The sequence below is a fragment of the Pseudomonadota bacterium genome (assembly GCA_018817425.1).
GTDB lineage: Bacteria > Desulfobacterota > Desulfobacteria > Desulfobacterales > RPRI01 > RPRI01.
Genome location: JAHITX010000093.1, coordinates 1 through 94,282, shown reverse-complemented (window position 1 = coordinate 94,282; position 94,282 = coordinate 1). Strand labels below are relative to the sequence as shown.

General features: G+C 39.1%; 92 protein-coding genes, 1 tRNA gene and 4 pseudogenes. 41 read left to right on the top strand and 56 right to left on the bottom strand.

Annotated elements, in window-relative coordinates; translation table 11 throughout:
* The first annotated feature begins 130 nt into the window (after positions 1–130).
* Positions 131–415 (top strand): annotated as a pseudogene (locus KKC46_16150) (hypothetical protein).
* Between the two features lie 54 nt (positions 416–469).
* On the opposite strand, the gene KKC46_16145 reads toward KKC46_16150, so the two are convergent.
* Positions 470–1,993 carry a sigma-54 dependent transcriptional regulator gene (locus tag KKC46_16145; protein ID MBU1055332.1) on the bottom strand — a complete coding sequence of 508 codons (1,524 nt, stop codon included), beginning with the start codon at positions 1,991–1,993 and terminating at the stop codon, positions 470–472.
* Positions 1,994–2,271: 278 nt separating this feature from the next.
* On the opposite strand from KKC46_16145, the gene KKC46_16140 reads away from it, so the two are divergent.
* The 5 genes from KKC46_16140 (at position 2,272) to KKC46_16120 (ending at position 7,213) form a co-directional block, all read left to right on the top strand.
* Entirely contained in the window at positions 2,272–3,498 is a 1,227-nt protein-coding gene (locus tag KKC46_16140) for a hypothetical protein (protein ID MBU1055331.1), read from the top strand.
* A gap of 86 nt (positions 3,499–3,584) precedes the next feature.
* Positions 3,585–5,156 carry an NAD(P)/FAD-dependent oxidoreductase gene (locus KKC46_16135; GenBank protein MBU1055330.1) on the top strand — a complete coding sequence of 524 codons (1,572 nt, stop codon included), beginning with the start codon at positions 3,585–3,587 and terminating at the stop codon, positions 5,154–5,156.
* A 35-nt stretch (positions 5,157–5,191) separates the two neighbouring features.
* Complete coding sequence (locus KKC46_16130) at positions 5,192–5,425, top strand: hypothetical protein (protein ID MBU1055329.1); 234 nt, start codon at positions 5,192–5,194, stop codon at positions 5,423–5,425.
* Positions 5,426–5,446: 21 nt separating this feature from the next.
* Complete coding sequence (locus KKC46_16125; protein MBU1055328.1) at positions 5,447–7,024, top strand: NAD(P)/FAD-dependent oxidoreductase; 1,578 nt, start codon at positions 5,447–5,449, stop codon at positions 7,022–7,024.
* A 12-nt stretch (positions 7,025–7,036) separates the two neighbouring features.
* Positions 7,037–7,213, top strand: coding sequence for a 4Fe-4S binding protein (locus tag KKC46_16120; protein MBU1055327.1), 177 nt, complete (start codon positions 7,037–7,039; stop codon positions 7,211–7,213).
* Between the two features lie 332 nt (positions 7,214–7,545).
* On the opposite strand, the pseudogene KKC46_16115 reads toward KKC46_16120, so the two are convergent.
* The 3 genes and pseudogenes from KKC46_16115 to KKC46_16105 all read right to left on the bottom strand — a co-directional run bounded on the left by KKC46_16115 (position 7,546) and on the right by KKC46_16105 (position 9,109).
* Positions 7,546–8,386, bottom strand: a pseudogene (locus KKC46_16115) (transposase).
* 55 nt (positions 8,387–8,441) lie between these two features.
* A complete protein-coding gene (gene tnpB, locus KKC46_16110) occupies positions 8,442–8,792 on the bottom strand; it encodes an IS66 family insertion sequence element accessory protein TnpB (protein MBU1055326.1) in 351 nt (116 codons plus the stop codon).
* A complete protein-coding gene (locus KKC46_16105; protein ID MBU1055325.1) occupies positions 8,792–9,109 on the bottom strand; it encodes a hypothetical protein in 318 nt (105 codons plus the stop codon). Before KKC46_16105 ends, tnpB begins: the two co-directional genes overlap by 1 nt.
* 499 nt (positions 9,110–9,608) lie before the next feature.
* Between KKC46_16105 and KKC46_16100 the strand changes: the two genes are divergently transcribed.
* Both KKC46_16100 and KKC46_16095 read left to right on the top strand, forming a co-directional pair.
* Positions 9,609–10,289, top strand: a complete 681-nt coding sequence (locus tag KKC46_16100; protein ID MBU1055324.1) for a TVP38/TMEM64 family protein — start codon at positions 9,609–9,611, stop codon at positions 10,287–10,289.
* A 28-nt stretch (positions 10,290–10,317) separates the two neighbouring features.
* Positions 10,318–11,730 (top strand): FAD-dependent oxidoreductase, encoded by a 1,413-nt coding sequence (locus KKC46_16095; GenBank protein MBU1055323.1) that lies wholly within the window; start codon positions 10,318–10,320, stop codon positions 11,728–11,730.
* 157 nt (positions 11,731–11,887) lie between these two features.
* Here KKC46_16095 and KKC46_16090 read toward each other — a convergent pair whose 3' ends face one another.
* Positions 11,888–12,595: a hypothetical protein gene (locus tag KKC46_16090; protein MBU1055322.1), complete on the bottom strand. Its 708-nt coding sequence runs from the start codon at positions 12,593–12,595 to the stop codon at positions 11,888–11,890.
* Positions 12,596–13,246: 651 nt separating this feature from the next.
* Between KKC46_16090 and KKC46_16085 the strand changes: the two genes are divergently transcribed.
* Together KKC46_16085 and KKC46_16080 are read left to right on the top strand one after the other, a co-directional pair.
* A complete protein-coding gene (locus KKC46_16085; protein MBU1055321.1) occupies positions 13,247–13,708 on the top strand; it encodes a transcriptional repressor in 462 nt (153 codons plus the stop codon).
* A gap of 143 nt (positions 13,709–13,851) precedes the next feature.
* On the top strand, positions 13,852–15,312 hold the full coding sequence (locus KKC46_16080; protein MBU1055320.1) for a catalase: 1,461 nt from the start codon (positions 13,852–13,854) through the stop codon (positions 15,310–15,312).
* Positions 15,313–15,627: 315 nt separating this feature from the next.
* Here the strand turns inward: KKC46_16080 and KKC46_16075 are convergent, their stop codons facing one another.
* Positions 15,628–17,007, bottom strand: coding sequence for a sigma 54-interacting transcriptional regulator (locus KKC46_16075; GenBank protein MBU1055319.1), 1,380 nt, complete (start codon positions 17,005–17,007; stop codon positions 15,628–15,630).
* A gap of 648 nt (positions 17,008–17,655) precedes the next feature.
* On the opposite strand from KKC46_16075, the gene KKC46_16070 reads away from it, so the two are divergent.
* The 9 genes from KKC46_16070 (at position 17,656) to KKC46_16030 (ending at position 24,635) form a co-directional block, all read left to right on the top strand.
* Positions 17,656–19,383: a DUF3373 family protein gene (locus KKC46_16070; protein ID MBU1055318.1), complete on the top strand. Its 1,728-nt coding sequence runs from the start codon at positions 17,656–17,658 to the stop codon at positions 19,381–19,383.
* Between the two features lie 168 nt (positions 19,384–19,551).
* Complete coding sequence (locus KKC46_16065) at positions 19,552–20,727, top strand: YeeE/YedE family protein (GenBank protein MBU1055317.1); 1,176 nt, start codon at positions 19,552–19,554, stop codon at positions 20,725–20,727.
* Between the two features lie 24 nt (positions 20,728–20,751).
* Positions 20,752–20,997 carry a sulfurtransferase TusA family protein gene (locus tag KKC46_16060; GenBank protein MBU1055316.1) on the top strand — a complete coding sequence of 82 codons (246 nt, stop codon included), beginning with the start codon at positions 20,752–20,754 and terminating at the stop codon, positions 20,995–20,997.
* A gap of 9 nt (positions 20,998–21,006) precedes the next feature.
* Positions 21,007–21,294: a hypothetical protein gene (locus KKC46_16055; GenBank protein ID MBU1055315.1), complete on the top strand. Its 288-nt coding sequence runs from the start codon at positions 21,007–21,009 to the stop codon at positions 21,292–21,294.
* Positions 21,295–21,305: 11 nt separating this feature from the next.
* Positions 21,306–21,479, top strand: coding sequence for a hypothetical protein (locus KKC46_16050; protein ID MBU1055314.1), 174 nt, complete (start codon positions 21,306–21,308; stop codon positions 21,477–21,479).
* A 44-nt stretch (positions 21,480–21,523) separates the two neighbouring features.
* Positions 21,524–21,838: a DsrE family protein gene (locus tag KKC46_16045; GenBank protein ID MBU1055313.1), complete on the top strand. Its 315-nt coding sequence runs from the start codon at positions 21,524–21,526 to the stop codon at positions 21,836–21,838.
* 35 nt (positions 21,839–21,873) lie between these two features.
* Positions 21,874–22,218, top strand: coding sequence for a cytochrome c family protein (locus tag KKC46_16040; protein ID MBU1055312.1), 345 nt, complete (start codon positions 21,874–21,876; stop codon positions 22,216–22,218).
* Positions 22,219–22,316: 98 nt separating this feature from the next.
* Positions 22,317–23,948, top strand: coding sequence for a tetrathionate reductase family octaheme c-type cytochrome (locus tag KKC46_16035; protein MBU1055311.1), 1,632 nt, complete (start codon positions 22,317–22,319; stop codon positions 23,946–23,948).
* Positions 23,949–23,951: 3 nt separating this feature from the next.
* On the top strand, positions 23,952–24,635 hold the full coding sequence (locus tag KKC46_16030; GenBank protein ID MBU1055310.1) for a cytochrome b/b6 domain-containing protein: 684 nt from the start codon (positions 23,952–23,954) through the stop codon (positions 24,633–24,635).
* 197 nt (positions 24,636–24,832) lie between these two features.
* On the opposite strand, the gene KKC46_16025 is transcribed toward KKC46_16030, so the two are convergent.
* Positions 24,833–24,908: transfer RNA gene (locus KKC46_16025), tRNA-Asn, on the bottom strand.
* A gap of 1,325 nt (positions 24,909–26,233) precedes the next feature.
* Here KKC46_16025 and KKC46_16020 point away from each other — a divergent pair.
* From KKC46_16020 to KKC46_15990, 7 genes are all read left to right on the top strand, one after another.
* Positions 26,234–26,449: an acetyl-CoA carboxylase biotin carboxyl carrier protein subunit gene (locus tag KKC46_16020; protein ID MBU1055309.1), complete on the top strand. Its 216-nt coding sequence runs from the start codon at positions 26,234–26,236 to the stop codon at positions 26,447–26,449.
* Positions 26,450–26,595: 146 nt separating this feature from the next.
* Positions 26,596–26,742, top strand: coding sequence for an OadG family protein (locus KKC46_16015; GenBank protein ID MBU1055308.1), 147 nt, complete (start codon positions 26,596–26,598; stop codon positions 26,740–26,742).
* Positions 26,735–27,883 carry a sodium ion-translocating decarboxylase subunit beta gene (locus tag KKC46_16010; GenBank protein ID MBU1055307.1) on the top strand — a complete coding sequence of 383 codons (1,149 nt, stop codon included), beginning with the start codon at positions 26,735–26,737 and terminating at the stop codon, positions 27,881–27,883. Before KKC46_16015 ends, KKC46_16010 begins: the two co-directional genes overlap by 8 nt.
* A 278-nt stretch (positions 27,884–28,161) precedes the next feature.
* A complete protein-coding gene (locus KKC46_16005; GenBank protein MBU1055306.1) occupies positions 28,162–29,334 on the top strand; it encodes a glycosyltransferase in 1,173 nt (390 codons plus the stop codon).
* Positions 29,335–29,357: 23 nt separating this feature from the next.
* On the top strand, positions 29,358–30,485 hold the full coding sequence (locus KKC46_16000; protein ID MBU1055305.1) for a radical SAM protein: 1,128 nt from the start codon (positions 29,358–29,360) through the stop codon (positions 30,483–30,485).
* A gap of 10 nt (positions 30,486–30,495) precedes the next feature.
* On the top strand, positions 30,496–31,482 hold the full coding sequence (locus KKC46_15995) for an NAD-dependent epimerase/dehydratase family protein (protein MBU1055304.1): 987 nt from the start codon (positions 30,496–30,498) through the stop codon (positions 31,480–31,482).
* A complete protein-coding gene (locus tag KKC46_15990) occupies positions 31,433–32,281 on the top strand; it encodes a class I SAM-dependent methyltransferase (GenBank protein MBU1055303.1) in 849 nt (282 codons plus the stop codon). Before KKC46_15995 ends, KKC46_15990 begins: the two co-directional genes overlap by 50 nt.
* Positions 32,282–32,478: 197 nt before the next feature.
* Here the strand turns inward: KKC46_15990 and KKC46_15985 are convergent, their stop codons facing one another.
* The gene (locus KKC46_15985; GenBank protein MBU1055302.1) at positions 32,479–32,724 is read right to left on the bottom strand and encodes an AbrB/MazE/SpoVT family DNA-binding domain-containing protein; all 246 of its coding nucleotides are present in this window, start codon (positions 32,722–32,724) and stop codon (positions 32,479–32,481) included.
* 148 nt (positions 32,725–32,872) lie between these two features.
* Here KKC46_15985 and KKC46_15980 point away from each other — a divergent pair, with 148 nt between their 5' ends.
* Together KKC46_15980 and KKC46_15975 are read left to right on the top strand one after the other, a co-directional pair.
* Entirely contained in the window at positions 32,873–33,145 is a 273-nt protein-coding gene (locus KKC46_15980) for a hypothetical protein (protein ID MBU1055301.1), read from the top strand.
* A complete protein-coding gene (locus KKC46_15975; protein MBU1055300.1) occupies positions 33,142–33,579 on the top strand; it encodes a type II toxin-antitoxin system VapC family toxin in 438 nt (145 codons plus the stop codon). Before KKC46_15980 ends, KKC46_15975 begins: the two co-directional genes overlap by 4 nt.
* A gap of 89 nt (positions 33,580–33,668) precedes the next feature.
* Here the strand turns inward: KKC46_15975 and KKC46_15970 are convergent, their stop codons facing one another.
* The 45 genes and pseudogenes from KKC46_15970 to KKC46_15750 all read right to left on the bottom strand — a co-directional run bounded on the left by KKC46_15970 (position 33,669) and on the right by KKC46_15750 (position 75,886).
* Entirely contained in the window at positions 33,669–34,670 is a 1,002-nt protein-coding gene (locus KKC46_15970; protein MBU1055299.1) for a glycosyltransferase, read from the bottom strand.
* A 5-nt stretch (positions 34,671–34,675) separates the two neighbouring features.
* Positions 34,676–35,806 carry an NAD(P)-binding protein gene (locus KKC46_15965; GenBank protein MBU1055298.1) on the bottom strand — a complete coding sequence of 377 codons (1,131 nt, stop codon included), beginning with the start codon at positions 35,804–35,806 and terminating at the stop codon, positions 34,676–34,678.
* 6 nt (positions 35,807–35,812) lie between these two features.
* Positions 35,813–36,628, bottom strand: coding sequence for a DUF115 domain-containing protein (locus KKC46_15960; protein MBU1055297.1), 816 nt, complete (start codon positions 36,626–36,628; stop codon positions 35,813–35,815).
* A 45-nt stretch (positions 36,629–36,673) separates the two neighbouring features.
* Positions 36,674–37,495: an SDR family oxidoreductase gene (locus KKC46_15955; GenBank protein MBU1055296.1), complete on the bottom strand. Its 822-nt coding sequence runs from the start codon at positions 37,493–37,495 to the stop codon at positions 36,674–36,676.
* Positions 37,488–38,501: a Gfo/Idh/MocA family oxidoreductase gene (locus KKC46_15950; protein MBU1055295.1), complete on the bottom strand. Its 1,014-nt coding sequence runs from the start codon at positions 38,499–38,501 to the stop codon at positions 37,488–37,490. Before KKC46_15950 ends, KKC46_15955 begins: the two co-directional genes overlap by 8 nt.
* A 29-nt stretch (positions 38,502–38,530) precedes the next feature.
* Complete coding sequence (locus KKC46_15945; GenBank protein ID MBU1055294.1) at positions 38,531–39,373, bottom strand: sugar phosphate isomerase/epimerase; 843 nt, start codon at positions 39,371–39,373, stop codon at positions 38,531–38,533.
* On the bottom strand, positions 39,366–40,064 hold the full coding sequence (locus KKC46_15940; protein ID MBU1055293.1) for a class I SAM-dependent methyltransferase: 699 nt from the start codon (positions 40,062–40,064) through the stop codon (positions 39,366–39,368). Before KKC46_15940 ends, KKC46_15945 begins: the two co-directional genes overlap by 8 nt.
* Complete coding sequence (locus KKC46_15935) at positions 40,061–40,795, bottom strand: acylneuraminate cytidylyltransferase family protein (GenBank protein MBU1055292.1); 735 nt, start codon at positions 40,793–40,795, stop codon at positions 40,061–40,063. Before KKC46_15935 ends, KKC46_15940 begins: the two co-directional genes overlap by 4 nt.
* Positions 40,792–41,631, bottom strand: a complete 840-nt coding sequence (locus KKC46_15930) for an N-acetylneuraminate synthase family protein (protein ID MBU1055291.1) — start codon at positions 41,629–41,631, stop codon at positions 40,792–40,794. The genes KKC46_15935 and KKC46_15930 overlap by 4 nt, the downstream gene beginning before the upstream one ends.
* 33 nt (positions 41,632–41,664) lie before the next feature.
* Positions 41,665–42,858: a hypothetical protein gene (locus KKC46_15925; protein MBU1055290.1), complete on the bottom strand. Its 1,194-nt coding sequence runs from the start codon at positions 42,856–42,858 to the stop codon at positions 41,665–41,667.
* Between the two features lie 480 nt (positions 42,859–43,338).
* On the bottom strand, positions 43,339–44,076 hold the full coding sequence (locus tag KKC46_15920) for a glycosyltransferase family 2 protein (GenBank protein ID MBU1055289.1): 738 nt from the start codon (positions 44,074–44,076) through the stop codon (positions 43,339–43,341).
* Between the two features lie 32 nt (positions 44,077–44,108).
* Positions 44,109–45,260, bottom strand: coding sequence for a UDP-galactopyranose mutase (gene glf / locus KKC46_15915; GenBank protein MBU1055288.1), 1,152 nt, complete (start codon positions 45,258–45,260; stop codon positions 44,109–44,111).
* Positions 45,261–45,311: 51 nt separating this feature from the next.
* Positions 45,312–45,749: an HAD hydrolase family protein gene (locus KKC46_15910; GenBank protein MBU1055287.1), complete on the bottom strand. Its 438-nt coding sequence runs from the start codon at positions 45,747–45,749 to the stop codon at positions 45,312–45,314.
* A gap of 269 nt (positions 45,750–46,018) precedes the next feature.
* Positions 46,019–46,981: a hypothetical protein gene (locus tag KKC46_15905; protein MBU1055286.1), complete on the bottom strand. Its 963-nt coding sequence runs from the start codon at positions 46,979–46,981 to the stop codon at positions 46,019–46,021.
* A gap of 13 nt (positions 46,982–46,994) precedes the next feature.
* Positions 46,995–47,690, bottom strand: coding sequence for a glycosyltransferase family 4 protein (locus tag KKC46_15900; protein MBU1055285.1), 696 nt, complete (start codon positions 47,688–47,690; stop codon positions 46,995–46,997).
* Between the two features lie 388 nt (positions 47,691–48,078).
* On the bottom strand, positions 48,079–49,398 hold the full coding sequence (locus KKC46_15895) for an ABC transporter ATP-binding protein (GenBank protein MBU1055284.1): 1,320 nt from the start codon (positions 49,396–49,398) through the stop codon (positions 48,079–48,081).
* Between the two features lie 2 nt (positions 49,399–49,400).
* A complete protein-coding gene (locus tag KKC46_15890; protein ID MBU1055283.1) occupies positions 49,401–50,270 on the bottom strand; it encodes an ABC transporter permease in 870 nt (289 codons plus the stop codon).
* A complete protein-coding gene (gene galE / locus KKC46_15885; protein MBU1055282.1) occupies positions 50,267–51,247 on the bottom strand; it encodes a UDP-glucose 4-epimerase GalE in 981 nt (326 codons plus the stop codon). The genes KKC46_15890 and galE overlap by 4 nt, the downstream gene beginning before the upstream one ends.
* A 19-nt stretch (positions 51,248–51,266) precedes the next feature.
* On the bottom strand, positions 51,267–52,211 hold the full coding sequence (locus tag KKC46_15880; protein MBU1055281.1) for an SDR family oxidoreductase: 945 nt from the start codon (positions 52,209–52,211) through the stop codon (positions 51,267–51,269).
* A 12-nt stretch (positions 52,212–52,223) separates the two neighbouring features.
* Positions 52,224–52,448: pseudogene (locus KKC46_15875) on the bottom strand (adenylyl-sulfate kinase).
* A gap of 402 nt (positions 52,449–52,850) precedes the next feature.
* Positions 52,851–53,411, bottom strand: coding sequence for an ORF6N domain-containing protein (locus KKC46_15870; protein MBU1055280.1), 561 nt, complete (start codon positions 53,409–53,411; stop codon positions 52,851–52,853).
* Positions 53,389–53,643 carry a hypothetical protein gene (locus KKC46_15865; protein MBU1055279.1) on the bottom strand — a complete coding sequence of 85 codons (255 nt, stop codon included), beginning with the start codon at positions 53,641–53,643 and terminating at the stop codon, positions 53,389–53,391. Before KKC46_15865 ends, KKC46_15870 begins: the two co-directional genes overlap by 23 nt.
* Positions 53,644–53,695: 52 nt before the next feature.
* Entirely contained in the window at positions 53,696–54,010 is a 315-nt protein-coding gene (locus KKC46_15860) for a type II toxin-antitoxin system YafQ family toxin (protein ID MBU1055278.1), read from the bottom strand.
* Positions 54,010–54,267 carry a hypothetical protein gene (locus KKC46_15855; GenBank protein MBU1055277.1) on the bottom strand — a complete coding sequence of 86 codons (258 nt, stop codon included), beginning with the start codon at positions 54,265–54,267 and terminating at the stop codon, positions 54,010–54,012. The genes KKC46_15860 and KKC46_15855 overlap by 1 nt, the downstream gene beginning before the upstream one ends.
* Positions 54,268–54,598: 331 nt before the next feature.
* Positions 54,599–54,808, bottom strand: coding sequence for a hypothetical protein (locus KKC46_15850; GenBank protein MBU1055276.1), 210 nt, complete (start codon positions 54,806–54,808; stop codon positions 54,599–54,601).
* 338 nt (positions 54,809–55,146) lie between these two features.
* A complete protein-coding gene (locus tag KKC46_15845; GenBank protein MBU1055275.1) occupies positions 55,147–55,470 on the bottom strand; it encodes a nucleotidyltransferase domain-containing protein in 324 nt (107 codons plus the stop codon).
* A 92-nt stretch (positions 55,471–55,562) separates the two neighbouring features.
* Entirely contained in the window at positions 55,563–56,195 is a 633-nt protein-coding gene (cysC, locus tag KKC46_15840; protein MBU1055274.1) for an adenylyl-sulfate kinase, read from the bottom strand.
* Positions 56,196–56,266: 71 nt separating this feature from the next.
* On the bottom strand, positions 56,267–57,316 hold the full coding sequence (locus KKC46_15835; GenBank protein MBU1055273.1) for a glycosyltransferase family 39 protein: 1,050 nt from the start codon (positions 57,314–57,316) through the stop codon (positions 56,267–56,269).
* Between the two features lie 336 nt (positions 57,317–57,652).
* Positions 57,653–58,663 carry a glycosyltransferase family 2 protein gene (locus tag KKC46_15830; GenBank protein MBU1055272.1) on the bottom strand — a complete coding sequence of 337 codons (1,011 nt, stop codon included), beginning with the start codon at positions 58,661–58,663 and terminating at the stop codon, positions 57,653–57,655.
* A gap of 276 nt (positions 58,664–58,939) precedes the next feature.
* Positions 58,940–59,488: an ArsR family transcriptional regulator gene (locus KKC46_15825; GenBank protein MBU1055271.1), complete on the bottom strand. Its 549-nt coding sequence runs from the start codon at positions 59,486–59,488 to the stop codon at positions 58,940–58,942.
* Between the two features lie 120 nt (positions 59,489–59,608).
* Entirely contained in the window at positions 59,609–60,049 is a 441-nt protein-coding gene (gene aroQ, locus KKC46_15820; protein MBU1055270.1) for a type II 3-dehydroquinate dehydratase, read from the bottom strand.
* A gap of 164 nt (positions 60,050–60,213) precedes the next feature.
* Complete coding sequence (locus KKC46_15815; GenBank protein ID MBU1055269.1) at positions 60,214–60,576, bottom strand: MerR family transcriptional regulator; 363 nt, start codon at positions 60,574–60,576, stop codon at positions 60,214–60,216.
* 30 nt (positions 60,577–60,606) lie between these two features.
* Positions 60,607–63,021: a phenylalanine--tRNA ligase subunit beta gene (pheT, locus tag KKC46_15810; protein MBU1055268.1), complete on the bottom strand. Its 2,415-nt coding sequence runs from the start codon at positions 63,019–63,021 to the stop codon at positions 60,607–60,609.
* 1 nt (position 63,022) lies between these two features.
* Positions 63,023–64,030 (bottom strand): phenylalanine--tRNA ligase subunit alpha, encoded by a 1,008-nt coding sequence (gene pheS, locus KKC46_15805; GenBank protein MBU1055267.1) that lies wholly within the window; start codon positions 64,028–64,030, stop codon positions 63,023–63,025.
* A 121-nt stretch (positions 64,031–64,151) separates the two neighbouring features.
* Positions 64,152–64,502: a 50S ribosomal protein L20 gene (gene rplT / locus KKC46_15800; protein MBU1055266.1), complete on the bottom strand. Its 351-nt coding sequence runs from the start codon at positions 64,500–64,502 to the stop codon at positions 64,152–64,154.
* Positions 64,503–64,579: 77 nt separating this feature from the next.
* The gene (gene rpmI, locus KKC46_15795; GenBank protein ID MBU1055265.1) at positions 64,580–64,777 is read right to left on the bottom strand and encodes a 50S ribosomal protein L35; all 198 of its coding nucleotides are present in this window, start codon (positions 64,775–64,777) and stop codon (positions 64,580–64,582) included.
* 67 nt (positions 64,778–64,844) lie between these two features.
* Positions 64,845–65,333, bottom strand: coding sequence for a translation initiation factor IF-3 (infC, locus tag KKC46_15790; protein MBU1055264.1), 489 nt, complete (start codon positions 65,331–65,333; stop codon positions 64,845–64,847).
* A 261-nt stretch (positions 65,334–65,594) separates the two neighbouring features.
* Positions 65,595–66,467, bottom strand: coding sequence for a 3-methyl-2-oxobutanoate hydroxymethyltransferase (panB, locus tag KKC46_15785; protein ID MBU1055263.1), 873 nt, complete (start codon positions 66,465–66,467; stop codon positions 65,595–65,597).
* Between the two features lie 37 nt (positions 66,468–66,504).
* On the bottom strand, positions 66,505–69,483 hold the full coding sequence (locus KKC46_15780; GenBank protein ID MBU1055262.1) for an insulinase family protein: 2,979 nt from the start codon (positions 69,481–69,483) through the stop codon (positions 66,505–66,507).
* A 29-nt stretch (positions 69,484–69,512) separates the two neighbouring features.
* Positions 69,513–69,878 carry a hypothetical protein gene (locus tag KKC46_15775; protein ID MBU1055261.1) on the bottom strand — a complete coding sequence of 122 codons (366 nt, stop codon included), beginning with the start codon at positions 69,876–69,878 and terminating at the stop codon, positions 69,513–69,515.
* A gap of 289 nt (positions 69,879–70,167) precedes the next feature.
* Entirely contained in the window at positions 70,168–70,914 is a 747-nt protein-coding gene (locus KKC46_15770) for a hypothetical protein (GenBank protein MBU1055260.1), read from the bottom strand.
* 22 nt (positions 70,915–70,936) lie between these two features.
* The gene (locus KKC46_15765; protein ID MBU1055259.1) at positions 70,937–72,040 is read right to left on the bottom strand and encodes an ABC transporter substrate-binding protein; all 1,104 of its coding nucleotides are present in this window, start codon (positions 72,038–72,040) and stop codon (positions 70,937–70,939) included.
* A 45-nt stretch (positions 72,041–72,085) separates the two neighbouring features.
* The gene (locus tag KKC46_15760; GenBank protein ID MBU1055258.1) at positions 72,086–72,901 is read right to left on the bottom strand and encodes an ABC transporter ATP-binding protein; all 816 of its coding nucleotides are present in this window, start codon (positions 72,899–72,901) and stop codon (positions 72,086–72,088) included.
* A complete protein-coding gene (locus KKC46_15755) occupies positions 72,901–73,914 on the bottom strand; it encodes an iron ABC transporter permease (protein MBU1055257.1) in 1,014 nt (337 codons plus the stop codon). Before KKC46_15755 ends, KKC46_15760 begins: the two co-directional genes overlap by 1 nt.
* Positions 73,904–75,886 carry a TonB-dependent receptor gene (locus tag KKC46_15750; GenBank protein ID MBU1055256.1) on the bottom strand — a complete coding sequence of 661 codons (1,983 nt, stop codon included), beginning with the start codon at positions 75,884–75,886 and terminating at the stop codon, positions 73,904–73,906. Before KKC46_15750 ends, KKC46_15755 begins: the two co-directional genes overlap by 11 nt.
* A 383-nt stretch (positions 75,887–76,269) precedes the next feature.
* On the opposite strand from KKC46_15750, the gene KKC46_15745 reads away from it, so the two are divergent.
* The 5 genes from KKC46_15745 (at position 76,270) to KKC46_15725 (ending at position 79,253) form a co-directional block, all read left to right on the top strand.
* Positions 76,270–76,728, top strand: coding sequence for a DUF2062 domain-containing protein (locus tag KKC46_15745; GenBank protein ID MBU1055255.1), 459 nt, complete (start codon positions 76,270–76,272; stop codon positions 76,726–76,728).
* Positions 76,725–77,576 (top strand): ribosomal RNA small subunit methyltransferase A, encoded by an 852-nt coding sequence (rsmA, locus tag KKC46_15740; GenBank protein MBU1055254.1) that lies wholly within the window; start codon positions 76,725–76,727, stop codon positions 77,574–77,576. Before KKC46_15745 ends, rsmA begins: the two co-directional genes overlap by 4 nt.
* Before the next feature lie 159 nt (positions 77,577–77,735).
* Complete coding sequence (locus KKC46_15735; GenBank protein ID MBU1055253.1) at positions 77,736–77,882, top strand: hypothetical protein; 147 nt, start codon at positions 77,736–77,738, stop codon at positions 77,880–77,882.
* Positions 77,879–78,592 carry a DNA alkylation repair protein gene (locus KKC46_15730; GenBank protein MBU1055252.1) on the top strand — a complete coding sequence of 238 codons (714 nt, stop codon included), beginning with the start codon at positions 77,879–77,881 and terminating at the stop codon, positions 78,590–78,592. The genes KKC46_15735 and KKC46_15730 overlap by 4 nt, the downstream gene beginning before the upstream one ends.
* Positions 78,579–79,253 carry a tyrosine-protein phosphatase gene (locus KKC46_15725; protein MBU1055251.1) on the top strand — a complete coding sequence of 225 codons (675 nt, stop codon included), beginning with the start codon at positions 78,579–78,581 and terminating at the stop codon, positions 79,251–79,253. The genes KKC46_15730 and KKC46_15725 overlap by 14 nt, the downstream gene beginning before the upstream one ends.
* Before the next feature lie 17 nt (positions 79,254–79,270).
* Here the strand turns inward: KKC46_15725 and KKC46_15720 are convergent, their stop codons facing one another.
* The 3 genes and pseudogenes from KKC46_15720 to KKC46_15710 all read right to left on the bottom strand — a co-directional run bounded on the left by KKC46_15720 (position 79,271) and on the right by KKC46_15710 (position 81,923).
* Complete coding sequence (locus KKC46_15720; protein MBU1055250.1) at positions 79,271–79,501, bottom strand: hypothetical protein; 231 nt, start codon at positions 79,499–79,501, stop codon at positions 79,271–79,273.
* A gap of 434 nt (positions 79,502–79,935) precedes the next feature.
* Positions 79,936–80,010: pseudogene (locus KKC46_15715) on the bottom strand (SEC-C domain-containing protein).
* A 779-nt stretch (positions 80,011–80,789) separates the two neighbouring features.
* Complete coding sequence (locus tag KKC46_15710) at positions 80,790–81,923, bottom strand: hypothetical protein (protein MBU1055249.1); 1,134 nt, start codon at positions 81,921–81,923, stop codon at positions 80,790–80,792.
* 831 nt (positions 81,924–82,754) lie between these two features.
* On the opposite strand from KKC46_15710, the gene KKC46_15705 reads away from it, so the two are divergent.
* From KKC46_15705 to KKC46_15670, 8 genes are all read left to right on the top strand, one after another.
* The gene (locus tag KKC46_15705; GenBank protein MBU1055248.1) at positions 82,755–83,189 is read left to right on the top strand and encodes a MerR family transcriptional regulator; all 435 of its coding nucleotides are present in this window, start codon (positions 82,755–82,757) and stop codon (positions 83,187–83,189) included.
* An 18-nt stretch (positions 83,190–83,207) separates the two neighbouring features.
* Positions 83,208–85,979: an SAM-dependent methyltransferase gene (locus KKC46_15700; protein ID MBU1055247.1), complete on the top strand. Its 2,772-nt coding sequence runs from the start codon at positions 83,208–83,210 to the stop codon at positions 85,977–85,979.
* 18 nt (positions 85,980–85,997) lie between these two features.
* Positions 85,998–87,062, top strand: a complete 1,065-nt coding sequence (locus KKC46_15695; GenBank protein MBU1055246.1) for an MBL fold metallo-hydrolase — start codon at positions 85,998–86,000, stop codon at positions 87,060–87,062.
* 504 nt (positions 87,063–87,566) lie between these two features.
* The gene (locus tag KKC46_15690) at positions 87,567–88,526 is read left to right on the top strand and encodes a hypothetical protein (protein MBU1055245.1); all 960 of its coding nucleotides are present in this window, start codon (positions 87,567–87,569) and stop codon (positions 88,524–88,526) included.
* A 128-nt stretch (positions 88,527–88,654) separates the two neighbouring features.
* Positions 88,655–89,578, top strand: a complete 924-nt coding sequence (locus tag KKC46_15685) for a ParA family protein (GenBank protein MBU1055244.1) — start codon at positions 88,655–88,657, stop codon at positions 89,576–89,578.
* A gap of 7 nt (positions 89,579–89,585) precedes the next feature.
* Complete coding sequence (locus KKC46_15680; protein ID MBU1055243.1) at positions 89,586–89,993, top strand: hypothetical protein; 408 nt, start codon at positions 89,586–89,588, stop codon at positions 89,991–89,993.
* Positions 89,994–90,014: 21 nt separating this feature from the next.
* Complete coding sequence (locus tag KKC46_15675) at positions 90,015–91,742, top strand: DUF2813 domain-containing protein (GenBank protein MBU1055242.1); 1,728 nt, start codon at positions 90,015–90,017, stop codon at positions 91,740–91,742.
* A gap of 5 nt (positions 91,743–91,747) precedes the next feature.
* On the top strand, positions 91,748–93,673 hold the full coding sequence (locus KKC46_15670) for an ATP-dependent helicase (protein ID MBU1055241.1): 1,926 nt from the start codon (positions 91,748–91,750) through the stop codon (positions 93,671–93,673).
* Positions 93,674–94,282: the final 609 nt, after the last annotated feature.

Genomic DNA, 94,282 nt, shown 5'->3' with positions numbered 1-94,282 from the left:
CAAAAATTGAATGTTGATTATAAAAATTTAATAATAACAAAAACTATCGCATGAAAAAACTTTAGGGGTTAGTTGTAGTGCCTTACTTTGTAAACCTTTAAGATAATAACGCTTATTATTTTTATGCGAAAGTCGGGTTAATACGGAATGGAAAGAAGCCATTGAAAATTACAATATGATTGATGTAGTCGAAGCCATGTGCCGTGCGGCATTGATGAGAACGGAAACAAGGGGTCAGCATTACCGGTCGGATTTTGACAAAAGGGATAATAAAAACTGGCTGTGTAATATTACTGTTAAACTGGTAAACGGGAACATGCAACTTGAGAAAAAACCGATTGTATGTCTGGACTACACCCCGGAGCAGGTAATAAAATTCATAGACAATAAATTTGCCCTACTACAAGACTTATAAGGTTTGAATACTTGAATTATAGGCCCCTTTTTATCGATCAGGATTTGTGCTGCTTTATTTCTTTCGTCCATACATGATTCCCAGCTTGTTCATTTTTCCTCTCAAGGTACTGGGAAGTACGCCAAGAAGCTTAGCTGCACCATACGGGCCGCTGATTCTGCCGTGGGTTGCTTCAAGCGCGGTTTTAATATGACGGGTGCATATCTCGTCCAGGCTGAGTATTTTGCCGCCTTCATTATCATTGGTTGATATATTCTCAACCTGTGGAAAAACAAAATGATCAAAATTCAGCAAACCGCCATTATATTGGATCAGAGCCCTTTCCACCACATTTTCAAGTTCACGCACGTTTCCCTTCCAGGGATAATCCATCATCCGTTCAACAGCGCCCGGTACAATCTGAGGAATACTGCGAAAATTCAGCTCTCTTGATTTACGTTTCAAAAAATGTTCAATAAGTAGCGGAATATCTGATTTTCGCTGCCTCAAAGGAGGAATAATTATAGGAAAGACATTCAGCCTGTACCAAAGGTCCTCGCGGAATTTATTGTTTACCATTAATTGTTCCAGGTTGCGGTGAGTGGCGGTAATTATCCTGACATCCACGGCTATTGTTTCGGTTCCGCCAACACGCTCCATTTCCTTTTGCTGTAGCACTCTTAGTAAACGTACCTGCGCCTGCATGGGAAGATCCCCGATTTCATCCAAAAATATTGTTCCTCCATGCGCCCGTTCAAAACGTCCTCTTTTTTTAGAAACCGCACCTGTAAAAGCTCCTTTTTCATGCCCGAAGAGTTCGCTGTCTATCAGGCCTTCCGGGATGGCGCCGCTGTTTACTTTAATGAAGGGTCCGTTTTTACGTGGAGAAGCATAATGAATGGCATTTGCAATTACTTCCTTTCCTACTCCGGTTTCCCCTAAAAGCAATACAGGGTTGTCTCTTGGCGCTACTTGCTGCACCATATCCATAACATTCTTTAAGCCTGTTTGAGCACCTACAATTTCGTCTCCGGCCAGTTGGCGCAATTCCCGGGACAGATAGCGGTTATCGTCTGCCAGCATATCTTTGAGTTTTATAACTTCTTCATGCCTTAAGTTGTTAGACATGGCCACAACAAACGGATCATGTAGCATCGACAACAATCTTGCATGTGTATTCAAATAGCGGTTTTGCCCCCCTGCCCTTAAAACCAAAACTCCCATCCTGTCACCCTCCGGCAGCAAGGGAAAGATCATTACCGAAGATTTGGGAAAGGCAACGTCATCTGATAAGCGATGCGCAGCCATGTGATTTAAAATCATAACTTTTTTCGGCGTAAGACCCTGCTTCTGCTGCTTGTCGCTAAGAATACGCGGCAAAGGAATGATCGTGTCCATTGTTTTTGTTCCGGCAGTATCGGTATGAGCAATGGCTCGTATGTTTTTAAACTCTTTATCAAGTAACCCCATCCAAATTTCTTCTAAGGGAATATAATCCTTCAGATACTCAAAGCAGTTTCTCAAGCTATGATCGATCTCAAGACTGCCGCAGATACGAATAGTAACCTGATGAAAAAACTCTTTTTCGTTAATCTTCATTTTTAGTATATTTCCAATTCATAATGCCTGTATTAATTCAGGTTTTGGGATAAATGCTATATTTGGCACATCAATATTATAAATTGCCAAATAGCGCAATAATTATTCTAAATAACGCATTAAATATAATATATTTAATAATTGCAACTTTGAATACTATCTAACTACTTATTATTTTTTGTTATAATATTATTGGCATGATATAAGCTATACAATACAAATATGATCACCGGCAAGAAAACCAAAGATGTCACTATTTGCAAAAAGGGGGATGTAAAATGTCAGTTAAAATTGGAGAAATGAAAAATGCAGGTCCATATTACGGCAAGACCCTTGATGAACTTGGGGAAATGGAGTGGAGACCCGAAGAGGAGCGCCTGATAGAGCGCTATTGCGAAAAAATCCATAAGAACATCAGCCAGGAAGAGATGACACCCATGGAGCGCTTCAAAGCCACATGTGAGGGTGCCGATAGAGATCGTTTGTTCGTGGAAGCCTATTTCTATAGTACTTATACCATGAGGATCTACGATGCATTTTCCGGAGCTTTAAAGGCTATAGATGCCTATTCTTTTCCCCAACTATTAATACTGTCCCATCTTGCCTGCATTGCTCGTTTCAATCCTGACAATTTACATATCGGTGGCTTCAGTTACGGAGAGAATATGTTCGGTGCTCCCGCTATGATGATAGAAGACGGTAGTCCGGTATTTCTTATGCCAATGCCCATAAAGACAATAGAGGACATGGAAGGCCTGGAAGCACCCGATCCCACTAAGTACGGACTTTTTCCTCAGCTTTTGTGGACTCTTCGTGAGGTCAGGCGGATATTCGACAAATACGAGTTAAGCGGAAAACTGCCTATTGAGGCGGAGTGCTGTGGGTCAGCGGAGCATTTAGCGATGCATGCGATGTTAGGGTACGAGGAATTCATAAGGGCGATGCGAAATAATCCCGATCTTATCAAAGCTACCATAAAACTGGGCACTGATTTTCTGATCAGCCTGGGCAAGGCATTGTTTGAAATAGGAAAAGTGGATATGGCCGACTTGCCTGAGAATACAGGCATGTTTCCCACCAAAGGCTATGAGTGGGTTGCGGACGAGTTTGCAAGGCTCGGCAAGGCTGTGCAGACCGCTGCCGGCCCGGCACCGTTTGTTCACGGCATGGTGTTTGATAAATGCTACGAATGGCTGCAAGTCTTTTGGGACGCCGGAGCTTTGGGTCCGGATAGCTTTGATGCAGTTATTGTCGCAGGTATAGAAAACTACGAAAGAGCAATTGATTTTTGCAAAGAGCATGATCTGCGGGTCGGATCAAGTCCGGTGGCTGAACTTAGTGTAAAAGGCCCGGCATCCGCAATCGAAGAGAATTACAAGAAACGCTGCTCCATTTTAAAGAATGCAAAAAAAGGCTATGTGGGGGCCGGCCCCATTGATTATTGGACACCACCTGAATTTATGGACGTCACCATAAAAGCGGCCAAGGAATATGGAAAGTTCTGAGAACACAACCCAAATTCGGGTAACCCCGAACATAAGAATTTATACCTTTTAAATATCTATCTATACAACAGAAAGGAGATTCAAAAATGGCAAAACATGATGTGGTTGTAATTGGAGCAGGGCATAACGGGCTTGTTGTAGGCGCCTACCTGGCCAAGGCAGGTATGGATGTTTGTGTTGTGGAAAGAGCCGACTACGCAGGAGGAGCTGTTAATACAAAGGAAATTACAGTACCGGGTTTTAAACATGACTGTTGTGGCACAGGACATTTCGTGATACAGTATAACCCGCTTATTGTTCATGATGAGCTGAAGCTAATGTCCAAATTCGGTTTAAAATATATTTATCCGGAAGCGCCTGTTGCAAACATATACCCCGATGACACGAACATCATGTTATATGCCGATCTTGACAAGACATGCCAGTCTATTGCCAAGTTTTCGGAAAAGGATGCTGAAGTCTACCGGCAGTATATCAAGAATTGCAAGCAGATTATCGATATGTTGATTCCGGGGATGTTTTCACCGCCTGTTCCGCTTGGACCTTTTTTTGCGCAGCTTGACGCAAGTCCGCTTGGACAATCTCTGCTTAACAGCTTTTTCATGAGTGCCTGGGATGTTATTGACGATATGTTCGAACATGATAAAACCAAGCTTTTCATGGCAAAAATGATTACAGAACCGCTTGTCGGCCCTGAAGAAAAGGGGACCGGTATGAATCTATTCATATCTCTTCCTATTTTACACTACTATCCTGTGGGCTTACCTGAAGGTGGTTCCGGTGAGCTTTCAAATTCTCTGGTTCGTTGCCTAGAGTCTCATGGAGGTCAGGTCAGATTAAACAGTGAGGTCAAAAAAATAACCATCAAGTCCGGAAGAGCCACAGGCGTTGTGCTGGCATCCGGAGAAGAGATAGAAGCAAGAAAAGCAATAGTAGCCAACCTTGATCCCAGGATTGTATTTCCACAAATGATAAGCGATGTTGAACCGGATTTTTTGCACAAAGTTCAAGGCATTAAAAATCCCAGTTTTTCCGTATTAATAAGCCATTTTGCACTTAACGAGGCTCCCAAGTTTAAGGCCGGAGATGAAGTCTTAAATGGCCACAGCATAGAACCGCTCCCATGGTTGGAAGACTTCAGGCGTGGTTATGATTCCTTACGGTATGGAGAAATACCAACTTCCATACAGCCTCTTGTTTGCGTACAAAGTTATCATGATCCAACACGTGCTCCGAAAGGTAAGCACGTTATGTATCTTTCACATTATGTACCATGGAATCTAAAGGACGGGGGGCCTGAAAAATGGGATGAAATTAAGGAAAAAGTAGCCGATTTTATTCTTGATGAGATGCAAAAATATACTACCAATATGAATTCCGAAAATATAATTCTCCGTAAGGTGCACAGTCCTATGGACTATGTGAGAATGAACCCGAATCTTTACAATGCATCCATAGACGGACCGGGAGTCTTTTTAAATCAGATGTTTTCTCACAGACCAATAGCCGAGCTTGGTCAATTGCGCGGGCCTTTTGAAGGTCTCTATTGGTCCGGACATGCTTTCCATCCGGCCGGAGCCATTTCCGGAGCAGGAAGAAATACTGTACAGATGATCATGGCGGATTTGGATATGGAATTTGATGATGTAATTGCATAAGAATTGCAGAAAACATTTAAGAAAAGGATCAACCTATGGGCATGAAGATGTATGATTCATACAAAAACGTCATGATGGACATTTCCTCTCTTAAACGAAAAGGAGATGATATAGTGATGAAAGGTACGCTAATGGGTACTATGCCGTCAACCATATATGTCAAACCTGAAGAAGTCTGGAATGCGATAAAAATGCTTTCCTGGCCGATAATCAGTTATCTTCCGATGATGGTTATAAAGGGTTGGAAGTTGTCTAAAAGATCAAAGTAGCTAAAAAGGAGATAAGATACAATGGGAGAATACGATGTAATTGTAATAGGTGCCGGACATAATGGTCTTACTGTTGCCGGATATCTTGCAAAAGCAGGCTTAAATGTCTGTGTTCTGGAACGAGCCGGTTTTATAGGAGGTGAGGCAATTACCAGAGAACTTACTGTGCCTGGTTTTAAACATGATCGTTCTTCTTCGATACATGGCCTTATTCATGCTAACCCTCTTCTTCTTAATGATGAATTGGGACTATTATCCAAACACGGGCTTAAGTATATTTTTCCTGATTCAAGCATGTCTTACATATTTCCTGATGAAACTTCTATGGTCAGCTATGAGGATCTTGACAGAACCTGTCAGCAAATTGCACAGTTTTCTGAAAAAGATGCCGATACCTATCGTAGTTTCTGTGAAGCAAGCAAACCAATGCTCAATATGCTTGTAGAAGGAATGTTCAATCCGCCGGCGCCTCTTGGTGAATTTTATGCCCAGCTTGATCGAAGCCCAGAGGGCCAACAGATTTTCAAACGTCTGTTCATGAGTGGCTACGATATTGTAACCAGGTTATTTGAACATGAGAAAACAAGAGTTTCACTTTTAAAGTTTATGAGTGAACCTATGGTTGCTCCCGAAGATAAAGGTACTGCTTTTTATCTATACGTGGCTATACCCTTAAGTCATTATTTTCCTCACGGGATACCGGTTGGAGGCTCAGGCATGCTTTCGGAAGCCATGGGAAGCGCCATAAAAGCCTTTGGAGGTACCATTAAAGTTGCCAGTGAAGTAAAAAAGATTACTGTTAAAGGCGGCAGGGCAACTGGGGTGGTTCTGGCTTCCGGAGAAGAGATAAGCGCCCGTCGTGCAATTGTTGCAAACATTGATCCGAGACTGGTCTTTCCTCATATGGTTTCCGAAACAGACAAGGGTCTGATTGAACGGCTATCTGAAATTCAGGATATTCCATTTTCCGCTATCTTACAGCATATAGCATTAAACGAGGCACCGAAATGGAAAGCGGGCAAAGATATAGGTAAGTCTATGAGCATAGAACCTTTATGCTGGCTGGATAATTTAAGGCATTTATTTGACGAACTAAGATACGGCTTGATTCCTTCACCTGAAAATCTTGCTCCATGCGTTTTCTGTACTACGGTGTTTGACCCGACACGCGCGCCGGCCGGTAAGCATACTCTGTATTTATGGCACTACATGCCATATTACCTTAAAGATGGCGGACCTGGGAAATGGGATGAAATAAAAACACAAGTCGCTGATATGGTACTTGATAAAATGAGGTTACATACAACCAATATGGGACCTGAAAATATAATAGCACGAACTATATATTCTCCCATTGATTATGAAAGGATGAATCCAAACATAGTAAACGGATCAGTGCTTGGGCCCGGTGCTTATCTTCATCAGTTCTTTTCTCACAGACCCATACCCGAGCTGGGTCAATACCGGACTCCTATAGAGGGTCTGTATATGAGCGGTCAGGCCTTCCATCCCGGAGGATCAATCACCGGCGGAGGCAGGGCTACCGTTCAGACAATTATGGCAGACCTTAAAATAAATTTTTCCGATGTTATAAAGTAATAAAATCAAACAATGACTTTCATCGATATGAAAATATGTATCAAGTGCACTGGTTGCATAGATATCTGTCCGGAATCAGCTCTTTTTCTGGGAGAAGATGCTGCAATAAAGTGTGACGCTGATAAATGTACAATTTGCGGTGATTGTGTGGATTTTTGCCCGGTAGTTGCTATAAGTATCAACGATTGACTTATAGCAATTGCCATAAATCTGTTCCGTTCGCATACGCACCCATAACCAAACAATTACAAATTTAATCGGAATATTATTTTAACAAACACTATAATGATATAACACTGCTTATACCACAGATTTTTTACATGATAATTATGGTTTTGCAAAAACCCCAAAGCCGTCATGCCGGACTTGATCCGGTATCCAGAACCCAATCAAATTACTGGTTAGCGCTAAAGCTTCACTTCGTGCCCGGCTTTCGCCGGAATGACGAAAGTGGTTTTTTCGATTGTAAATGAACCAAACAATAATAAGTTAATCAAATGTAAGCGTTTAATTAACTACACTCACAGAGCAAAGTCGATAAGTTTTTTCTGGTCAATTTTCTGGGGCAGCAGTTTTTCATAGTCAGCAGTGGTTTTGGCAAGTGGCAGGTAATTAAATATGTATCGTAAATAACTATACGGCTCCAATCCGTTTGCTTTTGCTGTTTCTATCAGGCTGAAATATATTGCACTGGCTTTGGCTCCTCTTGGATGGCCTGAAAACAGCCAGTTCTTTCTGCCGACAACAAACGGGCGTATCGCGTTTTCAGCAAGATTGTTGTCAGGTTTCAGCCTGCCGTCTTCTATATAAACAATTAGCTTGCTCCATTGATTGAGAGTATAACTCATAGCTTGTCCAAGTAAACCTTTTGGCGGGCATTGATAACTTCTACAAATTTTCTGCGTACGTGTGTCCAGCATCCAACAAGAATGATACCGGCTTTCCGGCCAAGAGCATCATAGCCTGAATACGCATCTGTCTGCACATATCCATTGCGCAGCCACAGGTACAGACTTTTTCTTCATCGCTTAAATCATGGATAACATCGACCCGTGGAAGATTTTGGGGTAAGGGCTTGCGGCCAGTCTTTTTCCTTTTGTGTGAAGGAATAATAATTGTTTCTTCTTCCGGAAGTTCTTGCTCAACAATTTCTTCCAATTCATCGAACAACTGAAGCTGTGTATCATCAATATCAATATGTTTTTCTGATTTCCGGCCAAATAGTTTTGATCTGAGATATCGATTTTTTTCTTCAAGAAATTGAATACGAAGCTGAAAAAAATCAATCGTTTTAGATTTTGAAACAATGATTTCTTTAAGTTCGTCAATACTGTCCGGAAGTTGTTGTGTGCTCAAATCCATAAAGCTTACATACTACAACTGGAAGACTTTATAAAGTATTTTCTTTAAAAAAATGCTATATTAATGTAGAATATGAAAGTTTTTTATGCCCACGAATCTGATGAAATTCTAATCCGTCAAGAAGCCAGTTTAGTTCTCTTTGACCAATCCTTAAAATTTCATCTTTTACTTCCGGCCATATGAATTTTTGTTTTTCAAGCCGTTTGTACCAAATACAAAAACCATTTCTGTCCCAGTAGAGTATCTTTATTATATCACGTCTGCGATTACAAAAAACAAACAGGTGCCCTGAAAAAGGATCAAGGTCAAGCGAATCCTCAATAAGAATGGAAAGTCCGTTAATTGATTTACGCATATCAGTATTGCCAAGAGCAAGATATACCTGAGTATGTGATGGAAACATCATCAGGATTCTAAAACCCGCAACAGTTTAATAAGCGTAGCGGATTCAAATCCGTTGCAAATCTCTATCCGGTATTTATCATAGACTGTCAGGCATATTGCCGCAGATGGTTTGAAAATATCAGCTTTCAAATTTACAGGAACAATTGAGACCGGTGCTTTAATATATTTTTTCTTCCAGTAATAAAAAGATTTGATTGATAAATTGTGAAGTCTGCAAAAATTTGCCTGAGACAGATCACTCTCCTCCCATGCTTTGATATACTTGCGCCATTGACTACGCTTTATTTTAATCTGGTCTTTTATAACCTCATCTGCCATGCTAAATCCTCCTTGTGAATTTTGGAGGCATCATGACATAATCTGAATGGTTTGTGAAGATGGGGTTAATTAAGCGCTTACAGTCAAATAAATTTTTAAGAAAAAGCTAAATTCGGTTACCCTGTTTTTCTATTTAAGTTGTATTGAGTTTATTATTGTTTTATTGTAGCATAAAAGTAGTTTGAATTTCTTTCTTGAATTCACAAGAAAGAATTTAACTCTTTTTGAAAGCGGGAAAAGCTGTCTTTTTCCCATCACTTGAGCTGAATTTAAGCTGTTTCCTCCCCAACAGGACTTTGGGTTAAGCACATTTAGTCTATTGAGCCAGTTCCAAAACGTCCCTTTTTGGCCGATCTCTGTGTTGGGTGAAAATTATAATCCTCGAAATACTCCATGTATTCCTGCGGTTAAAATTTTCACCCGCCTTGACCTTGACCAAACTGAAACGTTTTGAAAGTGGCTCTAATCAATGATTGATTTAAATATGTGAAGGATACGGATGAAAAAAAGTAAAATATTTATCCTCCTGTTTATTGTAATTATGCTAGTTGTTTTTTACATGGCCGGGCTTCAGCAGTATCTTTCTCTTGACTACCTTAAGCTCCGATTAAGTGAATTTATCGACTATTACAATTCCCACAAACTTTTTGTCATATCTGCCTATGCATCAATTTATATATTGGTTACAGCTTTAGCACTTCCAGGGGCTGCCGTTATGACACTTGCCGGCGGCGCTATTTTCGGCGTTTATATCGGAACCGCAGTTGTCTCAATCGCATCTACTACCGGAGCAGCTCTTTCTTTTGCTGGTGCAAGGTATCTGTTTCGTGAATGGATAGAAACTAAGTACAAAACTAATCTAGTAAAATTCAGCGAAGGTATTGAAAAAAATACTTTTAGCTATATCTTGTTTCTAAGGCTTGTTCCATTATTTCCATTTTTTGTAATCAATCTCGTGCTTGGACTAACAAGGGTAAAGTTTAAAACCTACGTACTTACAAGCTGGATCGGTATGCTTCCCGGCACTTTTGTTTTTATTTACGCAGGGAAACAACTTGCAGGAATTGATTCTGTAAAATCCGTAATGTCTGGGCGGGTATTGCTGGCTTTATCCATGCTGGGACTGCTTATGCTGGTTCCTTTGTTTTACGAAAAAATTAAATCCAAAATGCTCAAATAGTTATAAATTTGTATTTAAGGGGGCTTGCGTGAAACATGATTATCAAATTGCAGTAATCGGAGGAGGAAGCGCCGGTCTATCCACAGCTGCCGGAGCTGCCGGACTTGGAGCAAAAGTTGTGCTTATAGAGCGCGATAAAATGGGTGGGGAATGCTTAAACAACGGCTGTGTTCCTTCAAAAGCATTTTTGCGCTGCGCCCATCAGGCGGCAGAAATCAAGCATTGTGCAAAATACGGAATAAGAGCTTCTTTCGAAGGAGTCGATATGAAAGCCCTTATGCAAAGAGTACACAGCGTGATCAGAGAAATTGAACCCCATGATTCTGCCCAAAGGTTTACAAGCCTTGGCGTTGATATAATATCCGGCCAGGCTCAGATTACCGGAACACACAGTATACAAGTCGGAGAAAGAGAATTAAACGCAAAGTACATTGTTATCGCAACGGGTTCCGAAGCAATAGTTCCGCCAATTAAAGGGCTTAAAGAAACAAAGCACTATACAAACCGCAATATCTTTTCTCTTGATTATTTACCGAAAAAACTTGTGATACTGGGCGGAGGCCCTATTGGGCTTGAGCTCGGACAGGGATTTCGTCATCTTGGCTCCGAAGTAACAGTTATCGACATGGCTCCAAAGCTTTTCATGAAAGATGATCACGAAGTTGGCCCTTTGATGGAAAAAATCATGCGTTTAGAAGGTATGGAGTTTTACCTGGGCGCAAAGATTGTGGAAATTATACAAAATGGTGAATCAACTTTTGTGCGCATCAATAAAGATGGAAAAGATATAGACATAGCTTTTGACACTCTTCTTGTTGCACTTGGAAGGGCGGCTGTTACAAACGGTCTTGGCCTTGCTGCTGCCGGAATTGCTACCGATAAGAGAGGCTATATAATAACAAATGAGCGCCAGCAATCCAACGTACCTTCAATATATGCCTGCGGGGATATCTGCGGACCTTTCCAGTTTACACATATGGCCGGATACCAGGCGGGAATTATTCTTAGAAACATTATATTTAAATTTCCTGCAAAGGTTGATTATTCCACTGTACCCTGGGTAACTTATGCAATGCCGGAAGTAGCCCATGCAGGTTATACTGAAGATATGGCAAGAGAAAAAGGATTGCTGGGAGATATTTTACTTGAAAACCTTTCTGAGATCGACAGGGCAAAAACGGAAGATGATACGCAAGGATTCATAAAAATTATAATGGATAAAAAAAAGCGTATTATCGGAACCACTATTGTAAGCAAAAAAGCAGGTGAAATGATTGGACTTTCGTCTATGGCAATAAAACAAAAGGTAAAGGCTACATATTTTATGAATATGATCATCCCCTACCCTACCGAATCCGAAATTTATGCTCTGGCATCCAGAAATATTGCTAAACAATCTTTGAAACCCTGGATGAAAAAAATTATAAAGATGCTGATATAAAAAAAGGGCCTCGATACGACGGATATAAGTTCGACCCATCCGGGTTGAACTGCCTTCCGGTGATACGGAAATTCTTATCACGTCTTTTCTTGATCAAAATCAATTTGATTATGATGTTTTTGCCGACAGTAGTTTTGTGTTTGGAATTATTCAGTCATTAATCTTTGTTCGTATCTTGAGGCATATTATCGTTTATCATCTGCTCCATAATTTGCTTATTTTGCATATTAGTGAACTTCTTTTGCAGGCTGAAATCAAATAAAAATGAAGCGGAAGCTGCAAAAATAACTGAAGTTAGCATAGCTGCAAACCATGTTTTTAAAACATTCCAGGATAATAATGGAGAGGTTTTTCCAAAAAATTCTTTCAGGATCAAAACATCATTTTTTTTAAGAATATATATGCATACATACAGGTTTATAGCATCAATAATATATAATGCTGAACACATAATGCAAATAGCTTTAAGCACCACGAATGATATAATAGCTTCATAAACACAGAACAGTACCATAAGAACAAGCACAAGAAATATATATGTATATGCCGCCTTTAAGGCTTTTATGCGGAATAAATGAGCATTTAGCAAAAATGCTAATACGAATAGATGTGCAAACAAGCCTAGCGTTGCCACGGGTATGCCCATAAATCGAGACTCATCGCTTTTAGCGATCTTATCACAGTCAAAGGTTTCATTAATTGCACAGAAACTTTTGGTAGTAGGTTGTAAGATATTGATATAATGGTGATGATAAGTAAGGTATGCAGTATTAACAATACCTAATAGCATGAGCCAGATCAATGTGGCTGCCCAATGTCTATAAAGCCCTTGTTTCCTAACGGATTGAGATTTTTCTATGGCCATAAATATCTTTCGTTTTTCCTGATTTTAAATAAAAAAAATAATAAGCATTATGAGTTTTATACAATATTTTGTAATTAGTAATGAACCTGATCCAATGCCAAAGTATTGTACCACTTTATATAATAATCAACTAAAAACCTAAAATAGTAAAGCACCAAAACAAATAAAGTGAGTAACACTATTAAATTATAAAACTATGGTAACTTGGTAGCAGACAAATATTATTTTGGATATCTTTATAGGATAAGGGCCCTTCGTTAAATTATATTTTCAGATTAATATTTAAGGTCATATACTAAAATCTGAATAGATATAGCTATTAAGTGGGACATATATTAGGCTAAGTTTCATAATAGGTTTTAGATTATTACCGTGTAACTGAAGTTTTAAACTTATTTATCAGATGCAAAGAATATTATCAAGAAGTAATTTTGCAATAATTCCTAAAATCTTCAAAATTAGATATAATTAATCTTTGTACAACGACTCCGGCTTTACTTGTATCCGAGGGAATAAGCATCAATATTCAATAAGATAAACATTGATCAAGGAGTGTAAATTAACCTTGACAAGTTAATTTACAACTAATAAATAATGATTAGTAGATAATAATAGTTATTTGTAAATAATGTTTATAATTTGAGAAATATTATGAGTAAATATACTGATAATTCGAAAGATCCTAAAAAGCGTTTAAGCGAGATGCTTGAAAAGCTTAAATTCAGAAATTTTCGTATTACACCACAGAGATATGCAGTACTAAGCATTTTAGCTGCAAGCAAAGACCATCCGGGTGTTGATCAAATTCATGAAGGAGTTAAGGCCAGGTTTCCGACTACGAGCATAGCAACTGTTTATAAAACAGTTGCTATGCTTAAAGAACAGGGAGAGGTTTCGGAACTTGGTTTTCATGACAGCAACAACAGATACGATGGCAGCAGACCATATCCTCACCCTCATATGATTTGCACAAAATGCAAAAATATAATGGATCTGGAGCTCTCAACTCTTGATGAATTCAGCAGGGAAATGGCTAAGAAAACAGGATATAAAATAGATTCGCACCGGCTGGACTTTTATGGCTTTTGTCCTGACTGTCAGAAAAAGGAGTAAACTATTTTGCACGGTTTTTTGAATTAAAGTTGAAAACAATTTTTTGTATATTAAAATGATAATATTTATTACTTTAAAAACCATAGATGGTTGTTATTACCAAAACAAAAAGAAAGAAAGAAAGAAAGAAAGGAGGATTCACAATGAAAAAGGGTAAAAAGAAACTTACCACTGCCGTAGGCGCACCCGTTGTCGATAATCAGAATGTAATAACTGCCGGGCCACGCGGACCACAGTTGCTCCAGGATGTCTGGTTTTTAGAAAAACTAGCTCATTTTGACCGCGAAGTTATCCCGGAACGCCGTATGCATGCCAAGGGTTCCGGTGCATATGGCACTTTTACAGTAACACATAATATAACCCAGTATACCAAAGCAAAAATATTTTCCAAGGTAGGGAAAAAGACTGAGATGTTTTCTCGGTTTTCTACAGTTGCCGGTGAACGTGGCGCTGCCGATGCAGAACGAGACATCCGTGGTTTTGCTCTTAAGTTTTATACCGAAGAAGGGAATTGGGACCTGGTTGGCAATAATACGCCAGTTTTTTTTCTGCGTGATCCTTTAAAGTTCCCCGATCTCAACCATGCAGTAAAGCGCGATCCGCGAACTAATATGCGCAGCTCGGGTAACAACTGGGATTTCTGGACATCCCTGCCGGAAGCTTTGCATCAAGTCACAATTGTTATGAGCGACCGTGGCATTCCATATTCTTACCGCCATATGCATGGCTTTGGCAGCCACACATTCAGTTTTATCAATGCTAAAAACAAACGGTTCTGGGTTAAGTTTCATTTTAGAACCCAGCAGGAAATTCGTAATATTACCAACGAAGAAGCTGCTAAAACAATCGGCAAATGCAGGGAAAGCAACCAGCGGGATTTATATGAGAGTATAGAAAAAAAAGACTTTCCTAAATGGACTATGTTTGTCCAGATTATGCCAGAAGAGGAAGCGACTACCTGTCCATATAATCCTTTTGATCTGACAAAGGTTTGGTTTCATAAGGACTATCCGCTTATTGAGGTTGGGGTTATGGAATTAAATCGTAATCCTGAAAATTATTTTGCGGAAGTTGAACAATCAGCCTTCAATCCGGCAAGTGTAGTGCCTGGTATAGGCTTTTCGCCTGACAAGATGCTTCAGGGAAGGCTTTTTTCTTATGCTGATGCCCAACGTTATAGGCTCGGTGTAAATCATAATATGATTCCGGTAAATGCTCCACGTTGCCCGGTTCATAGCTATCATCGGGATGGTTTGATGCGTGTTGACGGCAATCATGGAAGCACATTGGCTTATGAACCCAACAGCTACGGCGAGTGGCAGGAACAGCCTGATTTTTCCGAACCTCCTCTTAGTATAGAAGGCGCAGCAGATCATTGGAATCATCGGGAAGATGATGATTATTACAGTCAGCCCGGCAAGTTGTTTCGCCTTATGAATGCTAAACAAAAAAAGGCGCTTTTTGGAAACACAGCAAGTGCCATGGGTGATGCGCCTATAGAAATCAAAATTCGGCATATCGGAAACTGCCTGAAAGCCGATCCTGCTTATGGCAAAGGGGTAGCCCAGGCGCTTGGCATTCCACTGAGCAAAATCCCGAAATAAACTTATAGCGGGGTTTTACATAGCTGGAAAAGATTCCCAATTTCAAGCCGCACAAAGTAAAGCATAGATTCCCGGCTACTTACAGCCTGGAATCTTCTAATTGCGTAGATAATTATCAGTATCAGAATTTCAAACATTGACTTCGAGGCTGCTGATAATTGCTTATCTTCACGAATAAGCTTCTGTGCTTTTTTTTAAAGTTACCTCTATGTCCATGTTTTCTATGTTCATTCAGTTCAGTTTCTGTGTTATAATTATTTACTAAAATGATTATAACACAGGTTTTGAAAACGAATTTTTTCGCTGAATAGTTACTTAGATTTTATCTCCATATAAATCTATTGTTGGTTTAATACCGTATTTTTTCATCCGTTTCCAAATTGTGACCCGGCTTATGCCCAAAACCCTGGCAGCTTCGGACTGATTTCCGTTGGCTTCTTGAAGAATCTTTATGAGCTTTTCACGTTCCACCGAATCGTCCTGGGAGCAGATTGCTGATTTTGAACCCGCTCCTTTGACTTTTAAAATTTTTAGTGGTAAATGTTGTTTTCCAATTGCTCCGCCGGAGCAGAGGACAAATGCATATTCGATAGCGTTTCTAAGTTCTCTTATATTTCCCGGCCAAGAATAGGAGGAGAAGATTTCCATTACTTCAGGCGTGATACCCAGAATTTTTTTGCCGCTCCGGATAGAATTTTGCTTGATAAAACTTTGAACGATAAATGGAATATCTTCCATCCTTTCCGAAAGAGTCGGGCAATGGAGCGGAAAAACATTGATGCGAAAAAACAAGTCTTCCCGGAAAAGCCCATCGGCAATCAATTGTTCAAGGTTTTTGTTTGTTGCAGTAATTATATGCACATTAACAGGAATAGGGTTATGGTCGCCGACCCTTTCAATTTCTTTTTCCTCTAAGACCCGAAGAAGCTTTACCTGAATCGAAAGGGGTATGTCACCGATTTCATCCAGAAATATGGTGCCTTCATGGGCAGCCTCGAAACGTCCGATTCTCGTTTTATCGGCTCCGGTATAAGCGCCTTTAATATGACCGAAGAGTTCGCTTTCCAGAAGATTTTCATTTAAAGCCGCACAATTTACTTTTACAAAAGGTTTTTCACAACGAGCACTGGCCTGATGAATTGCCCTTGCCACCATTTCTTTGCCCGTACCGCTTTGACCCTGAATCATGACCGGAGCGTCCGACTGGGCAACATTATCAATCAGTTCAAACATATTCTGCATAATTACAGATTTGCCAAGTATCCCGTAATAACCATCATCCAAGTGATATGTTTTTCTTAAAGATACAATTTCTTGTTGTTGGCGCACCAATTGTGAAACATCGGTCAGGGTTTCTACGGCGCCAATTATCTCACCGTCTTTATCATGCAGAACGGTCGCGCTTTTGATAATGTGTACAGTGCGGCGATCTTTATGAGTCATCAAACATTTCTTGTTTTTACTTTTGCCCTTTACAAAAAGTTTGCACCATACTTCCCCGGGACCCCCTCCTTTAATTTTGCATCCCGTGCAGTTTAAAATACGGCAAGACTTACCGATAAGTTCTTTGGATGAATATCCTGTCAAACGCTCAGCCGCAGGATTTGCGGACATAATATTACCTTCCGGATCGATCACCAAAACTCCGTCCTGTATGGTTTCTATGATCGTTTCCCAGTGCTTTCCGATATCCATAACGATTTTCTCCCCAATCTGAAGTTTTTATAAAGAATGAATACATTACAACATAAGGATCAATATATTATCAGCAGAGATGGTGATATGCAGCTCTATTTTCTAAGTTAATCTTATAAGGTTTTTACTTCAAAATTAAGAAATAACAATTACATAAAAAATTACAAAATATTTGCAGTTCCATTTTTTATGTGTTAATCTATATCAGTTTTCAAATGGTTCTTTCGCCTTAATCTCAAACTTTTTTTGGGCCTTTCCTTAAGGAAGAACCTATAATCACTTTCCAAATATTGCACCCTGTAACGGTTGAACCTCTTGGGGTCGCACTAACAGAGCTGTTGGTCTGATGCATGAAATTAAACGGATAAAAAATTATCGTTTAATTGTAAACCTGTAAAGTTAACACCTGTTAACATAACAATAAAACTAAATAATGCAAGAAAAAACAAGATAGTAAAATGCATTATCATTTCAGTCAATTAGCTATTTACTTATCGTTTTATTTTCATTTGGTACAATCATTGCTCTGGTGATCTGTTACTGCTGGTACCGGGTGTTGATAATATGTCGGGTTCATATTGGATGCACTAACCATGCACCTGCCTCAAAAGTATCGGGTAAAGTCATACACTTAAAAAGGAGGGAAAATTGAAACAGAAAAAAAAATTAAGGGTAAAAATTTTTGCTGAAATCTTTAGTCTGCTCTTTATGTTGTCTCTGTTTTCAGTATCTGATGTTTTTGCTGAAAATGAAATTCAGACTCTTAAAGAGCAACTTCAGACCATGTCTCAACAAATGGAGGAACTCCAGAAAAGAATTGAAGCTATGGAGACAACAGAGTCTGAAAAAAAGGACCAGATCAAAGAGATGGATAGCCGGCTCAACAAGGCTGAACTTCATACGGCCACCGACAAAATCTCATTTGGCATTGATTTAAGAACCAGAGCCGAAAGCATTCACTACCAGGATCTCAGAGTGGCACCGACCTCTCTGACAAACGGTTTTTTTGTCAACGCTTCAGCAGGCGGCTTTAATGGTGCAACACTTGCACAGGCTCAAGCGGGTATTGCTGGTATGATAGCAGGCGGTATGGTTCCGCCTGTTGAGCAATACAATATTAACAATGACATCATTTACACCAACAGGATCCGTTTGGAAATGAAAGCCAAAGTTAATGACAACCTTGCTTTTGCCGGTCGTTTAGCAACATACAAGGTATATGGTGACAGCACCGGTGTCAAATTCAACCATGGAAGCCTTGGAGACGCTACATTTGACGGCAATACATCAACCCTGCCCCACGGAGACACTATTCGTCTTGAACGGGCATATTTTAATTATAAAAACTATATGGGATCAGTGCCGTTTAACCTGTCTTTAGGTCGTCGCCCCTCCACAGAAGGTCCACCGCTTGAATACCGTAACAACGGCCTTGAGGGCGGATCACCCGTAGCTACTCTTATTAACTGGCAATTTGATGGTGCTTCTTTAAGCTTTGGTTTAGAGGATGCCACAAACATTCCCGGTTTTGAATTAAAATTCTGCTATGGTTTGGGTTTTGAAAGCGAATATGGCAACAGCGCTTCATTGAGCAGTACTGCGGATGTAGATGATGTCCATATGGCCGGTTTTATTGCAACGCTTTTTAATAACGATACAACCAGCGCAGTATTTAATTATGCCTATGCATGGGATGTTACCGACGGTTTTACGGGTCTAACGGTTATGCCGTTTATCGCCTATAAAGACGATAGTAACAATGATGGTGTTAATGAGTATTATTTTCAAAAAAATTATGGGGGTTTTATCAGCAGACTTGAGCCAACTAGTAATATCGGTGACTGGCAAGCTGCTTCATTACTTGTAAGATCAAATCTTACTGAGAAATTTGATAAAGATATCGATTTCTTTATATCCGGTTCATGGAGTCATACGGACCCATCACAGATCTCGGAAAATCCATTTTATGAGATTATGGGTCAGGGTCTTTTGAGTTCCAACGGAGACTTGAAAAGCCGGGATGGATACATGATCTATGTGGGGGCTATTTTCCCCATGCCGCTGGATGCCAAGGTTGGCCTGGAATATAACTATGGATCAAAATACTGGTTTAATTTTACCGGTGCCGAAGATTCACTTATCGGCAGCAAACTTGCTACCCGTGGACAGGTATATGAAATCTATTATAACCAGCCTATAGTCGGCCGAAATTTTTTCATACAACTTGGCGGTCAGTACTATGATTATGACTATACCGGAAGTGGAAATCCATTGGGTGAGCCGGTTAGAATCAATAAATTAACTTCTTTTGATGCCTTATTCCCGGTTGTCGACAAGGTATGGAATGCTTATCTGTCGGCTACATTACGTTGGTAGCATAAAGGGGGCAGATTTATTTGCCCCCTGTTTTTTCCATGCAAGCAAGTAAAGTCTTGCATTTTACCCTCCATCCATTAAGCCCTCTCTCCACGGAGAGAGGGTGGATGGAGCGGATATCAAGATATTGTTAAAAAATTCATTGACCCGGAATCTATAGTGGACCCTATGAATATGAAAACGAAAATACGAAAATACTACATTGCTGTTTTTGAACAGGAATGGCCCTCATGGCTGGCTGGTATATTAGTTGCCATCATTGCGCTTATGATGTTCCTTTGGCAGAGTCCCTGGGGAATTGCAGCAGGTTTAAATAACTGGGGTGACTGGTTGTACTATCTTGTGGGAGCATACAAAGAACGTCCTGTGGCATCCTGGCTTCATCCGGTTTCACTGTCCGATGCCGGTATCGTAATCGGAGCCTTTGTTTCAGCACTTATGGCACGTCAATTTAAAATCCATCCGGCGCCCAAGCTTGAATATGCAAAAGGCATAGCAGGCGGAATACTTATGGGCGCCGGTGCTTCAATGGCCAAGGGTTGTAATGTGGGCGGCTTCTTTTCTGCCGTTGCCATGATGTCGGCAGGCGGATTTGCAATGATGATCGGCCTGGGTGCAGGTGCATGGGTGGGACTACGTTATTTGCTCTGGGAAATGGAGCATATTCCGAGCCAGACGGTTTATGCAAAACCAAAAGATGCAACAAAAGCCAAGACTTTTGATTGGCTAAAAATCCAACCGTATATAGGGGTGGTGGTGGCCATCGGTATAGTCGTTGTTTTTTATACCTATGCATTTTTAAACAAGACCCAGTTAGGAGGATGGCTTTTTTTCGGCTTTTTAATCGGTATGGTGATGCATCGTTCGCGATTTTGTTTTGTGCGCCCCTTTCGTGATCCATTCATGACCGGTGAGGCGAAAATGGTAAAAGTGGTGGCGATTAGTATTATCATTTATTTTACGGGAACAGCTGTAATCAAATGGGCGTATCTCCAGGAGCCGTCTATGGGTGTTTACCATCCTTTTGTTTTAGGCAGCTTGATGGGTGGTTTTATTTTCGGTATCGGGATGATTCTGGCCGGAGGTTGTGCCAGTGGTACTTTATGGCGTGTGGGTGAAGGGCAAACCAAGCTTATGGTGACTCTGGTGACATTTGTGCTGACCAATTCACTGGTTTCTAAAGTTTTGCTTAACAGCAACCTGTATAAAAAGCTTGGCCAGGACATGTTTATACCGGATATACTTACCTGGCAAATTACTATACCTTTTATGTTGGTGTTTTTTCTGGTCTGGGTTCTGGTTGCCATGTGGAATGAAGAAACGGAAAAATTTGTTATATTTTGATAACAGGAAAGAGGAGTTATATTTATGGATCTTGAAAATATTCAACCAAACAATGTCTTAGACACCCGTGGCCTTACTTGCCCCATGCCGCTTTTAAAAACAAAAAAAGCCTTAAAAGAAATGGCATCCGGTGAAATTCTGGAAATTCTTGGAACTGATCCGGGATCAAAAAAGGACATTCCTGATTTTGGAAATAAAGGGGGAAACCAGTTTGTCGGCATGCTGGATACTTCAGAAGGCCACACAAGATATTTTATTAAAAAGGGGTAAAAGTCAATCATGAAAAAAGTTGCAGTTATCATCAAAGATACAGATCAACAGTATGAGGGGCTTCGGACCAGCCTCGGTCTTTTGCTTGAGGACACAAACGTTCAGATGTTTGTTCTTCACCATGAAATTGCCAACATGGATGAAGCATATAGTGACAATATGGAATTTTTAGATGAAATGGAAGGTGAAAGGTTTTCAAATAATTCTGCCAATGTGGAAAAATACGGCTTTAAATATATTACCCTGGCGGATGTGGGTGTAAAAATCCGTGAAGCTGACCTTGTAATACCATTTTAAAGGATAATAAAATGAAAGTACTTAATATTCTAAGATCAGAACCGGATGAAACCGTTGAAAAACTTGGCGAAGCTGTTTCCAAAGAGAATCAGTCATCCGTTATAATGCTATATGAAGGCAATGTTGACTGGGAAGGGCTTGTAGATGATATATTTCTACATGATAAGGTTATTTGCTGGTGGTAGGAAGTTAATGACATCAATATCAATTTTAGTAAGGAGTAAAGGCTATGGCTGATACGCTGGGTATTCTTGTAAATACAGACAAGCATCTTGATTATGTTGTCAACCTGACACGGGCCGCACATTTGAAAGGAAAAGATGTTCATATATTTTTTACAGGAAAGGGTGTGCTTCTTACGCTTAAACCTGATTTTAAGAAACTGGTGGGAAAAGCAAAACTGGCAATATGTGACGTCAGTTTCAGAGCTAATGGGCTGCACGGGCGTGAAGATGAGGTTCCCGGCGTTGGGTTCAAAGATTTTGCCACCCAGGCAAAAAATGCTGAAATGGTGGCCAACATGGATCGATATGTGGTTTTTTAATTAAAATCCTAAGCAATATAATATAAGGAGGTAACATGTTAAAAAAAGTAGTATTAACTTTAATGGTAATTGGTTTTGTATTTACTTCAATAGGTATTGGTTTTGCCGGTGAAGATGGCAATTCGCGTAAAGGTAAATACACGTATCGCAATGTTTACAAAGCGTGCAGCAAGCGTGGTGAAATTGATTCTCCCAAACCGCTATTGAGTCCTGATTCAAAAACACAGGCCCAATGGAAGCGGACTTTCGAAAAAAAAGATTTTGATCAGTTTAAATGCAGTGAAGAATGGAGCAAATTGTCAGAAAAAGATTTGAACGACATTTATTCGTATTTATATGAACATGCGGCAGATTCTCCGTCCCCGGCAAAATGCAAGTAGATTTATTTGATATGAATGCTTAAAGGCGCAAAGACATATTTTCTACTTCTTTATTTGTGTCTGTTGCGCCTTGGCAGCAATAAAAAAATGGATATACTATGATGATGTTTAAATTAACACACAAACGTTATGTATTATACTTTCTGTGGATATGTTTCCTGTTTTTTGCGTCTACACTTTTATTTGCAAATCAGGATCAGGATGCACCCGGTTTGGAACTTGCCCGGCAGGTAGTTAAAGAAGCAAAGAATACTACCACAGCCGATCACTCACAGTTCAAAGCATTGAATCAAAATTTTACTTCAGGACCCGAAATCAGTAAAGCCTGCCTTTCGTGCCATACTGAGGCGGCCAAGCAGTTGAAAAAAACGCTTCACTGGACGTGGCTTGATCCCAATTCACCAAAGGATAATCAAATGGGCAAGGCCGGATATTCGGTAAACAATTTTTGTATTTCAGCCAATGCAATGAATGATCATCACTGCAACGAATGTCACATCGGATGGAATGAGGAAGGCAAAAAAGCTGAAATCGATTGCCTGAAATGTCACGGCCGGAAAAAAATCAACTGGGAAGAGGTTTTGGGAGATTATAAGTATTTTGCTGAGTCAAAAGATCCGGAAGAAAATGCTCTTGCAAAAGACGCTCAGGCTGAAATCCACGAAGTTGTCCAGAGTATCGGACGCCCAACTCGTAAAAACTGCGGTTCCTGTCATTTTTCCGGTGGAGGCGGAGATGGAGTTAAGCATGGTGATTTGGATCCTTCTTTAATTAATCCCAACAAAGAACTCGATGTTCATATGGGATATGACGGCCAGGATTTTGAGTGTACCAGATGCCATACAACAATTGCACACCATGTTGCAGGAAGGATTTACGGAACACCAGCTTCTGAAACACGTCACAGCCTTCTTGAGCACGATCTTGAGCCTAAAATCATGTGTGAATCCTGTCACAGTGACAAACCTCATGCGTCAAGCAGTAAAATGAATGACCATACGGACAAGGTTGCATGTCAGGCCTGTCATGTTCCTGTAATTGCAAAAGTTTTACCTGTTCAAAGATGGTGGGACTGGTCCAAGGCAGGTAAGAAAAAAGACGGGAAGCCTTATGATGTAAACGGTCCTTTCGGAAAGCCGGTATATCAAACGACCAAAGGAGATACAAAATGGGAAAAAAATGTGGTTCCAAAATATCTGTGGTTCAACGGTTCCATCAAAGGGGTCACAGCCAAAGATATGATTGATCCGAGTAAGATAGTCAAACTGGCCTGGCCGAATGGAAATCGTAATGATAAAAACGCACGTATTTTCCCCTTTAATATTCATTCGGGCAAACAGCCCTATGACACGGTAAACAAAACAATGACAACGCCGCTTTTATCCGGAGAACATGGATACTGGACCACTTTTGACTGGCAGGATTCAATCCAGCGTGGCGCAAAATATCTGGATCTGCCATTTAGCGGCAAAATTGACTTTGTAGAAACCGCCTATGTTTTTCCAAGCACCCATATGGTGTCTCCCAGGGAAGAAGCGCTGAAATGCAGTCAGTGTCACACACGGTCTGACAGCCGTCTGGCCAATCTGGCAGGATTTTATATGCCGGGGCGCGACAAAGTCAATATTATCGACTTTGCCGGATGGGCCATTGTTCTATGCTCATTTGGTGGTATTGTTCTCCACGCTCTGGGCAGGATCTTTACCAATGGCCGTAAGAAGGAGGAGTAATCGATGCATTCAATAAAACTGATAACCACCTATCTGTACACCCGCTACGAGCGTTTCTGGCACTGGCTGCAAATGCTTCTGATTTTTTTGCTTCTTATAACAGGTTTTGAAATCCACGGGGTTTACTCGCTGATGGGCTTTGAACAGGCGGTCGAGGTGCATAATTTCCTTGGTATTACCTGGCTGATTGCTTTTGCATTTTTTGTGTTCTGGATATTTACGACCGGTGAATGGAAACAGTATATTCCCACCACAAAAAAGTTGTTGGAGGTCATACATTATTACGGTTTTGGTATTTTTAAAGGCGAATCGCACCCGGTGCCGAAACGAAAAGGCGCCAAGCACAATCCATTACAACGACTGACCTATCTCTCCCTGGCAGCAATGCTTTTGCCCATCCAGATGTTCACGGGAATTTTCTACTGGACATATAATTCCTGGGAGAGTTGGGGGCTTGATTTTCTTTCTTTAAACGTTGTGGCGCTGATTCATCTGGCCGGAGCATTCTCCATCCTCGCGTTTATCGTTGTACATGTATATATGACAACAACCGGCCACTCAATTTTTGCACATATAAAGGCCATGATTACAGGGTGGGAAGAAATCGAAGAAGGTGAGGAAGTAGAAGATTGGGAAAAAGCATCTCGCGGATTATGTTCTGAAAACGCATCTGCTAAAGAAGTATAAAACAAAAAAGACGGGAATTTGAATTCGTATCGATTTCCGTCTTCAGCCATTTTGGTTTTTCAATACATCCTTATGGGATTGAACGCATTTCCGAAAACATAAGTTATCCATAAACCGTAACTATTACTAATACATACGTATCACATGATAAAATCCAATAAAAAAGCCCGCTCAATTAATGAACGGGCTATAATTTTTGGCTCCCCAGCACGGACTCGAACCGCGGACAAAGTGGTTAACAGCCACTTGCTCTACCTGCTGAGCTACTGGGGATCAGTCTTTTAAAGAATTGATTATCTAATAAAGAACGGCTATAAAGTCAAGCAAAATTTCTCGACAACCAGCAATTCTCGGTGAATGTAATTTTGGGTCAGCTTTAGGGACATGGCAAAGTTTGCTGAAACATCGTGATAGAGACAGAAAAATCACCTAATAGAGCCACTTTCAAAACGTTTCAGTTTGGTCAAGCTCAAGGCGGGCGAAAATTTCAACCGCAGGAATACATTGAGTATTTCGACAGGCTGTTGCAGAACCACTTTTTTCAAAATTGAGAGTCAATAAAATCAATGAGTTACAACCTCGAAAAGGGTAATATCGGCATTCTGTAACAGCCTGTCGAGGATTGAAATTTGAGCCCAACGCAGAGATCGGCCAAAATGGGGTGTTTTGAAACTGGCTCAATAGTATGTTACATTCTGTCCCTTTTGGAAGCTTTGCATAGGGAATACCTATCCTTTATTTTCTTCCCCGCCGGAACGGTCAAACCTTTTAGAATCGCACGGGCATAGTCCGTGGTTTAATTTGAAGCAATTAGAATAACTTTAACTTCATACGCAATTCCACCATCTGTGTCCCGCAACGGCTGTATATCGGTTATGCTTTTCGTTAAATCGTATTTTTTATATTCCAATGGCAAGTGTTTTTGATTCAGTGCGAAATGCGCTACCTCCGCCAACAGTAATAGAAATAAACGAAAGGGAAACAGCAATTTTGGACTGCAATGATATGAAGCTATCTAAAAAGCAGTATTATTGTTATTCATAAGTAAAATATTATTTTTTTTAACAATAAGTTAAATATCATAGAGTATGAGGCCGATTGTTTGCTTGTTTTCTTATCAATTTATGATATATGGCTGATAAATTTATTTATATTTCAAAATAGTCGTGAAATTTTATAATCACAAAAGTTTATTACCGGATCATGGGCATGTTTTTTGCTTTAATTTAAAACTTAAGATTGGGCTTGTAACTGATATTATTTATTGATATTTTTGTATTTTTTGCCTGGCATTATTACATGTTTGCATGATTTAGAAACATCGTTTTTACATAGCCATGCATTACTTCAAACAATATACAGGCGTTAATCAAACATGATATTGAAATTTATATGCTGATAGGATATATGGTAACATTAGCCAAGTTCCTGAGAGCAATACTTGATATATAATTATTTTAATATATTATAAATACCTAAGAATTACCGGAGTAATCGGCCCGGTTGGAAAGCCGATTTTTTTACTCTTTTTTATATATAATATGAACAATAGTATCATTTTGTTATTTAAATGATCAAAAAACGCTGGAGGTAAAAAAATGAGTCAGGAAGTGCGGTCTCCGATGCAAGGAGTTATTCTGGAGATATTGGTTAAGGAAGGCGATAAGGTAGCTGAAGATGACGAGCTTTTAATTCTCGAAGCGATGAAAATGGAAAACCCTATATATGCCCCGTCAAACGGAACGGTAAAGGAAATTAAGATTAAAAAAAAGGACGGGGTTGAAGTAGACCAAATATTAATTGTCTTGGAATAAACGACAAATAAAGTGTATTTCATAAAGGTATTAATATTTACTGTTTTAATAAATTACAAAAATCAGCTGCATTTAGCTGATTTTTGTAATTTATATATTTTGCATCTGTAACAGGTTTCAGTATCATTTTTTAAGGAGATATTTTTATGGCTGAAAATATTTGGGTATCCGCAATCAGGATTTTTATATATGGCTTTGGCACAGTATGTACCAGTTTAATTATATTAATGTTTTGTATCAAACTAATGAGTGCTGCAATCCTGAGACTGAAAGGCAGTGAAAAAAATGGCTGAAAATTTTTCTTTATTGAATCAGATTATATTTAATACAGGTTTTCTTCATTTGCAAATCGGCCACGTAATAATGTGGATCATTGCCTTTTCCTTTATTTATCTTGCCATAAAAAAAGAATTTGAACCGCTTCTTTTGTTGCCTATCGGTTTTGGAATACTTCTTGTTAATCTTCCGTTAGCACCGATAATGGGAATGACTGAGGGAGCTGAAGGCCTGCAAAGAGATCTTGTTAAATGGTTTTATGACTTCGGTATAGCTACTGAGATTATCCCGTGTTTGATTTTTATGGGTGTTGGTGCGCTTACTGATTTCGGGCCTTTGATAGCAAACCCTAAAACTTTGCTTTTGGGCGCTGCTGCCCAATTTGGAGTATACATAGCTTTTTTCGGAGCGATAATTTTCGGATTCAACTTACAGGAAGCCGCATCTATAGGCATTATAGGTGGCGCTGACGGACCTACATGCATATATCTTACTTCAAAACTGGCTCCGCAATTGTTGGGCGCAAATGCTTTGGCTGCATATTCCTACATGGCAATGGTGCCTCTGATTCAGCCTCCCATTATGAGACTGCTTACCACCAAGGAAGAGCGAAAAATCAAAATGAAACAAATGCGGCCTGTTTCAAAAACAGAAAAAATCATTTTCCCTTTAATGGGTACAGTTCTTATCTGTATGCTCGTTCCTGCTGCAACTCCCTTAATAGGTATGATGTTTCTTGGAAATCTTTTCAAAGAAAGCGGAGTTGTTGAAAGATTAAGCCATGTAGCACAAAATGAGCTTTTAAATATTGTTACTATATTTCTTGGCTTAGCAATTGGTGCCACAATGAATGCTGAAGCTTTCCTTAAACCCCAACCTATTTTTATCTTCTTATTAGGACTTGCCGCTTTTGCTTTCGGTACTGCAAGCGGAATAATAATGGCTAAGGTCATGAATCTTTTCTTAAAAGAAAAAATCAACCCCCTTATAGGTTCTGCTGGTGTTTCAGCTGTTCCTATGGCGGCCAGGGTATCGCAAATAGAGGGACAAAAAGCCAATAAGCAAAATTTTCTATTGATGCATGCCATGGGACCTAATGTTGCAGGGGTAATAGGCACGGCAATAGCCGCCGGATTATTTCTGACAATGCTTAAATAAATATATTGGCGGTAAGCTTTGCATAAAACATTAAAAAAGGTTATATTGAATTAAATTTTCTTGTGGTTTGCCAAAGTACTTATCAGGTTATAACCAATGAGCCAGTTTCAAAACGCCCTATTTTGGCCGATCTCTGCGTTGGGCTCAAATTTAAATCCTCGAAATACTCAATGTATTCCTGTGGTTGAAATTTTCTCCCGCCTTGAGCTTGACCAAACTGAAACGTTTTGAAAGTGGCTCCAATAAGAGGAATTATGCAAAGTCCTTCGACAAAATTGATGATAAGTGAGAAAAGCCCAGACAATTTAAAAATTGCGATGCTGGGTTCCTTTCCCCCGCTTCGAGGACTTAGCAGTTATTGTCTGGAACTTGCTTTATCTATTGCGGACCTGACTGATATTGAATTTATATCATTTAAAAAACTATATCCCGCGTTCATGTACCCTGGAGGTGAGCTTAAAGAAGACAATACATTCCCGGTTCCACACCATCCGAATCTTAAAATAAAACGCAGACTAACCTGGTATAATCCGTTAACCTGGCTAAAAGAAGGGATGTTCGGCAATGGTGATTTATTGCATGCACAGTGGTGGAGCCTGCCGCTTTTCCCTGTCTATTTAATAATACTTACTTTCTTTAAAATACGATGCCGTCCCATAGTAATCACGGTTCATAATGTTTTAGACCATGAGAAATCATATACATATAAAATGTTTTCGGGTTTACTGTTCAAGCTTGCAGACCATCTAATCGTTCATACCGCAAAAAATAAAGAGCAGATGATTACCGAATACGGGACTTCGCCCGATAAACTGAGTCTTATACCTCATGGCTCTTTGGATTTCCATGTAAAGCATAACATAAACAGAGAAGAGATCCGAAAAGAAATGGGATTTAATACAAATGATAAAATCATTCTTCTTTTTGGCACTATCCGTCCATATAAAGGAGTTGATACGGCTCTTAAAGCATTTGCACAAGTTATAGCAAAAGCACCCGATTCCCGTCTTTTGATAGCAGGCAAGCTATGGGAGAAGTGGGACCCTTATCAGAATTTGATAAAGGAGCTTAATATAGAAGAACATGTTTCAACTTATCTTGATTATATACCTTCCGGTGAAGTATATAGATATTTTACGGCATCAGATATAGTAATTCTGCCATACCACCATTTTGACAGCCAAAGCGGTGTGGGGGCTACAGCGGTTTCTTTCCGCAAACCATTAATTGTAACAGATGTAGGCGGATTGCCTGATCTTGTTTGCGATAGGCGTTTTATTGTCAGTCCAAACGATGAGTCTTCTCTTGCATCTGCAATCATTGAATGCATAAATGATCCAATTCAATTAAAAGCCATGACGGATGCATCAGATACTATTATTGAAAAGCTATCTTGGCCTGCGATAGCAAAAAAAACTTATTCTATTTATAATCAAGTATTGGATTTATAAAAAAGCTTTGATGGGGCATAAAAGTGAGCTATCTTAAAGAAGTAATTCCAAAGATTATGCGATATCACCTGGCAAGAAAGAGTATCATATCTTGCGGTTTGCCCTTAAATCTTACATTTTCCGTCACTAATATGTGCCAGTCCCGTTGCCGCACCTGCAATATCTGGGCTGTATATGAAAAAGATCCAGAAAAACTAAAAGAAGAATTAACAATTGATGAAATTGAAAAAATATTTTGTTCGATGGGACATGTCTATATATTTAATATCAGCGGAGGCGAACCCTTTTTACGGCCTGATATTACTGAAATTATAAAGCTTGCCTGCAAATACTTATCTCCGGGCATTATTCATATACCTACAAATGCTATAGATGTTGAACCCGCATATAATAAAACACGTCAAATTATTGATTTTCTAAAATCAGAGTTTCCAAACACCCATCTGACTGTTAAACCGAGCCTGGATCATATAGGGGATAAGCATGACAAAATCCGAGGGGTAAAAGGTAATTTTGAAAAAGTTATGGAATTGTTTAATAAACTTAAATCCATGCAGCCTGATTTTCCTAACTTTCATGCAGAGCTTGGCACCGTTATATCAAAATGGAACGTTAATGACATAGAAGAAATCTCTGCTTTTGTAACATCGCTTGGTGTTGATAGCTATAGAAATGAAATTGCAGAACAGCGATTTGAAATGTTTAATACACAAAACGCTATAACACCGAAGGTTGAAGATTACGAAAAGGCGATAGAGCACTTTGTGTCTCACATCAAAGCCAACATGAAAAACCGTTTGTTCTTTCTTCGCATTACTAATGCTTTTCGTCTTGTGTATTATTCTCTTGCTATTCAAATCCTTAAAGAAAAGCGTCAGGTTATTCCCTGTTATGCGGGTATTTCCAATGCCCATTTATCCCCATACGGCGATATCTGGGCCTGTTGTACCCTTGCAAATCAGAAATCTATGGGAAATTTGCGTGATTATAATTATAGCTTTATAGACCTTTGGAACAGTAGTCAGGCGGATACTGCCCGAAAAGAAATATATAACGGAACATGCAACTGTCCTCTTGCAAATCAGACATATTCAAATATGCTTATGAACGTACCTACCATGTTTAAAGTACTGTATAAAATGATAAATTAAAAGGCTTGATGTGCGATATTTAATAACCGGTACAACCGGTTTTATAGGACCTTATCTTATTCGAAAATTGACTTCTCTTGGCCATACCTGCAGATGTCTTATTCGAAAAGGAAGTAATACCGATGCCCTGAAAGATTTTGATGTTGAATATGTTACTGGTGACATTACTGACCCTGCGACTCTATATTATATCACCGAGGGTATGGATTGCCTCATTCATATGGCAACAATAGGTCATATGAATAATTTTACAGTAAGCGAAGCCATGTTCGATGAAGTAAATGTACGGGGAACTTCAAACATCATGAAAGCAGCTCTGTCGGCAGGTATTAACAAGATCGTGCATTGCAGCTCAGTTGCCGCTATGGGAATAAGCCAGGATATTCCTGCAACAGAAAAAAGCGAATGCTACCCTCATCATCCTTATGGCAGAAGCAAATTAAAAGCTGAAAAAGAAGTTCTGCGCATGTTTAAGCAAGAAAAGCTGCCTGCTATCATAATAAGATTTTCTATGGTGTACGGCCCTGGCGATAAAAGAGACATGTTAAAACTTATCCGCATGGCAAAAAAGGGGTTGTTCCCGAAAGTTGGCAAAAAAGCCAAGCTGACTCCGCTTATACATGTTGAAGATGCCGTGGAAGGAATTCTGGCAGCAGTAGAAAAAGGCATGCCGGGAGAAATTTATCTGATAACAAATCCACAATCCGAAGAGTTTGACAACATACGTAAAACTATTCAGCAAGCACTGGGTATTCGTAAAACTGTATTGTATATTCCGGAATGGTTGGCATTAGCAGGAGCTTTATTTGCCGAAAAGACATTTTCACTTTTTGGGAAAACACCTCCGGTTTCCAGAAAAAATATAGAATCTACTTTGGCAGACAGGGTTTTTTCAATTGAAAAGGCACAAAAAGAGCTGGGGTTTAATCCTATAATAAGCCCTTATGATGGAATTAAAGATACTGTGGATTGGTATAAAAAAAAGGGGTGGATATAAAGTGGGAAAGGAAATAGAAGTATTCGGGGTAACCTACGACAGATATGTACTGCTGAATCTGCACAAAATCTTTGCAAAGCAATTTAACTTAAAAACCGTACTTGAAATGCCGAGTCATGGTGCAAAAGCAGCAGGATCTTTGTATTCAATAGGTTTTGGACTTGCTGGTTGCAAGGTGACGCTCGTGAACCCCGAATCTGATATGCTTTATGGATGGGAAAAAATAGGAATAAAAAATAAAGTTGAACCGGTTTCAAATATAGATGTTTATAATACAGACTTTCAAGATAACCAGTTTGATCTTTCCTGGAATTTCGTCACATGGACAGAAATTGATAATCCGCCAAAATATCTTGTTGAAATGAAACGGATTTCAAAAAAATATATTCTTCTTGTAACCTGCAATAATTTTCAGCCCGGATACCCCTGGCACAGGCTAATTCACAAAGTATTCGGGTTCCCTTGGACACATGGACAAGTAAAGTACAATCATATTACTAAAGTAAAAAAACTTTTCAAAGAAACCGGAATAAATGTTATTGAATATGGCGCTATCGATACCCCTGGATGGCCTGACCCAAGCGGCCCAAGAGACATAAGACTTCACAAAAGATTCGGAAGTAAAAATGAAGAACCACCAAAAGAAAAACCGGTTTGGGAAGTACCTTTTATTGAATATGTAAGTACAGGAATATATCCGGGCTGGATGAAGGCATTAGGCAAATGGGATATGGCTTTCAGGAGGGGAGTTTTCAAGCTGCCTATGAGTCATTTATTTTATGTGCTGGGGGAGAAGTGATTATAATCAAACGTTATTCATCAAAAGTTAAAACAAAGTCTCCTGTTAAAGCCTTTTTAAAATGAATATCATTGGATATTATAAGATCAACGCTATTTATAATTCCTGATGCAATAACTATTTCAAATATAAGATAATATTTGTATCCACCAATATGCATTTGCCTGATACAGACTTTTCCAGAAAGGTGGATTTTATCACACTGACCTGTCTTTTCTTTCTTTATCTATATATTCTTTTATATCACCCGCATTTTCTCCAAAACTGCCTGTTGTTAATCCTGACAGTTTTTCCGTGAAAGATGAAACAGGCTGGAGAATAATTTTATTATCTTCCCTGCTTAACAGGATTTTTGTGCCTGATTTTATATTCATCTCTTTTCGAATGCGTGCAGGTAGAATAATATATCCTCTGTTTGAAACCGTCACATTATCAGTAATCATGCTGTCATTCTCCATAAATGCTGTTAATCTTATTATTAATTGCAATATTTATTACTGTCAACAAAAGATAATTTTATACTATTTGACACAATTTAAAATAATGGCTATTATCAAAATCAAACATGTACATAATCAGGAGTATTCAACCATGGAAAATGTAGGCGTTAAAGAACTTAGAGACAGTCTCAGCATCATCCTTAAGAAAGTGGAAAATGGGGAGATAATAAAAATCATGCGACACGGAAAAGCTGTTGCAGAGCTTAAGCCGCTGGTAACCCCCAGTGAACAAATGTTATTAAATAACCTAAAAAATAAAGGTGTGTTAGGGGGCGGCAATGGCAATATTGGCTTCATAAAGAGTGTTAAGAACAAAATTCCTGATATGCCTGTTTCCGACTTAATTACACAGGATCGTAAATGATTTCCTATTTTGACAGCAGCAGCATAGTAAAATGGTTTTTTGACGAACCATATGCCGAAATTTCACGCTCGCTTAAAGATGAAACGGATATGGCTTTTACCTCATTAATTTCATATCCGGAAGTATTTTCTGCCTTCAGACGTGCATGGAAAGAAAAACGATGTTCAAAATACGACATAGAGATTGTTCAAGGAGAGTTTTTGCGGATTTGGCATGACTTTCGTTGGATTAAACCAAACGAAATATTGATCTCAAATACCAGAGAATTAATTTTCAGGCATGAATTGAAAGGATATGACGCTGTTCATCTGGCATCTTCGCTGATATTGAAAGATCAAAGCAACGGCATAGAAATATTTTTCTCATGTTTTGACAAAACTCTAAATAAGGCGGCTAAGAAAGAAGGATTAATAATACATGAAATTTCAATGTAATGAATCCGGAAAGGTATATAAGAATGCCTGTATGATGAAGGCATTAGGTAAATGGGATATGTTGTTTAGGAAAGGAGTTCTCAAACTGCCTATGAGTCATTTGTTTTATGTGTTGGGGGAGAAGTTGTGATTTCAGGCATAAATCTTACTCCTTTATTTCCACGCAATCCATCATAAATTCCGATGATATGAGCAAAAAAAAACGAAAAGCATTTAGGTTCGTACAAAAACCCCAATAGTGATCTGAAAAAAATACCTGGAATAGTTTGAAGCCATAATAATTTTCCATAGTATTTTTTCGCAACGATAACTTTGTTGCGGGCTCCATAATACGCTTTCCAAGGTGGCATACTACGGTAATATACTTTTCTTCCCAATATATTCAGTGAGACGGTCTGCTGGTATGGATGATAAATAATACTGCTTTTTACAATGTAGATATTAGCTCCGCATTTTTTGGCCCGCTCAGAATACTCCACATCATCATTTAGGATAAACAAATCCGGATCAGGCAAGCCTATCCGCCGAATCATTTCCGAGTGGATAAAAAACCCTAGAAATGGTATCCATTCGACTTCTTCAATGTCATTCAGCTCTTCATGATGTTCTATATATTTGTTTTTAAGGCGATTCACTGTTTTAGCAGGAAAACAGAGCTTTTTTATGCTTTTTCCGGAGCCGATTGCAGCAGACCCATAGATATTTTTCTGTAAAACATCATTTTCCAGTATCCTCTGCAAAGCGTACCCGTCAGGATTTGCATCATCATCCATCACCCATATCCAGTCGGGTTTTTCATTTAAAGCATGACTTATACCTCTGAATAAACCGCCGGAGTTACCGTAATTCTTTCCAAGGGATAAATAGTCAAGCACAGGATTTGCCAAAAACCCCTTTTGATTTAAAATTTCGCAGGTTCCATCCGTCGAACCATTATCGACAACAATGATTCGATCCACAGGACGGCTCTGTTTTAACAAATGATCAAGACAATCCACAAGTAATTTTGAACGGTTATATGTAACGACAACAGCTGCGACCACCGCCGGATCAAGCAGATTAGAAGTTTGTCCGCCTGCTTCTGATTGCATGGCTTTCAAATCCTTCCCTGCTCATGCCTCAGAATGCGGTTAGCCGTTTCCATTGCCCACAAAATGACATGATCCATATTATAATATTTGAATTCCGCCAATCTGCCTAAAAAAATAATAGGCCGGTCACTATTTGATTCCTTATCGGCCAGAATCCGGTATTTTGCATATCGCTCCAGATTTTCCCGAGTCAGCAGTGGATAAAATGGTTCCCCTTCAGCTTGCGGGTATTCATGGGATACCGTCGTTCCGTCGCATTTTTGCGCCGTAACATGTTTTGCTTCAACGGTGCGGGTATACTCAAAATCATTCGGATAATTTATCTGGACACAGGGCTGTACATAACTTTCATTATAATAATGCCATTCGAACCTTAATGAACGATATCCCAGCTTGCCGTGTTTCAAATCAAAGAAGGTATCGACCGGCCCGGAGTAAAAGGTATAGTCATATTCTTCTCTTCTTCTTTTTATATCCGAAGGACACAACAAAGAATTTAACTCAACATTGATATTTGAATGTTCAAGCATTTTATGAAACATTGCCGTGTAACCATCTTTGGGCATTACCTGATATTTTTCAGATGCATATCTTTCGTCCCAATCAAATCTAAGCGGAATTCGCGCAGTAATGTCAGGACTCAACTTTGTGGGTTCAACGCCCCATTGTTTGCTTGTATACCCTTTAAAGAGCGTTTCGTACAGTTCCCTCCCGACCTGGGCCAAACACTGTTCTTCTGCGTTTTGCGGGCTCGAAAAGGAAATACGCTCGTGTTGAAGATATTTTTCGAACGCTTCCGCAGAGTACGCTTTTCCTTTAAGAGCGGTAATGGTTGCGAGGCTGATCGGCACAGGTATCAAGGCATTTTTGACCTTGGCCCGCACATAATATCTTCCGGGAATCCAGTCGGTAAATTTACCGAGCCATTTTAACAGTTCGATCTGATTGCTACGAAAATAGTGCGGCCCGTATCTGTGTACAAGTACACCGTTTTCGTCAAGTTCATCGTAGCAGTTACCAGCTATATGATGGCGCTTTTCAAATATATCAACCGTCCACCCTGCCTCAGCAAATATTCTTGCCGAAGTTGAACCTGCCGGTCCGGCGCCGATTATTAAAATTTTTTTATCAGGCATAGATATTTACTTGCCACCTGCATAAATTATCTTATCGAAATCAACCCTGGGAAACAGATCCAGTTTACCTCCCCGAGTTGCATTGAAAATCCTGCCGCCGCTTTTTTCTAACGCATGACCGGCAGATATGTAAGCTTTCTCATGCAAATGAAGATTCGGCTGAAACACTTTGTCGCCGCTTTTTACATACTCCGGATGAAAATGGGATACAGTACCGTCGGATACAAGAATCTTTTCATTATCACTATAGTCCTGCTGATAAATATTATAACAATAATCGACCCCTATAAGATAAATCTCTTTTATTCCCATATAAACTGCAAGCTGCAATAAAATATAGGTTACCGTATGTCCACTGAACAGCCTGTAAATAGGATTAATGCCAAAAAGCGGCAGATCTGGATAAAATTCTTTATGGATAAAATAGAAATAGATCGAATTGTCAAAATGAACATCATATTTTTGAAAAAAATAAGGAAAAAATGTTGTGATCTTATTCAGCTCATTTAATTTTTTATATTCCCGGTTGATAATCAGCTTGTCAACTGCCGAATAATATGTTGGTCTCCATTGTGTCTGATCAAATGCAAGATATATCTTGTTCGACGCAAATGTTATTTCATTTTCTAATCTTTCAAGGTCCTTGATTTCAAGACTGGGTCCGTTACCGATAATGAAACATCGCCGCCCGTTATGTTTGCCTTTGAATGCCGCTAATTTTCGATAATTATCCAAGGCCAGGATACCGCAAAGGGCCAATGGACGCAGCATATACGGAACAAACAGCTTTCTGATACTTTTTACAAATGCCGGTTCGGTCATTATTTTAATATTCCGTAATATCAAATAATAAATTAATTTGATTAGTTACCAGCAAGTTCTCCCCCCATCAATAATCAGGTTGCCTCCTGTCATATAAGATGACGCATCTGATACCAAAAAAACAATAGCGGCACGATATTCATCAGCATTCGCCATTCGCCCGATCGGAATTCTTTTAATGAGTTTTTGAACAAATTCATCCGGTTGATTATCATAAACTCCTCCCGGAGATATGGAATTAACCCTAATATTCTTTTCTGCCCAGTATGTTGCCAGATATTTTGTCAGACCGATAATACCGTGTTTTACAACAGAATATGTAACCGGTTTTACGGGCTGCTCATCATCTGCAAGTCCTTCTTTCCTGTATATTCTCTGATCAGGCGCGATAACACCCAAATCGGAAGATATATTTAAAATTACCCCACCCCGATGCCTTGCCATATATGAACCGATTGCTTTACTGCAAATAAAAGCACCTGTTAAGCCCACATTGAGATCGTCCATCCAGGAATCAAGAGAGAAGTTTTCGATCCGGCTTGCATTCAGCCCGGATATTTTAGGATTATTAGATGCATTATTTATCAGAATATCAATCCGTTTAAACGAATCCAAAATATGTTTCAGTCCGGTTTCCACCTCAGCAGGGTCGGTAATATCAATCTGCATACCGGAACAGGGAATTTTATACATATTTTTAATTTTTTTGGATATTTGATTAATTTCCTTATCCCTGATATCCCACAATACCGGAACACCGCCGGCTTGTGCAATAGCTTCTGCATGCTGAGCACCCAAAAGCCCCCCGCCTCCGGTTATAACCGCAATTTTACCATTGAGAGCAAACTGTCTATGCAAGTTATTCATTAATATTCGCCTTTATTTTTAATGCAAGTTTCAGGCTTTCAACACCATCATAAAGTGTAACCTGCGGGTCACGACGATCTTTAATCGCAGTAATAAATTCTTTCAACTCTTCCACAAAAAGCGTATTACGCTGAAAATCATGAAAAATATATTCCTCAATCATTTCCCCCAGCTGACCGAAAATCCGCAAATTACTTTCCGTTAGGTTGCAAAAAAGAGTGGCTTTTTCAAACTGAATCCGAAACCAGCGGTTTTCTTTTGTCTGCGCATAAGAAAGAAATAAAGATACCGGAAAAGAATAATTTTCTTTGCGATATTCCATAAGAACACTCACAGTATCTTCAACATCAATTTCAAAAAGGCCAAGACGCCCTCCTATTACTGAAATATTTTGCGGTTGTCCCCAAAAACTGCAAATCATATCAAGCTCATGCATGAGGCCCAAAACAACCCCGCCGCCAAGATCTTTTCGGGCCGCATAGCTTTGTCGATAATCCTCATAAGGATGATGGGAGGGAAGATAAGTACCCCATTCAAAATGCGCTGAAACAACCTTGCCGAATTTATTCTGCCGCAATATTTTATTAACAATTTTATAACATGGATTGAAACGGGTCTGGAAACCCACCATTACAGACAGCCCTTTGGACTCAGTCAGGCTTTCGATTTTATCAACACCCTCCATTGAATTGGAGAGAGGTTTTTCAACAAATATATGACAGCCTTTTTCTGCTGCCGGGATCATCATGTTTATATGTTCTGAACTGGGGTTTGTTATGAATACAGCTTCAGGATTCTTATCCAGACCATCGTAAAAACTATCAACAGGAATATAGTTGTAATATTCCTGTAAAGATTTCACTTCACGGGATTCTCCGTCAACAAACACCCTGTTATGATGGGTTTTGCGATATGCAAAGACTTCGACATCTTTTCCTAATAGCATAAATAGGTTATTAAGATGTCGCTGACCGATGGAACCTAAACCAATAAATAATGTTTTCATATAATTTTGTCAGTTTCCGGCAGGTTCTGTTACTCATTTTTTTTGGCGATATATTGTTTTATATAACTTAAATTCGTTTGAGCTTCTTTAGCGGGGGATATTGAATATGGAGTTTCAAGTACCATCAATCCATCATATCCTATTCGTTCAAATGATTTGAAGCCAGCTTCAAAATCGACATCACCTTTACCGAGCATAACGTTCGGCCCCCCGACGCTTCTGTCTTTTATATGAACATGATAAATAACGTCTCCGAGGTTATCAATCTCAACTTCCGGCAGATAACCTTGAGAACGTGCATTACCAGTATCATAACAAAGCTTTATATTTTTGAAACCGGACTGATCGAAAGCATTTTTAATAACTGAAGCAGGAAGGTTTAGCTCAAGACAGTATTTGATTCCAAATTGGCCTCCTATCTTGTCTATATTCAGGCTATCCAACAAGCTAACTAATTTGTCTAATTGTGCAGCCGATGACAGATTGTTTTTTTCTAAAAAAGGGATCACGAAAATACTAATCGTTGTCCCTGCAAGTTGTTTTGTTAGGCCGATAATGGAACCCCAAAACATTTTTTTTTGAGAAGAATCAAAGATCGACAGTTCTGTTAAATAGTCCAGACAGATGGATTTTGACAAAATCCTGGCATTATTAATTGAACCTTTTTTTAAAATGCCCAGCTTTTCTAAGTTTTCAGGTACTTCAAGTAAATTTCGAAGTATCATGGATTTATCATATAGCAATTCAACAGTATCGAAACCAAGCTCCCTTGCATTCACCATCTCGTTTTCCCACTGTGACCGGGGAAATACCTGAAGCAAGTTTAAATCTTCAGGCAAAATCCTGCCTTGCATAATACCAAAATCAACCATTTGGCTTTTTTCCTGTCGAAAGAAGCATTTTTTCTTTTGAAAACCGTATTAACGCCCGGTGTTGGCTTTCGTTTTTGTCTTTCCATTTAAAACATTCAGGTAACAAAGCAATAACTTTGGTCACGAATTCAAACCAAGGATATTTCCACACGACAGGTAATTGAAGAAAGTATGAACAATCTACATTACTGTAGCCATTGATGATCATCGCGTTTTGTAATGACTTGCGAGTAAAGGCCTTGACATGGGTATAATCATCCCAGAAAAAACTGCATTGACTTCTCCAATCCGGTGTCATAAATACGGCCATTCCGCCAGGCTTTAAGACGTGAAGACTCTGTTGCAAAAAATTATCCGTGTTCCAGACATGTTCCAGAACTGACTTTGAAAATATATAATCAAAATAATTACCTTCAAAGGGGAAGGGCTCATTTTCAATATCACAATATTCAACTTTGAAATCTCTTCCTGATTCAATGCATTCATCTCTTTTGTCCAGACCATAGGCTTCCATGCCGCATCTCGAAAAACCGGTCAAATGATTCCCCTTACCACATCCTATATCAAGAATCTTTTTACCATTTACATTTTTTCCAAAACATACCTTTGCTATGTGGTTACACATTAGTTGAGGATAATCATTAATCCCCATTTCCTCTCTGAAATATATCGTTTTTAAATAATCAGTCATGGGCAGCTTTCCAAATATTTTCTGATTTGCAAATAATCCTTGTCTTTTAAAACTATTCGAGCTGAATCTAAATCATTGAAAACATCTATATCTGGAACCGGCTCTGTTGGCCACAATTTAATCCTTTCACCATGAAGCATTCCCGAATTATTAATTATCGAGGGCCTTACAATATCAACATAACCATTTGGCAAATAACAATCCTTAAAAAATTGACGCGGCAGATTATAAGATTCTTTTATTCCTTCGTATTTTAAAAAAGGAATCATAAACTCTTCTTCCATGTAAAACATTTTGTATGGAGTAAGATGGGTTTTATGGGCAGACCGAAGCGCTGTGGGTTTCTCGTTTTCGAGCATATAACGTATTGCGGCATCAATGATTTCCGGATCGCGCAAAGGAGTAGTCGGACGCAAATGCACTATAAGATCAGGAAGTTTAATTGAGTTTTTCTCCAGATACATCAGATAATGTCTGAATAATTCAATATCCAGTGAATCATCTTGTGAGATTTCGGCCGGACGTAAAAAAGGAACATCTGCACCATATTCAACTGCAATATCGGCTATTTGTTCAGAATCGGTACTGACAACAGTTTCATTTATCAGCTGGGATAACTTTGAGGCCGTTATTGAATAAGCAATCAGCGGATGGCCACCGAGTTGAATAATATTTTTATGAGGAATACTTTTACTGCCGCCTCTTGCCGGAATTAACCCAACGACTTTCATGAGTAATCTTCGGATCTTGCCAATTTTTGTTTTATCGATTTTTCCTCAGGTGTAATTTGTTTCACACCATTTCCGAAAGCTTTTTCTATCGTTCGTATGTATTGAACGAGCCGATGGAATCCCATTATTTCAACGGATGCCGCCTGATCCGAACCATACATAGCCCTGTCGAGAGCAATATGTCTTTCGACCGAGGTGGCTCCCAATCCGACCGCACCCATTGTTACCGCTAAACCAACTTCATGCCCGCTATAGCCGACCTTACAGTTAAAACGCTTTTTCAGCTCCGGAATCATGAGCAAATTTGCATCCTCAACACGCATAGGATATGTGCTGGTACAATGCATCAACTCAAATGGACATTGATGGCTTTTAAATATTTCAATTACATTTTCAATTTCATCCATCGTACTCATGCCTGTAGATATAAAAGTGTATTTCTTCTCCTTAGCTACTGTTTCTATCAGTTTTTTGTGATTCAGCATTGCCGAGGCGATTTTATTATATTTCAAATTGAATTTTTGCACAAAAAGCTGGCTCTCAACATCCCATGCAGAAGCAAACCAGACGATGCCCTTCTCCTTACAAAAACTATCGATTTCAAAGTATTCTTTTTCACCGAATTCCAGTCCCAGTTTTTGTTCGTAGTTTGTCGTTCCCCAAGGGCTCTCTCTTGGCTTGTCCAGTTCTTCTTTGGAATAAACCTTCTCGATAGTCCTTTTTTGAAATTTCACCGCATCACAACCGGCAAAAAACGCCCCGTCAATCAATTTTTTTGCTATATTGACATCCCCATTATGATTGATGCCAATCTCAGCGATAATAAAAATACTCATCTTGCCCTCCATAAGTATAATTTGCTTTGAACTTTACAGTTCTTTGCGGATATACAACATTGTATCTCCGCTATAATTAGTCGGATAAACACCAACTTCACGATAGTGTGACATGAACAAAACTGCAGAATCCGGGATAGTATTTTTCACTGCTCTAGTCACCACAGCTGGAAGATTATCCTCAAGTCCTTGCCAGATATAACGTTCAAGGTCAGGTCTTTTATCAAAATAATTCCAATGCGAATCAATATAACAGTTTCGGGTAACCGGAGGAATCAAACCTGTTTCAAGATAGATATACCCCTGAAAGTTCAAGGTAAACAGATCGTGATTGTTTTTTGCATATCTCTTAATTTCACTAGCCAATTGAGATTCAGGCCACTTCAGGACTGAGACCAAGCGGTCCCCGGCATGGTAAAAAGCTACTCCAAACTGTATTAAGAAAAGTGTTACAAATATTCTGAACACAAATTGACTTGATAATATTTTATTTATTTTTATAATATATTCCAATGACAGGGCGGCAAGCAAAGACAATGGAACAAAAACAGCAAAAAAAGGATATTGTTTGAGGCCTGTACCCTGTAATGCCACCATGAACAACTCGGCTAACAAATAAATAACAAGCCAAACAACAACCGAGTTCTTAAAAAGCCGATTTGCATTTTTAATAAAGACAAACTTCCCATCCTCTTTTTTATTTGCATATAAAGAATAAGAAAGAGCCAGAAAGCAAATGATTATTAACGGCTTTGCATATTTTATTAGATATACTCCATATATTAAAGGTCTGCCAAATATTTGCAATAAAGCAAATGTGCTTTTGCCTAAATGAGAATAAAGAGAATTATAAACGATTAATTGTTCATATATTATTTTGAAAGGAAAGCCCAAAACATATAGAATTACAGCCACGGGTATAAAAAATCCAATACCATAGCAAACCGTCAATGCAATAATATCTTTTCCTGAATATTTCTTTTGAAATATCAGATACATTAAAAGCATAATAAATATAATATTGGGAGCCATTCCAAACCGGGTTAAAAAACTCAATCCGCTGCAAACACCCGCAAAAAATACCAACAGTAAATTATCCCGACCTGCTTCAATATTCGTCTTCACTGTTGCTAATAAAATAAAGCTAATCAGATTAAAACCAATTGAAACATAAACTATACTCCCATTCAGATTGCCATATCCAAAAAACTGGACTACTGTGATCATATTAAAAAACAGCCACGCATATACCCCTCTAATTAAACTATATTCCTTTCTCATATTCGCGGCATAATAAAATATTAAACAATTTAACAAGCTGACACAAATTAAGTGAACGGCAAAAAATGAAAACAGACTGCCGCCAGTCATATTTCCCGGTAAAAGCAGATAGAAATAAAGAGGGGGTTTATGTGAGAAAAAATCAACATAGGGTATCTGCCCATTCCAGATAAGTTTGGAATACAAGGCATAAGCCTGAAAATCAGTATCAAGACCGGCAAATGTGCCTAAATGCAAAAGTATGGTAAAAATAAATACCAATAATATTTGCATTCCAAAGTAATAGCTGGTTTTAGAAACCATCCGGGATATTGACCCAGTATCAAAACATTTCACAATATAAGCTTCACTACCTGATCAATATCGAATGCCGCACATTCTTTCCAACTATACAGATGATTCATATCTTTATCCGCACAATTTGTCCTATGGTCTTGCATCATTACAACATATATCAAATCGAAACTTGATGGTCTGGACAAAGGAAGTAAAAGAGGCTTTGAGCAGTATTCGCATACTCGAATCCAAGGTTACTTGTCCTGATTTTCGTCCAACTTGGGGCACTAAACATTCCAGAATCCGCATTTTTTTTAAAGAAGCTATACCGCTGATTATTAAATTCGGCGCAAAGGTATCAGTCGGAATAATAGAAAAATATGGTTTAAAGACGGATACTCTCATAAGCCTATAAGGAGAATTCACATCAAATACGCCTTTACCGTAAAATGCATGGACAATCATACGTGAAAAGACGCTGACAATCTTGCGGGCAAGTGGCTGTCTCCTGCCATCTCTACACCCTATAAGAAAATCGTAATTTTTCCTGTTTTCCCAGAGACTATTGAAATATTCAGGATCCATTTCCCGGTCTGAATCCGTCTGGAATATCCAGTGGCATTCGCAATTATCCAAGTAACCAAAAAGAATTGTAGGGCCATGACCACTGTTCTTTTTGTTATGAATCACTAATTCCGAATAATCATGTTTGAGCTTTTCAAGTCTGGAAAAAGTACTGTCGGTAGATCCATCATTATAAACATGCATTTTAAAATCTATTTTAAGATTCCGCAGTTTTTCAATCCATTCCCTCACAGTTTTTTCTATAAGTCTTTCTTCATTATAGGCCGGTATTACAATAGCAAGGCTTTCATTGGCATCTTCCATTATCTACACTCGTAAAATATCAAAAAGTGGTTTCATATTGCAGTTAAGTTTCCGGCCTTAATTATATTCTCGTAAATGTTCAATGCCGATTCAATAGCCTGATCCATATCATAATACCTGTATTCACCCAAACGCCCTCCAAAAATGACATTGTGAACTTTTTTGCTTTCATCGGCATATTTTTGAAATATTTTCTGATTCTCAGGGGTATTGACAGGATAATAAGGATTATCTCCTGTATCCGCTTTAGGATATTCTCTAAAAATGAGCGTTTTATCCTTGGTGTAAGCTCTTTCTACATGTAAATGCCTTGGTTCATGAATACGTATATACGAAACGGAAAGTTCAGGATAATTCATTACCGAAGTGCCTTGGAAATCCTCCACGCCTACAACCTCCCGCTCAAAATCGAGACTGCGCCATTCGAGTTTTCCGAACCTGTAATTGAAAAATCTATCGATCGGACCGCTATATATAATTCGGCAAGTGTCGGGAACTTGATCGGCAATATCGAAATAGTCCACTTTTGTATTCAAATAAATATTTTGGTTATCCAACATCCTTTTGAAAATATCGCTATATCCATGACTCGGAATACCTTGCCATTGATCAAAGAAATAATTCTCATCATAGTTTTTTCTAACAGGAAGCCTGTCTACTATTGATGCGGGTAAAAGCCTCGGAGACTTTTGCCACTGTTTTTCGGTGTACCCCTTTATAAATGCGTCATACAAACTCCTGCCAACCGATAAGATCGCCTTTTGTTCAAGGTTGTCAGGAATTGAAAAGCTTTCTTTTTCTATCTCAGATTTTAAAAAGCCATCCACTTCAAAGGGCTTCAGATTAATGCCGTAAAATGAATTGATAGTTTCCAGGTTGATAGGCATTTGATAGACTTTGTCTTTATATACGGCAAGTACCTGATGGCGGTATCCATTGAAAGAGGTAAAGCGGTTGATGTAGTTCCATACTTTCTCGTTTGAGGTATGAAATATGTGAGTACCGTATTTATGAAACTCTATGCCCGTCTCATCATCTATCTCAGAATAACAATTACCTCCTAAATGTGATCGCTTATCAATCACTATGACTTTTTCCATTTTATCATTTGCAATTCGTTCCGCAATCACAGAGCCGAAAAAACCCGCCCCGATCACAAGATATCTTACTCCTTCAAAATTCACTTTTTAACACCCTTAATTATTTTTAATACTTAAGGCAACAATTGGTCTTTTTTATTTTTTCAGCCATTTATATTCGCCCACCAACCATTCGGCAAGCTCTTTGATTACGCCCTGCCCTCCTTTTGCACATGTAACCAAATCGGCTGTCTTTCTTATCAAAGGGTGGGCATCTTTCGGCGCCAGTGAAAAACCGGCATTTTGCATCGCTTCAAGATCGTTAAGATCATTTCCAACATAAAGAACATTTTCAAACGTTATGCCTTCTTTTGCACAATACGAGTCAATATATTCTTTTTTGTCTTTGCAACCGGTTACCGCATCAATCCTGAGTTTTTCCGCTCTTTTTCCGACAACCGGGTTGGTTTCAGTACTTAGTATCATCTGTTTTATGCCAAGATTTCTGATCATATCAACGCCCAGACCGTCAGCCCGGGTTACCTGGACAAGCTCTATCCCATCCTGACTCAATAGAACTTTATTGTCTGTCATGACACCATCAAAATCATAGATTAAAACAACAATCTTTTTATGCAGTTTTTTTATATGTTTAAACCATATTATTCTGATTTTAGTATGAATCCGTTTAATCAAAAGAAATACTTCTCCAGAAACATCTTTGATGGACTCGTAAAAAGTCGCCGAATCCTCTTAATTGTCATTCCCACGAAGGTGTGAATCCAGTATTTACAACCACTTCTGGATTCCCGTTTACACGGGAATGACGAGAAAAGGACTTTTTACGAGTCCATCATCTTTAATTAAAGTTCCAATTTCCCGAAAACATCATGCTTCAACTGAATTAAAACTTTCCTGCCGAATTTATACTTGGCAAAAATACTAAGTAACGCATAAATAAAAGGGATAATTTTTTTTTTAAGACCTTTGCTTTTTAAAATGATATTTTCATTAATCGGTCGACTTTCTTTTCTTGAAGTGCCAATTATATTTTTTTTGACAAACAGATTATTCTCCTTTTCCCGTAGAGGAGAAAGCCCGGTTAATTCAGAAAGATATGATCGAGGGGCTAATGAATATATCTTTACCTCCGGGAACAGTCTTTGGAGCACTGAAAACACATAGGTGTCGTTCTCAAAACTATGTGCTTTTTGTTCATAACCTACCTTGAAGTGCATGGGGGATGTTTTTGATTTTATTCTATCCGGAATTTCATAGCCATATCTCTTGTCTGTCGACTGATAAAAATCCATCCCAATGATATAAATTTCTTTGAACCCCAGAATGAGTCCTGTTGCAAGAGCCTGAAGTCCAACGGTGGGTATAGGGCGGACCATCATGATTCTGGCAATTTCAGGAACGGTCGACATGAGGTTCCAATGATCATAAGCCGGTTGAAAGATTTTTTCATGAATTTTATCGATTTCAAGCCGGTGCGAGCGGTTTTCATCGACCAGCTTCATCGGATAAAAATAATTTTCAACGTTATATTTTTTGTCAATAATTAAATCATACAATTCATCCTGTATGACCTCTCGGTAAACCGCCCAGAAGTATGCATCCACATGTTTTCCGAAAAGATAATCCTGTTCCAGAAAAAACAGATTCATCCTGAAAATAACAGGATTGCCAGGGATTCGATAATAATCGACCTCGGCAACCGATGGACCGCTACAGGCAATGACCAGCGGCCTGTTGTTCTTCTTTCTTAAATCCGCAACAATTTCTGATTCTGCTATGTCTATTGAATGATATCTTTTGCTCATAAACTCTTCGTTGCTATTTGGTTTTTTCCAACCGATTTCTCACAATATCGTTAAGTTTTACGGCAAATATTTCAGGTGTATACAGTTGATAATATCTTTCTCTTAACTTTTTGTTTATTAATTTTTCCGGTGGACTGCCTAAAAGTTTCAAAATTTCATTTGCCGCTGCATCCGTATCAAATGGTTCTATCAAAATGCCGTGCCCTCCTAATGCTTCGGGAGCTCCTCCCACGTTGAACGTTAAGATATTTCTCCCTAAGCACATTGCCTCCAGGACTGACAAAGGGAAAGGATCATCCCTGCTTGCCAGAAAGAAAAGACTTGCAGTATGAAGTTCGCTAAAAGGGATATACATATATCCCAGGAAACGGATACGGTCCTGCAAACCAGCCAACTGAATATCATTTTTCCATGTACCGAATTTTTTTTCATCTCCAATCCATACAAATTCAACACTTGGGTGCTTTTTGCAAACCTCGATGGCTGTTTTGACAAATAGATCTGTCCCTTTTCGTTCTTGCATACTCGCAATATTTATCACTTTTGGAGGGTTCGATGGCACTACTATTTTATTATAATCATCTGGAATAATAGAACATTCATTTATTACATACGACATTGTTCCAGGATAACAGTTTTTAATATACCGATTACATACTTCAGAGGCTGTTAAATGGGTAACCTCCGGGCGTGAAGCAATTTTGTTCATGAGTTTAAAGCCGAGCGGCTTTTCTTCTTTCAACCTTTTAAAAGCCCATTCTGTCTCATGCCAATATATGTATATCGGTATTTTGAATTTTGAAAACAAATAAAAAAGAGGCAATGCGAAACTCGTATATATGCCATGAACATTGACATAATAAATTGACGCCGCGCTGTTAAAAATAACAAAATCAAAATTTAATTTTCTCGATTTCAATAGCATTCTAATCGTGCTGATTATTAACCTATGAGGTGATGAAGATGAAATATAATAAAGTCTAATATTATGCTTCTGAAGATATTTTTCGGCCAAAATAATGCTCTTGTTCATACCAAATACGGGGTCACCTATCCGGTCAAGTATCACTAAGCCGTGTAATGTTTCATGCCCTCTATTAAGGGAAGATTTTTTCATTATAATTAGTTGTTTTAGACACTTTCCAGGTTCGATGTTGATAATATTTTGAACGATGCAAATTCGACTGGTTTTTTTTTAGTCCGACTTTAAAAGAGAATGCCAGAACCACATCAAGTTCATACCACATTCCTTTAACAACAGCTGTGCTCAGACGATACGATCCAGGCATTAAACCCAGATAAGGAAGATATGTTTGTATTTCATTTATTCCTTCTGATATCGATATCTTGTTTTCATCACGTGTATTTGATAAAAATAGTGTGGAATTATTTTCTCCGATTTTGAATATCGAAATCCTGACGGTTAATTCTTTGATTGCGTAATCTGATTTACATTTAATGCAGAAAAATACATTTTCTCCGCTTGATGGAACACTGATTTTTTCACCCTTTGAATTGCGAAAATAAACCGATTCGATACTTACTCCATCCTTATTTCCTCTTGAAGCATTAACAAGAGGTATTTTTTCTATGTTAGCATCCTGTAAATTTTTAAATGCGGTATCTTCTTCATAAACCCGCATCACGGAATCGACATCACCTAAACACTTAACTTCACCATTTGATAGATATATAGCCTTTTGGCATGTTGATAGTATGGCTTCCGGATTATGTGAAACCAGTATAAAAACAACCGATTTGTCAATCAACTCAGATAAACGCTGATAGCATTTTGTTCTAAAATATGCATCGCCGACTGCTAAAATTTCATCAATTAAAAGTATATCCGGCTCTTTGTGAATCGCAATTGAAAACCCCAGCCTAACCCGCATCCCTGATGAATATGTTGAAACCGGAGCATCTAAAAAATCCCCTATCTCCGCAAATTCTATTATATCTTTAAATTTTGAATTTATCTCATCACGTGTCATTCCGAGGATAGTGCCGTTCAGATAAATATTTTCACGCCCCGTCATGTGCGGGTGAAACCCTGCACCGATTGCAATCAAGGCGCCTATTCTTCCTTTAACAATTATTTCACCATTGTCAGGTGGGAATATTCCTGCAATAAGTCTTAGCAAAGTTGTTTTACCTGATCCGTTTGCGCCGATTAAACCTATGGATTCTCCTTTTTTTAACTCAAAATTAATATCATTCAATGCCCAAAATTCATCTTTCCTAAGTTCCGACGTGTTGTTTTTTAAGCCAACCAGGTTTTTCGAAAGATCCGTAATCCCATAAGCCATACTCCGCCTTAATTTTTTGCAAAATTTTTTGGAAACATTTCGTATAGAAACAACAACTTCATTATCCAGATTTTCAGAAGCTGCATCAAATTTTCCCGGCGCCGGATTCATATTCATATCATCCTTTCGATTATCCTTCCCTCAGACACGAAGAACAAGCGCCATGAAACCATAAACAACAATATGGCCAGCCCCGAACACAAAAAATATCCGCCGGCATGATATAATCTGCCGTAGATAATTATATCCCTTGCCGAACAAACAAGATATGTCAGCGGATTCCACCTGATTATCATCTGAACCAGATCATTGTTAATTTTATCAGAATAGATAACCGGAGTTAAATACATCAAAAGCATCATGCCCATTTCAGTAACTTTATTAACATCAATTGCTACAACTGATATCATTGAAAAAACAAGACCGAATGCAGCCCCCAAAAAAAACAAGGGCAAAATAACTATAGGAAAAAAGACTATTTCCCAGCCGGGAATAACTTTAAATATATAAAGGACAACTATATTTATAAAAAATGTGACTAAAAAATTTGCCAGATGCTGTGCGGTTTCCTTAAACAGCAGCACTTCATGCGGATAGTTGACCTGCAACACGAAATCTTTTCCGGATGACAGTGTTGCTTTTGCCGCATTAAAAAATCCCAGAAAAAGTCCCCATATGGAAGATCCAACCAAAACATACGCGGGATAGGGTATCCCGACATCACCGGGATGGAGCATACCCGTCATGTTGAGAAAAACCCAGGATATAATTCCCATGATAGGTGCAATAAATATCCAGGTGACTCCTAAAAATGATTTTTTATAACTCGCAAAAAAATCTCGTTTAAACAGTTGCCATATCAACTCTTTCGACTTTATAATATTTTTCGCCATCACTGCCCAGGTCTCTAAAAAGCCCAGTTCATGCCTTTGATTGGGTCTATAAATAACAACCTGTTGTCCTAATGTTTCTTTTTTTTTCATTTATTCAAACTTTTTTGATGCCAATTCCAGGCTGTCCGGATGATTTCCTTGAGCCTTCCATGTGCAGGCTGCCAGCCTAAAATCTTTCTGATTTTATCTGAACTGCCGACAAGAATCGCCGGATCACCGGGGCGCCTGTCCGATTCGATTGCATGGATATTATTACCGGTAATCTCTCTTGCGGTTCCAATAACTTCCCTTACCGAAAAGCCTTCACCGTTACCAAGATTAAAGACATTGCTCTTTCCGGTATTCTTAAGATATTCAAGCGCAAGAACATGGGCATCGGCAAGATCGGAAACATGTACATAGTCCCGAATACAAGTGCCGTCAGGAGAGCCGTAATCGGTACCGAAGATCTTCACATAATCACGTCTGCCGGCTGCTGCGTCCAAAACCAGCGGAATGAGATGCGTTTCCGGGTCATGGTCCTCACCTGCCTCGCCATCAGGATCGGCTCCGGCGGCATTAAAATAGCGCAGAGAAACAAATTTCAAATTACAGGCCTGCGAAAAATCCTTTAACATCTGCTCTACAATCAGTTTCGTAAAACCGTAGGGATTGATCGGTGCCAGGAGGCAGTCCTCCGAAATAGGCACCTTTTCAGGGATTCCGTACGTTGCACAGGTGCTTGAAAAAACAATGTTCTGTATGCCGTGGTCCCGCATTGCTTCAAGAATCGTCAGTGAACCGACTACATTGTTACGGTAGTACTTCCCGGGGTTTTCAACCGATTCTCCCACATACGCAAAAGCCGCAAAATGCATGACCGCTTCAGGCTTGTACTTAACGATAACCTCATCAAGCCTTTGCCTGTCCAAAATATCCCCTTTTTCAAAAGGCCCCCATTTAACCGCCCAGGTATGCCCATAAGTTAAGTTGTCATATGTAACGGGGGTATAACCGGCTTTCGATAGCGCTTTGCAGGCATGTGAACCGATATAACCGGCACCGCCTGTCACCAATACATTTGTCATAAAACCTCACAAAATAATATCAATTTACGAACTGTCTGAAATATTCGATGGTTCTATTAAGACCATCTTCAAGCTTCAATTTAGGCTCCCAATTCAATTCTTTTTTGGCAAGCGTTATATCGGGCTGACGTTGTTTAGGATCATCCTGCGGCAAAGGTTTGAATATGATATCAGACCTTGAGCCGGTTAACTGAATAACCTTTTGGGCCAGTTCCAGTATGGTAAACTCATGCGGGTTGCCTAAATTGATCGGTCCGGTAATCTCATCATGTGTTTGCATCAAGTTAATCAGACCATCAATGAGATCATCCACATAACAGAAAGAACGTGTTTGCGATCCGTCTCCGTAGATGCTAATCGGTTCGCTCCTTAATGCCTGCAATATAAAATTGGAGACTACCCGACCGTCATTAGGATGCATACGGGGTCCGTATGTGTTGAATATTCGAGCCACCTTGATTTTCAAATTATGCTGACGATAATAGTCAAAAAATAATGTTTCAGCACAGCGTTTGCCTTCATCATAACAAGATCTTGGGCCGATGCAATTCACGTTGCCGTGATATGTCTCCGGCTGGGGGTGGACCGCGGGATCTCCGTAAACTTCTGAAGTGGATGCCTGGAGAATTTTAGCTTTAATCCGTTTGGCCAGGCCCAACACGTTAATAGAACCGTGAACGTTGACCTTGGTGGTCTGTACCGGGTCATTCTGGTAGTGAATGGGTGAAGCAGGACAGGCCAGGTTATAAATTTCGTCCACTTCCAGGTACAGCGGAAAGGTAATGTCGTGTCTTAACAATTCAAAATATGGGTTTGTTAGTAGATGAACGATATTTTTTTTGCTGCCGGTATAAAAATTATCAACACAAATCACATCACATCCTTCTTGAAGAAGCTTTTCACAAAGATGAGAGCCCAAAAATCCGGCACCACCTGTAACAAGAACTCGTTTTTTTAAATGCATTAAGTATCCTTTTTACTTACTCAAAAACATCTTCTTATCATTAACAAAATACTCCACCAGCATATTCACACTCTCTTCTATAGTACTTTCACTTGTGTCAATTACTATATCCGGATTTTCAGGTTCTCCATAGGAAGAGCCTACACCGGTATAATTTTTTATAACTCCCGAACGGGCTTTTGCATATAAACCTTTGGCATCTCTTTCTTCACATACATCAAGCGAGACCTTTGGAAAACGTCCCCTTTTTGCCCGATTTCTGCGTCAGGCTCAAATTTAAATCCTCGAAATACTCAATGTATTCCTGTGGTTAAATTTTCACCTTCCTTGAACTTAAACAAAATTGAACATTTTTCAAAGATCTGCAAGCGGATAACTGTAGTAAACTTCGATAAAACTTTGGGAAAAAACCTATAATGTTTGGGGTTATCGCGCCAAGTAAGTTCTGTTATTTGGAATCACTAATGTAAGTATGTAATAAGCTCTCTGATTTTTTCGTCCAAATTTCGATTCCATCTTTGTGTATGTTTTTATAGAAAGGGTCTTTATTGATCCGATACCATTTATAGGTGCTTTCATCCATAACAATTGGTGAAAACACCACGTTGTTTTTCAATGCAATCTCACTTGTGTGGTCGTCTATTCGTTATTTCTCAATTTTTTCTTCTTACTTATCGTGTGCTTGAACTTTAATACAGCGAAATTCAGTTCAATAGATGTCTCCGTGCCGTTCGTTTGCAAGTCATCATCAAAAATTCCGGCGATCAATTCTCCACTTTTCTGCATTAATGCCTTCCGATCAGCTTTATCCTTAACAATCGATAGTTCCTGAATGCTTTTTGATAGTTGTCTGATTTTTGAAAATGTTTCAATAATTGCAAACGTTGCTTCTGTAGCCTGTTTGCTCTTCAATATCGTAGCAATCATATACAAACCCTTCTCAGTGAAGGCCTTCGGTAATACCCTTGTCTTTGCAAATTTTGCGGTCGAAAATTTCGACCGCAAATTACCAAACTCTTCTTCGCTGATCTCAAACATATAATCATGTGGAAATTTATCAGGATTATTTTTTACTGCCTCATTGACTCGTTTTGTCTCAACCTTGTAAAGTTCAGCAACATCGCTGTCGAGCAAAATACTTTGGCCGCGTAACTCAACAATAAGATTCTTTAAATTCTCAAATTTTACTACTGAGCTCATACCGGTTCATCCTTTTTTTAGATACCCCGTAGAGATAGTGGTCATGTTGCTCCGCCAAGTCGGCAGGAAGGTCATCCTCTATGGCATAAGCAGCAACCTCGGAAAGAAGGGTTACGGGTTTCCCGGTCGTTTTATATTGCCTTTTCAGTTTTTTAACGAGATGTTCAACCTCAACCAACATTGAAGCCAGCAACAGATCAAGGTCTTTTTTTAGTATTTCCAGTTTATTCATACAGTAACCTCTGTAAAAAAAATTCACTATTAAAGCTCTCTCTGAATAAAAATCAATGAGCCCGGTACGCCTGATCATGCGGCCCAAGCAATACAAACTTGACTGTCTGGTCAAGGGTCGTTCCGCAGTCTGAACAGAGGATAACGGCATCATCACCTTTTTTCCGGCAGATCTCACAGAACAGGTAAATGATAATGAAATTACGTTTGACATGGCAGGAATAGAACCCTTGCCAGTTTCCCTTCAAGGGTTCACCCATTGAAATGGGGTTCTCAAGAATCATGTCGACTTTGTTTTTCACCAGTTTCCTGATGGAAGCATGCTTCTTTAAAGCTTTGAGAAAAGCTGCTTCGAAACGCGCTTCAATCATTCCGCGAACACCTCGTCGTAGGTATGCCACACAGTCGAGCCGTCCTTGAGACGGATCATAACTTCCTGCATGGCGGTCTGAAACGCCGGGTCTGCAAAAATGAACTCAGCGTTTCTGCCTTCAACCTTTCTTTTCAGGTTGAGCAAATACTGCGTCATCAAATCGGCAACAGTAACGCGGTTTTCCGCGGCAAACACCCGGGCGAAATCTGCAATATCCTGATCGAGACTGATGTTGATACGTGTTTTGGGCATGATGTACCTCCTTATGATATGTTCCCAGCATACACACGAATGGAGCAGATGTCAAACAATTTTAGGAGGAAAATAGAGGAACGTACAAAAGGTTCTTAAACCACTCCGGAAACATAGAAACAAGAAACGGTTCCTCGCTATTTCGTGTGGGTAACTCTCACCCTTGGATGCAATTCGATAAACATAGGGCCACAACAAAACCTTATCTGACAGGATTTACAGGATTAACAGGATGATTTATCAGACCGCTCCGGAAAGAGCGGCCTGAAACATGCAGCCGCTTCACGGAGGGTGAAACGCCAATGGTGTCCAGACCACTCCGATCGGCAACTCATTGCTTTCCCTTCGCTGTACGATACTTGCGTTTGACATAAACACCCATTAAACCAAAATTGATCAGCAGGCCAACCTCAATTCCAGTTGCCACCAAATAGTTCACCAACTGTTTTCGATAGACGCTTTCCAAAAATCCGAATCCCAAATTGTTATAGACTTGGTAAGCACAGCCGATTACTTTGTGGGTTACGTCTTCTTTCTCCACCGGATTACCCTCCTCGCCACAGGCGATGGTTTATTGCCTGACCGGCTTCCGGCCGGTCGGCAACATCCTGTCCATCCTGTTAATCCTATCTAAAAACCTTGGATAATATATGCGTTGCGTCAATAATACTTGCGGCAACTGCTTACCCACACAAAACAGCGAAGAGCCAAATGGGTTCTAAATTTCGATACATTGTTGAGCAATACTTTGGCATCAGCCACAAATATGACAGTGGCAACAAAGCAAGATTCCCAAAGATAATGACTAATCTCATCGATATCATGTTCAGGTAGTTAGTGTTTTTGTTATTTGAGAGGATTTCAAAGCCCCATAGTCTATTATAATGAGAAAATTTCCTGCCCGGTACTCTTAATCTCATCAATAAGTATTCCGCCTTTTGCATAGTCCTCAGGAGTAAAAGGGATGGGTTCAATCCTGCTGTCTATTCCACGTCTTAAGGGAACGATAAGCCTCCTGTCTGAATACCTGTCACCTTTAAATGCGGATGAAATAACAGCAATATCTATATCACTGTCTTCCCTTGGTGTTTTTTTCATGTAAGAACCAAACAACAACACTTTTTCAACAGAAATGTTATTTTCTTTTAATCGTACTATATATTTTTTTATTAAATTAATAATTAAAGATTTTGAAGAAGCCATTTTTTTAACCTCTCAATTTGTTCAAGTTTATTTATAGCACAATCATTATTTTAATATATTTTATACTATTCCGATATCATCTGCAAGGATTCTTACTTATCCAAAAACATCTTCTTATCATTAACCAAATAATCCACTATCAGATTCACACTCTCTTCAATAGTGCTTACACTTGTGTCAATAACTATATCCGGATTTTCAGGTTCTTCATATAAAGAGCCGACACCGGTATAGTTTTTTATAATTCCCGATCTGGCTTTTGCATATAAACCCTTTGCATCCCTTTGCTCACACACATCAAGCGGGCAACTGCAATAAACTTCGACAAAGCTTTGGGAAGAAATTAATTCTCTAAGCCACTTTCTATCTGATTTATACGGCGAAATAAAAGCGGTTAATACAATTATTCCTGCTTCCAAAAAAAGCTTTACGGTTTCTCCTATACGCCTTATATTTTCATGTCTGTCTTTTTCAGAAAAACCGAGATCACCGCATAACCCATGCCTTACATTGTCTCCGTCAAAAACGATTGTTCTGCATCCCATGTCATGCAATTTTTTTTCAAGTTTATGAGCAATAGTGGACTTCCCCGAACCGGAAAGCCCGGTAAACCAGACAACAACACTTTTATGCCCATTCAGTATAGTTCGATCCTCCCGGCTTACTAAAGATCTATGCCAGACAGTATTTTCACTTTTGGAAAACGAATTTGATTTTGTTTTCATTGAAACCTATATTTATTCTGAAAAAGCTCGATTAAAATTTTTATGCGATAACTATAGAGGTATTACTTCTTTTATCCTGATAATGCTATTGCTTTAAACTTTTCTTTCAGTAAACCAAAGCATTGCGAACAGGTGAATATTGCTAAGCCATAAATAACAGGCCTTAATGGAATGCTGTAACGAGGATAAGGAGCACCAATAATATGTAAGGCGATAAAATAAAAAATTAGTAATGATAGCGCTCGAAGAGTAAACAACGAATTTTCGGAAAGCTTTTTTGTATAAAATTTTGTCCATATAAAAACAGAAGATATAAATGCCAATATAACCAAAGCCCAGTGGATGCTCTTCATAAATAAATGTGTAAGTTTAAATATTTGTTTGTCAAAATAAGGAGAATATTTTACCGGATAAATGAATACATCCCCCACCCCTCCGATAATATCCCATGAAAATAATGTTAACGTCTTGTCAACCAAATACCATTTTGAATATCTGTAAGGCTCTTTTCTGAAACGACGTGTAATTTCAGAAAATATTGTTTTATAACTTTGTGAGATTTTTTTGCTGTTCGGATCAAAGCGATATGGCATACCTCTGCTGGATGCAATGCCATTATAAACAAAATCAGGATAAATACCATGATATACAGTGTTCTTTGCCAGTGTCGAATCTGATATTTTCCCAATTACAGAAAGGTTATATAAGAACCAAGGTGCAATAAGAATTGAAAACCCTAATATTAACGGTAAGATTAAACGCAAAGCGTTTTTTAACTTGCACTGGTAAATAATCAAACCAACAACGAAAATAATATAATATTGCAATGTCGGCCTGGTTAATGCTGCACTCGCAAAAACGATTCCTGCAATTAAAGCAAAAATAATTTTATTCCTTGAATAAGTTTCGATCAAAAGCCAAAGAGAAAACATCATTAAAAAAGTAAATAAGGTTTCGGTCAGTAAATAAGTATTCATCGAAATTAAATGTGGTGAAATAGCTGTAAGCAGGGTTGCAATAAAAGAGGGTATTTCAGAAAGAAAATATCTAAAAATTACATATGCAAGAAAAACACTTACGGTGCCTAAGAAAACCTGAACAAGATTTATTATAAACAACATTGAATCAGAAGGAGGATACTTGACAAAAGGTATCAAAAAAACAGGATAACCTGGTGACACTAATGTATCAGGCTTTATATTATGATCTACAAAGCTTTGGGGCGAGTATGTTTGTTTGTATTTCAAATTCAGGGCATAATTATAATATTTGGCAGCATCACTGCGAATAGGTCTATCTATTATTGTATAGATAACAGCATACATACGCAAACTGAATGACAATACTAAAATTAGTGTCAATCCGATATATTTCAGATATTTAAGATTATTTAAGGCCATTGACTATGATAGAATTTATTCTGTTAAGCAATTATGTTGTAGGTACACGCCTGATCTTTATTTCTCATCTGATCCCCCAATATATGTCGGACTGTTTTTTAGAATCCTGCGTAACTTATGCCATGGTCTGCGTGGCACATTTGCAATATCATAACCAAGAAAAGCTAATATCAGTTGCATACCCATTAATATGGGTAATGCTGCCAGCATTACCCTACCGGAGGTGGTGGCAACACCTTTTTGTAACGAATCGATCCAATGATAAACACCAAAACCACAACCAAAAATAAATGACAAAATCCCCAAAGGCAGCTCTATAGATGCGAGCGACATATCGCGTAGATAATAGTTATAAAAAATTCTCTTTGAAAAATTTAAGATATGCTTAAAGAAAAACCCCACGACAATTTTAGATATTTTCAAATTGCTAACTTCAGCGCCATATTTGGCATCCATCGGCACATCAATCACCACTGCGCGCAGCGTATTTAACCGAAACAGCATGTCGGTTTCAAAGAAATAACGGCGACTAATCTTGGTAAATGGCAAATGTTTAGCAACTTCGACGTGAATCGCGGTGTAGCCGTTGGTTGGATCAAACAAATCCCAATAACCGGAAGATAGCTTTGCCATCAGCGACAGTAACGCATTACCAAACAATCTCACAGGCGGCATTGCATGGATTTTTTCAAGATCGTAAAAACGGTTTCCCTTGGTGTAATCTGCCTCGCCAGTAAGGATGGGGCCTACCAAATCCGGAATCAGTGCGGGATCCATCTGCCCATCGGAATCCATTTTGACAATTATCTCCGCACCCAATTCGATGGCCTTCCGATATCCACTAAGCACTGCACCGCCAACTCCTTGATTTTGTTTGTGGCGGACGAAGTGCACTCTTTTGTCACCAACAGCCTGGGCGCACGCATAAGAATCATCAGGACTGCAATCATCCACAACTACAATGGTCCTGACAAACTCAGGTAACCCACGAAGGACATCTGCAATGCGGTCTCGCGCTTTATATAAGGGGATAACCACACATATATGTGACAATGAAAATTTGCGCATAGTCTGAATCATAGAATGAAAGCTTTGCATAACTATCCGAAAATTGTTTTTTACGAGTTATACAAAGCTCTCATAGTTATATATAGCTCCGCCCCTTGAATTACAGATAGTTATAGATAGCTTACAAGTTGTTTATCTGTTAAGAATCTATAACACTAACTTATTAAGCAATTCGTAATTATTTACATAAACTTATCAACTGCTCATCAGCTTTTAAACCTATAAACTATTATCGGCTCATTAGCGTATCAGCTTAAGAACTTAAGAGCTTATTAACTATATCTTCTTATTTTCCCATATCAAAATACTGGGACGATTTTTTAATTTTGGGAAAAAATCATTAAACTCTTCTTTACTTACAACCATAGATCTGATTTTTCTTTTTATATAACGTTCAGTTTTTCTGCTCAAATCATTTAGGTGAAACTGATCGATATTGCCTACAAGCAACAGATCTATAATTCCGCTGTCTTTACCTTCTGCATAATCATCAATAAGGTATGCTCGTTCAAGTTCTCCGAGCCTTTCCACTATACCGTCTATAACCTGGTCAATTCCCATTACTTTGCCAACCATTGATTTCAGTTCAGGAAATATCGGATGTTTAATATTTGCCATATAATGTATTTTACGGCCTATTTTCTCTGATATCAAAAGGTTGGTGTTTGTAAGTTGATTTAATTCTTCACGTATTGAATTGCTTGAAACATCAAATTCTCTGGCAAGTTCTCTAAGATATGATTTAGCTTCAGGATTAAAGAAAAATCTTGTCAAAAGTTTGATTCTTGTTTTTGATGATATTAAACCTGAAAACAAATTCTCCACAAAAAACTCCTTTATGAGTAGTTTATTTACTCATAACCGCGCTGGGTATCCTTGTCAAGGTTTTTTTGGCAGAAAAATATTTTGGTTTTTTTGCACTAAAAGGAAAAACCCGCCCCTTCATTATTTAAGCAGCTTGGATATCGCCTCAAGAGCCATATAATATCCCAAGTGACCGAAACCAAACATGCCTGCTGTTGCAATATCCGATACCATGGATTTATGGCGAAAAGGTTCTCTTTTGAAAATATTTGAAAGGTGTACTTCTATTATTGGAACTTTAAGCAGTAGAAGAGAATCTCTTATTGCAATACTTGTATGGGTAAATGCCGCAGGATTAATTATAAGCCCATGGTATATTCGCGAAGCTTCCTGAATTTTATCAACGATCAATCCTTCATGATTCGATTGAAAAGTATCCACACCAAGTCCGAGCTTTTTCCCTAACCTGACAAGTTCTTTATTAATATCAGTAAGAGTTGTAGTTCCATATTTATCCGGCTCTCTTTCCCCAAGCATATTAAGATTTGGACCATGGATAACTATAATCTTCTGCAATTTCATCCCCCTTTTTTCCATCGAGCCACTTTCAAAACGTTTTAGTTTGATCAAGGTCAAGGCGGGCGAAAATTTTAACCATAGGAATACATAGAGTATTTCGAGGATTAAAATTTGAGCCCAACGCAGAGATCGGTCAAAATGGGACGTTTTGAAACTGGCTCTATCTATTAACTTAATATGTTTCGTATTTCAATCAACTCCTTGCGAAGTTCTTTAACTACATCGGTTACTGAATCTAATGTTTTTAGAGAAGATTTGTTTTCACTTTTATCTGAACCAAGATGATTTATTGCCCCCTGGATAGTAAACTTTTTATCGTAAAGAAGATGTTTTATTTTTAAAATAAGCTCAACATCGCTTCTTTTGTAATGGCGCTGCCCGGCAGGAGTTCGTTTAGGGTTGATTTTTGAAAATTCAGTTTCCCAGAACCTGATAACAGAAGAAGGCAGACCGGTTATTTTGCCGACCTCCCCTATTTTAAAATATAGCTTATCAGGTATCTTTATTTCAGGATATGAATTGTCTTGCATCTTGATCACTCAGGCTTGAATACTTGTTTATCAGGCCGGCAATGATGCACCAAATTTCTTGATTAGCCTGTCTGTAATATTTTTATGTATATTGTTAACCTCATCATCTTCAAGAGTTTTTTCCGAAGATCTGTAGGTTATTCTTATTGAAACACTTTTTTTTGCAGGCGGAATTGGAGCCCCTTCGAAGATATCAAACAGCAAAGTCTTTTCTATAAGTGTTTCACCGAAACTGTTAATATTTTCTATGATAGACATAGCTTCGATATCTTGATCTATTATAATAGTAATATCTCTTGTTGCCAAAGGAAATCTTGGCTGTTGTTTAGATTTTCTTGCAAGGTTTGAAAGCTTAAGAAGGCTGTGGCTGTTTAATTCAAATATAAAAGCTGTCTGTTTTAAATCGAAGTTAGCAAGAACTTCAGGGTGTATTTCTCCAACATGCCCTATTAATTCTTTACCTGCCATAATGCCGGCGGTATATCCATATCTTGTATAATTGCATAATTCAAATGGCAGTTTTTCAAATTTAATATCGTTTATTTGCAAAGCAGCCAGAAGGGCTTCAACAACACCTTTTATATCATAAAAATCACAATTTATCTCTTTGGCATACCAGGCCAAATCATAACGGTCGCCGGTCCACAGGCCCGTAATCATTTCTGTTTCTTCAGGAAGGCTGTCTTTGCCTTTACTTGAAAATATTTTCCCGATTTCATAAATCTTAAGGTTTTTTACCTGATAAGATAAATTGCGTCGCATGGTTTCAAGAAGGCCTGGGACAAGAGACGGCCTCATAACATTCTGTTCTTCAGAAAGAGGATTTAGCACATGAACCATTTTTCTTTTTGGGTCATCGGGAGAAAGTTTAAGACGATCACATGCTGATTCATTTATGAAACTATAATTAATAGCCTCAGTGAACGAAAGTCCTGTCATTATATTTCTGATGTTTTCTCTTAAAACCCGAGTTTTTAAGGGATGCACAGCTTCTGCCTGCATAAGAGGCTGTGTAGTGGGAATGTTATTATATCCATATAAACGCGCCGCTTCTTCCATAAGGTCAACAGACCTTGAAATATCAACCCTGAAAGAAGGCGGAGTTACTTTGATTGTATCTGAATCATTATTTTCCACTTTAAATTCGATAGATTCAAGCAATGATTGTATTTTGTCTCTATCCAGTTTTATGCCAAGCAAATTATTGGTCTTACTTACACTAAGCTCAATTACATCGCTTTTTTGTTTTAACGGATATTCGTCAGTAATTGATTCAATAATTTTACCTTTGCCGATCTCAGTAATAAGTTCGGCAGCTCTTGCAAGTGCTCTTAATGTTCCATCAGGATCTACTCCCCGCTCGAACCGATATGAGGATTCAGTACTAAGACCGAGTTTTTTTGAAGTTTTACGGATGCTTAAGGGATTAAAATACGCGCTTTCTATCAAAACCTGTTTTGTTGTACCAGCAATTTCGGAATTTTCTCCTCCCATTACACCTGCTATTGCGACAGGTTTTTTGCCGTCACAAATAAGAAGCATTTCTTCATCCATAACCCGGTTTTTCCCATCAAGGGTTACAAAAACTTCGCCTTTTTTTGCCGTACGAACTACAATTTTGTTTTCTGCCACCTGGTCAAAGTCAAACGTATGAAGAGGTTGCCCGCATTCCAGCATCACAAAATTACTTATATCTACGATATTGTTTATGGGTCTTTGCCCTACTGATAAAAGACGTTTCCTGAGCCAGAAAGGAGACGGAGCAACTGTTATATCTCTTACAAGTCCTGCGGCATATCTTGGGCAATGATCGGGTGCTTCTATCTCTACTGAAATCAAATTTCTTTGCTTCTTATCATTACAAATTTGATTTACAAAAGGATATTTTATTTTCGTTTTTTGTATCGCAGCTACTTCTCTTGCTATTCCTATAACACTTGTGCAATCGGAGCGGTTTGGCGTTAAGCCTATTTCAAGTGTATAATCCGATAAACCAAGTGCAGCGGCAATACTACTGCCTTCCCGGCACTTATCAGAAAGAACCAATACACCACTTTTATCATCACCAAGTTCAAGTTCTTTTTCGCTGCAAAGCATTCCTTCAGATCTTTGCCCGCGTACTTCGCACGCTTCAATCAACGTCCCATCAGGAAGAAGCGTTCCATGCATGGCAAACGGGACAAGCATATTTTCTTTTATATTCGGCGCACCGCAAACAACCTGTAAAAGAGCATCTCCTGTATCAACACGACAAATTCTTAATTTATCTGCATTGGGATGAGGATTAATTTCAATAATACGCCCAACCACTACCTTTTCAAGATAGTCAAATGTATTTGTAACAGATTCTACCTCAAGCCCTGTCATTGTAAGCGCAGATGCCAGATCGTTAATATCTGTTTCTATAGTAACATAATCTTTAAGCCAGCTTAAACTAACTTTCATATCAGAACTGCCTTAAGAATCTTAAATCGTTTTCGAAAAATTTGCGGATATCATCAATACCATATTTCAGCATTGTAATGCGCTCAACTCCCATTCCAAAGGCGAATCCGGTTATTTTAGATGTGTCATATCCTACATTTTCAAACACCGCTGGGTGAACCATGCCGGAACCAAGCACTTCAAGCCAACCGGTATATGAGCAAACCCTGCAACCTTTGCCTCTGCACATAACACACAGAATATCAACCTCGGCACTGGGCTCTGTAAAAGGGAAAAAACTTGGCCGGAATCTTAAACTTGTCTTATCGTCAAACAACAAATGGAAAAAATTGGTAAGAATTCCTTTAAGATCTCCAAAAGATATGTTTTCACCAACCATCAGTCCTTCCACCTGGTGAAACATAGGTGTATGAGTAATATCGGAATCACTGCGATATACTTTTCCGGGAGCAATTATTTTAATAGGAGGTTTGCGTTTTTCCATGATGCGCACCTGTACAGGCGAGGTGTGTGTTCTTAAGACGATATTATCCGAAACATAAAAAGTATCCTGCATATCTCTTGCAGGATGATATTTTGGTATGTTGAGAGCTTCAAAATTATAGTAGTCATTCTCAATTTCGGGCCCTTCTACAATATTAAACCCCATTCGGGTAAATATATCGCAAATTTGCCTCATAATCTGTGTAACAGGATGAAGCGATCCGGGGTTAACAGCTCTTCCAGGCAATGAAACATCTATAAAGTCATCTGATTCTGAGGCATTAGATTCAAATTTGTTTATTGCATCTTTTATTGCATTATCTAAAATCTTCTTTGCTTCGTTAGCTTTTTCCCCTGCTCTTGGTCTTTCTTCGGAAGGTAGCTTTGATATGCTTCTAAGAAATTGAGTAATAACCCCCTTTCTTCCCAGGTATTTTACGGAAATTGCATTTAAGCTTTCGCTGCTTTTTGCAATTTCAATTTCTTTAAAAGCTTCGGCACAAATCTCTTCTATTGTTTTTTCCACTTTAATCGTCTTGCTATAATTTTACTTGAGATGATCAGAATAAAACTAGTGAAAAGCGCATCAAAAAACCGGCATAAATTTATTTTTGATACATCATCAATTTTCTATACAAGCTGTATTTTCAAGCCTGCTGCAAAGCTATGCCGGCCAATTGTGCAAATCCGCTGGGATCCGATATTGCCAGATCTGCAAGAACTTTACGATCAAGATCAATATTTGCCAGTTTAAGCCCATGCATAAACTTGCTGTATGATAAATTATTGATTCGCGCAGCAGCATTTATTCTTATTATCCACAATTTGCGGAAATCACGTTTACAAGTTCTGCGATCACGGTATGCATATGCTAAAGCTCTGTCTACCGTATCAGCTGCTGTCCGGAATAATTTACTGTGACCTCCACGAAAACCCTTGGCAAGCTTTAAAACCTTTTTTCTTCTGTGCCTTGCCTTAAAACCTCTTTTAACACGCATTTCTAATCTCCTTACTTATATACAAATAAAACAAATAACTCATAATATTTAAAATAATTATATTTAATCCTATCAAATCAACTATTAGGAAGAAGCAATCTAATCTCTCTTTGATTTGTTTTGTCTATCATATTTTTCTTACGCAACGAACGTTTCCGTTTTGTTGTCTTTTTCGTAAGTATGTGGCTTCCATTGGACTTGGCAAACTTAAATTTTCCTGAACCTGTTTTTTTAAATCGTTTTGCTGCGCCACGATTAGTCTTTATCTTGGGCATAACCTTCTCCTTCATCTTAACTGCTATATAACTTTATATAAAATCTTGTTTTCTACATGAATAATAATCACTTGGGAGCTAAAATCATTATCATGGCACGCCCTTCAAATTTTGGCATTTGCTCAACCACAGCAATATCTGAGGTACTGTTTACAATTTTCTCAAGCAGTTCCCTGCCTAGCTGCGTCAGCGTAATCTCACGGCCTCTGAAAACAACCGTAACTTTTACCTTATCTTTTTTTCCGATGAACTTTTTTATATGATCTATTTTGACACTAAGATCATGATCACTGGTTTTGGGTCGCACCTTTATTTCTTTAACCTGAAATGTGCTTTGTTTCTTTTTTGCTTCCTGCTTTTTCTTTACCAGTTCATACTTATAACGTCCATAATCCATGATTTTACATACAGGCGGATTAGCGGTTGGCGAAACTTCAACCAGATCAAATCCAAAATCGGCTGCCGCAGCTAGAGCTCTATATGTAGGCAGAATACCTAACTGATTTCCATCAGGATCTATTACTCTTACCTCTTTGGCCCGTATGTCCTGGTTAATGTTTGTTTTGTCTGCTTTCTCCGGTCTGCTTGCTTGTCTGAATATAGCTATACCGACACCTCCCACGGTCACATTTGTTTATAATAGCATTAAGTCTTATAAGTAATAATGATATGTTATCAGACTGCTGTAAATAATATACACTTAATTTAATCCAAGACTATTTATATTACAACTTAAAGAAATGCAAGAAAAATATTAAAATGGTTTAGCTCTCAAATCAAACCGGATGTTTTTTCACCCGGCCTGCTAACAGGCTATTTAGGAATCCATAATTTTATGTGTATTGTTTATAATTTCTTTAAGTTTTTCAATCTCTTGCTGATTCATCGAAAAGCCATGCTTTTCCTCCGGAAACTGCAAGGTTTCAACATCGGATTTATATTGGCTGACTGATGAAAATATAATGTCGCTTATTTTTGCATATTGCTTAACAAATTTTGGTGTAAATTTATCAAATAATCCTATCAAATCATGAGTTACAAGAACCTGGCCATCACAATCTATTCCTGCACCAATTCCTATTGTGGGAATCAAAATCGATTCTGTGATTATCTTTGCAATAGGAGAAGGGATAGCCTCAAGCACTACCGAAAAACAACCGGCATCTTCAAGCGCTTTTGCATCTTCGATAAGAGCAAGAGCAGCTTCAAAACTCTTTCCCTGCACCTTGAATCCGCCCAGAGATGATGCCGTCTGAGGAGTAAGACCAATATGTCCCTGAACCGGAATTCCGGCTTCAACAATCGCCTTTGCGACAGGAGCCGCCCGGCACCCACCCTCAAGCTTTATACAGTCTGCTTTTGCCTCCTTCATCATTCGGTTGGCATTATAAATCGCTTCTTTAATTGAAACATTATATGATCCGAAAGGCATATCCCCTATTACCAAAGCTCTTTTTACCGCACCCGATACTGCCTTTATATGATGAAGCATCTCTTCCATAGTAACCGAAACAGTATCTTTATAACCAAGCACCACCATTGCAAGAGAATCACCTACAAGTATGATATCAATTTCCGCCTTATCTACAAGAAGTGCTGTCGGGTAATCATATGCGGTAAGCATTGTTATCTTTTTTCCGCTTTTTTTCCTTTCCTTTATATCAGGCACAGTTATTTTATTCTGTTCCATATTACGTCTCCTTTTGACGTTTATTCAGGCTTTCTCGTTAAATCCTAAAAAGCTTAAGCGGTGATTCTTTCAGTTGTTCGTTTGCCGATTTAAGCTTATCCTCCCCTGATATCACAGCAATTCCGCAAGAATTATCTTTATCTTCAAGATACCTGTTTGAAACATCGATTATTTTTTCGCGGGTAACAGCAAGAACCCCCTTTTTAAAACGTTTTCTCATTTCATCCGAAAGTGATACAATTTTTCTGTAAAAAGCTTTTATTGCTGCAATACCCGGAGTATCAGGCCTGTCGATTTCGGAACAAACCTGCAAAATTGCTTCCTTGACATCTTCATTACCAAATTTTCCCTTTTTGATAAACGCAGGAGCTTTTTTGAAAACATTTAAGGTATTTACTATATGCGGATCTCTGTAAGAAGCGTAAGAAAAAATCCCGTCTTCAATATTATATGTTGAATATCCGCCGTATGCCCCACCTTTTTCACGGATTTCCCTGTGAATATACATTGACTTTAAAAGTTTGCTTAAAACCGCAAGCGCAGGCGCATCTTCGTGCTCCATTCTAACCACATCAAAATTATATGCCACAAAAGAAACTGCCGATGATGTACTCCAGCCCTCATTCGGCAAAACTTCTTCTACAAAAATATCATTTACCAAATAATGATCTGAAATATTTTCCGGAAGGTTGTTTAGGAATAAACAAGTTTTTGGAAGCGCTTCGGATAGCAAATGACTATCGGCTATAAGCGCTGTTTTAAAATTATTTTTAGCCATAATTTTTGATGCTATCAAAGACAAGTCATCAGCAATTATTTTTACTTTTTCATCACAAAGATCTTTAGTTATTTTTTTTATGAAAAGCAATTGATGGATTCCATGCCATATTTCACTTAGTTTTGATGCTTTGTTAAAGTTTCTAGATGCTAGTGAAATAGCCAATCTGTGACCATTTGGAACAATCATTGATTCAAAACCTGCCCGGTATTCTAGAAGAAGCTTCTTTAAACGGATATAATCGGAAAAATTGTTTTCAAAAACAAGTTCATTTAAAATATCAAACATCATATCAACATTTCTTTCAAGGCATTTACCATTAAAAGAAAGAAAAGGAATATACGAGCCGGTACTATCATATCCTGTTCTTACATTTGATGAAAGTCCGATTCCACCCGTATAAAGATCGATGCGCTGAGCCATATCCGAGTAATCCCTTAAGGATGTACCCATTTTAGAAAATGCAAAACAGAAAAACGGAACAAGGGGAATAAGTCTTTCCTCAAGCGTTTGAGTTCCTGCAACCGCGGTAAAGTATAAAATTCCCCCGGTTGGCTGTTCATAACATAAAACCGGAGTATCGCTATATAAAGAGCTTTCTTTAACACTTTCAATAGATGGTGGGATATCAGAAATTTCAAGTGTCGGAAGACAAGAGAGATCTTCCTTTTTTACCTGAAGCGTTTCAAGACGCTTTGCATCTTCACAGATTTTCTCAATGTTTTCTTTTGTCAAACCGGCTCTAATGTTTTCAAGCTCTGCTGTAACACGCTCTTTTTCTCTTTGTTCCATATCCTGATCAGGGGCAAGTGTTAAAAGCACCCTGTGATTATTTTTTATAAAATATTTATTTATCCTCTTTTCAAAAAGGGGTTCTTTTGATAATTCTTCCCGTAATCTTTGAAGGTCGGCATCAAGATTCAGTATCCTGGCAGGATCTCCTTCATGAAGCCAGCTTCCCGCAAACGCAAGCAAGAGTTTTATACCGAAAGGATATGGAATATTTGTTATTTCCTTGCGGTTAAACTCCAACTGATGAATAGCAGATTCGATAAGATTCTTATCAATACCGTTTTTGAAAAGATCTGAAAGTGTATCAAAGAAAATCTTTTCAATGACATCGGCATCCGATTCCTTGACATCCTTAAGACCGCAGACAAACATCGTATCTTTGTTTCCAGGGTCATATCCTGATGAATCGGAAAGTGAAGAGCCAAGGCCGGAATCTATCAAAGCTTTGCGAAGAGGAGAAGAAGCATTTCCGATAAGGATATGCTCTAAAAGCACAAGAATGAGCAATTCAAAAGTATCGGTTATATCCGACAAAAGCCATGCCATGCATATCTGGTATTTTTTCAGCGGCTCCTCATTCTTTGCCAGAGGATAAACATAGCGCACCTTTTTCGGCTCATTCCAGCGGGGATGTGAAGAAACAGATGTTTGAGGATCTATAAGGCTAAATTTATCAAGTACTTTTTCATCAATAAAAGAAAGGCTTTCGTCTAAAGGAATATTTCCATATGTATAGAAATAAGCATTACTGGGATGATAATATCTGCTGTGAAATTTCTTCAGATCCTCGTAGGTAAGGGTCGGAATAACGGCAGGATCTCCTCCGGAGTTAAAACCATATGTGGTTTCAGGATAAAGAGCATTTAATATTGAACGCCCCATAACCTGATCCGGAGAAGACATTGCTCCTTTCATCTCATTATAAACAACCCCTTTATACACAAGGCTTTGTTCCTTTAAAGAAGACAAATCCATTTCAATGCGGTATCCTTCCTGCTTGAAATTAAGTTCTTCTATAAGCGGGAAAAAAGCAGCATCAAGATATACTTCCATAAGATTATAATAATCTTTTTTGTTCTGAGTTGAAAAAGGATACATAGTCCAATCGGATGCGGTAAAAGCATTCATAAATGTATTAAGGCTTCTTTTGATCATGGAAAAAAAAGGATCCCGTACCGGATAATTTTTTGACCCGCACAAAACCGTATGTTCCAGTATATGTGCTACTCCGGTTGAGTCCTCAGGAACTGTCTTAAAAGTTACTGAAAAGGTATTTTCTTTATCACTATTGCTTATATGAATATGCCTTGAACCTGTCTTTATATGTCTCAATTCATAAAAAAAAGATTTAATATCGGAAAGTTCTGCTATTCTATTTACAGTGTAGCCGGAAATCGTATCCCCTTCAAAAATGTTTTTATTAATACAATCGGTAGTTATGTTCATCTAAACCTCTGTTTACTAAATGTAAGGCACTAAATGGCAATATATATTCCTCTGGCTTTACGCTTTATTTTTCCTAACTTATTCAACCTGAAAATAAGGTTACGAATTTTCTTTTCCTCAAAACCTGTTTTTGCCTGAATCTCCTCAAAATTTGCTCCCTGATCATAACTTTTAATTACCTTTAGCACTGTTTCATATGCTGTTATTACTGACCTGTTATCGTTGCGCACAGACAAACGGCCGCTTTTTTCCCCACAATTTTTTATCAGAATCTCCAGATTCTCAACTTTAGTCAAAATTTTTTGAAGATCTTTTCTAGATGGAATGTCATAAGTCAGCATGAAAAACTTGACCATTGCATCAAAACTAACTGCTTTTACTCTTTTCTTAGCCATATCCCCCCCTTTTTTGACAATGAAATATATACAAAACAAACGACATAATTGCAGGAAATATTAATATAAAACTAATTGATAATAATACTAAAGTCAAGCTTCATAAATGTATAGCAAAGATTCTCGTCAAATATTATTTTCAGTCATCATGGGTAGGACTATAGCAATATTTACTATATTGTTTTATCAGATCAATTTTCCGGGTGGAAAATCGGCTTAAAAAATGAGGTGGCATTATTTGCAGTAATAATATGAATCTTAGAAAATCTATGAGAATTAATCTTTTTGCTCAATAAGCCCTTAATTGCTGTTTGCCGCAAGTCTCCCATTTGGCCGAAGCTTTCTCATCAGTATCGATTTTATTAACCAATAAAGTAGATTTTCCTTCAAGCAAGACGGCTTTTACCTTATCGCCGAGACGTATTTTATCATTTTCTATCAGCAACCCCTCATCAATGGATTGAACCGCTTCAACATGTGTTTGCCTTTTTATCTCATCAGGCGTGACAATACCGTTAGCCGATTCAATTTTCAAATGACCTTTAATACGACCGTCGTTGCCTGTCAGACGCAGGCCAACTGCGGCAAGCGCTCCTATCACCCCTTGACCGGTTCCGCCATGCTCCGAAAGATGAACATCCAGGCGTTTTGCAAGCTCATATGCATCCGCTTTCTTAATTACTTGTTTCTTACCACTATAACCAAAGGCCATAAGCTCTTTTGCCCCGGTAAAGCTATCTATATCCAGAAAGCAAAAACCAGGATCCGAACCTTCAGCGCTTTTCTTTTTTAAAAAATCTACGGTAAATTCTACAAAAGCATATAAATATTTTTTGTCAATCTCCGCTTCAAAACACATGGCACTGTTGTGCGAAGTATAAGGAATATCCGGATGAACAAACATCTGATGCCGGGTTATAAAACCTCCTTTTCCCCATCCATTGATATTTAAGCTTTCAGATAACATCGAAGCCAGTTTCCCTGTTCCGATGCTCTCCAGATTGTCCGTATCATCAATAGCTACCAAAATCCTCATTAAGAAACTCCTTTAGAAATTATTAAAAACCTGCTTTGCTTCTTTTAGGTTTCCTCACATTTTTGCCGCTTAGAATTTTTTTTGTCATCTCTTCCGAAAGTTCATAGTTAAAAAATTTCTTATAAAATGCCTTGGTTTCGGCCTTCATATCAATTTGGGCAAACAATTCCGGGTAAAGTATTTTTGCCGACCATAAGATGGCAAGCGGCGTCTCCAGTGATCCGGGATGCCCCCAGCGTGAAATACCAATAGGCATTTGATATACTTTTTTGTTTTTCACAGCTTTTAAAGCGGACCATTTATCGTCTTGAAGAATAAGCTTTACAGCACTCGGTTCATTGGCAAGAATAACATCAGGGTCCCATAATAAGATCTGCTCCAGACTTGTATAGTTCTTGCCTTCAATGAGTTGTTGCCCCCGGTTTAGAGCCACATTTTCACACCCTGTCACTTTGAGCCAATCTGTTTCAATCCCATGAAGCAACGTGGTTCTCAGTGGCTCGTTAACTGCATAATACACACGAATACGTTTTTCCATCGGAATCTTATCCGTGAGTTTGCAAACTCGTTCAATTATATCCTTGTAATAGTCAATATACTCGGCAGCACGCGCCTCGGCCCAAATAGCCTTTCCGATTAACTCAATGGCATATTGCTGTGTTGCGATGTTTGAATAATCTATAACCAAATATGGTATCTTAAATCTGGCAAGCTTTGCCATATCCGATGGGTCACCGGCAACATCTCCCGGCACAAAAAGAATATCTGACTTTGATACAAGCAATTCTTCAATATTAATGGCCCCCTGTGCCTTTGGAACATGTGCATCTAAAATTGATGGGCAAATGCGAAGCAATAGCGAATCACGTTTTAGGCCGTTAGAAACAGCAACGATATCAGCCCCTCTTCCCAGCATAGTTACAACATGGCCTGTAAACGCATATAAGCAGGCGATTCTTTCTACCTTTGCAGGTAGTACAACCGAACGACCCTTACAATCAACAAGGGTGGGCCCTTTGCCGGAAATGTCCTCTCCGACCGGTTGGCAAAGCACGAGCGCCGGCGGATTGAATAGTACTATAATAATCCATACCAGCATAAAGCATCCGAGCATGTTTTTTTTCATATATTACTTCTCATAAGATTTTACCGCATCCTGTTTTCACAACTATTATACGACCGTTCTGATAGGTATCACCTGTTTTCTTGCTCTATCAGTACCGTTAGTATATTTGATAATATCGGCTTGTATGCCATATAATGTTTCAATCTTATCTTCATGCAATACCTTTGCAGGTGGGCCTGTTTCAATGAACCGAGTATCTTTTAGCATAGCGACATTAATAGGTATATCATTGTTTTCGAAGAAAAAAGAATGATTGGGAAAATGCGTTGCCATTATTACCGATATCCCTTTATCCTGCACAAGCCGGGCTATGGTTTCAAGTACTGTCAGTTCATTCTTAAAATCAAGATGGGCCGTTGGCTCATCCATGATTACAAGCGGCGCATTTTGGGCCAGCGCTCTTGCAATCATGACCAATTGGCCTTCCCCGCCGCTAAGACGTGTATATGGCCTTGTTTTTAAATGTGAAATACCAACAGTATCTAATGCCGATTCGGAAATCCGTCTGTCCATTCTGTTAGGTGCAGAAAACAAACCGGTGTAAGCAGCCCGGCCCATCATAACAATTTCCAATACTGTATAAGGAAATGTTCTCTCGTGGCTTTGAGGAATATAGGAAATTAATCTGGCGAGATTGCCGGGAGTTATCTCCGAGATGGACTTGCCGGAAACTATAATACTGCCTGATTTCAGGCGTTGAAATCCAAGAATGCAATCAAGAAGAGTTGTTTTTCCGCAGCCATTAGGACCAAGCAAACAAAAAACTTCTCCTTTATCAACACTAAAGCTGATATCACTTAATATCTGCTGATGGCCATACGAAAAGCCTACCTGTTCAACCGACAAAAGAGGCGACACCATCACCAGCCACCTCCTTTTGTCTTTTTTAAAAGATATACAAAAAACGGGCCGCCGATAATAGCGGTTAAAATACCAAGCGGAATTTCAGATCCCGTCAATATTCTTCCCAAATTATCGACTAAAATCAAAAAAGACGCACCTAAAGAGAAGCTGACCGGAATCAGTATACGGTTATCGTTTCCAACCAGCATACGGCCTATATGAGGAATTACCAATCCGATCCATCCTATAATGCCACTGACTGAAACTGCCCCTGCCGTAGCAAGGCTCGCACAGATAATTACAATTGCCTTTGATAGCCGTACGTTTATGCCCAGTGAGTGTGCTTCCTTATCTCCCATCGAAAGCACATTAATACGCCAGCTGATACCATAAAGACCCGCAAACCCTATCAAAATGGGAATAATCGCCACTTGAATTTCTTTATAACCCACATTGGCTAAAGAGCCCATCAGCCAAAAAACAATAGCGGGAAGTTGTTCATAAGGATCTGCAACAAACTTGGCAAAAGAAATCAAAGCGGAAAATACTGATGCCACAATTACTCCACCCAGCACCAGCATGATACTGGGAGTCGATTGATACACCCTGCCTATCATACAGCTTAGCATAACAGCCAGAATACCGAAACCAAGGGCAAACGGATAGACGGCTGCTAACGAATGAAACAAAAGAATGGCAAGCGTTGCTCCGAAACCGGCACCGGCGCTGACTCCCAAAATACCGGAGCTAACCAGAGGATTTTTGAAAAGCCCCTGGAAAGCCGCGCCGCTTACAGCAAGAGAGCCCCCCACCAACGCCCCCAAAACAGCTCTCGGCAAACGGATATCCCAAACCACACCATATTGAATATCCGTTACCGAAATATGAAAAGACTCAAATCTGCTCAACAATATTTTCAACACATCAGATAAAGGTAAAGGATACCTTCCGATGCATAGTGATAAACAGATGCATATAACCGGCAAAGCAATAAACAGTAACGCCGATGCTATATTTTTTTTAGAAGCTATATTCTATTCCTCCATAAAAAGTCCGGCCTTTTTGCGGGAGGCTATAAGCTTCCTCATAATCTAAGTCTGTAACGTTTTCCACACCAATATATGCTTTAAGGCGGTTATTTAAGAAAGACTGGTCAAATTTTAAATTAACCAGTGTAATATCATTTAGCTTCCGCTGCCGATACGGCGTGTTTTTACTGTAAAAATACTGATTGGCGTAATGCATGACAGATGTATAGGCTGAAAGACCGCAGGGAAAAGTATATTGACTTTCAAACGTCAGCTTATGTTCAGGCCTGTATTGCAATTCGTCTTTGCCGGTATTGTCGGATTTGTCTTCAGTATCCATATACGTATAACCGGCTCTTAGCATCAGATTATTAATATAGCGGGTTTCAGCAACAAATTCGATTCCCTGAAAACAATATTTTTCATTGTTTTCAAAAATATCCGTTGCATCAACTTTTTCAATATAATTTTTAACATCTATATAAAACCCTGTTAGCGAAACCGAGGTGCGTTCAAAAATATTCCGTTCTATTCCCAACTCATAATTATTTGATCGTTCAGGCTCTAAATCCGGATTACCGGTATCTTCCTCATAAAGCTGACGAATGGAAGGAAACCTGATTTTGCGCGCATATGACCCTTTGATGCGGGTATTTTCAAACACATCATAATGGATGCCCGCCAAATAACTGTTTTTATCATCAGTGCCGCCGGAATCTTTATTAAACCAGTGATGGCTGTAACCAAACACCAAGCCGAGCTTATCAAACGGAGACACTTCATATTCAAGAGCAGTTGAATGGATATTTATGTTATAGTCTTCGTCTAATTCTTGGATATTGTTTTTGTTATCCCGAACAATTCCATTTGAATCAAAAGATTGTTTTTCTGTACTTAAAGCCAATGTAATAAGACCGATCTTTTTCAAATCGGCAACAGTTTGAACAGTGCCGCCGTATGTTTTAGTAAGATTGCTTATAAAATAAGTATTCTTGCTGGTTATGGTATCATATAGATTATCATCATACCGGTTTTCATCCTCATCCATACGGTTGAAAAACATCCATCCGCGAACCCCAAAAGGCCCTTGTGAATTGTAACTCATGGAAAGTTGCCCGGAAAAGCCCTCATAATCTTCGATTCTTTCATATTTCGGGTTAGAGGTAAAGTCGTCCGATGCTATGGTACCAGGCGGTTTCCCAAATTCACCTTTAGTCGTATTGGCAACCAGCCCGATTTTTAAATTGTCATTCGGGGCATAACCAAGGTTGGCAAAAAGACTGTTTTGCTTTCTATCGCTGTTTTCTCTAAGCTCTCCATTTTCATAAATAGTATCATCAAAATCATCCGACAACCTGAAACCTTCGCTGTTCTGTGCGCTACCACTGATGAAACCATTGAATTTATCTTTTGCACCCGATATTGCAAATCTTGCTATATGATTTTCACGCTCGCCTGTTTCAAGCTTAATATTACCCTGAACGCCTTCGGTGCCTTTTTTTGTAATGATGTTTATAACACCACCCAGCGCGCCCTGTCCGTATAGCACCGAACTGTTACCATAGGAAACCTTGATTTTAGCTATGTTTTCCACAGGAATTATAGCCGGATCAAACTGACCGTCAAATGCGGAATTGAAAGGTATTCCATTCAACAGCAGCAACACATGCCTTGACCGAAATCCTCTTAAATCAACACGCGGTATTCCATCGTTTCCGGTACGTATGCTCACACCAGGCAGCAACCTTAAAGCCTGATCTAATGTACGCGCATTCTGCATTTCTATATCTTTAGCGGTAATTTCCCGAACTGTACCAATTGATTCCACCCCAACAGTTTTACCCGAAACAATAACTTCACCTAAAGAATATGCCGCCGTTTGATCACCAATTGATTCTGAAAATGCTTTATATGGAAAACAAAAACATATTCCAATTACCATAAAAACAACAACTCTTATTAACCCCTTAACCATTCCTCTTCTCCTTTTACCTAAGCAATCGCATATACCTTGTATATTTTGATCTCTGGTTTTCTGATTTCCCGTTTTTTCTTATATAACTCGCCTTCCAGAACAATATTTTCTGACACAATAAATTTCAATTATTTCAATATTATGACATTGATGTCATATGTTATATTTCGTAACCTTTTGCCCTATTTCATATACAGATTAATTTTGTCAATACTTAATCAACCTATAATAGATATTTCTAACTATAAATAACCTTCTAATCTCTCAATGAGGATTTCAGAAAACACAACAAATATTATTGTAAATGATGCAGGTTTGATATAAGCCTTCTTTAGAAAAGATATAACAAAAAGGTTTTCAATGTACGCTTTGCATAAATATAGATGACAATTAAGAAAAAAATTTCCGAGTTTGTTGAAAAAATAAAAAATCTCGATGGTGATCCGCACTATATTGCTATGGGAATGTCTATCGGGGTATTTATCGGCATTACTCCGACTTTTCCGTTTCATACCGCTCTTGCGATAATGCTTGCATATATAATGCGCGCAAGCAAGGCAGCCGCAGCGCTTGGAGTCTGGTTAGGGAATCCTCTTACAATGCCTTTTTTTTATTTTACAAGCTATAAGACCGGACAGATTATTTATGGAACATCTTTTCCTTTTGACATAAAATATACAACATTTACCGAACTGCTGGAATTAGGGTCTGATGCAACTATTGCCCTCATGACCGGAGGAGTGCTGATAGGAATACCGCCTGCTATAGCAGCATATTTTATTACCAGCCATATAACAAAAAAAGTGCACTCCGCTAAAAAACTGAAAGAAAACATTTCATGACTTCTCCAAGATCATTACTTTCTGCATGGAACCTTTCTCCCAAAAAACAATTCGGGCAAAATTTTCTTTCCGATCCATCAACAGCAGAAATGATAGTTCTACGCTCAAAAATATTACCCGAAGATATCATTCTTGAAATAGGAGCTGGTCTCGGAGCTCTCACGTTGCCTCTGGCAGCCTCTGCTGCAAAGGTATATTCAGTTGAAAAAGACAATGGCCTGATCCCGCTCTTAGAAAATGAACTTCTATCAAAATCTGTTGATAATGTTGAAATATTAAATGAAAATATACTTAAACTTGATATACATGGACTTGCAGCAAGACATGATAAGAAAATTATTGTAATAGGAAATCTCCCATACAATATCTCTTCCCAAATACTTATAAAACTTATAAAAGAACGAAGCAGTATAAGTCGTGCCATATTGATGTTCCAGAAAGAACTTGCCGGAAGAATCTGCGGGAAACCCGGCAATAAAGATTACGGAAGAATTTCGGTTATGCTGAAATATTGTGCGGATTCATCTGTAATCGCTGATATAAAAGCCTCTCTTTTTTTCCCAAAGCCAAAAATAGACTCCCAGATGCTTGAGATCAGATTCAGGGAACATCCGGAATTTTTGGTAGATGACGAACAATTCTTTTTTAATGTTATCAAAGCTGCCTTCGGGAAAAGACGCAAAACCCTTAAAAATTCACTTTCGTCAAGTGAACTTAAAATTAATGCACAAACCGCAGAATCAGCATTAAACAGTGTAGGAATAGATCCTATAAGACGCGCGGAAACCCTGACAATAGAAGAGTTTGTAAAACTTGGAAATGCCATTTACCAAGGCTTTATCAGATGATGGTCTCACAAAACGTGCTATAAAAATTTTAAAAAAAACACAACCACAACCCTTCCCTTAAGTCTTATTCGGTTCAACCAGGAAAAACCGGTTGACAACCAATTGATTTTTTTGTATAATTTAAACAAGTTTTTTCGGGTTTTTATAAATGAGAAGCATATGGCGATCACTCTCGCGTTTGATGATGTAGAAGAAGGATTGACCCGCGCAAAGAAATCCGGGTTCAGAATATTCGCATTCTCGAATGGCAGCGCCGATGCCGTGGAAACATTGCTGAAAAAGGAGCCATGCAATAAGCCGTTATGATCAATCATACTAAGCAAATTATGGGCAGGTTAGAGGAGCTGAGCAATAGCGATATCGCAGCTCATTCGCAACGATTTTTTAAAACCGGCAAGGGAGAATATGGGGAAGGAGACAAGTTTTTGGGGATTCGTGTTCCGGCTATAAGAAAATGCGTAAGAGAATACCGGGATATATCTTTGGATGATACCCTCGATATTTTAAAATCTCCTTTCCATGAAGCCAGACTGCTTGCATTATTGATACTGGTCGCAAAATATTCTTCCGAAAATAATAGTTCTGAAAAAGTGTTAATATATCATTCTTACCTGAATCACACAAAATTCATAAACAGCTGGGATCTTGTTGACTCTACGGCAGAGCATATTGTAGGCGCTCATTTATTCATTAGAGAAAGAAAGCCTATTTACAGACTCGTGCGTTCCAAGGATCTCTGGGAACGAAGAATCAGCATTATATCCACTTTTCATTTCATCAAAAGAAATGACTTCTTCGATACTTTGGCAATTGCAGAAATATTATTAAATGACCGGGAAGATTTGATTCACAAGGCCGTAGGATGGATGTTGCGTGAAGTCGGCAAACGAAATAAAGACAGCGAAGAAAGATTTTTGGATAAATACTATAATAAAATGCCGCGCACCATGTTACGCTATGCTATTGAGAAATTACCTGAACCCGAAAGGATAGGATATTTACATGGAACCAGATAAATTTTCCGGCAAAATCGATACGAAAGTCGGAATAAAGCCATCTCTGCATCATCAGCGCTCTTCTTTTGTTATGAAACTGATCATATCCATAGCTATCCTTTTTCTACTATCCAATGTTGCATTTGCAAATGAATCCGCCTTTAAACGTCCTGAAACCTGGGCTCAGCCTCTTGTGATAGAAGGTGTCCCAAATCTTCACAAAGTAAGCAATAATTTATACAGGAGCGCCCAGCCCACAGCCCAAGGCATGAAGAATTTAAACAAAATGGGAATTAAAACAGTCGTGAATCTCCGCTCCTTCCATTCGGATAGGGACAAAATCGGAAAAACGGGGTTAAAATATGAGCACATCTATATGCAAGCCTGGCATCCGGAAAAAAAAGAAATCGTCCGTTTTTTACAGATCGTCACAAACCCTAAGAATACCCCTGTACTGGTACATTGCCTGCACGGCGCAGATCGTACAGGAACCATGAGTGCTATATATAGAATTGCAATCCAGTGCTGGACTAAGGATGAGGCTATTTCTGAAATGACAAAAGGGGGTTTTAACTTCCATACAGTGTTTAGTAATCTTCCCGAATGGATTCAAAAACTCGATATTGAATCCATCAAAAAAGAGGCTGGAATTAAACATAGCACGAATCATCAAGATTCATGAGATATATTTTCATTTCATTATTTCATGGATGGCAAATCGTAGTTGGATAAGTCTTTTATATACGATTCAAAATTATTTTCATCTAAAAAGCGGGATATTATTTGGCTGACCACATCGGCTGTTTCAATCCGATAGTATCCTTTTTCATTTCGTCCGATGATCTTTTTCGCCGTATCAACGATGGTTTCAAGAGAACTTATAGAAAGCTCAATGTTTGCATTGATATTGATGGTATTTTTTTCCGTCATGGTTTTATGATTTCCTTAAATATATTTATAAAAACACCGGACTCATATCATTTCCAACAGAATCGGTCAAGATTTGATGAATTAGTATACAGACAATCGCATTGGAGCTGGTGTTCCGAAGTTATAATAAAATAATTAACGGTTATATAAATCTCCATATATTATGTAATGTCTCGAAAAGCTTCTTTCCAAGTATGGTAATGACAACTTCCTGGGAGAAATGGATCTAATATTTTCATTGAAATAGTAGATTTCTAACACAAATCATGGTAATGAATTATAAAAATCAAAAGGTTTGATAACAAATTTAGTTCCGTTTTGAATAACGCCAGTCCATAAATTTCAAAAAATGTATGTATAGATGAACTTATTAATATGGCACATAAGAGCCAAAAGCCGGCTTGACCCCCATGTGATCTTTTTATGTTGGAACCTTACATACAGCATTTCTTGTATTTTTTCCCGCTTCCGCAGGGACAAAGTTCGTTTCTGCCGACTTTTTCACTCTTTGGCTGCCGGGCAGGAGTAAAGTTTTTTGCCCTGCAGTTCCAATAAATAGCTTTTAGTTTTTTATGGCGTGCGGATAGGCTTGAATATAAATCCGGGTTCTGTTGCTCAATGAGGGATCTGATTTTTTTCAATGGGAGAGTGTCGGACGATCTTTCTTCGAATTCCCATTCTTTTTTTGCGTAGATAACTTTCAGCGTGCAAAAATCTTCCAATCTACTGTGTTCTTTATTTATATATTTAAGATCAAGAAAAGTATCCGTACAGGTACAGTCAGGTAAAAGACAAAACTGATCGAAAATCAGACACTCCATTCCGTCGATATGAACCAACATCTGGTCTGCATAAGGAAGAATATCATTATATGCGTACATCAGCCCTTCCATTTCCACTCCCGGATAATCAAAGTACGCATCTATGGCGTTGATATCTGCATTTTCGGTAATTCGATTTTTGTAAACAAAATGTTGTTCAGCCAGTATATTAAAATCCACAGTCTCAAGCTGTGAAAAGAAAATATTGGCAAATGCCAGGTCTCTTTCGTGGGTTTTGCTTTTCGCATCTTTCTGAAGTTTCTTTTCAGGCAGATCAATATCTATATAACGGGAGGGGACGGACTTTTTTACTGTGTCAGCTATCGGCGTAAGGGCAACTTGAACAGAACCGCAGGTACACACAGGGTTGTCACATGAAAAAAAATCACACATGTAGGTTTCGGAACAGTTATCTCTTATGATGGTGGCTCTTATTTCTCTTAAAGAGTTATCTTTTGCAAATACCATTATTGTTTCCTTATATTTATTTCTGTATAGCAGTCATTTTCCAGTTCAGTGATGAAATCATCCGCCTGCTCCAGGGTCTGGTTTAACAGGTCATCTATCTCTTGCATGCTGTTCATTACCCCCAGTCGTTTTTTCTGCATATGCAGAGGATACAATATCCGGTTCCGTTTATCCGGTTTCGTGTTTAGCTGTTCAAGCAGTCCTGACAAGTGGTCAATCATTGTATTGATTCTGTATGATGCTGTCCTGCGGAAATTATTAATCTTTTCTTTAAGGATACGGTCATTCAGCTCCCGGACCTTTGACAGTAGCAACTTTGCTTTATTAATTCTGTCATATGGGAAAGCGGAGGTCAGGATCTGGTTTAATTGTTCATGTGCATGCAATATTTCCGGGAAATTTCGAATCTCGGCAAGACTTTCATCAAAGTCACCCATTGATTGTATCAAATTTTCCCAGAAAAAAACATGTTCTGAATAAAAAACAGACAGCATTTTTATATCCTGGGCTATTTCAAAAAGGGTGTCCGAGTGGTTACAGCAATTGGAAAGCAGGGAATATGAATCTTTTTTAGACAACAACAGGTTTAATGACTGTTGATGTTTACTGACAAGCTCCTTGCCGGGGTAAAAAGGTTTTTGAGCTTTTCCAGCAAAAAAGATCAACAGTTTTTCCCAATGATGCAAAACCGAAAACAAAGACAAGGCCAATTGGTATTGATCATTTCCGTATTCCTGATTATCATCGTTCGAAATTGTCCGATAAATTGAAGCTGCTTCTTGGAATACGGAGGGTCTGACTTTTTTGTTTGTGATCAGCTCCACAGCATTTTTAGGTGATTGCAGAAGATGAAGTTTTGCCTCAAATGGAGACAGCATGCGGTTGTTCCATAGGAAATGAATTTTCAGTTCAAGAGCAGCCCAGAAAACATGCTGCAATATGTCTGAGCAAGTCCATCCTGCCTGTTCCATATGTTCCACAAAGTGCTCAATGGAAAGCTGACCCTGGGCTTCCAGCATTGTTTTAATGCCTTCAACAATAAGATCCTGACGGCCCTCTGTATGATCTTCAAAACCGAACATCAATTGCCGTGGCCCTAATTCAACGGCTTTTATATCCTTAGTCTTTATCATTTTTAACCCGGATTGAAAATTAGCATATTGACAATGTCATCGTCAATTGAAAACCCTGATTGAGAACTTTTGAACATGCTACGGTTTCATCAGTAGCATGTTCCTTGTTGAGTTTTTGCCACAGCTCCGGCAGCAGAAGCATTCAGAGAACTATCTTGATCTTTTAGTTTAGTTCATTGATAGCACCATCTTTGTAACCATGGAAACATGTATGTGTTAAAGTGCTCCTGCCGAGGCTTTGGAAACTGCTGGCGTAGGATATACCGAGCGGTCTTTTGCAATTACGACTGCGGATATCCCGGCGCATAAAGAAGAGGGGATTACAAGACTTGATAAGCCAAGACGTGTTTTTGCAATATAGAATTTAATTCAATGTCTCTAAATTAAATTTTTCAGCATCTTCACAAGTACTATTCCAATAAAGAAAAAGGCAGCGTAAGCCCGCCGCACATCTTATGTACCAGTGAATTATTTTAAGAAATCCAATATTACAGACTTATCAAAGGTTTTTGAGAAGAAGGATATTCTGTGGTTATCGAAAGATATCTTTGAAAATCAGTTTCTTTGGCAAGTTTTATATATGATCATTTAATTTTAAATTTAAACCATGGTCTCTGCATTCTATGTTTATGGCAGGTAATGTTCTTTCAGGCTGACCATCCAATGGGGATTATTTCCAAGACGGACCAGTGGATTGGTGAATTGTTTTTGGTATAAGAATGCTGCATTATTTTTATTGACGAGTGCTTCTTTGTGTTATATTGGTTTAAAAAAAGCCTTAATAGAGATTTTTTCAACCGATTTATGAACTATAACTACTCAACAAAATTTGTGCGTAAGCTGACTGGGGCTACGGAAAACCAATTTAAATATTGGGTCAAGCTACATGTTATCACACCTATACGTATTGGAAAAACCCATTATTATTCGTTTAGAGATATCGTTAAATTACGGGTTTTAGTCCAGTTGAGGCGGAATGGATTGAGTCTTCAGAAAGTAAGAAAGGGTATTGATAATTTATCTAGTATACTACCAAATACTGAAGATCACATGACCCGATTGATGATTCATACGGACGGTATCGATATGATCGTTGTTGAAAAAGGTAATTATTACAGTGCAATTACAAGACAGCAGTACTTTACATTTGATACCGGCAAAATCGAATCGGAAATGATCAAGCTGCAAAAAACGGAATGCGATTATTTAAAGAAAGAAAATATTGGCGGGCTTGAAAAAGAAATTCATAAAACCGTTGAAGCTTGAATTCATAAGGAATCAGAAATGTCATTATCTGACGTTCATACACAGGAATTCCCATATAGGCCGCTAAGTCAAAATGCCCGCAATGCGGTTTTCGGTGTTCTAAAAGAATACGATTTTACACCTGGAACGATGATCAAGGAAGAATATCCATTTCTTGGCATCGATAAACGGGAATTTAAAGCAAACGCAATTGCCTTTACCCACGAAACACACCGAACACCTGATTATACTGGTTTTTCTGTTTTCAATACCACGGATGAAAGAGATGAGCGCAAGCTCGTTACGATTCTTGCTCGTTCCGCCGCACCCTTTCATTTCATTCATAAGGACAAGAAAAAGAATTTTTCGTTTTGGTTTACCAATGTCAACGATAGAAAAGCAGGAAAATTAGAGTCCATAAAAATCGAATCCGATGTCAGCTATGGCAATCTATCCAGTGCTCTGCGTCAATATTCAGAGGATTTAAACCGCAGCCATATTATCAATGTTAAACAGGGGATAGAGGAATTTACCCATTCACGTTTCAAAGAATTCGGTCATTTTCAGCTATCACTTTGGGCTATCGATGTAACCGGCGAATCATTAGTGAAACATTTTGGGCACGCGGTAAACAATCTGGCAAGGTATCGGGATTCAAAAAGCGGAAGACCCATACCCAATAAAGATGTAACAGATATTGCCATACAGCTTTTAGGCGCTGTAATACTAGCGGATAACGGAACGCTGGGACGGGATATTCAGAACAATAAACCAGGGATTGAAGAACTTATAGCTGCAGCAAGGCGCAAATTTCCAAACTATTTCAATACACAGCTCCTCAGTCAATGGGAAAAAGCGGCCGATTTGACTTATCATAATTTAACGGAATTGTGTTACTCAGGTTTTTCACCGGAAATGCTTACAAGTCTCTACAGAGAGGCTTATCCTGACAAAGAAGACAGAAAAGCATTAGGCCGCTATGACACCCCGCTTTACCTTACCCGCCGTATCTGGAAAACCATCCCTGTGGAATTTTTACCTCCCGAAAAAAGGGTAGTGGCGGATATGACCTGTGGTTGGGGTAGTTTCCTCATCGCCGGATTCGAACGGATGTCGCGTATGATCGATATGAGAGAGAAATCACTCCGAGAATTAATAACCGGAAATGACATGGATAATTTTACGGCACGTTTGTCCGGTTTGGGATTACTCATTTCAACATCCGAAGACAGTTGGGATATAGAGAGCCACGATTCGGAAGAATGGATGGCAAAGAAATATGGTCAAACAGGTCCTGGTATCATAGTTGGGAATCCACCTTTCGCCGGAGATCGAAAAACAATTAAAGGAGAGACGCACAGACATCAAAAGGCAGACAAATTCATGGAATGTGCAATCAAATACCTTACACCTGGCGGATATATGGCCATGATCATGCCTCAATCCTTTACTATTTCAGAGGCGTCCCCAAATCTTCGCAAAATGCTTTTGCACAACTGTGACGTACAGGAGATATGGGAACTGCCCGATGGGCTTTTTCCTGATGCAACAGTCAGAACAGCTGTCCTTTTTGCTCGAAAGAAAGAGCGTTCGTCTCAAAGTGTTTTCCCCGTTAGAACCCGAACACTGCAAAAAAACACGATAGGAAGGTTTGAAGAATCTGGAACTTTTACAAGATCGACATACTTTTCCGACCAGGCTCGTTGGGATGAGAATTCCAGTAAGTCATCAGACTCCGTGAATACACATATAATGGATTTTAAATTTATTCTGCTGGAATCATCTTGGGATAGAATAGAATCATGTTGCACAAAGTTCGAAAACATTGCTGAAATCATTTCTGGCGCAATAGTCGGTAAAAACCCGAAAAATAAAAGTTGGCGAGACTATCCGTATCCAGAGGAAGTGAATTGGCTTACGGGTGCAAAAAATGTAATAAAAGATTCTTTTAACCTTGTTTATGATTCAGAAGTTACCATAGTTTATCCAAATGATTTGGAAAAACCGCGTAAAAATAAAAATCCAAAAAGAGATAAAGAACATCTTCTTAAAGGAAAAAAAATATTGCTATCTTCTAATACTGATCCAAGCTGGGGCAAACGTGTGAAAGTAGCAATTGAGAGAAGGGGATATTATGTATCGGACAGTTTTATAGTTATTGCACCAAAATCAGAGATGGAAAAGAGACATATTACTCATGAGGTTGTTGCCGCGGTAATGAATTGGAAGATCAGTAATGCCTGGATCGTTGAACATCTTAAACATCCTAAAATACCGATGCGCGCTGTGCAAAGTATACCTTTTCCGACCCTGAGCAAGAAAGATTGTGAGATTTTAAATAAGGCGGTACTTGAAATAGAAGAGTCCATAGTTAAAAATGGGAAACCATCCGATGATGCATATTCAAAAATAGATAACGTATTAAAGGATGCATACAGACTCAGCGATGAAGAATATGAGCGGGTAACATCCATATATGAATGGGACACAAAGCCAAAGATTACTATAGATAAATTACCAGATGTGGATGCTAACTGGAAAACGACCGGTGTGGTAGACAGTATCGATATCGATAACGGTACAATAACTCTCTGGATAAGTGATTTTGATGAATTGCAAACCGTACCGATTTCGCCATCTATGCCGGGATGGCTGTTGCGGCCGGAAACTGCATTCCGGACAAACATTCCGCGGGAAAGTCTGAGAAAACGTAGTCTTGGGAATGCTTATTTGGAAAAATTCAGTCCTCAGGATTATACATATTTAAGTGAAGAAGAGATATTCCGGAAATTGGAAAAAGTCCTTTCGTAACGAGAAATCCCAAATCTTATGATAAAAAAAACAACGGTAAGAGTCGCTTTTATTGATGTCGGACAAGGAGATACGATTGTCGTATCCGTTCCTGAAACACATGAAGCAGTAATTATCGATTGTATCGATGCCGAAGCGGTTATAAGCTATCTTGAAAAATATGATATTCGTCATGTACGAGGATTGATCCTAACTCATTTGCACCTTGATCATTGCAAAGGAATGATGGGTTTTATTGCCAATGCCAAAAGTCAGCTTAATTTGATTTGTGAGCGCGTGTTTTTCTGCCATCCATATGTTAATGAAAAAATCTGGCAACGACTTCAAAATGATGGAGATGGCCATTCTGATATTTCTCCAGACGAAACTTCCAGAAAACGGCGATTCAAGGATATTCGCATAGAAATCCTCAAATGGGCTCAGTCGCATCGCGATCGTTTCAAAAGGCTGACGAAACAGGTGGATATAAGTAGTCTCCCGCTTCCTGGAATTATCGAACTGGTTCACCCTTGGGAAGTGGATATTGATGGGCTCATAGGAAAAAGTCTGAATGATATTTCCGCTGTTCTGAAAATAAATGGAAATGGAACGAGTGCAATTCTAACCGGTGATTTAGAACCCGCTGGTTGGAATTGCTTGAGGAAAAACAAAACCGAAATATCCGGCGATGTATTGAAGTTCCCACACCATGGCGCATGGAAAGACAGTAACCCAGAAGATTTATTGAATACAATATCTCCGTCTGTGGTTGTTGTTTCAGTCGGGACCGATGGGGATAGATACAATCATCCAAACCCGCATGTCTTTAAAACACTAAATAATCATCCTGACATCCGTGTTCTATGTACTCAGGCTACAAGCCAATGCATAGGGGAAATTGATTTAAAACAAAAAAACTTGATCAAGCGGTTTAAACAATACTGTAGTGAAACGGACGCGTTTTTTGTCGAGCAAAAAGGGTGTCCATGTGCTGGAACCATTATTATAGAACTTGGAGACTCGCTTAAAATTCTTCAGCCGAACATTGAATTTCATAAAGATCAAATAATCAAATCATATTTCCACACTCCAAAGTGCTGCTGATTGTACAGCGTTTTTCCTGAAGAAGAACACAAATTATGATACGCTTGCCAAAGAACCTGATTCCAGCAGTTCATTTATTTAGATATTTTTTACATAATCCAGCTTCACCCAAACCTTTGATAAGAAGAATGTATGAGGGAGTTGCTTTGATCTTGGTGTGCTTTTTATTTTGTGAATTTCTTCCTTCCTGAAAGCAATAGATTGCACATTCTCATTAAACTTGTAGATTTCAAACGGAAATCATGATAAATAAAACTCGAAGTTAACCTTAAAAAAGAAACTACCATTATTGAACAGTTTCCTTCTAAGACCATAAAATGAATATTGAACAAGTTTGATATACAGTTATATCATATATATCTTAATAACTTATATTTGGATATTTAATATTCTGAATTTCCGTTACTAAACAGAAACTATTCAATAACTTGTTGGCGGCGTTGACCCCAGACGGTGCCAATGGCCTGGGTCAACGCCGCATTCTGCACATAGGAGAAAAGAATCATGTCAAAACTTTGCCCAGTCTGTGGTTCTGCGATAGAAGATGTTGCGAGTATGAATTCAAGGCAATTCCGTTGTACATTATGCGGCGAATTCATTCTTTCATCTATTCTTGTCACTTTTCTTCCAAAGACACTGATAAATAACAAGGACGGAAGCAACAAGATCAGCCATGCAATCAGGACCATGCAGCAGAACAACGTGGTTCCAGAAATTAACCCCCATACCGTGGATGAGATTCTTAAACGTCCATTGCCAACGCCAAGGGAACAGGCCGATCTTTTCATACGTTGGCTTGCTGAGAATATCGAAGGGCCAGGTGAAACAGTATTAATCACACCGGCAACCCATCGTTCAATAATAGGTGCCAAGACCGATGAAGGATTCGGGCTTGTCCTTAAACACCTGTTTAAGGCTGATCTTGTTAATGGATATCTGAACGATGACGCCATGAGCGAACCAATTACAGCGGATATTACCCTCTCTTTTGATGGCTGGAATTATTACGAAGAGTTGTGCCGTGGTGGAGCAACCTATAAAAAGGGGTTCATAGCCATGAAGTTTGGCGATCCACTTCTTGATCAACTCTTGGCCGAAATTCTGAAACCATGTGCCAAACAGGCTGGTTTCGAACTTCTTCGACTTGATGACACACCGAAAGCTGGTCTTATCGACGATAGGTTAAGGGTTGAGATTCAATCATCGGATTTTCTAGTAGCAGACTTAACTCACGACAATCCTGGGGCTTACTGGGAAGCTGGATATGCAGAAGGGCTAGGCAAACCAGTAATTTATATCTGTGAAAAAGACAAATTTGATACTACCAAAACCCATTTTGACACCAATCACCATCTTACTATCATGTGGGATAAAGACAACTTACCGAAAGCTGGACAAGATTTAAAAGCAACCATTAGAGCAACCCTACCTCACTTAGCTAAACAGGAGAACGATATTGCATAAACATCGACTGCATACGGACTGCCAAGGCCGTATCTCCGTGCAAACTTGGCAGCCCACAACTTGGCCTTGGCAGCCGGTGAGCCGGGTTAGACTTTTCAAAAAAACCTATTAAAAGGAGGATCAATACAATGTATGTTGTGTCAGTCATAAATTACAAAGGCGGTGTTGGCAAAACTACCACAACAGCAAATCTATCTGCGGAACTTTCGTGGAGGGGATACAATGTCCTTATGATTGACCTTGATCCTCAAGCGAGCTTAACCTTTTCATTCATAAAACCTGAAGAATGGAAGAAACATTTTTCAACCTTAAAAACAATTAAATATTGGTTTGATTCTTTTTCAGACGGTTCTCCTTCGAATTTGACCGACCTAATTTTTTCACCGAAAAATGTATCCACAAAATTGAGTGGCAAAGGAAAACTTGATTTAATTCCATCACATCTGGGTTTGATTAATGTTGATTTGGAATTAGCAACTGAATTAGGTGGGGCAAGCCTAAAACAAAGTAAAAAAAATTTTTTGAGGGTCCATAAAAGATTAACAAATGGTATTCGGCAGATAGATGATGAAAAATATGATCTCATACTAATAGATTGTCCCCCTAATTTTAATGTTGTGACAAAGACAGCAATTGTAGCAAGTGATAATATTTTAATACCCGCCAAGCCAGACTATCTTTCTACATTAGGAATAGATTATTTGAAGCGTAGTTTAGATCAGTTAGTATCTGATTTCAACGAATATGTGGATATAGCAGATGATGAACCAGATGAAAAAATTGATCCTGAAATACTAGGAGTTGTTTTTACAATGATTCAAATAAATAATGGCAAACCAATTTCTGCCCTTCGTCCATATATTAGTCAGACAAAAAAGTTGGGCATACCAGTGTTTGATGAGTATATTAGAGAAAATAAAACAATTTTTTCGGATGCGCCACAGTATGGGGTTCCTGTTGTTCTTAATAACTATTCTGCTGGAACTTATGCTGATGTGGTTAAAGAAATTGAAAAATTTGTTACAGAATTTATTGATAAATCGGGAATATGAGGTTTTTATGAAAAAGAGTAAAAACACTATTAGCAAGATATTTGATATCCTCGCTAAAGAATTGGAAAAATTTAGCGAAGTAGAACTTGCTGATATATCGTCCGGTAAAGCTACAATAAAAGTTGATATTATTAAAAATAAATCAACTTCTGAAAAATCTATACCCTCCGATATTGATTATTTAAAAGTAAAATCAGATCTAAATTCATTTCAAAGCCGCGAAAAAGGTTTAGAATATCTAAACCAGCATTGTAAAACAAAAAAAGAACTGACAGCACTATCAAAAATCGTTGATATCCATGTCCAAAAATCAGATAAAATTGATCAACTAAAGGAAAAAATTATAGAATCAACTATCGGCTTCAAACTTCGCTCTGCTGCAATACAAAATAAATCAATAGGAGAGGAACAGTAAGTCTTATTTGGAACTGAGTTTATGAAACTAATTGAGATCAAAATACAAAACTTCCGTGGCATCCGCTCGCTACATCTGCCACTTGACAACCTGACGGTGCTCATCGGGGAAAACAACACCGGTAAATCAACGGTGCTGGAGGCATTGAGGCTTGTGCTGACGCGCGGTTTCGGCGTACGCCATGATGGCCGTTTCACAGAATACGATTTTCATCTGAAAGACTCTACTGCAACACCCCAAACCGCTGAGCCCATTTCCATCATTTTGCATTTCGCCGAGGAACAAGTAGATGAATGGCCAGATACAATCTCCCAGCAACTGGATGAAGTGATCCAGTTAGATATGGGAAATGGCCTGAACCATATCAGGTTGCAGGCGAATGGGAATTACGAAGCGGAATCAGGATCGTTTGAAACCAAATGGGCATTCTTAGATAATAATGGTGCGGAACTACATCTCAAAAACGCAACCCCACTCAATCTGGTTTCACGTTTTGTGCCACTCTTTTTTCTTTCCGCAATTCGTAATGCCTCCCAGGAGTTCGGACCACGTGGTCAATTCTGGAGCGGTTTTCTGAAATCCATTCAATTGCCAGACGAACAGCGCGAAAGGATAGAGGAAATGCTTCAGGAAGTTAACGCTTCCGTAATTGGCGCGAACGAGGGATTGACTGAAGTCACAAACAGAATCGCCGATGCCAAGCTGCTTGTCCCACTGGATTCAGATAATCCTGTGGTTTTAGAGGCAATCCCAACCCGTGTCTTCGACATGGTCGGGAAAATCCAGGTTCATTTGAAGTCGTGTTACGGAGCAAAGCTCCCCTTACACCGACATGGAGAAGGAACGCAGAGCCTTGCTGTATTAATGCTCTTTCAAGCCTTCACAGTCGCCAATCTGGCTGAAGCTTATGCACCAGAATCTTCCCCTCTGCTGGCTTTGGAAGAACCTGAAGCTCATCTGCATCCTTCAGCTATTCGGTCGTTAGGATCATTTTTAAAGGAGATGACCGGACAAATTCTCGTGACGAGCCATTCAGGAGACCTAATATCGAGGGTTCCGGTTACCGCGCTACGTAGGCTGCATAAGAATAATGGGGAAACAAAAATTGGCCGTGCTGCGGACGGTACGTTTTCAGAACGAGAGCTTCAGGCTATTAACTACAATATCTGCCTTTCCAAAGGACACTATTTGTTTTCTCGCTGCTGGCTTCTTGTAGAAGGCGAATCGGATTATCACCTTTTACCGTTACTGTTTGACATAATGGGACATTCCCAAGATCAAGTCAGCTTCTCCATTTTGGAAATAAGCCAAGCTATTGAAAAAGGTGAGCCGTTGATCAAATTCGCCAAGGCACTAGGTGTTCAGTGGTTCTTAATGGCGGACGGAGACCCGGCTGGAACTGATTATGTTAACCGTGCAAACAACCATCTTGCGGCAGGGGAAAGCCTCGCCGACAGAGCACGGACTTTGGCTCATCACGATATTGAACATGAATTCTGGCACAATGGGTATCAAGCGTTTATCGAAAGCATGGTATCACAAACCCGTAAAGGCCAGATTCCAACTGAAGCGGGGGGCGATGCCGCAAAAGTAACGAAGCTCATGATAAAGGCGGCCATCAAAAATGCTGGAGGCAAACCGGCTTTTGCTCAGGTATTGGCGACTGAAGTCAAGCAACGCGGAGTCGGAGCTATCCCCCAAACAATCAAGGACATCATTTCCCGTGTCGTCCAACTGGCCGGAGACTAATAGCAATGATTGATCTGTCCACGCTTAACGAAAACCAGCGAGAGGCTGTACTATGGGACAATGGGCCTCTCCTTGTATTGGCCGGTCCTGGCTCGGGTAAAACTCGGGTTCTGACTAATCGTATCGCTCGAATTCTAGAGGAATCCGCAGGTCAGCATTTTCGAATTTTGGCGCTTACTTTCACCAACAAGGCCGCAGCTGAGATGCGTGGCAGGGTTGAAAAACTGGTACCAAAAGAATTTGCCCGTGTGCGCCTCACAACCTTCCATTCTTATACGGCTGAGTTGCTCCAGCAGCATGGCAACCATCTCGACTTTCGCCCAGACTTTCAGATTCTATCAAACGACGCCGACCGAGAAGCGTTGCTTGATGATGTTCTTGGGCAGCTCAAAAAAGACTTGGCCTACTCGTTCCCTGATCATTTCAAGGCCGGTCAGCTCCTGCCCGCAGTCACACGGCTTCTTGAACAGTGCGTTCCAATAGATAAGGCGGAAGTAATGCTTCAGCAGGCCAACGTAGATAATGCCATTCCATTGGCTCGGGTCTATACCGCTTACAGAGAAGCATTGCGAAGGACTAATTCCCTCGATTTTCCAAGTCTGATAGCTGAGTCGCTCGACCTTCTTGGAAAATACCCATTCCTCGTCAAACATATCCGAAAGGTTTTTAAGCACATACTTGTTGATGAATTTCAAGACACCAACCATTCCCAATATCGGATTCTTTCACATATAGCGCAGCCCGACCCGTCTACGTTGTTTGTCGTGGCTGATGATGATCAGATTATTTACCAATGGAATGGCGCTAGCCCCAAAAGAATACAGGCGTTGCGCGATGATTTTGGTGTCTCTGAGTTGCAGCTACCGGAAAACTACCGCTGCCCACCGCTTGTCATCGAATTGGCCAACGCGCTGATTGAAAAAAATCTCAACAGATCCGCTGGCAAAAAGCCTTTGAAAGCGGTCAAGCAGGGTGAAAGCGGCGATATCGTGCGGGTGTTCCGTTTCAACTCGGTAGATGAGGAAGCCGGGTGGATCGCGCAAGACATATCACAAAGGAACACCGAAGAGTGTAAAGACAGCGTAGTACTCGCACGGACAAAAAAGCTTCTGGACTTGGCCGGACGAAAACTTGAGGAAGCCGGGATTCCTGTTTATTACGCTGCCCGCAAGAATGAATTCAAAAGCGCTCCCTTGAGGATGCTGCACGCCATACTTCGTTTGGTGAACTCAACGGAAGACAAGCAGTCGCTCGCACGGCTTTCCAAGGCGTTTTATGAACTGGATGGCATCAGCATTGAGCTGGCACCGGTCCTTTCCCGCGCATCTGCGGACGGAATTGCCTTACTACGTTCCTGGCTTGACGAAGTGAAGCGCCGCGAGGTTTTGGAAAAAGAAACGCGGCGACTGCTCGAAACCGACATCAAACCGCTTCTTAACTCGCTGAATTATAGAGACTTCGCAGACAAACTTTTGAAATGGGCGGTAGCCTGCCAGCAAACATCGCGACCGGATGAGAACGCCTTCAACGAATTCGAGGAGGAACGAGAGGTCTGGAATATGCTTTTGGCCGAAATAACAAAAAAATTCGAGGGCGAGGATATAAGCTTGCACCAGTTGCTTCATGAACTCGATCTAACCTCCAAGACACCACCGAAACCGCCCGAAGCGATCCCTTGTTTCACTATCCACGCATCAAAAGGGATGGAATTCGGGCATGTCTATCTCATGGGCCTAGTAGAGGATCAGCTTCCAAGTTGGGCCGCAGTCAAGAAAGGCGACAAATCCCTTGAAATGCAAGAGGAGCGTCGGAACTGCTTCGTTGCGATTACGCGCGCCCAAGAAAGCCTGACCCTGACTTTCTCGGCACAGGTTTTTGGATGGTCGAAGCAGCCTTCTAGATTCCTTGGCGAAATGGGGATAGAGCTATAAGCAAACCTGATCTATGCAGGAAAAAAGCGTATAACAAATCGCTGCACTGGATTTTTACTCCGCTACGCTTCGCAAAATCCAGTGAGCTCAGTTTTACTTTCTTTCCATCCGTAATAAACATTTTTCAAATAATCCGATAGTATTTCTTTGTAGGTGAAGACAGCGATTCTGGCGGTTTTACGATCTTGAAAAATATTAATTCTGTTTTTTTATGTAATCCTTCCTGAAATGTAGTATGTGGCAGTTTTTATAAACCTACATCAATTCAATCGGAAATGAATACTGATAAACGCAATCGGAAATTTGAATGTTAACGGAATGCTTGTTTCCAGTAATAATGATAAAAGTAAAATGGGATTAAATACCAGACTGCCCTGCATCTAAAGCCCTTGAGAATCCTGAGGGCATGTTTACCGTGCCACTTTAACTGGCACTGCAAGCATCCAAAATTGCAGTTTTTTACTGGCGTTTGTTATTCTTACAACGTAAATAGACTGCTTCCGTGTGCTCTCTTTTAGATCGCAGACTCATGATTATCCATCCTTGGGAAGTTGGTAATCGATATCATCTGATCATGAGCTAACGATCATTTACAATAACCCTTTGGGT

Bases quoted from the DNA above. Each gene is read 5' to 3' on its own strand.
- KKC46_15870 (MBU1055280.1), bottom strand. From the start codon at position 53,411: ATGAGCTCAGTAGTAAAATTTGAGAATTTAAAGAATCTTATTGTTGAG.
- KKC46_15695 (MBU1055246.1), top strand. From the start codon at position 85,998: ATGATAAAAAAAACAACGGTAAGAGTCGCTTTTATTGATGTCGGACAA.
- KKC46_15845 (MBU1055275.1), bottom strand. From the start codon at position 55,470: ATGGCTTCTTCAAAATCTTTAATTATTAATTTAATAAAAAAATATATA.
- rsmA (MBU1055254.1), top strand. From the start codon at position 76,725: ATGACTTCTCCAAGATCATTACTTTCTGCATGGAACCTTTCTCCCAAA.
- KKC46_16075 (MBU1055319.1), bottom strand. From the start codon at position 17,007: ATGGATATCGGAAAGCACTGGGAAACGATCATAGAAACCATACAGGAC.
- KKC46_15935 (MBU1055292.1), bottom strand. From the start codon at position 40,795: ATGAAAGTCGTTGGGTTAATTCCGGCAAGAGGCGGCAGTAAAAGTATT.
- rpmI (MBU1055265.1), bottom strand. From the start codon at position 64,777: ATGCCCAAGATAAAGACTAATCGTGGCGCAGCAAAACGATTTAAAAAA.
- pheT (MBU1055268.1), bottom strand. From the start codon at position 63,021: ATGAAAGTTAGTTTAAGCTGGCTTAAAGATTATGTTACTATAGAAACA.
- KKC46_16015 (MBU1055308.1), top strand. From the start codon at position 26,596: ATGGCTGAAAATATTTGGGTATCCGCAATCAGGATTTTTATATATGGC.
- KKC46_15865 (MBU1055279.1), bottom strand. From the start codon at position 53,643: ATGAATAAACTGGAAATACTAAAAAAAGACCTTGATCTGTTGCTGGCT.
- cysC (MBU1055274.1), bottom strand. From the start codon at position 56,195: ATGAAAACAAAATCAAATTCGTTTTCCAAAAGTGAAAATACTGTCTGG.
- KKC46_15890 (MBU1055283.1), bottom strand. From the start codon at position 50,270: ATGAAAAAAAAAGAAACATTAGGACAACAGGTTGTTATTTATAGACCC.
- KKC46_15710 (MBU1055249.1), bottom strand. From the start codon at position 81,923: ATGATAAAGACTAAGGATATAAAAGCCGTTGAATTAGGGCCACGGCAA.
- KKC46_15670 (MBU1055241.1), top strand. From the start codon at position 91,748: ATGATTGATCTGTCCACGCTTAACGAAAACCAGCGAGAGGCTGTACTA.
- KKC46_15830 (MBU1055272.1), bottom strand. From the start codon at position 58,663: ATGCGCAAATTTTCATTGTCACATATATGTGTGGTTATCCCCTTATAT.
- KKC46_15970 (MBU1055299.1), bottom strand. From the start codon at position 34,670: ATGCAATCAGAAGCAGGCGGACAAACTTCTAATCTGCTTGATCCGGCG.
- KKC46_15880 (MBU1055281.1), bottom strand. From the start codon at position 52,211: ATGCATTTAAAAAAACGAGTTCTTGTTACAGGTGGTGCCGGATTTTTG.
- KKC46_15930 (MBU1055291.1), bottom strand. From the start codon at position 41,631: ATGAGTATTTTTATTATCGCTGAGATTGGCATCAATCATAATGGGGAT.
- KKC46_15765 (MBU1055259.1), bottom strand. From the start codon at position 72,040: ATGAAAAAAAACATGCTCGGATGCTTTATGCTGGTATGGATTATTATA.
- tnpB (MBU1055326.1), bottom strand. From the start codon at position 8,792: ATGATGTTTCCATCACATACTCAGGTATATCTTGCTCTTGGCAATACT.
- KKC46_15985 (MBU1055302.1), bottom strand. From the start codon at position 32,724: ATGATTACTGATAATGTGACGGTTTCAAACAGAGGATATATTATTCTA.
- KKC46_15855 (MBU1055277.1), bottom strand. From the start codon at position 54,267: ATGCCCAAAACACGTATCAACATCAGTCTCGATCAGGATATTGCAGAT.
- KKC46_15775 (MBU1055261.1), bottom strand. From the start codon at position 69,878: ATGGCTAAGAAAAGAGTAAAAGCAGTTAGTTTTGATGCAATGGTCAAG.
- KKC46_16090 (MBU1055322.1), bottom strand. From the start codon at position 12,595: ATGGCCATAGAAAAATCTCAATCCGTTAGGAAACAAGGGCTTTATAGA.
- KKC46_15900 (MBU1055285.1), bottom strand. From the start codon at position 47,690: ATGAACAAAATTGCTTCACGCCCGGAGGTTACCCATTTAACAGCCTCT.
- KKC46_16050 (MBU1055314.1), top strand. From the start codon at position 21,306: ATGAAAGTACTTAATATTCTAAGATCAGAACCGGATGAAACCGTTGAA.
- KKC46_15975 (MBU1055300.1), top strand. From the start codon at position 33,142: ATGATTTCCTATTTTGACAGCAGCAGCATAGTAAAATGGTTTTTTGAC.
- KKC46_15905 (MBU1055286.1), bottom strand. From the start codon at position 46,981: ATGAGCAAAAGATATCATTCAATAGACATAGCAGAATCAGAAATTGTT.
- KKC46_15950 (MBU1055295.1), bottom strand. From the start codon at position 38,501: ATGAAAACATTATTTATTGGTTTAGGTTCCATCGGTCAGCGACATCTT.
- KKC46_15680 (MBU1055243.1), top strand. From the start codon at position 89,586: ATGAAAAAGAGTAAAAACACTATTAGCAAGATATTTGATATCCTCGCT.
- KKC46_16035 (MBU1055311.1), top strand. From the start codon at position 22,317: ATGATGATGTTTAAATTAACACACAAACGTTATGTATTATACTTTCTG.
- KKC46_16105 (MBU1055325.1), bottom strand. From the start codon at position 9,109: ATGGCAGATGAGGTTATAAAAGACCAGATTAAAATAAAGCGTAGTCAA.
- KKC46_15780 (MBU1055262.1), bottom strand. From the start codon at position 69,483: ATGAACATAACTACCGATTGTATTAATAAAAACATTTTTGAAGGGGAT.
- KKC46_15980 (MBU1055301.1), top strand. From the start codon at position 32,873: ATGGAAAATGTAGGCGTTAAAGAACTTAGAGACAGTCTCAGCATCATC.
- KKC46_15940 (MBU1055293.1), bottom strand. From the start codon at position 40,064: ATGACTGATTATTTAAAAACGATATATTTCAGAGAGGAAATGGGGATT.
- KKC46_15815 (MBU1055269.1), bottom strand. From the start codon at position 60,576: ATGCAAGACAATTCATATCCTGAAATAAAGATACCTGATAAGCTATAT.
- KKC46_15835 (MBU1055273.1), bottom strand. From the start codon at position 57,316: ATGTTGTTTATAATAAATCTTGTTCAGGTTTTCTTAGGCACCGTAAGT.
- KKC46_16100 (MBU1055324.1), top strand. From the start codon at position 9,609: ATGAAAAAAAGTAAAATATTTATCCTCCTGTTTATTGTAATTATGCTA.
- KKC46_16125 (MBU1055328.1), top strand. From the start codon at position 5,447: ATGGGAGAATACGATGTAATTGTAATAGGTGCCGGACATAATGGTCTT.
- KKC46_16055 (MBU1055315.1), top strand. From the start codon at position 21,007: ATGAAAAAAGTTGCAGTTATCATCAAAGATACAGATCAACAGTATGAG.
- KKC46_16120 (MBU1055327.1), top strand. From the start codon at position 7,037: ATGACTTTCATCGATATGAAAATATGTATCAAGTGCACTGGTTGCATA.
- KKC46_16040 (MBU1055312.1), top strand. From the start codon at position 21,874: ATGTTAAAAAAAGTAGTATTAACTTTAATGGTAATTGGTTTTGTATTT.
- KKC46_15945 (MBU1055294.1), bottom strand. From the start codon at position 39,373: ATGGTTGATTTTGGTATTATGCAAGGCAGGATTTTGCCTGAAGATTTA.
- KKC46_15700 (MBU1055247.1), top strand. From the start codon at position 83,208: ATGTCATTATCTGACGTTCATACACAGGAATTCCCATATAGGCCGCTA.
- KKC46_16010 (MBU1055307.1), top strand. From the start codon at position 26,735: ATGGCTGAAAATTTTTCTTTATTGAATCAGATTATATTTAATACAGGT.
- KKC46_15910 (MBU1055287.1), bottom strand. From the start codon at position 45,749: ATGACAGACAATAAAGTTCTATTGAGTCAGGATGGGATAGAGCTTGTC.
- KKC46_16030 (MBU1055310.1), top strand. From the start codon at position 23,952: ATGCATTCAATAAAACTGATAACCACCTATCTGTACACCCGCTACGAG.
- KKC46_15730 (MBU1055252.1), top strand. From the start codon at position 77,879: ATGATCAATCATACTAAGCAAATTATGGGCAGGTTAGAGGAGCTGAGC.
- KKC46_16060 (MBU1055316.1), top strand. From the start codon at position 20,752: ATGGATCTTGAAAATATTCAACCAAACAATGTCTTAGACACCCGTGGC.
- KKC46_15675 (MBU1055242.1), top strand. From the start codon at position 90,015: ATGAAACTAATTGAGATCAAAATACAAAACTTCCGTGGCATCCGCTCG.
- KKC46_16065 (MBU1055317.1), top strand. From the start codon at position 19,552: ATGAATATGAAAACGAAAATACGAAAATACTACATTGCTGTTTTTGAA.
- KKC46_15760 (MBU1055258.1), bottom strand. From the start codon at position 72,901: ATGGTGTCGCCTCTTTTGTCGGTTGAACAGGTAGGCTTTTCGTATGGC.
- KKC46_15960 (MBU1055297.1), bottom strand. From the start codon at position 36,628: ATGACCGAACCGGCATTTGTAAAAAGTATCAGAAAGCTGTTTGTTCCG.
- KKC46_16145 (MBU1055332.1), bottom strand. From the start codon at position 1,993: ATGAAGATTAACGAAAAAGAGTTTTTTCATCAGGTTACTATTCGTATC.
- KKC46_15965 (MBU1055298.1), bottom strand. From the start codon at position 35,806: ATGCCTGATAAAAAAATTTTAATAATCGGCGCCGGACCGGCAGGTTCA.
- KKC46_15685 (MBU1055244.1), top strand. From the start codon at position 88,655: ATGTATGTTGTGTCAGTCATAAATTACAAAGGCGGTGTTGGCAAAACT.
- galE (MBU1055282.1), bottom strand. From the start codon at position 51,247: ATGACAAATGTATTGGTGACAGGCGGTGCCGGTTATATCGGTTCACAT.
- KKC46_15895 (MBU1055284.1), bottom strand. From the start codon at position 49,398: ATGAATCCGGCGCCGGGAAAATTTGATGCAGCTTCTGAAAATCTGGAT.
- KKC46_15735 (MBU1055253.1), top strand. From the start codon at position 77,736: ATGGCGATCACTCTCGCGTTTGATGATGTAGAAGAAGGATTGACCCGC.
- KKC46_15990 (MBU1055303.1), top strand. From the start codon at position 31,433: ATGGAATTAAAGATACTGTGGATTGGTATAAAAAAAAGGGGTGGATAT.
- KKC46_16005 (MBU1055306.1), top strand. From the start codon at position 28,162: ATGATAAGTGAGAAAAGCCCAGACAATTTAAAAATTGCGATGCTGGGT.
- KKC46_16140 (MBU1055331.1), top strand. From the start codon at position 2,272: ATGTCAGTTAAAATTGGAGAAATGAAAAATGCAGGTCCATATTACGGC.
- aroQ (MBU1055270.1), bottom strand. From the start codon at position 60,049: ATGAAATTGCAGAAGATTATAGTTATCCATGGTCCAAATCTTAATATG.
- KKC46_15720 (MBU1055250.1), bottom strand. From the start codon at position 79,501: ATGACGGAAAAAAATACCATCAATATCAATGCAAACATTGAGCTTTCT.
- KKC46_15725 (MBU1055251.1), top strand. From the start codon at position 78,579: ATGGAACCAGATAAATTTTCCGGCAAAATCGATACGAAAGTCGGAATA.
- KKC46_15925 (MBU1055290.1), bottom strand. From the start codon at position 42,858: ATGATCACAGTAGTCCAGTTTTTTGGATATGGCAATCTGAATGGGAGT.
- KKC46_16135 (MBU1055330.1), top strand. From the start codon at position 3,585: ATGGCAAAACATGATGTGGTTGTAATTGGAGCAGGGCATAACGGGCTT.
- KKC46_15770 (MBU1055260.1), bottom strand. From the start codon at position 70,914: ATGAGGATTTTGGTAGCTATTGATGATACGGACAATCTGGAGAGCATC.
- KKC46_16085 (MBU1055321.1), top strand. From the start codon at position 13,247: ATGAGTAAATATACTGATAATTCGAAAGATCCTAAAAAGCGTTTAAGC.
- panB (MBU1055263.1), bottom strand. From the start codon at position 66,467: ATGGAACAGAATAAAATAACTGTGCCTGATATAAAGGAAAGGAAAAAA.
- KKC46_16020 (MBU1055309.1), top strand. From the start codon at position 26,234: ATGAGTCAGGAAGTGCGGTCTCCGATGCAAGGAGTTATTCTGGAGATA.
- KKC46_15750 (MBU1055256.1), bottom strand. From the start codon at position 75,886: ATGGTTAAGGGGTTAATAAGAGTTGTTGTTTTTATGGTAATTGGAATA.
- KKC46_15690 (MBU1055245.1), top strand. From the start codon at position 87,567: ATGTCAAAACTTTGCCCAGTCTGTGGTTCTGCGATAGAAGATGTTGCG.
- rplT (MBU1055266.1), bottom strand. From the start codon at position 64,502: ATGCGTGTTAAAAGAGGTTTTAAGGCAAGGCACAGAAGAAAAAAGGTT.
- KKC46_16080 (MBU1055320.1), top strand. From the start codon at position 13,852: ATGAAAAAGGGTAAAAAGAAACTTACCACTGCCGTAGGCGCACCCGTT.
- KKC46_15920 (MBU1055289.1), bottom strand. From the start codon at position 44,076: ATGGAAGATGCCAATGAAAGCCTTGCTATTGTAATACCGGCCTATAAT.
- KKC46_15955 (MBU1055296.1), bottom strand. From the start codon at position 37,495: ATGAATAACTTGCATAGACAGTTTGCTCTCAATGGTAAAATTGCGGTT.
- KKC46_16130 (MBU1055329.1), top strand. From the start codon at position 5,192: ATGGGCATGAAGATGTATGATTCATACAAAAACGTCATGATGGACATT.
- KKC46_15745 (MBU1055255.1), top strand. From the start codon at position 76,270: ATGACAATTAAGAAAAAAATTTCCGAGTTTGTTGAAAAAATAAAAAAT.
- KKC46_16045 (MBU1055313.1), top strand. From the start codon at position 21,524: ATGGCTGATACGCTGGGTATTCTTGTAAATACAGACAAGCATCTTGAT.